Raw genomic sequence first — 113,552 nt, 5'->3', positions numbered from 1 at the left:
CGCGCGTGGCAGCGACGAGTTCGGATGCCGTGCCGGCCGCCGCCAGATCGCCGCTACGCCACTCGACCCGCGCGCCGGCGCGCTGACAGTCCGCCGCGACGCCCTTCAGGCGCTCAATCCCGCCCGCATCGGCGCCCTGGCCATGCAACATCAGGCACTGATCATTGGCCGCAAGCCGCCGCGCGACGGCGGCGCCGATCCCGGACCCGCCGCCGGTGATGATGGTTGCTCGCATTGGCTGGTCGTTCTCGCGCCTGACGCCCCCGACTATAGGTTCGGCGATCGCAAAATGCCAATCGTCGCGGCGCATGGGAGGTGTGAATGCGCGGCTTCCGGCGTCAGGGACGCCGCGAAATCACGACACGGCTTCTTCCGGCAGATCGGCAGGAAATTCGCCGAATTTCGCGACCATCGCTTCGGCATGCGGTCCACCTGCCACAGCCTCGACCAGTTCGAAGAACAGCGTCTTGTAAGACAGGATGGTCACGCCTTCGGACCTCAGCCTCGCCAGCGCGGCATCGACATTGCGCGTCGACGAAAACAGCAGTTCTTCGACCGCGAAAACCTCAAAACCCATTTCGAGAAGCCCGAGGCAGGATTGCAGGACGCACACATCGGTCTCGCAGCCCGCGACGATGATCTGTGTCTTCTTCAGCCGCTTCAGATGGGCCCGGATCGGCTTCTCCTTGGTGAGGTCGAAGAAATCCTTCTCGAAGACCTTGGCGGCGTTACCGAGCGGCGCCTTGACGTCCTGCGGCACCGCGCCTTTTCGGTGGACCGGGCGCTCGAGTGTGACGAGCGTCGGAATACGCATGTAAACAAGGAGGCGGGCGAAGTTTCGGGTGTTTTTGCGCAGGCGAGCGCGCTTGCGCGGCTCGAGCTGCGCCAAAAAGAAATCCTGGTAGTCGATGATCGCGCCGCAACACCGGTCGGCGTGGACGCGCTTTGGGGCTGACATGAAGCGACGATAGTTCGTCCGCCGCCGTTTGGCCAGACGGGGCGCCTGAAAACGCAGACGGTGCGGACGATCTGAACCGTCCGCACCGCATTGCGCCAGTTTCTAGCAATCTCAGAGCAGGAAGTCGCTGGTTGTCAGCGCGCCCGCCGTAGTCTCGTGAATGAGCAGGATGAAATCCGAAGAGCCATCGCCGTTGGTATCCGCGAACAGGTTGAAGTCGCCATTCCCGACGTTGCGAAGGACCAGTTCGCCGCTCGCTCCCGTGAAATTGCTGACAAAGTGAAACTCATTATTGCCGGCAACGTCGGTTCGCGCGTCCATGTCGCGGAAGTCGAGGGCGTCCTGTGTGTCGAAGTCGGTGACGCGATCGAATGCAAAGGTCGACAGGTCGCCGTCGTCGAACAGAAATACGTCCGAACCGCCGCCACCAGTCACGGTGTCGAGGCCCGCGCCGCCGCGCAGGATGTTGCCGGTATTGTTACCGATGATGACGTCAGCACCCGACGTTCCAATGACCTTCTCGATCGCGACGAAGCTGTCGCTGCCGTCCCGCTCGAAATGACCGCCGGTACCCTGAGAGATGAAGTCTTCGCGGATCGCGAGACCTTCACGTCCGGAGTCGGCCATCGTCACCCTGACGCGCCCGCCGGTGAAGCCCGAATAGTCGAGCGTGTCGAAGCCGGTACCACCATCGATGTGGTTGTTGCCGTGGGTGTCGATGAAGCGATCCTGGTCGGCACCGCCGTATAGCCTGTCGTCGCCTTTTCCGCCGTCCAGCGTGTCGTTGTTGGCGTCGCCGAACAGCTTGTCATCGCCTTCATCGCCGAACAATTTGTCGTTGCCGTCTTCGCCGAAAATCTGGTCGTTACCACCGCCGCCATGCATCGTATCGCTGCCGCCATTGCCATGCAGAATGTCGGCGAAGCCCATGCCGAACATATCATCATTGTCGTCCGTGCCGGAGAGATTGTTCGACATAAACCAAAAGCCTCCGATCGTAGCCATTGTCGTCACTCCTGTTTGAAATCGGCCGCGGCCCAATGCCCGGCTTCGATGGAGTGACCGTGCCACAGGGCAAGCCGGCCGCCTGTTCCGCAGGGAACAGGCCGGTCGGGAAACGGGGAAAGCGGGTTTTGGAGCTGCCGCGGCACTTGGCAGCCTGGCGGGCCAAGGTACTTTCCGATCGGGAAGAAGCAAGGCATGATTGCCGGAAGTCGTCCAAAACCGAAATCGTTGAGGAATTATCCGTGTGTCTGAAGAGAGCTTGCGCGCACTGCTTGCCGAACGCGACCTGGAAATTCGCCGCCTGAAGGTCAGCCACGGACGCACTTTCGAGGAATTGACCGCGCTCGGCGCCGTCGGTGGCGGGACGCCCTATCGTTTCGAGGAACTGGTGGCGATCCGCGACGGCTCGGCGCCCGCAGCGACCGTGCCGCCTTTGGTGTTCATCCATCTGCCGAAGGCCGGCGGCACCACGCTGAACCATATCCTGATGAAGAACTACCGGTTTCGCTGCGACGCCTACAGCTCGGATTTCTTCCCGCGCTATTATCCCGATGAATTCGTCTCGCTGGTCCAGCCACCGGGCTATGACGACACGAAGCGGCCGGTGTTTTTCACCGGCCACATCGATCTCGCCAACGACCTGCTGCGCCACATGCCGGTGCGCTATCTCGCGATTACCATGCTGCGCGATCCGGTCGAGCGGATCGTGTCGCACTTTCGCTATCATTCGACCCGGGAGAACACGCCCCTGCATGCGGAGATTCGTGGCGGCTTGAAGCTGCCGGCTTACTTCCAGAAGTTTCAGGGCGCGCTGCCGCCGCAATACGCGGTGTTTTCGCCGGAGAAACCGACCGCGTCGGATGCGCTGTCCAAACTGGAGACCGGGATATCGCTGTTTGGATTGCAGGCACAGTTTTCCGAATTCACCGCATTGCTCGGCTCGCTCGCCGGCCTGCCCGACGTCGGCTATCGCCCGCTCAACGTCACCGCACAAAGCGCGGTCGACGTACCGCAAGACGAGATCGAAGAGCTGCGGTCGATGCTGGCCGAGGATGTGATTTTCTACGACGGCGCCTGTCAGCTTTACCGCAGGCGCATGGCGGCGTTGACGGAGTCCCGCGCTATTCATCCGTGGAGCCGGTTCTATGCCGGCTAGGCGAGAGAAGCGTCTGAGGCGCGCCTATGAGGCGATCGACCGTGAAACGGCGGAATAGGCTGCCGCCATTCCGCCTGCGCCCTCCGCGCTGACAGGCTTGCCGCGATCAAAGATCGGTGCGTTCCTCGGAGATATCGCGGCGCTTTTCCATGTTGAAGCGCCCGGCATAGATCGGCCTGCCGCCGGTGGTCGGGCCGGGATATTGCACGATCAGGATATCGCCACCCGTGGCGGTTTCGAACTTGCCTTCGAAATGCGGATCGGGATGAAAGATCATCGTTCCCGCCGTGTAGATGACGTCGTCGATCCGGAATTCGCCGGAGAGGATGTACCAGACCTGGGCGAAATCGTGATTGTGGATGGGATGATGCGCACCGGGTTCGAGGCGCAGGATTCCGGCGTTTGGTTCGGTCGGCCGTTCGGGTCGCGGGTGAAACAGCATCTTGCCGGTTTCGCCCGGCCAACGAATGGTCTCCCACTCGACGTCGTCGATGTGCTTCGCCTCGTACGGCAAATGCTTGCCGCTGGCTGAATTGGCCGCTGGTTGCATCGTCATTCTCCCTGGCTGATTTTGCTTTTGGTAGTTTTACGCGTGCTGGATCTTGTCGGGGCCGCGGCGTCTGCCACGCGCCACCAATCGAAGTGTTCGTTCCGCCCGGAAGATTTGGTGTGCGAAGATTTGGCGACCACCATCAATATCCGCGCTTCGTCCTCGCCGATATTGTCGGCGCGGTGCGGCAATTCGGAATTGAGGAAGATGCCTTCGCCCGCCGCAAGCTCGAAGATTTCGGCGCCGACATGAAACCGGATGCGGCCGCTGAGCACGTAGCAATATTCCTGCCCCGGATGCGACACCATCAGGTCCATGCGGTTCTTCCGCGGGAACAGCAGATGAAACACCTCGATTTCGTCGTTCGGCATGCCGCCGGCAAGCAGCCGCCAGCGATAGCCGGTGCTCGGAATGCCCTGGTCCTCTCCGCCGTCGCCATGGCGATGCACGGTGACATCGCTGCGAAGCCGATCGGGCGGATCGGCGAACAGTTCACTGACGCCGATGTCGAGCGCCTCTGCAATCTGGATCAGGTTCGCGACCGAGCTTGAGACCTGACCGCGCTCCAGACGCGAGACGAACGCGTCCGACAGCCCGGTTGCGTCGGCCAATTGCTTCAGTTTCATGCCGCGCCCCTCCCGCAGCGAGCGGATGCGACCACCAAGCCTCGTCAAGGCTTCGTCAGGGATTTTCATGGCGTGGAGCATTTCCCGAATTTGCCTGGAGGTCAACTAAAATTGCTCTATACGCAACTCTTGTTGAACCGAGATGCCTTTGCGCCGTTGAGCAAAATGGAGCCGCAAACTCGCTGCGGCTCCGATGGTCGGGAGACCCATATGGAGAATAGCGTAAGGGAGTTGTTTGGGCGCTACGAGAAGCTGTTCCGAATGGCGCTCACGGGTAACGTGGACATGGACGAGGTGGCATCGTCATACGCCGCCGCGTTCGTCGCAGCGTCTCCGGCTGGCGTCCGTGTCGGCCAGAATGACGAGAACTTGAAGCAAGTGATGCGGCAGGGATTCGAGAACTATCGCCGCATCGGGACAAAGGATATGCGGCTTGGTCATGTCCGCATCGCGCCGATCGACGAGCACCATTGCCTGGCGCACGTCGCCTGGACCGCCATCTACGACCGCGGCAGCGCACCGGATATTTCGATTGATTTCGAGGTGCATTACCTGGTGCAGCAGCTTCAAGACGCGCCAAGGATCTTCGGATGGGTCTCGGGGGATGAGCAAGCCGTTCTCAGGCAACACGGGATCATCTGAGGGTCAACTGAAATGGCTTCACAGGCAGTTGACCGAGCAGCGGCGCCGCTTGGTTTGGGCGTGCGGCGTTCAGCGCCGCTTGGGCTGCCGCGGCCGGTGCTCCGTCGGCGGCACGGGCGCATAGAGGCGGACCAGCTGCTGAACCGTTGCGGCAAGCCGCTCGCGCAGTTCCGAAGGTTCGACGATCTCGGCGTCGGCGCCGAGCGCGATCAGTCCGGACGCGGCCCGCTCGACCGACTCGATCGGGATCGTGACGCTAATCCAGCCGTCGGCATCCGCCGGCGTTGCGGTCGCGGCGGCCGCTCGCGCGACGTGTGAGCCGAGGACGTCGAGCTTGGCGAGGCCGCGCGCCGTTACGCGCAGCGTGGCGTTGGAATGGTAGACGCTGGTTTCGAACGCGCGTGACGAGGTGACCCAGAAGCGCGTCAGGTCGAAATCCTTCCGCCGTTCGAACGACACCTCGGTCACTGCAAGATCGATGAAGTTGGAGATGCGATAGGTGCGCGGCTGATCGCCGACCTGCGCGACGAGGTACCAGACGCCGGCCTTGAGCACGAGACCGAGCGGCTGCAGCCGGCGCTCGACCGCGCCCTCGGCGCGCCGGTAGTGCACATCGATGCACTTCTCGTTCCACACCGCGTCGGCGATTGCCGGCAACAGCCTGGCGTCATCGGCACTGCGGAACCAGCCGACGGGATCGAGGTGGAATCGTGCGGCGACGCGGCCTGCATTCGCGCGCGACCGTTCGGGCAATGCCGCGCTCAATTTCAGCTGGGCCGCCGTGAGCACGTCGGCGAGCCCGAGTTGCGCCGCGGGTCCCGGCAGGCCGGCAAGCGACAACGTCTCGGCCTCGGCGGGCGATAGGCCCGTCAGCTTGGTGCGGTAGCCATCGAGCAACTGAAATCCGCCGCTCGGGCCGCGGTCCGCATAGATCGGCACGTCGGCGGCGCTGAGCTGATCGACGTCGCGATAGATGGTGCGAACCGAAACCTCGAATTCGCTCGCCAGCTCCTCGGCCGTCATCCGGCCGCGGGCTTGCAACAGCAACAGGATCGACAACAGCCGGCTCGCGCGCATTTGCGCAGCCTATCAGAAAATACCTGACACGGGGTGTCAGGTATGGCGGCGTATAACCGGGACAGCCATCGTCGACGCGGCCACTGGCCGGCGAATCGGCGACGTAACGCACTGAAATAACAAAGGTACTTCTTTCGGCTGGCCACAATTCAGGGAAAGAGAAGAGGAGACGATCATGTCGACACTGGTGTCAGAACGGCGTCAGCCGATCATTACGCCCAAGCTTCTGGACCGAGCACCGGGGCAACGCTCGACCCCGCGGACATCGGTCACGCACGAGCCCACAGCCGCGGCTCCCGCTCACCCGGCGGTGACGCCGCGCCCGACCTGGAGCCTGATGCTGGGCTCGATTGTCGCCACGCTGCGGGTGTGGCACCACCGCCGCGTGGCGCGCCGCGAACTCGCCAGCCTCGACGAGCGGATGATCCGCGACATCGGCCTCGATCCCGCCGCCGTCGATTACGAGGTAAGCCAGTCGTTCTGGCGGCCCTCTCGCGATTGGCGAAAGTGATCGCCGTCGCGGCGAACCGAACCGCCGTCATGGCGGCAGCGGCGGGCTCATGTGCGCCGCTTGGCCGCACGGGATCCCGCCTCAGGCCGCAATTTCGAATCCGAAACCGTCGCTGCCGAGACATTTCTGCAATTGCGCGATCCGCCGGCGAATGAGGGAAGCGCTATCGTTCGGGCCGGGAATGTAGACAGGTTTGCCGTCGCGACCGAACCGAAAGGCCGCTTCGCTGGCGTCCGCGTTCACATCGCCGAAGATCCGCTCCACCGCTGCAAAATCCCGGTGCGGCGGGAAACCGATCGATTGCGACCACGCGGCGAGATCGCGCAGCAGTCTGCGGGAATCGCTCGGATCGACGGCGACCATCGGTGACCCGGCACCCGTCGCGTCGAGGTACATCGAGAAATATTCGCTATCGACCGATTCGAACATCACGTCCTTGATGCCCAGGCAGAAAACGTCGATCAGGAACGAGCTTAGCGCGAGGCGATGGGGCGTGGCGCCGCGCGCCAGAACCAGCGTCCCAATGCCAATCTCGAATATCTCTTCGGTGAGGAAGCAGTATTGAATGGGCTCATGAGCAGCCCGAAGCACACGGGCGGGCAGGCTTGCATCCAATAGCTCAGCCCGTCGCTTCTGCATCACCACCTGCTTGCGCCGTTGCGCTTTCCTTGCACGCTTTTGCGCCATGTTCGTCGCCATGGCCAATTCCTCCAGCGATTCGAGATTCCGGCATGGTACGGCGAAGATTCCACTTGGTTGAGCGCTGGCGCGTCAATATTCTGGGGACAAGGTTCCGAACGACATGGCGGGGCGGCGCGTCCGCCTGGCGAGTTCATGATCTCAACTGCCCGAGCACGGTACCATGAGCCTTTCAGCCGACGCCCTGTACAAAATGTCCGACGTGGAATTGCTCGCCGCCTATGTCGAAGGCCGGCGGCAATTCGTCGAAAAGAAATTCACGCGCGATACACACCGGGCGCGGCTGGAGTGGATCAAGGCCAAGATGTTCACCGGCAGCTCGGGCGGGGTCACCGAGCGCAACATGGCTATCGACGTCTCGGAGGAGATTGCCCGCAAGGGTCAGGAATTGCGCGAGATGACGCGCGACCTCGACCTGCTCAAGGTCGAGATCGATGTCATCGCGATCGTCATTCGATCCCGCGGCGCATCGGCATCGACGGGCATGCATGGCGAAGACCTGGGTGGCGGCGATCATCCCGAGCGCGAACGCCGTTCGGGCGCGTCCGACTGACGGTGAGCACCCGCCTGCAACTTGCAGTTCGGGCCGCCGAGGACCACGAGCTTCACGACCACGAAGGTTGAAGCCGGAAGGGCGAGGATGGCGAGGGCCGGCAAACGGATCGATCCCGCCCCTCACCGAAGTGCTCGCCATCCCGGCCCGGATCAACCTTTGCGCGGCACAGGCGTGTTGAGCAGCTGCTGCTCCCAGAGGAAGGCAATGCCGCTGCCGGCGGCATGCTGCACAAGCAGCTCCGAAAGCTCGGCGGCATGCTCTGTGCGGGCCCAGTCGCGCTGCCATTCCGAAGCCACCACCAGCCAGGTCATCATGTTCGCGCCGGCCGCGATCATGCGTTGGATCGCGACCTCGTGGGCCTCGACCGAAACACCGCCTGACGCATCGGTGACGACCGTCACGTCCCAGCCTTCGCCGAGAGCCTGGATCGTCGGCATCGCGACGCAGATCTCGGTCCACAGGCCGGCGATGATAAGCTGCTTGCGGCCCGTGGCCTTGACTGCATCCACCACCTTCCGGTCCTGCCAGGTGTTGATGAACGTCCGGTCGATCACTTCTTGGCCAGGGAAAACGTCCGTGATCTGAGGAAAGAGGAGACCACCCCGCTCCGCGATCACGGAGGTCAGGATCGTGGGGACACCGAAGGCCTTGGCGGCCTTCGCCAGAGCCGTCGCATTGTTGACCACCATCTGCGGTTCGTGGCTGTTCACGTTTGTGAGCTGATAGGGCTGGTGGTCTATCAGAACGAGGACCGAGTCTTCAGGACGAAGAAGCGAATCAAGGCCGTTACGAGGGGTCATCAAGACTTCCTTTCTCTGCCGCCATGGACGGCAATGGGTTCACGGGAGACATGCGCCAGCGGCGACGCTGTCTGGACGCAATTTGCTGTTCCCCCAGGTGACGCGGTAGTGTCACAATCAGGCAATCTGTGTCGCGAAATGGGGAACACCGAATTGGACATCGAAGATCTACAGACATTCGTCGCAGTGGCCGATGCAGGGGGCGTATCGGCCGCCGCGCGCCGGCTCGGCGTCTCCAAGTCAATCGTCAGTCGGCGGCTCTTTCGGGTTGAAGCGGAGCTTGGCGTCCAGCTCCTCGCACGTACGACCCGCGGCGCCGCGCTCACAGAAGCGGGAATCACGTTCAGAGACCATGCGGCCCGAGCCAGCGCCGAGATCGATGCGGCCAGAGAAACGATCCTCCCGACCGGTGAGCTGCGCGGCCGCCTGAGGGTTGCCATGCCGCTTTCTTTCGGCCCGACCCACTTCGCCCCCGTGCTTGCGGAAATGGCCCAACACCACCCGCAGCTCCACATCCATACCTCCTACAGCGATCGCTTCGTCGACCTGATCGCCGAAGGTTTCGATTGCGCGATCCGGGTTGGTTACCTTCAGGACTCCAACCTGATCGCGAAGCGCGTCGGGCCGATCTATGGAAAGCTTGTCGCAAGCCCGGATTATATCAAAGCGCACGGTTCACCTGAGACGGTAGAGCAGCTCGTCAACCATCAGGCCCTCATGCAAGGAACGGAAGCCTGGCAGTTCACGGATGGCGGCAGGATTGTCACGGTTCAGCCGCAAGGCAGGTTCAAGGCCGACAACGCGACGGCGCTTGCCGCTGCAGCGGCGGCAGGGCTCGGCATCGCCTGGCTCCCCGATTGCATCACACACGAATATGTGGCCTCCGGCGCGCTCGTTCCGGTGATGACACGCTATCCCCCACCTTCGGCAGGCGCGTATGTCGTCCGACCGCCGGGCCAGCACCCCGCACGGAAAGTCCGGGTCCTCATCGAAATGCTGATCGAGTACTTCGCACGAAATCCGGACGTTTGGGGCCTCGACCGCTAAAACACGAAAGCGGCGATGCCTTATTGAAGAATTGCGTTTTAACGAATTGCGTTCGACGGCCGCTCTACTGCGAGCCGCTGAGCTCGACGACATCGCCCGCACGTTCCACTTACTGCGACGCAGCTTGACGCATCACGGGCTAGTTGGGCAGACAGATGGATTGTTGTCAGCGCTGTTACCGGATCCGACAACAAACCAGCCGGACATACCCAAGCCGCACACGGGCCGATGACCTCGCCAATCTTGCATCGCTATGGGTGCGGAGTTCGCAGTTTTATTCTGAATGGTGGCAAATGGCGCGCCACTCAGAACAGAACTGCGAACTCGTATATGATTGCAATCGCGATATGATTTGAGCAAAACTCAATCGTGGCACCGTATCCGTATTCATAATTTCCGCTTCTCCGGGTCGGAGGCAGCGCTGGACTGAAGGTTTGGGGCCCTAGTGGCCGGTGGGGCGTCGGTTCATTTCCTCCAGAAGCGCGCGCATTGCATCGAACTGCGTGCCGAAGCCTTTCCAATCTCCGGACTTCAATCTCTCCACTGCTTGATTGTAGCGATCAAGCGCCTCCCGTGCCTGACTTGCCGTTGGGCTTGTCGCGGGCATCTCTTCTGTCGTGCTTGCAACTGCCGGCGCAGCGCCGGGCTCTATAAACAGCGCTGACAGTGCCTCGGCGAGCGTCTCCTTCATCACCACTTTTTCACCGTAGGCTGCGATCACGCGTTTCAGCTCCGGCAGATATCCGTGCTCCGCTCGCAAATAGAGCGGCGTTACATAAAGGATCGAGTTCTCGATCGGGATCACCAGCAGGTTCGCACCGCGTATCACCCGCGAGCCCGTCTGGTTCCACAGCGTAATTTGCTGGGTTATCTCGGTGCTCTGATTGATCCGCGCTTCGATCTGGAATGGTCCATAGACGAGCTTCTCCTTTGGAAACTCGTAGACGATGAGCTTGCCGTAGTCGGGCGGGTCACAGCGCGCAGCGAGCCACGCGATCATGTTGTCGCGGCGGCTCGGCACCATGGGAACCATGAGGAAGAACTCGGCCTGCGGCTCGCCGGGCAGCCGCATGATGATGTAATAAGGGGCCATCGTTGCAACGCCGCCGCCGCCCGGCTGGCGCGGAAACTGCCAGAGATCCTCGCGGTTATAGAAAACGTCGGCGGCCTCCATGTGGTAGGTCTGATAGATCCGCGCCTGAATCAGGAACAGATCCTCTGGATAGCGAATGTGCCTCTGCAGGCCCGCCGGCATAGCCGAGAACGGCTTGAACAAGCTCGGAAAGATGCGCTGGTAGGTCGCGGCGATAGGGTCGACGGTGTCCATCAGATAAAAGTCGACGGTTCCGTTATAGGCATCGATGATGACCTTCACTGAATTTCGTATGTAGTTGAGATTCATGTCTTGCGCCGGCTGCGCTGAGGGGAAATAGGAACTTACCGTGTAGGCGTCCTGCATCCAGAACATCCGCCCATTGCTGATGACCAGATAAGGATCGTGATCGAGCCTCAGGAACGGAGCGATCGTTCGTACCCTTTCCCCGATATTGCGGCGGATCATGATCCGGCTGTCGCCGGTGATGTAACTTGAGAGCAGCAGGTTCGGGTCGTTGAAGTAATAAGCAAACAGCCCTCTCCACACCATCGCTCCTATCGGAACGCCACCGGTGCCGTCATAAGCCGCGTAGACATTGTCTTTTCCCTTGGGATAGTCGAACTCGGGCGTGCTCCCCTTGACGATGACGTAGCTGTCGCGCTCTTCGCCATAGTAGATGCGCGGTTCCTGGATCTGGGGGCCTCCGTCCGCAACGGGAGGGATGTCGCGCAAATAAAAGAATGGCAGCCCTTCAGTGCTCTTGCGAGTGACAGGGCTCATCACCGCGCCGGTGCCGTGCGTAAACAGCACGTGGCGGTTGACCCATGTCTGGGCATTCGGCGGCAGCAGGGAGGGCCGCAGTTCTCGCGCCGAGAGCATTACGCTTTGGTAGGAGCCATCGAGCCAGTAGCGATCAACATCAAGATGATGGAATTTGTAGTAAGTGCGGATCTCTTGCAGCTGCGCGTAGGTGTCCGATAAGGGCAGCCAGTCCCACAGCCTGATATTGTCGATTGTCGCCTTGTTGGCGTCGAGCGTCTTGAGGGTAAGCTTCTGTTCGGCGGCAAACGGCTTGGCTGCGATCTGATCGAGATTGTATGCCTGCCGGGTGAGCGCGATGTTGCGTTCGATGTAGGGCTTCTCCAGCTCCAACTCGCTTGGTTTGACGAAGAACTGCCGGAACAACACCGGAGCTACGCCGGACAGCACGAGAGAGCAGATGACGACAAGCATGACCGCGGCGACAGGAATCCGGTAGGTCCTCACCCGGAGATTTGCCAACGCAGCAAACGCCGCAATGATCGACAGCCCGATCATTAGCCACAGGCCCGGCAGCCCCACATGTACATCGGTGTAGCTTGCGCCGACGACGACGCCGTTGTCGCTATAGAGCAGCAGATAACGGTCGAGACCGTAGGACCAGGCCTTCACGGCCAAGAGGAGAGCGATCAACACCGAGCCATGAGCAATGGCTGTCGGCGACATCGATCGGTGATGAATGTCGTATTCGATGTCGCCGTGCACCCAATAGATCATTCCGGCGAAGATCGCGCTTAGAACCAGTGTGAGCAGCATCCAGTTTTTGATGAGGATATAAGCCGGCAGCACGAAGAGATAGAAACTGATGTCCTTGTTGAAGAGCGGGTCGTCTGCACCATAGGGGACGTGATAGAAAAACTGCAGGATGACGCCCCAATTGCCGACTTCTGCGGCGGCAACCAGCAGAGCGAGCAAACCTGCACCGCCTACGATAACCCGGGACCAGGGCAACCGATCGCGCAGGACCGCCATCAGATCGGGCGGTGGCACGTTGCCCGCAAGATTCCACACGAAGGCCGAGACAGATAGCGTCGGCTGTCGTCGGGCAAAACGTACCGCGAGCCATCCGTTCAACCAAAGGATGACCGCAGTTCCGGTCCAGACCACGAAAAAGACGACGGCTTTAGCGCCGATGATTGTCCAAAAAACCTGCAGATAACCGATCGCGGAAAACCACAGCCAGTCGACCAGGAAGTCGCTCGCGAGCCAGAGCAGGAACAGGCAAATCCCGCCGACGACGGCCGCAACGATGAACCCGGCCACGGCGCTTTGCCTTGGTGCCTTCCGTTCGGGTCCGGTAATCCCGATCGTCATGGTTTGATTATAGCGGAAATGGCGGACGCCTGCCGCTTGATTCGTGGTCGGGATTGCGGGTCAAGGTGGGGGACACGGGTGCTCGAAGTTCCGTGACTGCGGAACGAGAATCGGCTTTTGGGGCCGGGATGGACCGGCCCGATCGCGCCAGCGCGTATTTCTATGCCAACCTATGCACCGTCGGATACCGCGGCATTAAGTTGATGCCTTGGCCATGGCGGAAACCCACCGACATTTTCGCAGTTTGTTCAGTGCGGTGGCAAAATGGCGCGCCACGGCCGATGAAGATGGGCACTATTGTTTCGCTGTGGCGCTATGATGCCGTGGCGGGCCAAGCGATCCGGCAGGATAACCAACGACGGACTGCAATCTTGTGCTAAGCCTATTGGCGGCTGTCTTCCCGATTCCACGAGTGGTCCGGTCACCCTTCGATGGCGGCCATTTCGATCAATTCCGGGAACGGCGCGCTGGGCCACGACCTGCCGTGAGCAAGCGCAGCAATCTAAGTGTGCAAGGATCGCGTGGGGACGCTCATTTACCAAGCCTCCCCACGCTGTGTACGCATGCTCGGCGACGCCGCCGCCTTCCGAAATCCACCCTGGCGAGCGCTCTCAACAATTCTGCGGCGCGCTGCGGCATCTGTGCGTCAGTGACGACGCGCCCTGGAGGCCCCGCTCATGCGCGTGCCGGCATCGGGACGGATATTTTGATTGTGGTGGAAGACGTTGTCCGGGTCGTACTTGGTCTTCACGTCAACCAGCCGGTCGTAGACGGAATCGCCGTACGCCTCGCGGACTCGGTTGGGGTCTTCGTCGCCGCCCAGGAAGTTCACGTAGACGCCTTGGCGGAAGGGGCCAAGGGCAGAGAAGAACCCCCTTGTCCAGGCAGTGTCCCGGTCGCCGAAGTCCTCTCCGGGACGCCACACAGCGTCGAGGGTGATTGCGTGCGACGCCTGCCGGTTCCCGAACGCGGTCCCGCCCTCGGCCACTCGGCTCACGGCCCCCTTCAAATGGAACATCGCCGCATACGACCGCGGCGACGAGCAGGAGAAGGCGTGCTCGGCGATCACGTCGATGAGATTGTCGCGGAGCTCGGGGAGGTGGGTGGACTTCCAGTAGTAGTTCCAACCGTGCACCACGGTCGAGTCGAGCGCGCTCTGGAATCCCACGTATGACGCAGGCCCGACGAGGTCGAGGAGGGGAGTCCTGCATGCGCGGAGCGGGCGCAGCACCTGCTCACCGTCCTCGATCGGCCCGGCGTAGCAGGTACCAACCATCACCACCGGGCGCCAGTGCAGATTCTCGGGGATGACCGGGAGCGGCGGCGCGGCGCCGAACCGCACGACCGTGCCGAGTTCGTCGGGAGCGTCGCGAATGAAGTCGCGGTAGAAGCGAAGGACTTCCCCGGCGTCCGTCGCGTCCCAGAGGATGGGTCCGGCGAGGACGGTCGGCCCGATGGGGTGGAGGCGGAACTCGAACGAGGTGACCACGCCGAAGTTGCCGCCGCCGCCTTGCAACGCCCAGAACAGGTCGAGGTGCTCGTCCCTGGAGGCCCGCAGCAGCTCGCCGCCGGCCGTTACGACGTCTACGGCGAACAGGTTGTCGACCGTCAGGCCGTGCTTGCGCATCAGCCAGCCGACGCCGCCGCCGAGGGTGAGTCCGGCGACTCCGGTGTGGCTCACGATTCCGCCGGTGGTGGCCAGACCGTGCGCCTGCGTCTCGTGATCAACGTCACCCCACAGTGCGCCAGCCTGCACCCAGGCCCTGCGGGCGGTGGGATCGACTCGTACGCCCCGCATCGCCGAGAGGTCGATTACCACACCGCCGTCGCAAACGGCGGTGCCCGCCACGTTGTGACCTCCGCCCCGCATGGCGATCTCCAGATCGTGGTCGCGGGCGAAACGCACGGCCGCGATCACGTCGACGGTCCCGATGCATCGGGCGATTAGGTGCGGGCGCCGGTCAATGGCGCCGTTCCAGACTGCACGGGCGCTGTCGTAGTCGGCGTGGTTGGCACTGATTAGCCGTCCTCGGAACCCGTCGATCTCCACGACGGTTGGCTCTTTGCTCCGGTGGTTGAATTCCGCGGGCATTGGTGTCGTCATGGTGTCCTCCTCTCTTCGAGAGGCCCACATCGGACCACTGCGGACCGCGGCCGTATAGTCAAGAATCTGGACTTCAAAGCCGAGGGGGGTTGTGGGAGACTGGCGCCATGAGGACGTATGGCCAATATTGCCCCATCGCCCGTGGCGCCGAGATCTTCGCCGAGCGCTGGACACCGCTGATCATCCGCAATCTGCACCTTGGCTGCGGAAGCTTTGGTGAGATCCTGGAGGGCGCGCCCGGACTCTCTCGTACCCTGCTCTCACAGCGGCTCAAGCAGCTCGAACGGGTCGGTGTCGTCGAGTCGGCATTCAAGCCCGACGGGCGTGGGCACCACTACGAGCTCACGTCCGCGGGCCACGATCTCTTCAAGGTCTGCCAGTCGCTCGGCGAGTGGGGTGCGCGTTGGCTCGAGATCGCCCCCGCGAACCTCGACCCCTTTGTGGCCCTTTGGTCGATGTGCAACGCGCTCCGCCGAGACCGCCTCCCGGATCGACGCATCGTCATCCGTTTCGACTTCACCGGCCGCCCGCGCCGTGAGCGCTATTGGCTACTCATCGAACTCGGAGACACCGAGATCTGCAAGACGAACCCTGGCCTCGACGAGGACCTCTACATCACTGCGGAAGCCGAAGCCTTCGTAAAATGGCACGCTGGCCAGCTCACTTGGGCCCAAGCCACCCGCGAGGACCGCATCCAACTCGACGGCGATCTGTCGCTCATAAGAGCCTTTCCAACCTGGAACGCCCGCAGCATGTTTGCCCACATCAGACCGGTCTCCCGCGCCGCCACGGGCTTCGCCCGCTGACATCCTCGATGCGGCCTCAGCTGCGGCTTTCGGCGGCTTGAGGCGTCCTTTTTGCACCGATCGTCAACGATATCGCGAAATATCGTAAAGTGGCGCGCCACGGCCGATGAAGATGGGCACTATTGCTTCGCCGTGGCGCTATGATGCAACGGCCGCTTAAGCGATCCGGCCGGATGACCACCGATGGCCTGCGATCTTGCGCTACGCCTCATGGGCGGCTGTCCGCCCGATCTCGCCGGTGGTCCGGTTACCCTTCGGCTGCGGCCATTTCGATCAATCCCAGGAACGGCGCGATGGGCCAATAAGCGACATCAATGACGAGCCGACAATTGATTAACCTATGCCCGTCAGTCCGATTTTCGCCGCTTGGACGATTGCGTCCGTGACTCGCAGGTTCTGCAATCCGTCGCGTCGGGTCACCAAGGGGCTTTTGCCTCGCCGCGGAATGCCGTTTTAGAAGCGTCATGCGGAGCGTGGGGGCGCGCAGCCGACCAACATCGGCTGACGATTTTTGGATCGGGTCCGAAGTTTCTCTGATTGGACTATTCGAGCGGCACGGTAAGTTTTTTGATTGTGGTCCCGGTGTCAGGACGGAGGCCACGCCACCACACAAACGCCTCCGCCGCCTGCTCGACCAGCATACCGACTCCGTCCGCAAGCCGCTTCACGCCGGCGTTCCGCGCCAGCCGGAGGAATGGCGTAAGACCCTTTCCGTATAGCAACTCATAGGCAAGGCAATCGTCGCCAAAGACCTCTGGGCTTATCGGCGGAAGCTCGCCGCGCAGGCTGGCAGAGGTTGCATTCACGACTAGATCGAACCGGCCAAGTTTTTTGTCGGCGAGGGCCGAATAGCCGATGGCAGTAATCGGCCCATATTGCTTAAACTGACGGCCAAGCTCTTCCGCCTTAGTTACGGTGCGGTTTACTATGACCAGCTCCGTCGGCCCCTGCTCGAGGAACGGCAACACAACGCCGCGTGCTGCGCCACCCGCGCCGAGCAGCGCCACCCGGCGCCCCTTCATCAAGCGGCCGAGATTGCGTGTGATATCGTTGGTAAGGCCGACGCCGTCGAAGTTCTCTCCGGTCACCCGATCTACCTCGAACTTCATCGCGTTGACGGCACCAGCGAGCCGGGCGCGCTCCTTAAGATCGGTGCAATACGCGAACGCGTCCAGCTTGAACGGCGCGGTGATGTTGAGGCCTAAGCCGCCTTCGCGCCGAAACTTGTCCACCACTTCGCTGAAGCCGCCGATAGGAGCCTCAATCGCGGCGTAGTCGATATTCTGCCCGGTCTCTTTAGCGAAGCTGAGATGGATCAGCGGCGATTTCGTGTGGTCGATCGGATTGCCGACCACGGCATATTTGTCAGACATAAGTCGCTCCCCACGCCTTCGTCTCGTTGACAGCAGGCTCGCGTACAGCACGCCTTCGCTGACCTCGGCTGCCTCCTCCTTTTTTCGATATTCGGGCTTTTCGATTGACATGCGCCCCGCGCCTAAATCTTCTCCAATGCTACCCCTTCAAGTTCTACCGCCGCAATGTCCGCCTCGGGTCATTCGCGTCGATATTGCCGAGTCCGCCTTCTCGTCCGCTATCGACAATACCCGACATCACCCGACCGAGAACTGGGGCGCAGATCTCGCCCGATTAGGACGGCAAGATAAAAGCGACGATGTCGCTCGGGGCCGTCGGGGGTGGTAAGTGTTTGTCTGCACATTGATTTGGATGGCACTGCAGCGGCACCGCATGAAGTGGCCTGGTGCCGCTCGAACCGAGAAAGCATTCAAAATCAACGTTCCGAGCGCCATCGTTCGCAGCATGGCGTCTTGTTGCGCGTGCTCGGCGGGATGTCCGGCCAGGAACGCATGGGAGGCCGCTGCCGGACCAACGGTGCGCCGTTGGCCCGGCTCTTTTGCTTCCATGCGTTCATGGCCTGCACTGCGCGATCGCGCTCATGCTGCAGAGAAAGTGCGAGTTCGCGGGGCTGCAGCGTGACTTGGCGTGGACTTCGGCCATTCTGTGGATCGGCCAGGCCTGCCACAGTGGCGCCATGGCTCCCCCTCACAAATCGCAGCTACGGCGTCCGCCGGATCGCGCCCCACTTGACGATCTCTACGACTATGCGCGTGCGCCCGCGCGTCGTGGTCGACGACGAGCAAAGCGCGCTTCGATGACATGGGCGGTGACGGATGATTGGCCGAAGGACGTGCCGGTGACCGAAACGGAGATCGATGTATTCGAAGCTTGGTTCGGTGATCTGTTCGACGAGTTGTTTGGAAAGGACTGAGGGGACATCACCATGGCTGCAACGGTTCGGGCGGCTCTCTACCTGCGGGTCTCGACGGGACGGCAAGCCGATAGCGATCTCTCCATCCCGGATCAGCGCCGCCAGGCGAAGGGCTATTGCGCATCGCGTGGGTGGGAGATTGTCTCCGACTATGTCGAGCCGGGCGCGTCTGCGACCGACGATCGGCGGCCGGAGTTCCAGCGCATGATCGACGCGGCGACGGTCAAGCCGCCGGCGTTCGAGGTGATCCTGGTCCACAGCTTCAGCCGCTTCTTCCGCGACCAGTTCCAGCTTGAGTTCTACGTCCGCCGGCTCGCCAAGAGCGGCGTGCGTCTGGTGTCGATCACGCAAGAGCTCGGCGACGATCCGATGAGCAACATGATCCGCCAGATCATGGCGCTGTTCGACGAATATCAGTCCAAGGAGAACGCCAAGCATACGCTGCGGGCGATGAAGGAGAATGCACGGCAAGGCTTCTGGAACGGCGCGCTGCCGCCGATTGGTTACCGCATCGTGGAAGCCGCCGAGCAGCGCGGCCACCGCACCAAGAAGACATTGGAGATTGATCCGATCCAGGCCGAAACCGTGCGGCTGATCTTCCGGCTGGCGCGCGAGGGAAACGGCTCATCGGGCGCGATGGGCGTCAAATCGATCGCCACGCATCTGAATGCATCCGGCATCCGAACGCGCGACGGCGGACGCTGGGGCGTCGACGCCGTGCACAAGGTGCTGACACGAACGACGTATGTCGGCCGGCACCGCTTCAACACCAAATATTGGAAAACACGCGAACGAAAGCCTGAGACGGACGTGGTCGAGATGGCAGTGCCGCCGATCATCGATGCTGCAGAGTTCGAGACCGTGCAGGTGCTGCTAAAAGGACGCAGCCCTGCAATGACCGCACCACGTGTCGTGAGCGGGCCGACCCTCCTTACCGGCATCTGCTTTTGCGCTGCCTGCGGCGGAGCAATGACGCTCAGGACCGGGAAGAGCGGGAGATACCGGTACTACACGTGCTGCACCAAAGCTCGCCAAGGCGAGACCGGTTGCAAGGGCCGCACCATTCCGATGGAAAAGCTCGACAGCGTCGTCGCAGCTCACATTGAGCAGCGTCTATTGCAGCCCAAGCGTCTCGAGCAAATCCTGTCGCGTGTCCTCGATCGCCGCGAGGAACGCACCAAGGGCCGCGCAACGCACATCACCGAATTGCGCAAGCGTGCAGCCGAAGCGGGCGCCAAACTCAAGCGGCTGTACGATGCGATCGAAAATGGAATCGCCGACGTCTCCGATCCGATGCTCAAGGAGCGCGTGACCGAGCTGAAGGCCATCCGCGACCAGGCCCGCGCTGACGCAGAGCGGGCCGAGGGTGCTCTCGATCGGGCTGGACCGAGCATCACACCCCAAGCGCTCAAAACCTTCGCCAGCCAAGCGCGCAGGCGCATGCGGACCGAATCCGGCGGCTACCGCCGTGACCATCTCCGCGCCCTGGCCCAGCGCATCGAGGTGGACGCGAAAGAGGTTCGCATCATGGGATCGAAAAGCGTGCTCCTGCGCACGCTTGTCGCGGCGTCCAGCGCAAAATCGGCAGGTTTTGGAGTGCCCAGTTTTGTACCGAAGTGGCGCGCCCGAAGAGATTCGAACTCCTGACCCCCAGATTCGTAGTCTGGTGCTCTATCCAGCTGAGCTACGGGCGCGTTTTTCGCTAGGGCCATCGTGGGCTAGTCGCCCCGATGCATCCGAGAGTAAATCGGAAACGTCGCGAAGTGCGCTTTAGCTACCCGCTCCGGCCCGGATTGGCAAGCGCCGGAACGCGGGTTCTGGCACAAGCGATTTGGCTGGGCAAACCGGCCCGATCGGCCACAAAACGCAGTAAACAGCGTGATTTACGCCCGTGCCCGCTCGTTGCGGACGGTTTGCAGTTCCACCGGGCGGTCGGGAATCGAGATCCGGAAGGTGGCGCCGATGGTGCCTTCGACCAGATGGATGTCGCCGCCATGGGCGCGAACCAGTTCAGCAGCGATGGTGAGGCCGAGCCCGCTGCCGCCGGTCCGGCCGGAGGTCTGGAACGCCTCGAACAGATGCTCGCGCGCCCGCGCCGGCACGCCCGGACCGGTGTCGGAAACCTCGATGATCGCGACCGAGCCTTCGCGGCGGCCGGTGATGCGAATCTGCAAAGCCGCCGCGTCGCCCTTCGGCCGGCTTTCCAGCGCCTGCGCGGCGTTGCGCACCAGATTGAGCAGCACGCGGAACAGCTGATCGGGATCGGCATCGACGGCGAGCCCGCGCTCGATCGCGCTGACCCAGGCGATCGAGGCGTCGGCGGCAATGCCTGCGGATTCGCGCACTTCGGCCACCACGGGCTCGATCAGGATCATGCGGCGGTCGGGCGCCGCCTCCTGCGCGCGGCCGTAAGAGAGGGTCGACTGGCAGAAATCGATGGCGCGCTCCAGCGAGCGCATCAGTTTTGGCGCAAAGCGCTGCACCCGCGGATCGGGCACGCTGGCGAGCTGGTCCGACAACAATTGCGAAGATGCCAGCAGATTGCGCAGATCATGGTTGATCTTGGAAACCGCCAGGCCGAGTGCGGCGAGCCGGCTCTTCTGATGCAGCATCGAGACCAGGTCGCGCTGCATGTCGGACAATTCGCGCTCGGCTACCCCGATCTCATCGCCGCGCTGACTCGGCACGATGATGCTCGCCGCGCTTTCCGGGTTCTCGTGGAAACCGACCAGGCTCGCCGTCAGCCGCCGCATCGGCCGCACGAACAGATAATGCAGCGCGAGGTAGACGAGGCCCGCGGTCAGCATCGCGATGCCGAGCGACACCAGCAGCACATTGCGGGAGAAGCGGTACATCGCCTGCCGTAGCGGCTTCTCGTCGAACACGACTTCGATGAATTGCGCGCCGCCCGGCGCCGGCCCCACCAGGCGGATGGTGTGGTTGCCGGTCTCCAGCATGGTATCGAAGGAATCGACGATCGCCGACCACACGGTCATGGTTCGCATGTCGATGTCGTGGTCGATCGCCGTCGGCAAGTCGGCGCTGGCGAGCAGCCGCCGTTGCTGACCCATCTTGATCGCGACCGCGCGGGCGCCGACGCTCTTGAGGATCTGCCGCGCCAGCGAATCCGGGACCATGCCGGAGGGTGCAGCATCCAGCACCAGTGCCGCGGTATTGGCCGCCGCGAGGCGGTCGTTCAGCCGGTTGATCCGGAAGTTCGCGATCGTCGGCACGTACATCATCAGGCCGGCGATCATGACGAGGGGAATGGTCAGCAGCAGCAGCTTGCCGGACAGGCCGAGCCGGCGCGGCGGCGTCGGTCGCGGCGCTTCAATAGTCGGCTGGTCGTCGGTCGCTGACACGAATATTCGCCCTGATATCTCGTTTTGCGCGCAAGACCGGATTCTTGAAGACCGGCGTCATTGCCAACCCGCACGCTGATTTGCGAGGATGCGTTCCGTCCTCGGACCGGTCAAATTACCGATCGCTAATGTTGGCCGGTTCCGATGTCAGGGGCGATTCGCTTTCTCGCCCCCAAAAACCCCACGAAAACAGGAATATCCGCCCCAATTGCGCCAAATCAAAGAACCCCGATTGCGGCACCGCGCAACATTGACGAAAACAGGACGCTCCCGTATAAGCCGCGCAATTGTCCGCTATGGCCCGGTCTGACCGGGGGCGGCTCACTTGGGGCCGTAAATGGCCCATTTTGGGCCGGCCAGCATGACCGGACTTACCTTCAATTCAGCGGCAAATCGCAATTCAGCGGCAGATTGCCAGGTTAGCGGAGAACTACCCGTGAAGCGGACTTATCAACCCAGCAAACTGGTGCGCAAGCGCCGTCACGGCTTCCGCGCCCGTCTCGCCACGACCGGCGGCCGCAAGGTTCTCGCTGCGCGCCGTGCGCGCGGCCGCAAGCGTCTGAGCGCCTGAGCCGGACGTCTCCGGAGACCTTATTATGGATCGGCTAAGGCAGCGGGCGGACTTCCTCGCCGTTGCCAATGGCGCGCGGGCCAACAGCGCCGCCTTCGTGGTGCAGGGACGCCCCCGCGACGATGATGGCCCGATCCGAATCGGTTTTACTGTTACCAAAAAGAACGGTACCGCTACGGAGCGCAACCGTATCCGGCGCAGGCTTCGCGAACTGGTGAAGCGGCTGGACGTCATACCGATGCGACCGCACCATGATTATGTGCTAGTCGGGCGGCGCGCGGCGCTGCATCGCGATTTTACGACCATGCTCGACGATCTTCGCCAGGCGCTGCTTCGCCTCGACCGGCAGCCGGCAAAAGCGACCAAAGCGTTTCCGAACGAAGCAGCGACCGGTTCGCGTCAGGCAGATCCGTCCAAGAGACCAAACGCGTCCAAGAGACAACGGCGCGAGCCGGCACCCAAATTGAATGACGAGACCTTGAAACGATGACCGATAATCGCAACACCATCCTCGCCGTCATTCTGTCCGGCCTGGTGCTGATCGCCTGGCAATATTTCTACAACGCGCCGCAGATGGAAAAGCAGCGCGTGCAGAGCCAGACCCAGGCCGAACTCGCCAAGCCCTCGCCGCAGGCGCCCGCCGGCGGCGCCGCCCCGCAGCCCGGCACGACGCCGACGGCCCCCGCCGCCAACCAGCCGGCCGCGATCGTCGGTCGCGATACCGCGATTGCCGCCAGCCCGCGCATCAAGATCGAGACGCCGCGGGTAACGGGCAGCATCGCGCTGAAGGGCGCCCGCATCGACGATCTCGCGCTGGTGCAATACCGCGACACCGTCGACCCCAAATCGCCCGCGATCGTGCTGTTCTCCCCGTCGGGCACCGCCCATCCCTATTATGCCGAGTTTGGCTGGGTCGGGGCTGCAGGTTCGACGGCGCGGCTTCCCGACCGCGATACGGTGTGGCAGCAGGAAGGCTCCGGCGCGCTGTCACCGACCCACCCGGTGACGCTGAAATACGACAATGGCGAAGGCCTCACCTTCCGCCGCACCATTTCGATCGACGATCGCTATCTGTTCAGCGTCAAGGACGACGTCACCAATGTCGGCACCGCGCCGGTCACGCTCTATCCGTTCGCCCTCATCTCTCGTCACGGCACGCCGGAAGTCTCGGGCTACTACATCCTGCATGAAGGCCTGATCGGCTATCTCGGCGACAAGGGCCTGCAGGAACACGGCTACAAATCCGTCGCAGAGGCGCCAATTCTGGGCAGTGGCGGCCGAGGCTTCGAGTTCAATGTCACCAACGGCTGGCTCGGCATCACCGACAAGTACTGGGCTGCGGCGCTATTGCCTGACACGTCGGCGCGCCTCAAGGCTCGCTTCCTCGCCGAGCCGGGCGCCAAGGTTCGTTATCAGACCGATTACCTGCAGGACCCGCAGACCGTCGCAATCGGCGGCACCGGCAGCACCAACGCCCGGCTGTTCGCCGGCGCCAAGGAAGCCAACGTCGTCGGCATCAACTTTCCCCTCGCCGGCCATGGCGGCTACAACAAACAGCTCGAGCTCAACCATTTCGACCTGTTGATCGACTGGGGCTGGTTCTACTTCATCACCAAGCCGATGTTCCTGGCGCTCGATTACTTCTTCCACCTGGTCGGCAATTTCGGCGTCTCGATCCTGCTGGTGACGGTACTGGTGAAGCTCTTGTTCTTCCCGCTCGCCAACAAATCCTATGCCTCGATGGCGAAGATGAAATCGGTGCAGCCGCAGCTCGCCGCGCTGAAGGAGCGTTACCCCGACGACCGCCAGAAGCAGCAACAGGAGATGATGGAGATCTACAAGAAGGAGAAGATCAACCCGATCGCCGGTTGTCTTCCCGTCCTGTTGCAGATCCCGGTGTTCTTCTCGCTCTACAAGGTTCTGTTCGTCACCATCGAAATGCGCCATGCGCCATTTTACGGCTGGATCAAGGACCTCTCGGCGCCCGATCCGACCACGATCTTCAACCTGTTCGGACTAATTCCGTTCGATCCCATGGTGCTCGGACCGCATGTCGGCCCCTATCTGATGCTCGGCGTCTGGCCGATCATCATGGGCATCACGATGTGGATCCAGATGAAGCTCAACCCGACGCCGCCGGATCCGACCCAGAAGATGATCTTCGACTGGATGCCGCTGATCTTCACCTTCATGCTGGCAGGCTTCCCGGCGGGTCTGGTGATCTACTGGGCCTGGAACAACCTGCTGTCGGTGCTGCAGCAGGGCTTCATCATGCGCAAGAACGGCGTGAAGGTGGAGTTGTTCGACAATCTCAAGGCGACGTTCGTCAAGAAGGCCGAGCAGAAGAGCTGAACGGTACACCCTCATCCTGAGGAGCGCGCCCTTGCGCGCGTCTCGAAGGATGGGCTACGGGCCTCATGGTTCGAGACGGCGCGAAGAGCGCCTCCTCACCATGAGGAACTGAAATAGAAAGCCTTCGCATGACCGACGAACCTGATGCGAAGCTGATCGAGGAAGGGCGAAAACTGTTCGCCGGCGAATGGCAGTTCGTCTGGGCCTCGCCCTCGATCGAAACCCTGCCGCCGATGGCCAGCATGGAGGTGGCGTTCGCCGGCCGCTCCAATGTCGGCAAATCGAGCCTGATCAATGCGCTGACCGGCCGCAACGCGCTGGCGCGCACCTCGCACACACCCGGTCGCACCCAGGAACTGATCTTCTTCGAAGGCCCTGAGAATGCCGGCCTGCGGCTGGTCGATATGCCCGGCTATGGCTACGCCTCGGCGCCGAAGGCCAAGGTCGCGTCATGGACCAAGCTGATCCATCAATTCCTGCAGGGACGCGCCACCCTGGCGCGGGTCTATGTGCTGATCGACGCCCGCCACGGCATCAAGGACGTCGACCGCGACGTGTTGAAGACGCTCGACAAGTCCGCCGTCAGCTATCAGGTGGTGCTGACCAAGGCCGATCAGGTGAAGGCCGCCGAACTGGAAAAGCACATCGAAGAAACCGCCGCCGCGCTCGCCAAGCATCCCGCCGCGTTTCCCGACGTGCTGGTGACCTCATCGCGGAGCGGCACCGGCATGCCGGAATTGCGCGCCGCGATGGTGCGTCTGCTCGGCGAGCGCAGTTGATGTCACGCGCCTGTCGCATCCTGATCGTGCTCGCCGCAATCATGGGCGCCGACGGCGTCATGCTGGCGGCGGCCTCCGCGCATCAGGCCGATGCATCGCGGCTGGCCTCGGCGTCATCGATGCTGCTGTTTCATGCCACCGCCGTTCTCGCCGCCGTGGCCTTGGCCGAACGTGGCCTCATCCACGCCCGCATCGGCATCGTGGCCGGCTTCGGCTTCGTCGTCGCCGCTGGCCTGTTCGCCGGCGACCTGACGCTGCGGCAATATGCCGGACAAGGGTTGTTTCCGATGGCCGCACCCGCAGGTGGGACGTTGTTGATTCTGAGTTGGCTGGCTGTGGCTGTGGCAGCGGCCTGGCCGAGACGCGGATGAAGCGCTAGTTTCTTTCTCCCCTTGTGAGGGCTTTGCGCCCTGCCCGCCAATCAGCTAGAACCCGGCCCGACCTCAGGGAACGATGAGAGCCGCTTCATGACCGACTCGCCAAATATCAGCCCGCTCGATCAGGCCCGCATCCTGTCCGAGGCGCTGCCGCACATGCAGCAATATGACGAGGAAACCATCGTCATTAAATATGGCGGCCATGCCATGGGCGCCGAGGATCTGGCCAAGGCTTTTGCCCGCGACATCGTGCTCTTGGAGCAGACCGCGATCAATCCGGTGGTCGTGCATGGCGGCGGGCCGCAGATCGCGACCATGCTGAAGCGGCTCGGCATCCAGTCCGAATTCGCGGCCGGCTTGCGCATCACCGATGCCGCGACCATCGAGATCGTCGAAATGGTGCTGGCCGGCTCCGTCAACAAGCAATTGGTCAGCTACATCAACGAAGCCGGCGGCAAGGCCGTCGGCCTCAGCGGCAAGGACGGCAACATGGTGAAGGCGTCGAAGACGACCCGCACCATGGTCGATCCGGATTCCAACATCGAAAAGGCTGTTGACCTCGGTTTCGTCGGCGATCCCGACAAGGTGGATTTGACCTTGTTGAACCAGCTGATCGGCTACGAGCTGATCCCGGTGCTGGCGCCGCTGGCGACCTCGCATGACGGGCAGACACTGAACGTCAACGCCGACACCTTTGCCGGCGCGGTCGCCGGCGCACTGAAGGCAAAGCGCCTGCTGCTGTTGACCGACGTGCCCGGCGTGCTCGACAAGTCCAAAAAGCTGATTCCGGAACTGTCGGTGAAGGATGCGCGCAAGCTGATCGCCGACGGCACGATTTCCGGCGGCATGATTCCGAAGGTCGAGACCTGCATCTACGCGCTCGAACAGGGCGTGCAGGGCGTCGTCATCATCGACGGCAAGACACAGCACGCCGTGCTGCTCGAATTGTTCACCAATCAAGGCACGGGTACGCTGATTCACAAGTGACAAGCGCGATCTCCCCGCCTGCGAAGTTCACGCGCCGCTTCCGCGCCAGAATGCGGCGGTACGGGAGGCGCACGGTGCTGGCGCTGCCGGCGGCCGCGGTCTCGCTGTTCGTCTCGTCGTTGCCGGCGCTGACCGATCTCAAACTCTGCAACCGCATGAGTTATGTGGTCGAGGCCGCGATCGGCATCGACGAGAAATCGGCGACCGCCACGCGCGGCTGGTTTCGTATCGATCCCGCCGCATGCCGCGTGGTGCTGCAGGGTGCGCTGACCGCCGACCGCATCCTGCTGAACGCACGCGCGCTTGGCGTCTATGGCGCCTCGCCGATCCCGCAGAGCGGCAACGACACGCTGTGCATCGCGCCGCAGAATTTCGTCATCGCCGCGGCACGCCAGTGCCGCGCCGGACAGACGCCGGCGCCATTCACCCAGATCACGCCGACGCGAACCGACGATGGCAATCTGGTCGCCTATCTCGCCGAGGGCAGCGAATATGACGACGAGCAGGCGCGCCTTGCCGGCATCCAGCGGCTGCTGGTAATCGCGGGCTATGACGCCGCCCCGATCGACGGGGTCGACGGCCCGAAGACGCAGGCAGCCCTGAGCGCGTTCCTGAAAAATCGCGGGCTCGCCGCCGACATCGTGCAGTCGCCGAACTTCTTCACCGCCATGATCGACGCGGTGCAGTCGCCGTCCGCGACGGGGCTCACCTGGTGCAACGACACGCCGCACAGGATCATGGCCGCGGTCGCCACCGACGACGGCAAGATAGTGACGAGCCGCGGCTGGTACCGGATTGATCCCGGCAAATGCCTGCACCCCGACGTGATCGGTCAGCCCAGGCAGGTGTTCAGTTTCGCCGAAGCCGTCGATGGCGAGAACCGCACGGTCAAGCTCAAGGACAAGCCGCTGAACTGGGGCGGCACCAAAGAACTCTGCACGCGCGAGAGCAAATTCGAGATCAACGAACAGGGCGATTGCGGCAGCCGCGGCCTGAGCCCGATCGGCTTTGCCGCCGTCGACATGTCGGGCGGCGGCAAGACACTGCGGTTTGCAATGCCATGATGCAGCCCCGCTTGATCGTCGTCCCTGCGAACGCAGGGACCCATAACCACCAGCGCCGGCTTGAGGCAAGGCATCTGCCGAATTGCCCCAGAGAGAGATTCCGCGGTATGGGTCCCCGCGTTCGCAGGGACGACGGGGTGAGACAGCAATGAAAACCAATTCCCCCCGCGCCTTCACGCACATCGATACCTGGGTGTTCGACCTCGACAACACGCTGTACCCGCATCACGTCAATCTGTGGCAGCAGGTCGACGCCCGGATCGGCGAGTTCATCAGCGCTTACTTGAAGATATCCGCGGCGGAAGCACGGGTGCTGCAGAAGGATTATTACCGCCGCTACGGCACCAGCATGCGCGGCATGATGACCGAGCACGGCGTGCACGCCGACGACTACCTCGCCTATGTGCACAAGATCGATCATTCGCCGCTGGAGCCGAACCCGGCGATGGGATCGGCGATCGCCAAGCTGCCGGGACGCAAGCTGATCCTGACCAACGGCTCGACCGACCATGCCGGCGCGGTGCTGGCGCGGCTTGGCATCGGCGAGCATTTCGAGGCGGTGTTCGACATCATCGCCGCCGAACTGGAGCCGAAGCCGGCGCCGCAGACCTACCGGAAATTCCTCAGGCTGCACGGCGTCGATCCCAAAAAATCCGCGATGTTCGAGGATCTCGCCCGCAACCTCGTGGTGCCGCACGAACTCGGCATGACGACGGTGCTGGTGGTGCCGGACGGGGCCAAGGAAGTGGTGCGCGAGGACTGGGAACTGGAAGGCCGCGACGCCGCCTATGTCGATCATGTCACCGACGATTTGACGGGGTTTTTGCAGGGGCTGCCGCGGGACTAAGGGCGCGCTCGCGCCGCTCACACCAGCCGTCATACCCCGCGAAAGCGGGGTATCCAGTACGCCGCGGCCTCTCGGCTCAATCGCGGGCTTCTCTGGAATACTGGGTCCCCGCCTTCGCGGGGACGACAAGAGAGCAAGCCTTGACTCTCCCCCGGCAAATCCCGAAAAAGCCTCCCGATTCACGTTACAATTGGACCGATTGTCCTGAGGAAATCCCGATGTCCCTGTCCGCGCTGGAATCCACCGTCAACACCGCGTTCGATGCCCGCGACGGCATCTCGACATCGACCAAAGGTGAAGTTCGCGAGGCCGTCGATCATTCGCTCGAGTTGCTCGACAAGGGCGAGGTGCGCGTCGCCGAGCGCGCGACTGACGGCAAGTGGAAGGTCAATCAATGGCTGAAGAAGGCGGTGCTGCTGTCGTTCCGCCTCAACGACATGGGCGCCATCCCCGGCGGCCCCGGCAAGGCGTCGTGGTGGGACAAGGTGCCATCGAAGTTCGAAGGCTGGGGCGAGAACCGTTTCCGCGATGCCGGATTCCGCGCGGTGCCCGGCGCGATCGTGCGCCGCTCGGCCTTCATCGCCCGCAACGTCGTGCTGATGCCGTCCTTCGTCAATCTCGGCGCCTATGTCGATGAAGCCACCATGATCGACACCTGGTCCACGGTCGGCTCCTGTGCGCAGATCGGCAAGCGCGTGCACATTTCCGGCGGCGTCGGCATCGGCGGCGTGCTGGAACCGCTGCAGGCCGAGCCTGTGATCATCGAGGATGACTGCTTCATCGGCGCGCGCTCGGAAGTCGCCGAAGGCGTGATCGTGCGCAAGGGCGCGGTGCTCTCGATGGGCGTGTTCCTCGGCGCTTCGACCAAGATCGTCGACCGCGATACCGGCGAAACCTTCATCGGCGAGGTCCCGGAATATGCCGTTGTCGTGCCCGGCAACCTGCCGGCGCGCCCGCTGAAGAACGGCCAGCCCGGCCCGTCCACCGCCTGCGCCGTGATCGTCAAGCGCGTTGACGAGCGCACCCGGGCCAAGACCAGCATTAACGAACTGCTGCGGGACTAGGCTAGCGGGCTGAGTCTCGGCAGATGCCCGAGGCACGCACGCGCCCTGCCCATTCGCTTCGCGACATTCCCGGCGGGGTGTGGGCGCTGGGCTTCGTCTCGATGCTGATGGACATCTCGTCGGAGATGGTCCATGCGCTGCTGCCGATCTATCTTGTCACCGTGCTCGGCACGTCGATGGTCACCGTGGGCGTGATCGAGGGCATTGCGGAAGCGACCGCGTCGATCACCAAGATCTTTTCTGGCGCGCTTTCCGATTGGCTCGGCAGGCGCAAATGGCTCGCTGCGCTTGGCTACGGCCTCGCGGCGCTGACCAGGCCGATGTTTCCGCTGGCACCGACGGTCGGCTGGCTGGTCGCGGCGCGCTTCATCGATCGGGTCGGAAAGGGCATCCGGGGCGCGCCACGCGACGCGCTGGTGGCGGATCTTGCGCCGGCGCATCTGCGGGGAGCAAGCTTCGGCCTGCGCCAGTCGCTCGACACCGTGGGAGCCTTCGCCGGTCCCTTGCTGGCGATCGGCCTGATGTGGCTGACCGCGGACAATTTCAAGGCCGTGTTCTGGTTCGCGGTCGTCCCCGGCTTTCTGTCCCTGGCCTTGATCATTTTTGCGGTGCGCGAGCCGGATCGCCCCGCAGGCCTACGCAAGGTGCGCAACCCGATCAGCCTTTCCGAAATCAGGAATCTCGGCGCGGCTTATTGGTGGGTGGTGGCGATCGCGACGGTATTCACGCTGGCACGTTTCAGCGAGGCCTTCCTGATCCTGCGCGCGCACGGCGCTGGCGTGCCGCTCACGCTGGTGCCCGTGGTGCTGGTGCTGATGAACGTGGTCTACGCGCTCGCCGCCTACCCGGCCGGCGTCCTGTCGGACCGCATCAATCGCGTCAACGTTCTGGCTTTTGGCATCGTGGTGCTGATCGCCGCCGATATCGCGCTCGCTTTGCTGCCTTCGCTCACCGGGGTCGCGCTCGGCGTCGTGCTGTGGGGCCTGCACATGGGAATGACCCAGGGGCTGCTGGCGACGCTGGTGGCGGATACCGCGCCACCCGAACTGCGCGGCACGGCCTTTGGATTCTTCAACCTGCTGGGCGGTCTTGCGATGCTGGCGGCCAGCGTCATGGCCGGGGCGCTGTGGGATCGTGCGGGGCCGGAAGCCACGTTCTTCGCCGGCGCCGGCTTTGCGCTTGTGGCATTGGCCGGGCTGCTGGCGGTGCGGGGTCGAACCAAAATAGGCCGAATCGAACCAAAATAGCTGGGCCGCGACCAATGTTCCGGAACCGCGGCGTTTTCCGCCGTCCGGAGGCTTGCGATGGACGCCGCCCGTTTACTGTTCAGCTTTAATGGCCGCATCAACCGCGCCAGGTACCTCGCTATCCAGCTCGCGCTCCTGACTTTCTGGCTCGTGCTTTGGCTGAAATCGCCATTCCAGCAATGGGAGATTTTGCAGGCCGGCGCCGTCATCGCGCTGCTCTGGATCAATACAGCCACAACGGGCAGGCGGCTTCACGACCGCGACCGGAGCGGCTGGTGGGCGATTGCGGTTCTTGTCGTTAACCCGCTTTCCTACGCCTATTACGCGCTCTTCTTCGGCCTCTATTTCGGCGTTGATGTTTCCGCCGCGCGGCAGATGCTGCTCGTGATGGGTGCTGTGGCCCTCTCCTTTCTGCAGACCTTGATTGTCATCGAGCTGTTCTTCGTGATCGGAACCGATGGGCGCAACCGGTTCGGGGAAGATCCGACGCGCAACCCTGGCAAATCTCCTGTCGTTTCGCACGCGCAGTCATTCAACGTTCCGGATTTCCTGCTGCAGCGTGCCGGCCCGGTCGCACGCAGCTGATACCTGGCTGATAAGCCCGGAGTTATGCGCATGGATTACGTCTGGTACCTGTTCAGATTTGAGGGCCGCCTCAACCGCGCCAATTTATGGCTGGCGGTGCCAATCGTCCTTTGCCTGATGATGCTGCTGGGCATACTGGCCATGAACCTCACCAAATTGTTCGACGGTCCCAAATCGATCAGCATCAACATCGATGACATCTTCAGCCTGCTCGATCCCGAATCATATCGTTCGCTGTCGGCAGCCAGTCTCGGTCAGGCCGTCATCAAGGCGATCGGAACACCCCTGTTCCTGTGGATTGATCTGGCCATCGCAATCAAGCGGCTGCATGACCGCAACAAGAGCGCCTGGTGGATGATGCTGTTTTTCGTCTTCCCCGGTCTGTTCGACCAATTCGCGGATCGGCTCGGCGATTCCTATCCCATGATGTTTGTCGGGCTCGTCTCGTTCGTTTTCCGTGTCTGGGGTTTCATCGAACTGTTTTTCCTCAAGGGCACCACGGGGCCCAACCGGTTCGGCGCCGACCCGCTGGTGCCGATCGATACGCGGCCGCCCTGGGACCAGCAGAGCGAGATCGAAATGGTGCCGCACAAGGCTGGCCCGCCGCCGGTATAGCGTGTTAAGCGGGGGTATGAATGACGCCGTTTCCATTACCCGCGACCTCGTCCGCTGCCCCTCCGTCACCCCTGCCGATGCCGGCGCGCTCGGCGTTCTCGAAAGCATTCTGAAGGCTGCCGGCTTCGAGGTGCATCGCGTGACGTTCAGCGAGCCCGGCACATCGGACATCGACAACCTCTACGCCCGCATCGGCGACAGCACCCCGCATATCACCTTCGCGGGCCATACCGACGTGGTGCCGGCCGGCGATGAGGCCGCATGGAGCCACGGCGCGTTCTCCGGCGACGTCAGGGATGGCTACCTCTATGGCCGCGGCGCGGTCGACATGAAGGGCGGCATCGCCTGCAGCGTCGCGGCCGTGCTGCAATATCTCGCCGACCATGACGGCAAGCCAAAAGGTTCGATCTCGTTCCTGATCACCGGCGACGAGGAAGACATTTCCGTCAACGGCACCATCAAGCTGCTGAAATGGTGCGCCGAGCGCGGCGAGAAATTCGACCATTGCGTGCTCGGCGAGCCCAGCAATGTCGAGGTGCTCGGGGATTGCATCAAGATCGGCCGCCGCGGTTCGCAATCCGGCACGCTGTTCGTCGACGGCGTGCAGGGCCATGTCGCCTATCCGCATCGCGCGGCCAACCCGGTGCCGGATATTTCGCGGCTGATCGTGGCACTGAGCGACGAGCCGCTCGACCACGGCAGCGCGCAATTTCAAGCGTCCAATCTCGAATTCACCTCCGTTGATGTCGGCAACACCGCAAGCAACGTGATCCCGGCGCAGGCGCGCGCGAAATTCAACATCCGCTTCAACGACAACCACACGCAGGAGACATTGCGGGCGCTGGTCGAGGAGCGGTTGGTAAAGGCCACCGGCAACCGCATCCGCGCGCGCATCGTGTGGGAGCCGTCGAACTCCAACGTGTTCGTGACAAAGCCCGGCGCCTTCACCGACCTGGCCGTCAGCGCGATCGAAGAGGTGACGGGACGCAAGCCGGAATTGTCGACCTCCGGCGGCACCTCGGACGCCCGCTTCATCTCGCGCTATTGCCCGGTGATCGAGTTCGGCCTGGTCGGCCAGACCATGCACCAGGTCGACGAGCGCACGCCGGTGTCGGATCTGGAGAAGCTGACAAAGGTCTATCGCGGAATACTGGATCGGTATTTTGCTTGACGTGTTTCTGCTCCCTCGCCCCGCGCTTGCGGGGAGAGGGCTGGGGTGAGGGGCTCTCTCAACCGGAACGATTCGTGGAGAGACCTGTACCCCCTCACCCGGCGCTACGCGCCGTACTTTCCATTTGCGCGACCAATGCTTGATGTTGTGTTCACGCTGGATCGCGGCTTGGATTTCATCGTGATACTCGAAGTAGACGAGGCGCTTGACCGAATATCTCTTCGTAAAGCCAGCTATTAATCCATTTCTGTGTTCATAGATTCGTCGAACAAGGTCGCTCGTCACCCCGACATACAGAATGCCATTGGGTGCGCTCGCCATAATGTACAAGAAAGGCCAGACAAAAAATCGCGAAAACAACCCCATGCAAAGTATCGGTGGGGGGTCCTAGTAATCTACACGTACCAGATATAGCCCGTCCGGCGGCGCGACGGGGCCGCAGGCGGCGCGGTTGCGGGCAGCGAGGGCGGCGGCAAGATCGACGGCGCTCCAGCGGCCTTCACCGACCCAGACCAGCGAGCCCACCATCGAGCGCACCTGGCTGTGCAGGAACGAGCGCGCCGAGGTCAGAATAGAGACCGCATCGCCGTCCCTGATGACGTCGAGCTGGTCGAGCGTCTTCTCCGGCGATTTCGCCTGGCACTCGGTATCGCGAAACGTCGTGAAATCATGCCTGCCGAGCAGCCGCTGCGCGGCGGCGTGCATCGCGTCGGTGTCGAGATGCCGCGGCACTCGCCAGGTTTTCCCGATATCGAGCGCGAGGTTGGCGCGATGGTTGGTGATGCGGTAGCGGTAATGCCGCTTGGTGGCGGAGAACCGCGCCTCGAAATCATCGGCGACGATCTCGGCGCTGAGCACGCCGATCGGATGCGGCCGCAGATGGGCGTTCAGCCCGTCGCGCAAGCGTCCCGGCGGAAACGGTTTTTCGATATCGCAATGGGCGATCTGGCCCAGCGCGTGCACGCCGGCGTCGGTTCGCCCGGCGCCGTGGACGCGCACCTGTTCGCCGCAGATCGCCTTAACCGCGGTTTCCAGCGCGCCCTGCACGGTCGATCCGTTGTCCTGGATCTGCCAGCCGCTGAAGGGACCGCCGTCATATTCGATGATGAGTTTGTAGCGGGGCATATCGATCCAAATAGGTCGTCATCATCCGCGAAGGCGGATGATCCAGTACTCCGCGGCAGTTCGGTTTAATCTCAAGCAGCACGGCGTACTGGATACCCCGCCTGCGCGGGGTATGACAGTCACGAAAGCCGCGCCGGCGGCTTCAACGGCGTGCCGCGCAAAAAATCCGCTGATTTCATCGGCGCCTTGCCGGCGCGCTGCAGTTCCAGAATTTTGATCGCGCCGTCGCCGCAGGCAATCGTGAGCTGGTCGTCGAGCGCCTCGCCCGGCGCACCCGTACCCTCGGCCGGCTCACAGCGCAGGATTTTCAGGCGCGCGGCCTCGCCGTCGAGATCGGCCTCGCACCAAGCGCCGGGAAACGGCGACAGCCCATGAATGTGCCGCAGCACCTCACGCGCCGGCCGGTTCCAGTCGATCCGCGCCTCGGCCTTCTCGATCTTGGCGGCGTAAGTGACGCCCTGTTCGCTTTGCTTGCGCAATTGAAGCCCGCCGCGTTCCAGCCCGCCCATCGCGCGCACCATCAGGTCGGCGCCCAGGGGAGCCAGCGCGTCGTGCAGATCGGCTGCGGTCATGGTGTCCGATATGGTGAGGCGCTCGGCCATCGCGACGTCGCCGGTATCGAGGCCGACATCCATCTTCATCACCATCACGCCCGACTCGGCGTCACCTGCCATGATGGCACGGTTGATCGGCGCGGCGCCGCGCCAGCGCGGCAGCAGCGAGCCGTGCAGGTTGAAACAGCCAAGCGGCGGCGCATCCAAAATCGCCTGCGGCAGGATCATGCCATAGGCGACGACCACGGCGGCATCCGCATTGTGCGCGCGAAACGTCTCGAGCGCTTCCGGCGTCTTCAAGGTGCTCGGCGTCAACACGGGTATGCCGAGCCGCCGCGCTTCCTGCTCGACCGGCGTGACCTGCAACTTCATGCCGCGTCCGGCCGGTTTTGGCGCGCGGGTGTAGACCGCCGCGATCTCATGGCCGTGAGCCACGAGTTCCAGCAGCGTCGGCACCGCGAAATCGGGCGTGCCCATGAAGATCAAGCGAAGAGGCATGTCGGCAGCGTTTTCCTAACTCGGCATCTAGGTAACGAGCGTCATCTCAGCGTAATGGCTTCGCCATTATCGCCGAAGGTGCGAGCCCTTGCGAGCCTCGAAGGATGCGCAGGAAAGAAAGAATGTCGCTTGCGGCTGCCGTCGCCCTTCGAGGCTGCGGCGCCAAGAGGCGCCTTCGCACCTCAGGGTGACGGCGAGCCTAGCCTACTCCGCCGCGCGCTTCGCGGCCTTGGTGAACTTCTTCATCACGCGGTCGCGCTTCAGCTTGGACAAGTAATCCACGAACAGCACGCCGTTGAGGTGGTCGATCTCGTGCTGGATGCAGGTGGCGAACAGGCCGTCGGCGTCTTCCTCGTGCACCTTGCCGTCGAGATCGGTATAGCGCACGCGCACCTGGGCCGGCCGCTCCACCGCCTCGTAATATTCGGGGATCGAGAGACAGCCTTCCTCGTAGACCGAAAGTTCCTCGGACGAGGAGACGATCTCCGGGTTGATGAAGACGCGCGGCTGCGGCCTGGTCTCGCCGTCCTCGGTCTTCTTGGCGAGGTCCATGGTGATCAGCCGCAGCGGCTGCGCGACCTGGATCGCGGCCAGCCCAATGCCGGGCGCGTCGTACATGGTCTCGAACATGTCGTCGGCGAGCTTGCGGATCTCCGCCGTCACCTTTTCGACGGGTTTGGAGACGAGCCGCAACTGCTTGTCCGGCAGGATGATGATTTCTCGGATGGCCATGATGGGGCGATTTAAGCTGCTGATTTGCTGCGGTCAATGCGCGGCGGAACCGGTTAAGGCGGCCTTAACCATGATTTTTAAGGCCGCGTTAACCACGAAAATTAAGCTTCCATTTACCATAAATGTTCCCTCTTCGTTCGCGTTATCAAGCGAATCGGCTACAAGCAGCCCATGAACGAGATTCTTTTTGTCATCGGCGACCTGCCGATTCGTGTCGTCGACGCCCTGATCGGCCTTGGCGTGCTGGCGCTGGTGCTGCTGCTCACCATTGCCATCGTGATTGCCCGGTCGGGCCGTCGCGGCGCGGAACTCGCCATGGCGCAGGCGATCCGGGCCGATGAGCTCGAAGAGCGCCTGAGCGAAATGCTTCGCGCCCAGAGCGAATCCACCGGCCGGGTCGATGCGATGGGACAGGCGCTGGCCGGCCGCCAGGCCGAGATGGCCCGCGCCGTCAACGAGCGGCTGGATTCGGTGACCCACCGGGTCGGCCAGTCGATGGAAGCGACCACGCGCAACACCATGGACAGTTTGCGGGCGCTGCATGAGCGGCTCGGCATTATCGACAATGCGCATAAAAATCTCACTGACCTGACCTCGCAAGTCACCACGTTGCGCGACGTGCTCGCCAACAAGCAGTCGCGCGGCGCGTTCGGCCAGGCGCGGATGGAAGCCATCGTCCAGGACGGCATGCCGATGGGTTCCTACGAATTCCAGCACACGCTCTCGACCGGCAAGCGGCCGGATTGCGTGGTGTTCCTCCCCGATCAGCGCCCGCTCTGCATCGATGCGAAATTTCCGCTGGAAGCGATGACCGCGCTGCACGACGCCCGCACCGACGAGGAAAAGAAATACGCCACCCAGCGGCTGCGCGCCGACGTGATGAAGCATGTCAACGACATCGCCGAGAAATACTTGATCGCCGGCGAAACCCAGGACACCGCGCTGATGTTCGTGCCGTCAGAATCGGTCTATGCGGAGATACACGACGGCTTCGACGACGTGATCCAGAAGGCCTACCGCGCCCGCGTCGTGCTGGTGTCGCCGTCGCTGCTGATGCTGGCGATCCAGGTCATGCAGCAGATCCTCAAAGACGCACGGATGCGCGACGCCGCCGACCAGATCCGCACCGAGGTGATGAATCTGGGCGACGATCTCGGCCGCCTGCGCGACCGCGTGCTAAAACTGCAGAAGCATTTTGGCGATGTAAACGAGGACGTCCGGCAAATCCTGATTTCCGCCGACAAGATCGAAAAGCGTGCAGGAAGGATCGAGGATCTGGATTTCAGCAAGACCGAAACCCCGGCCGAGGTCCCGCGGATCGTCAAGGCGGGGGCACCGGAACTGTTTCCATTGCAGCGGAAGATGCAGGCTGGGGAATAGCCGCTACAGAAACGGTGTCATCGCCCGGCTTGACCGGGCGAATCCGCCCAGTATTCCAGAGGCCGCAGATGGGTACCCGCAGCTTCTACGTCTATATCCTCGCCAGCCGGATCGGCGGGACGCTTTACATCGGCGTCACCAACGACCTGATTCGTCGCGTTGCCGAGCATCGCCTGAAGTCGGTCAAAGGATTCACGAAGAAGTACGATGTCGACAAACTGGTCTATTTCGAGCAATTCGATGACGCTGAAAATGCGATCAAGCGCGAGAAGCTACTGAAGAAATGGAATCGCGCCTGGAAAATCAGATAGAAGAGCTCAATCCCAATTGGGATGATATGTACCCCAGCATAGCCGGCGTTTGAGTGTCTTCGCTATTTCCAATTCTCCGTCATACCCCGCGAAGGCGGGGTATCCAGTAGCACGAGGAAACAGTTAGCGAACTTAGGCTTCGCGGAGTACTGGATCGTCCGCCTTCGCGGACGATGACAGCCCGGTGGGTGGCTTGACCGGGCGATGACAGTATCATTTTTGGCCTCCGAATCTGCTAACACCTGCCCATGAACGCACCTGAAGCCCCCTCTACGCCAGCGCAATCTGCAGCATCACCCCGCGCCTCCTGGCACGACGCATGGACGGTGTATCTGCAGCCGCGCGTGCTGATCGTGATGATGCTCGGCTTTTCGTCCGGGCTGCCGCTGGCGTTGTCGGGATCGACGCTGCTGGTGTGGGTCAGCGAGAACGGCGTCAGCCTCGGCACCATCGGCCTGTTCACCTTGGTGGGCACGCCCTACACGCTCAAGTTCCTGTGGGCGCCACTGGTGGATGGACTTAACATTCCGCTGCTAACGCGCTGGCTCGGGCGGCGGCGCGGCTGGCTGGTCTTCACCCAACTGCTGCTGATGGCCGCGATCCTCGGACTGGCGCTGACCGATCCCGCGCGCTCGCCGTTCTACGTGGCGCTCGGCGCCCTGCTGGTCGCCACGGCCTCGGCAACGCAGGACATCGTGGTCGATGCTTACAGGGTCGAAAGCCTCGCGGAGAACGAACAGGCCGCAGGCATGGCGTCCTATGTGGCGGCCTATCGCGTCGGCATGGTGGCGTCCACGGCCGGAGCGCTGTTTCTCGTCACGGGCTTCGAGTATGCCGGGCTGTCACGGCTCGATGCCTGGATGGCGAGTTTCGCTGTCATGGCGGCGCTGGTGCTGATTGGCATCGTCACGGTGCTGTGCGCGCGGGAGCCGGAGCAGTCCCGCATTGCTGACGCCGCAGCAGGCGGAAAGCCTTCGGTCGGCCGCATCGCCGAGGCCGCGATGGGCTCTTTCAGCGAGTTCCTGACCCAGCGCTATGCCATCGTCGTGCTGGTGTTCGTGATGCTGTTCAAATTCACCGACGCCTTCGCCGGTGCGATGACGGTACCGTTCATCATCGACATCGGCTTTACGCGCAACGACTATGCCATCATCGTCAAAGGCGTCGGCCTGGCCGCGACCCTGATCGGCGGTTTTGCCGGCGGCTTCCTCGCGCGCGGCTACTCGCTGGTGACCTGCCTGTGGATCGGCGGCCTGCTGCAGGCGGTGTCCAATCTCACCTTCACCTGGCTGGCGCTGGTCGGGCCGCAGCAATGGGCGCTGACCGTCGCCGTCTCGGTGGAAGCGTTCACCGGCGCGATCGGCACGGTGATCTTCGTCGCCTATCTCTCTGCGCTGTGCAGGAATCCGTTGCACACCGCCACGCAATACGCGCTGCTCACCGCGCTGGCGTCAGTCGGCCGCATCTATCTGTCTTCCGGCGCAGGCTTTGTGGCGGAAAAAACCGGCTGGCCGCTGTTCTTCGTGACTTCCGTTGCGGTCGCGGTGCCGAGCCTGATCCTGCTGGTGTGGCTGCAGCAACGCGGGCATTTCGATAAACTGGGGCCGGCGAAGGTTTAGGCTCCGCCGTCGTCAGCCGGCTTGGCCGGGTGACCCAGCATTCCAGAGACGCCGATTATTGAATCGAGGAGCCGCGGAGTACTGGGTCGCCCGGTCAAGCCGGGCGATGACAGTGGTGTTTGTGACGAACGGCGGCGACAACTCAATGCTTGGTCACGACGCTCCATTTGGTGATCACGGCTTCGCTCATCTGCCCGGCATCCTGCGCGCAGGCGATTTCATCGACTTTCACCGAGATTTCCTTGCCGATGAAGTTCTTCAGCTGCGCGGCTTGCGCGTCGTTCGCGGTGATCAGCTGGAACGTTTCGGGGCCGGTCTCCAGGTTGCACAGCCCGTTCGGCGGCGGCAGCCGGCGCGGCTCGCTGGTGAGCTGATAGGTGGCGACGCGCTTGCCGTTCTTGCCGCCACGAACCTTCATGGCGTTGAGTTCCCCCGACAGGACGTCGCCGGCATTGATCGGCTTGCCCGGCTTCGGCGCAGGCTCGGCCTGCTGCGCCCGTGCGGAAGGCGCGGCCAAAGCCGCCGCCATGATGGCCGCAATACAAAGGCGCTTGCCGAATCGTGGTTTCGTCATGTCGATCAGTTCCGTTTATGTTGGTTAGAACAGCGTTCGCTGCCGCATCGCTGCGGATAGCGTACCTTCATCGAGATAATCAAGCTCGCCGCCGACCGGCACGCCGTGGGCCAGCCGCGTGACCTTGACGTTGGCTTCCTGCAACAAATCGGTGATGTAATGCGCCGTGGTCTGGCCATCCACCGTTGCATTCAGCGCCAGGATAATCTCGCTGACCTGCTGGTCATGCGCCCGCGCCACCAGCGCGTCGATGGTGAGGTCCTGCGGGCCGACGCCGTCGAGCGGCGACAGCGTGGCGCCCAGCACGTGATAGCGGCCGTTGGTCGCATTGGCCCGTTCCAGCGCCCACAAATCCGCGACGTCGGCGACCACGACGATGGTGGTGGGATCGCGCCGCGGGTCGGTGCATACCGTGCAGGGATTTTGCGTATCGATATTGCCGCAGGTCTTGCAGACCTGGATCTTTTCGATCGCCACCTGCAGCGCGCCGGCAAGCGGCGTCATCAGCGCTTCGCGCTTCTTGATCAGATGCAGCGCCGCGCGCCGCGCCGAACGCGGCCCAAGCCCCGGCAGCCGCGCCAACAGCTGGATCAGACGTTCGATTTCGGGGCCGGCAACCGCGGTAGCCATTTCAGGTGAGACCAAGCCTTCTTAGGTTAGACCAAGGCTTCTTAGGTTAGACCAAGGCCTGGCGGCAAGCCGAGCCCGCCGGTCAGCGCCTGCATCTTTTCCTGCATCGCGGTTTCCGCCTTGCGTCGCGCGTCGTTATGCGCGGTCACCAGCAGGTCTTCGAGGATTTCGCGGTCTTCCGCCTTCATCAGCGACGGATCGATCTTGACCGCCTTCACTTCCATCTTCGCGGTCATCCGCACGGCAACCATGCCGCCGCCGGAGATGCCCTCGACTTCGACATTGCCGAGTTCTTCCTGCATCTCCTGCATCTTCGATTGCAGCTGCGCCGCCTGCTTCATCATGCCGAGAAAATCAGCCATTTGAGTTTCCTTGGGTGCGTCCTCACAAAATATCGATCAATCGTCGTCCCTGTCCGAACGCTCGGTCGGGTCTTCACCCATTACATCGGTATCCGGCGGCTCGGCGGCAAGCTTGCGCACCTCGACGACCTTGGCGCCGGGAAACCGCGCCAGCACCTCCTGCACGCGCGGATCGGCCTCCGCGGCCCGCGCATGTTCGTTCCTGGCATGCTCGTTCTGCGAACGCAGCGTCGGCTGGCCGGCCTCGTTGGAAACGATCACGGTCCAGCGCCTGCCGGTCCATTGTTCCAGCTTGCGGGAGAGATCGCTGACCAGCGCCCGCGCCGCGTGGCGTTCGAGTGCGACTTCCAGCCGCCCGTCCTCCAGGCGCACGAGCCGCATGTCGGCTTCGAGTGCCGCCTTGATCAGCAGATCGCGCTTCTCGCCGGCCAGCGCGACCAGCTGCGTAAAGCTGGTGATTCGCAACGCCGGCGCGGACTGCGCCTCCGGCGCCGGCGAGGCCATTTGCGGGCGCGCGGACGCCTCGGCGCCGGAGCGCTGCGCCGTGGGCCCACGCATCGGCGCGGACTGCATCGACGAAACGGTCGAAGCGGGCGCGGCGCGCGACGGCGCGCCGTTGCCCGAAACGACCGGCGATCCGCCGCCGTTCTGCTCGATCATCCGGATCGCTTCGTCCGGCGTCGGCATGTCGGCGACATAGGCGATGCGCACCAGCACCATTTCGCCGGCGGCCGCCGGCCGCGTCGCGGTCTGCACTTCGGCGATGCCTTTCAGCAGCATCTGCCACATCCGCGACAGCACCCGCATCGAAAGCTTTGCCGCAAAATCACGGGCGCGCACGCGCTCGGTCTCGCCATAGGCGACGTTGTCGGCGGTGGCCGGCACGGCCTTCACGCGGGTGACGAAATTGACGAATTCGGCCAGATCCGACAGCACCACGACCGGATCGGCGCCGACGTCATACTGCTCGCGGAATTCCTTGAAGGCGCTGGCGATATCGCCGCGTGCCAGCGATTCAAAGAGATCGATGACGCGGGTGCGATCGGCGAGCCCGAGCATCTGCCGTACCGCGTCCGCGCGCACGGTGCCGGCGGCATGCGCGATCGCCTGGTCGAACAGCGACAGCGAATCGCGCACCGAGCCTTCTGCGGCGCGGGCGATGATGCCAAGCGCTTCGGGCTCGACCTCGACGCCTTCCTTGGTTGCGATATTGGACAGATGCCCCATCAGCACGTCGGCCTCGACCCGGCGGAGGTCAAAACGCTGGCAGCGCGACAGCACCGTCACCGGAACCTTGCGGATTTCGGTGGTCGCGAACACGAATTTGGCGTGCTCCGGCGGTTCCTCCAGCGTCTTCAGGAACGCGTTGAAGGCCGCCGTCGACAGCATGTGGACTTCGTCGATGATGTAGACCTTGTAGCGGGCACTCGCCGGTGCATAGCGCACGCTGTCATTGATCTGGCGGACGTCGTCGACGCCGGTATGCGAGGCGGCGTCCATTTCCAGCACGTCCATGTGGCGGCTTTCCATGATCGCCTGGCAATGCACGCCGAGCGTGGGCATCTGGATCGCCGGCCCCTTCACCGAGCCGTCAGCCATTTCGTAATTCAGCGCGCGGGCAAGGATCCGCGCCGTGGTGGTTTTGCCGACCCCGCGCACGCCGGTCAGGATCCAGGCCTGCGGGATTCGCCCGGTTTCGAACGCATTCGAAACGGTGCGGACCATGGCCTCCTGGCCGATCAGGTCCTCGAAACTGGAGGGGCGGTATTTGCGCGCCAGCACCCGGTAGGGCTTGCCGGCCTCAGGTGCGCCACCGAGGGCAAAGCCGCCCTGGTCGGCGCTGTCTGATTTGGCTTGATCAGGCTTTTCTTGGGGGGCGCCAGCGTCACTCATCGGTCGATCCGCAATTGATTGTCTCTCAAGGCCGGCTTGCGGAACGGCGGATTGTTTTGCGCGTATTCTGATCGCAAAACCGGTCCCCACTTTTGCGGAATACGCGCGTATCAAGCGCCAAGGGCGGGCCTCGCCGCTTTCAGCGCGATTCGCTCGAAAAACCGGTAGGAGACTGACGAGCGACCCGATCCGGACCTCGTTAGGGCTGCTTCCTTCCGGACCTGACCCGGTTGGCGAGTGGCTCGTCCACCGCCAATCTCCCGGTCCTTATTTGGGGCCAAAAGGGCCGGAAAGCAAGCGGGGTGTCGGCTGTCATACCCCGCGAAAGCGGGGTATCCAGTAAACTCCGGCCTATCGATGAGCCGAGAGGCCGCGGCGTACTGGATCATCCGCTTTCGCGGATGATGACAGCTTGATAAGAGGTTAGACCGGTGCCCCAAAGAAAGGCGCTTATGAGCCCCACACGTACCGGGCATTCGGGAACTCTAAATGTCCGCATCCGACTGGTCGCTGCACTCCCAGCTCAAGAAAGACACCATCGACATCGGCGACCTGCCGCTGTGCCGGGTGCTGGTCATCAAGGACGCACATTACCCGTGGCTGCTGCTGGTGCCGCGCCGCGAAGGCGCGGTTGAGATCATCGACCTCGACGAGGTAGCGCAGGCGCAATTGATGACGGAAGTCTCGCGCGTCGCCCGCGCCCTGAAAGAGATCACCAAATGCGACAAGCTCAATATCGCGGCATTGGGTAATCTGGTGCCGCAACTGCATGTTCACGTCATCGCGCGCCGCACCAGCGACGCCGCCTGGCCGCGGCCGGTCTGGGGCGTGATGCCGCCACTGGCGCATGACGCCGAAGAAGTCCAGAATTTCATCAGCGCGCTCCGCCGCAAGATTTGGCTAGGTTGAATTCATGTCCGCATTCGATTCGTTTCCGCTCGGCAAGCCGGCTTTCGTTACCCATGTGCTCGACCGCGCCGCGCATCTGCGCAGCAATGACGAAAAACTGTTCGCGCTGGAAAGCCACCCCGACGCCCGCGCCTATGTGATCTACCGCGACTCGCTGCTGGTGCGGCAGGAGGCCGGCGGCTCGCGCGTCCTGCTCAGCGTCGATGAAGCGGTGAAACTCGGCGCCAATCCCGGCACGATCTTCCTCGGCCTGCGCGACGGCGCGCCTGTCTTCGGCATGGGCATTGCGGCAAATGCGGTGGAAAAGCTGCTGACGCGCGACGACGTCGCGGTCACTGAATTGCGCGGCATGGTGATGCAGGGCGCGGTGCCGACCGAACAGCTCTCGGCGATCGCGATGGCGAAATCGATGGTGAGCTGGCATCAGCGCCACGGCTATTGCGCCAATTGCGGCACCCGCACCGCGATGAAGGAGGGCGGCTGGAAGCGCGAGTGCCCGAGTTGCAAGGCCGAACATTTTCCGCGCACCGATCCGGTCGTGATCATGCTGGTCACTCATGGTGACAGATGTCTGCTGGGACGGCAGAAGCAGTTTTTGCCAGGGATGTGGTCGTGCCTGGCGGGATTCGTCGAGGTCGCCGAAACCATCGAGGACGCGGTCCGGCGCGAGATTTTCGAGGAATCCGGGATTCACTGCACCGACGTGACCTATTACATGACGCAGCCGTGGCCCTACCCTTCGTCGCTGATGATTGGATGCGCCGCGCGCGCAACCTCGGACGAAATCGTGGTCGACAAGGCCGAACTGGAAGATGCACGCTGGTTCACTCGCGACGAAGTGACCCTGATGCACAGCCGGACACATCCCGACGGCATGTTTGCCGCACATCCGTTCGCGATCGCTCACCATTTGATCGGACGGTGGGTGCATGGGGCCAACGATACCGGCGCATAGGGGGAACCCTCCGATGGACCAAGACATTGATCCCCGACCTCGTTGCTCTTCTGGGTTCCAGATGGCGGAACCGGCATGACGGATTCCGGGATGAACTTTCACGACAAGGCACCGAAACTCCCGCCGCGCGTTCTGTGCATCGGCATGCCGGTGCGCGATCTGACCTTTCATACGCCAGGTGTTCCTGGGCGCGGCTCCAAGGAGAACGCCACCGCATTCGACGAAATCTGCGGCGGCAACGCGCTCAACGGCGCGATCGGCATCGTTCGGCTCGGTGGCCGCGCCTCGATCTGCGGGCCGATGGGCGATGCCAAGGAAACATCGAGTCGCTTCATCTTCGATCAGATGGCGCATGAGGGCATCGAGACGAAACATCTCATCCACATGCCCGGCCTGGTGACGCCGATCTCGGCGGTGATGATCGATCCTTCCGGCGAACGCACCATCGTGACCTTCCGCGACCCAGAGCTGTGGCATGTGAAATTGCCCGACTTCGACACGCTGCTGGACGATTGTGCCGCCATTCTCACCGAGAGCCGTTGCGCGGAATTCTGCACCGATCTCTGTGCCGAGGCGCAAAGGCGCGGCATCCCCGTGATCGTCGATGTCGACCGTGCGATGTCCCTGCGGGAGGGGCTGCTCAACGCGTCGTCGCATCTGGTATTCTCCAGCGAGCCGTTGCAGGAGACCGCCGGGGTTACCGACGACGCCCAGGCGCTGACGAAAATCGCCAAACTGACCAAGTCGTTCCTGGCCGGAACCCGCGGGGCACGCGGCACGATCTGGCTCGACGAAAATCAGGGCATCCAGGAGACGCCGGCGTTCCCGGTCCACACCGTCGACACCTTGGGCGCCGGCGACGTGTTCCATGGCGCCTTTGCGCTCGCGATCACCGAGGGACAGGAATTGCGGGAGGCGCTGCGGTTCGCCTCGGCGGCCGCCGCGCTGAAATGCACCCGCTTTGGCGGCGCCTTTGCCGCCCCGCAACGTACTGAAGTTGAAGAGCTTTTGAACCAAGGCCAGGGTGCTGGGTCAACCTCGACCGGTCAATAAATGGGCTTGATATAGAAGATTTTTCTATATATGAGGAATGAGAGCCTCATCTATGGAACATTCTTCTCATGACCGACGCTGCAATCCAGATTCACGAAGCCAACCGCCGCCTCGATGCCATCGACCGCAAAATCCTGACGGTGCTGCAGGAGGACGCCTCGCTGTCGGTGGCCGAGATCGGCGACCGGGTCGGGCTGTCCTCGACGCCGTGCTGGAAGCGGATCCAGCGGCTCGAAGCCGACGGGGTGATCCTGCGCCGGGTCGCCCTGGTCGACCAGAACAAGATCGGGCTCGGCATTTCCGTGTTCGTCTCGGTCGAAAGCTCCGACCATTCCGAGGCCTGGCTGAAGACCTTCGCCAGCGCTGTCAGCGCCATGCCCGAGGTGATGGAGTTTTACCGGATGGCGGGCGACGTCGATTACATGCTGCGCGTCGTGGTCGCCGACATGGCGAGCTATGACGTGTTCTACAAGAAGCTGATCAGCGCCGTGCCGCTGAAGAATGTCACCTCGCGCTTTGCGATGGAAAAGATCAAGTCGGTAACCGCACTGCCGGTGCCGGCGGCGTAAGGCGATTCCCGAATACCTTCCGGTGTCGTCGCCCGCGAAGGCGGGCGATCCAGTATTCCAGAGAAGGCAGCGATTAAGCCGAGAAGCCGCGGCGTACTGGATCCCCGCCTTCGCGGGGATGGCGGCGGTGGGCGGGGCGAGGTAAAAACCCTCAAATCTTCTGATTGTATTCGCCGACTTCGGGATGGGTGCGCAGCACCACATTCATCGCCTCGAACATGTCGTGCATCCGCTGCTCGGCGACCGGGCTCTCGACCACCACGACCAGTTCCGGCTTGTTGGAGGACGCCCGCACCAGGCCCCAGCTGCCGTCTTCGACGGTGACCCGCACGCCGTTGACGGTGACGAGATCGCGGATCTTTTGGCCGGCAACCTTTTCGCCGTTGTTCTGCAACGTCTCGAAATGCTTCACCACGGCGTCGACCACGCCGTATTTGGTCTCGTCGGCGCAATGCGGCGACATCGTCGGCGATGACCAGGTCTTCGGCAGCGCGTCTTTCAGATCCGCCATCGATTTTCCGGTGGCGCGATCGAGCATCTCGCAGATCGCGATTGCCGAGACCAGGCCGTCGTCATAGCCGCGGCCGAACGGCTTGTTGAAGAAGAAGTGCCCGGATTTTTCGAAGCCCGCCAGCGCGCCTGACTCGTTGGTGCGGCGCTTCATGTAGGAATGCCCGGTCTTCCAATACTGCGTTTTGGCGCCCTGCTTCTGCAGCACCGGATCGGTGACGAAAAGCCCGGTCGATTTCACGTCGACCACGAACAGCGCATCCTTGTGGATCGCCGACATGTCCCGCGCCAGCATCACGCCGACCTTGTCGGCGAAGATCTCCTCGCCGGTGTTGTCGACGACGCCGCAACGGTCGCCGTCGCCGTCGAAGCCCAAGCCCACATCGGCCTTGTGCTTCAGCACTTCGTCGCGGATCGCGTGCAGCATCTCCATGTCTTCGGGATTCGGATTGTACTTTGGAAAGGTGTGATCGAGCTCGGTATCGAGCGGGATCACCTCGCAGCCGATCGCTTCCATCACCTGCGGCGCGAACGCGCCCGCGGTGCCGTTGCCGCAGGCGACCACGACCTTCAGCTTGCGCTTCAGCTTCGGGCGCTGCGTGAGGTCGGCAATGTAGCGCGCCGGAAAATTCTCGTGGAATTGATAGGAGCCGCCGGCCTTGTTCTTGAAATCGGCGTTGAGCACGATTTCCTTCAACCGCGTCATCTCGTCGGGGCCGAAGGTCATCGGCCGGTTGGCGCCCATCTTGACGCCGGTCCAGCCATTGTCGTTATGCGACGCGGTGACCATGGCGACGCAGGGCACGTCGAGCTCGAACTGCGCGAAATAGGCCATCGGCGTCACCGCAAGGCCGATGTCGTGCACCTTGCAGCCCGCCGCCATCAGGCCCGAGATCAGCGCATATTTGATCGAGGCCGAATAGCCGCGAAAATCGTGCCCGGTAACGATCTCCTGCTTGACGCCGCGTTCCGCGATCAGCGCGCCGAGCCCCATGCCCAGCGCCTGAATGCCCATCAGGTTGATTTCCTTGCCGAACAGCCAGCGCGCGTCATATTCGCGAAAGCCCGTCGCCTTCACCATCGGCTCGGATTCATAGGCATAGGTATTCGGAACCAGTACGGATTTCGGCTTCGGAAACATCTGACATGGCCTCGTGAGATACAGAAGGGCAACGCCGCAGGCTTAGCGAAAGCGCAAGCGCGGCGGAAGGCGGGATTAGCGGCTTTTGGCGATTAATTGCGGCGGATTTGGAGGCAGAACTGCCTAGAGCGTCAGCTCTGATTGCGAAAACGCTTTATTGCTCCAGCACCAGTCGGCCGTTGGCGTATTCGAAGCGCTTCAGCTTCGACAGGAACGACAGGCCGAGCAGGTTTTCCGACAGGGCTTCGTCGGGCAATACCATGGCGTCGACGTCGCGCACCACGATTCCGCCGAGATCGATCATGGCGATCCGCGACCGCGCCGCCTTGATGGTGCCGTTGGCGGTGGAGACGGTCGCATTGTAGTCGCCGCGCGCGGGACGCAGGCCGAACCGCGCCGCCGACTTCTCGTTCAGCGCCACCAGCGAAGCGCCGGTGTCGACCATGAAGTCGATACGCTGACCATCGATCCGGCCGTCGGCCTGGAAATGGCCGCGCGCGTCTCTGGGAATGCTGATGCTGCGGGAGCCTGCCTGCGCGACCGTCGCCGTTTCGGCTTTCTGTGGCTTGGCATTGGCGGAGGCCAGCGTCGGCGCAAATTTATCCGCCATCTGGGCCATGAAGCTGCCGAGGGCAACCAGGACGGCGGCAAAGATCATCAGGTTACGCATGACGCCACATTCAATACGCTAGATTTGGCCAGACTGCCGATAACACCACGGCGCCAGCCAAGGCGCGACTAACAACGCCGGCCGAGGCTGCCATTTTGGCGAAAAGGATGAGTGAAGCGTTAACGCTGCTGCGCAATCGCGCCCGTTCACGTCCCGCGCGGTTTCACCCGCCGCGTCGGCAGCGCATTGGCCGGGTCTTCCGGCCAGGGATGACGGGGATAGCGGCCGCGGAGATCGGAACGCACGGCCGCATAAGAGCCGCGCCAGAATCCGGGCAGATCGCGCGTCACCTGCACCGGCCGCTGCGCCGGCGACAGCAGTTCCAGCACCAGCGGCACCGCGCCCTTGGCGATCGAAGGGTGGGTGTTGAGCCCGAACAATTCCTGCAGCCGCACCGCGATCGTGGGCCCCTGCTCGGCCTCGTAGTCGATCGCCAGCATGGTGCCGGTCGGCGCCTCGAAATGGGTCGGCGCCTCGCGCTCCAGCCGTGCCCGCAAATCCCACGGCAATAGCGACATCAGCGCGTCCGAGAGATCGCCGGGTGACATGTCCTTCAGCGAAGTCTTGTCGTAGAGAACCGGCACGAGCCAGGTGTCGGATGCAGCGGCGAGCGCGTCGTCGGACAGATCAGGCCAGTTCTCGCCTTCCGCCTTGCGCAGGAACATGACGCGGTCGCGCCATTGCTTCAGGGATTTCGACCACGGCAATTTGTCGAGCCCGGCCGCGATCAATCCGGCGGCGAAGATTTTCGCGGTCTCCGCCGAGGGCTGCAGCGCCATTGGCGCTTCCGACAGCGTGATCGCGTGCAGGCTGCGCTTGCGCCGCGCGCGCAATGCCATCGCACCGCGATCGAACGAAATTTCTTCGGTGTTTTCGATCTGATCGGCGAAACGTAACTCGATCTCTTCCTGTCTGATCGGCGCCGCCAAAAGAATGCGCCCCTGCGCGGCGGTGCCGGTGAGTTCGGCGACCGCGATATAGGGCGCACGCGCCAGCGACGAGGTCTGGTCCACGGCCGCACCCCGGCCATTGGCGAGCACAAAACTGCCGTTGCCGCGGTTGCGCGCGACCCGATCGGGGAAGGCAAACGCCAGCATGACGCCTGTGCTCAGATCGCCTTCCGCCGGCTGAGGGGATGGCGCATCGGCGGCGACCTGCGAGGCCCAGCGCTGCGCCAGGCTGCGGGCGCTGGCGGCGCGTGGCGAACGGTCGCGGCGAAACTGATCCAGCCGGTGATCGAGATCGACGCTGTCACCGCCGAGCCCGCGCTCGGTCAGAACAGCGGCGATTTCGGCGGCTTGCTCGCCCGCGCCCGCGCGATGCGAGTCCACGATCATGCGCGCCAGCCGCGGTGGCAGCGCCAGCGCGCGCAGGCTCTTGCCTTCCGCGGTGATCCGGCCGTCGCCATCGAGCGCGCCGAGTTCGCTCAGGAGACTGTTGGCCTCCTTCAGCGCGGGCGCCGGCGGCGGATCGAGGAATGCCAGGGTTGCGGGATCGCGCACGCCCCATTGCGCAAGGTCGAGCACCAGCGAGGACAGGTCAGCCGAGAGAATTTCGGGTTGCGTGTAGGCGGCGAGCGAGGCGGTCTGCGGCTCGTCCCACAGCCGGTAACAGACGCCGGGCTCGGTGCGGCCGGCGCGGCCGCGGCGCTGGTCGACGGCGGCGCGCGAGGCGCGCACGGTTTCCAGCCGGGTCAGGCCGATATCCGGCTCATAGCGCGGCACCCGCGCCATGCCGGAATCCACCACGATCCGCACGCCCTCGATGGTCAGCGATGTCTCCGCAATCGAGGTCGCCAGCACCACCTTGCGCTGTCCCTTGGGCGCGGGCGCGATGGCGCGGTCCTGCACGGCGGCATCGAGCGCGCCGAACAGCGGCACGATCTCGATGCTGGCATCATGGACGCGCTCGACGAGAAAATTCTGCGTGCGGCGGATTTCGGCGGCGCCCGGCAGGAACGCCAGCACCGAACCGGGATCGGCGCGCAGCGCGGCCGCGATCGCGTCCGCCATCTGCCGCTCCAGCGGCGCATCGGGCTTGCGGCCGAGATAGCGCGTCTCCACCGGAAAGGCGCGGCCTTCGCTGGCGACCACCGGCGCATCGCCCAGGAGCTTGCCGACCCGCGCGCCGTCGAGCGTCGCCGACATCACGAGAATGCGCAGATCTTCGCGCAGGCCGGTCTGCGCATCGCGCGCCAGCGCCAGCCCCAGATCGGCATCGAGCGAGCGTTCGTGGAATTCATCGAACAGCACCGCGGCGACGCCGTTCAGTTCGGGATCGTCGAGAATCTGCCGCGAGAAAATGCCCTCGGTGACGACCTCGATGCGGGTCGCGCGCGATATCTTCGAGCCGAAGCGAACGCGATAGCCGACGGTCTCGCCGGCGCGCTCGCCGAGCGTTCGCGCCATCCGCTCCGCGCTGGCGCGCGCCGCGATCCGCCGCGGCTCCAGCATGATGATTTTCTTGCCCTTGAGCCAGGGAGCATCCAAGAGCGCCAGCGGCACCCGCGTGGTCTTGCCCGCGCCCGGAGGGGCCACCAGCACCGCGGCGTTGTTACCCATCAGCGTGCGCGCCAACTCGTCGAGCACGGCGTCGATTGGCAGGGGCGTGTCGAAGCTGCGGGGCAATTCTCTGATCCGTCATCGCCCGCGAAAGCGGGCGATCCAGTAAACGCAGATATCACCGATTACAAAGACCGGGAGTACTGGATACCCCGCCTGCGCGGGGTATGACAGTCATCAAACGCCAGTCTCTGATCCCCGTCCCACGCTGTCGTAGGTGAAGCCGTGGGCTTCCATATCCTCGCGGCGATAGATGTTGCGCAGATCCACCACCACCGGCTGGGCCATCTCGCTTTTCACGCGCTCCAGATCGAGGGTGCGGTACTGCACCCATTCGGTCACGATCACCATGGCGTCCGCGCCGCGCAGGCAATCATAAGGGTCTTCGCAATACTCGATATCGGGCAATTCCTTGCGCGCCTGTTCGATGCCGACCGGATCGTGCGCCCGCACCTTGGCGCCCATGTCGAGCAGCCCGGTGATCAGCGGCAGCGAGGGCGCCTCGCGCATGTCGTCAGTGTCGGGCTTGAAGGTGAGGCCGAGCACGGCCACCGTCTTGCCACGCAGGTTGCCGCCGGCCGCGTTCGATACCTTGCGCGCCATCGCGCGTTTGCGATTGTCGTTGACGCCGAGCACGGCCTCGACGATGCGCAGTTGCACGTCATGATCGAGCGCGATCTTGACCAGCGCGCGGGTATCCTTCGGAAAGCACGAGCCGCCGAAACCGGGGCCGGCATGCAAAAACTTCGCGCCGATGCGGTTGTCGAGCCCGATGCCGCGCGCGACTTCCTGTACGTCGGCGCCGACCTTTTCCGAGAGATCCGCGATCTCGTTGATGAAGGTGATCTTGGTGGCGAGAAACGCATTGGCGGCGTATTTGATCAGCTCCGCGGTGCGCCGTGCCGTGAACATCAGCGGCGCCTGGTTGAGCGACAACGGCCGGTAGACATCGCCGAGCACCTTGCGCCCGCGCTCGTCCGAGGTGCCGACCACGATGCGGTCGGGGAATTTGAAGTCGCGGATCGCAGCGCCCTCGCGCAGAAACTCCGGATTGGACGCCACCACCACATCGGCCGACGGGTTGACCTCGCGGATCAATCGCTCGACCTCGTCGCCAGTGCCGACCGGCACCGTCGATTTGGTGACCACCACCGTAAAGCCCTTGAGTACGGCGGCGATCTCGCGGGCCGCGGCGTGCACATAGCTCAAATCCGCGTGACCATCGCCGCGCCGCGACGGCGTGCCGACCGCGATGAACACCGCGTCGGCGTCCGCAACCGGCCCGGTCAGGTCGGTGGTGAAGTCGAGCCGTTTTGCCTTCACATTGGAGGCCACCAGCGCGTCGAGCCCGGGTTCGAAAATCGGGATTTCGCCGCGCAGCAGCGCCGCGATCTTGTCGGCGTCCTTGTCCACGCAGGTAACCTGGTGGCCGAAATCGGCAAAGCAGGCGCCGGAAACCAGCCCCACATAGCCCGTGCCAATCATGGCAATGCGCATGAAACAGCCTGTTTTTGATGGTTAACGGTCGTTCGGATTCTGCCCGCCTCTTAAAGCATTTGGTGGCAAAGAGGAAACCGGAAAACGCCGAAAGCCGGCAAAGAAATCGCCGAGAAACCGGCAGAAACCGGCAAGAAACCGGCATGTCATTTGTATGAATAAAGGAGAAAGCAACAGATCGGGCCGATGATGCGGCTCCAGCGTGTCGAAACAGGACAGCCATGACACCAAACAGCACATCCGCAGTTGCCGAACGTCCCATGCCACGCGCGGGGTCGGCGACGTCGCGTATCGATTGGGTGGACTACGCCAAGGGCATCTGCATCGTCATGGTCGTGATGATGCATTCGGTGTTGGGGGTCGAAGCCGCCGCGGGCCAGACCGGCTTCATGCATTGGCTGGTCATGTTCGCAAAACCGTTCCGGATGCCGGATTTCTTCCTGATTTCAGGCCTGTTCCTGGCCGTCGTGATCGACCGCGACTGGCGTACTTACCTCGACCGAAAGGTCGTGCATTTCGCCTATTTCTATGTGCTGTGGGTAACGATCCAGTTCGGCTTCAAGGCGCCGTCCTTCGCCGCCGGGTCGAATTGGGCCCATGTCGGCTATCTCTATCTGCAATCCTTCATCGAGCCGTTCGGCACGCTGTGGTTCATCTATCTGCTGCCGATCTTCTTCCTCGTCACAAAACTGACACGGGGCGCGCCGCAGCTCGCGATCTTTGCCGGGGGCGCGCTGCTTGAAATGGCGCATGTCGCGACCGGCTGGACCGTGATCGACGAATTCTGCGGACGCTTCGTCTATTTCTACGCGGGCTACTGGCTGGCAGCTTACGTTTTCGCGCTGTCGGATCGCGCCCGGGTGCGCCCTTCCTTCGCGCTCATGGGCCTGGCGCTGTGGGCGCTGGTCAATGGCGGCCTGGTCATAACCGGCTTCAGCGAATGGCCGCTGATCTCGCTCGCGCTGGGGTTTGCCGGCGCCGGCGCCATCATCGTCATGGGCACGCTGCTGGCGCGGGTACAGTGGCTCAATTTCCTGCGCTATTGCGGCGAGCATTCGATCGTCATCTACCTCGCCTTCTTCCTGCCGATGGCCACGACAAGGACCGTGCTGCTGCGCAGCGGGCTTTTTGATATCGGCACGGTGTCGCTGATCGTGACCGTGGCAGGCCTCGTCGGCGCACTGGTGATCTGGCGGCTGGCATTGGCGCTGCGTGCCAACTTCCTGTTCGAACGCCCCGCCGCGTTCTGGATCGCGCCGAAAAAGCCCGCCCCGGTATTGCAGGCCGCGGAGTAGGTTTCCCGTCGTTGCCCGGCTTGACCGGGCAACCCAGTACGCCGCGGCTTCTCGATTAATCACTGACGTCTCTGGAATACTGGGTCACCCGCCTGCGCGGGTGACGACACCAAGTATTGCAGTGGAGCACCACCAAAAATCGCCCGCCGAGGCTGTCAAAACCGCGCAAAAATCCCTAAGTTTCGGCCATGCCGAAAACAGCCCCCAAAGCCGCCAAATCCGCCCCCTCGAAATCCCCCGCCAAGTCTGAGACCAAGCCTGAGACCAAGGCCGAAACCAAGGCGCCCGCCAAGGTTCCGGGCAAGGGCGACCATGTGTTTCTGGTCGACGGTTCCTCCTACATATTCCGCGCCTATCACGCGCTGCCGCCGCTGAACCGCAAATCCGACGGGCTGCAGGTCAATGCCGTGCTCGGCTTCTGCAACATGCTGTGGAAGCTGCTCCGCGACATGCCGGAAGATAACCGACCGACCCATCTGGCGATTATCTTCGACAAGTCCGAGATCACGTTCCGCAACAAGCTCTACCCCGATTACAAGGCGCATCGGCCACCCGCGCCGGACGATCTGATCCCGCAATTCGCGCTGATCCGCGAGGCGGTGCGCGCCTTCGACCTGCCCTGCCTGGAACAGGTGGGCTTCGAGGCCGACGATCTGATTGCGACCTATGTGCGGCTAGCCTGCGAGCGCGGCGCCACCGCGACGATCGTGTCGTCGGACAAGGACTTGATGCAGCTGGTGACCGACTGCGTCACCATGTACGACACCATGAAGGACCGGCGCATCGGAATACCCGAGGTGATCGAGAAATTCGGCGTGCCGCCGGAGAAGGTGGTCGAGGTACAGGCGCTCGCGGGGGATTCGACCGACAACGTGCCCGGCGTGCCCGGCATCGGCGTCAAGACCGCGGCGCAACTGATCGTCGAATATGGCGATCTGGAAACGTTGCTGCTCCGCGCCGGCGAGATCAAGCAGCCGAAGCGGCGCGAAGCGCTGATCGAGAACGCCGAGAAGGCGCGGATTTCGCGGCAGCTGGTGCTGCTCGACGACAAGGTCGAGCTCGAGGTGCCGCTCGACGAGCTCGCGGTGCACGAACCCGATGCGCGCAAGCTGATCGCATTCCTCAAGGCGATGGAGTTCTCCACCCTCACCCGCCGGGTCGCCGATTATTCGCAGATCGATCCGTCCGATGTGGAGGCGGACGCCGGCAACAAAAGCGGAGCCAGCACTTTTGGGGTCTTCCCGCTTGCCGAAAAGGTAGACGAACTGGGCGGCCCGAGTGGCGACCTGTTCGCGGAGAGAGGCGCCGGTGGAAAAGCCGGCGCACCGGCCAAGCCGACGGGTGACCGGCAAGACAAGGCTTCAAGCCTGAAGGGCACCCCGATCTCGCTCGCGAACGCGCGCGAGGCGGCGATCCGAAAGATCCCGTTCGACCGCAAGACGTATCAGAGCATCGGCAGCCTCGATCAGCTCCAGGCCTGGCTCGCGCGGGTGCACGATGTCGGCCATTTCGCCATCGAGGCGATGTCCGACTCGATCGATCCGATGCAGGCGGAAATCTCCGGCATTGCGCTGGCGCTGGCGCCCAATGATGCCTGCTATGTCCCGCTCGGCCACAAGCAGTCCGGCGGCGGTGCCGGCCTGTTCGACGCCGGCCTCGCGCCGAACCAGATCAAGGCGAGCGATGCGCTTGCCGCCTTGAAGCCGCTGCTGGAATCGGCCGGCATTCTCAAGATCGGCTTCAACATCAAGTTCAACGCCGTGATGCTGGCCCAGCACGGCATCACGCTGCGCAACCATGACGATGCGCAATTGATGTCCTATGCGCTGGATGCCGGCCGCAACGCCCATGGGCTCGAAGGGCTCGCCGAGCGCTGGCTCGGCCATGCCGTGATCGCTTATGCCGGCCTGACCGGCAGCGGCAAGAACAAGCTCACCTTCGATCAGGTCGCAATCGACAAGGCGGCCGAATATGCGGCCGAGAGCGCCGATGTGATCTTGCGGCTGTGGCGCGTGCTCAAGCCGCGCCTCGTCGCCGACCGCATGACCGCGGTCTATGAGACGCTGGAACGGCCGCTGATCTCGGTGCTGGCGCGGATGGAGCGGCGCGGCATTTCGATCGACCGCCAGGTGTTGTCGCGTTTGTCGGGCGAATTCGCCCAGACCGCAGCCAGGGTCGAAGCCGAGCTGCAGGAGATCGCGGGCGAGCCGATCAACGTCGGCAGCCCCAAGCAGATCGGCGATATCATCTTCGGCAAGATGGGTATCACCGGCGGCAGCAAGACCAAGACCGGCGCCTGGTCGACCTCGGCGCAGGTGCTCGACGAGCTCGCCGAACAGGGTCACGAATTTCCGAAGAAGATTCTGGAATGGCGGCAGGTCTCGAAACTGAAATCGACCTATACCGACGCGCTGCCGGAATATGTGCATCCGCAAACCCATCGGGTTCACACCACTTACGCGCTGGCCGCGACCACCACCGGGCGGCTGTCGTCGAACGAGCCGAACCTGCAGAACATTCCGGTGCGCACCGAGGACGGCCGCAAGATCCGCCGCGCCTTCATTGCCACTCCCGGCCACAAACTGGTGTCGGCGGACTACTCGCAGATCGAGCTGCGGCTGCTGGCCGAGATCGCCGACATCCCGGTGCTGAAGCAGGCGTTCCGCGACGGGCTCGACATTCACGCCATGACGGCCTCCGAAATGTTCGGCGTGCCGATCAAGGGCATGCCGAGCGAAATCCGCCGCCGCGCGAAAGCGATCAATTTCGGCATCATCTACGGCATCTCGGCGTTCGGCCTCGCCAACCAGCTCGGCATCGCCCGCGAGGAAGCCTCCGCCTACATCAAGAGGTACTTCGAGCGTTTCCCGGGCATCCGCGCCTACATGGACGAGACGCGGGATTTCTGCCGCAGCAACGGCTATGTCGAGACGCTGTTCGGCCGCAAGTGCCACTACCCCGATATCAAGGCGAGCAACGCCTCGGTCCGTTCCTTCAACGAGCGCGCCGCGATCAACGCCCGCCTGCAAGGCTCGGCTGCCGACATCATCCGCCGCGCCATGATCCGGATGGAGGATGCGCTGGCCGAGAAGAAACTGTCGGCGCAGATGCTGCTGCAGGTCCACGACGAACTGATCTTCGAAGTGCCCGAGCAGGAAGTCGCCGCGACGCTGCCGGTGGTGCAGCACGTGATGCAGGACGCGCCGTTCCCGGCGGTGCTGCTCTCGGTGCCGCTGCAGGTCGATGCGCGCGCGGCGAATAATTGGGACGAGGCGCATTAGCCTCGGTGTCATCGCCCGGCTTGACCGGGCGATCCAGTATTCCAGAGCACGCGCGAGCGACCACGGCTGCACCTACAGCCATCGTGGCAGGCAGTACCGCCTATCGGATAGGTCGGTGATTACTGGATCGCCCGGTCAAGCCGGGCGATGACGGTGAGAGGAGCGCGGCGCCGCTACCTTCGCCGCCAGAATTGCTCTCCGTGCAATTTACGAAATGACACCGCGGCGGGACGCACGCTAAAAACGCGCGTTTCCTCCCGCGAGTCCCTCATGCCTCACATCTCAGCCCTGCTCGGTTTCGCGCTCGTCTCGCTCGGCATGGTGCTGACGCCGGGGCCGAACATGATTTACCTGATCTCGCGTTCGATCACGCAAGGCGCCGCGGCAGGGATCGTCTCGCTTGGCGGCGTGGCGCTCGGGTTTGTGTTCTACATGCTGTGCGCGGCGTTCGGCATCACCGCGCTGTTGTTCGCGGTGCCTTATGCGTATGACGCGCTGCGGTTTGCGGGTGCAGCCTATTTGCTGTGGCTGGCATGGCAGGCACTCAAGCCGGGCGGCCGTTCGCCGTTCCAGGTGAAGAAGTTGCAGGTGGACGGTCCGCGCAAGCTGTTCGCGATGGGCTTTGTCACCAACTTGCTGAACCCGAAGATCGCGATGCTCTATCTGGCGCTGCTGCCGCAGTTCATCGATCCCGCTGTGGGCAGCGTGCTGACGCAGTCGCTGGCGCTGGGCGCGATCCAGATCGTCATCAGCGTCAGCCTCAACGCCATGATCGCGCTCGCCGCCGGATCGATCGCGCTGTTTCTCGGCACGCGGCCGAGCTGGCTGTTGGTGCAGCGCTGGCTGATGGGCACCGTGCTGGCGGGGCTGGCGGTGAAGATGGCGTTGGAGAAGAGGGCGTGAGACGAGGCCGTCGCAACACCGCGGGCTGTCATCGCCCGGCAAGCCGGGCGACCCAGTATTCCAGAGCAGGCGAAGTGAACCACTGCACGGGCCGCATTCGCCCGTTGTCCTCAATCCGCAACGACCCGGCGTACTGGATCGCCCGGTCAAGCCGGGCGACGACAATAGTGCCCTCAATCCAGCTTGGCTTCCATGCCGCGCTTGGTCGCCGGGCGGGCCATCAATGCGTTGTACCAGCGTTCGACGTTGGGAAAATCCTTCAGTTCCACCTTGTGGCGGGGATGGCGCCAGGCCCAGCCGAGGATGGCGAAATCGGCGACCGACAGCGCGTCCGCGACGAACTCGCGGCCGTCGAGCCGCCGGTCCAGCACGCCATAGAGCCGGCGGGTTTCATCCATGTAGCGCTTCACGCCGTAGGCGCGGTCGGTCTCGTTCTCCAGCGCGATGAAATGGTGCACCTGGCCGGGCATCGGCCCGAAACCGCCCATCTGCCACATCAGCCATTCATAAACCGGGATGCGCTGCGCCAGCGGCCTGGGCAGGAACTTGCCGGTCTTCTCGCCGAGATAAAGCAGGATCGCGCCGGATTCGAAAATGCTGACCGGCTTGCCGTCCGGTCCATCGGGATCGACGATCGCGGGAATCTTGTTGTTCGGGCTGAGCTTGAGGAAAGCGGGCGCCATCTGCTCGCCCTTGCCGATGTTCACCGGGATCACCTTGTAGGGCAGCCCCATTTCCTCCAGCGCGACCGATATCTTGCGGCCGTTCGGCGTGTTCCAGGTGTGCAGTTCGATGGTCATGACCGGTTTCCCCCCAATAAGGCTTGGGCTTCCCGTAGCGCGGAAGCTTGTGGCCTTACAACCGCCGTTTCCGAAGGGGCCTCCCTGCGCGAGGCGGGGGCCCGGCAGATTGCCGCGCCCTGTTGATTGGGCCGGATCGGCTCTGGAATGAAAGGGAAAGCACCGATAGATTGCCGCCCGCCTCGAACCTTTGGGAATACGCCTTGTCCAAGTCAGCCTCCCGTGCCCGTCTCGCCGAGATCATCCGCAAGCGATCGTTCGGCCGCGGCGAGATCACGCTGGCCTCGGGCCGCAAGAGCGACTTCTATTTCAATCTCAAGCCGACCATGCTCGACCCCGAGGGCGCGGCCCTGCTGGCGGAACTGACCTACGAGGCGCTGAAGGACGACGAGCTGGATTACGTCGGCGGGCTGGAAATGGGCGCGGTGCCGCTGGCCGGCGCGATCGCGCAGCTATCCTGGCTCAAGGGCCATCCGATCGCGGCGTTCTTCGTGCGCAAGAAACCGAAGGAACATGGCGCCCGCCTTGCGGTCGAGGGTCTTGCCAAGGGCGAGAGCCTGCAAGGCAAGCGCATCGTGATCGTCGAGGACGTCACCACGACCGGGGGCTCGGCGCTGAAGGCGGCCGAGGCGGTGCGCGAGGCCGGCGGTGAGATCGTGCTGGTATTCACCATGGTCGACCGCGAAGAAGGCGCGAGCGAAGCGTTCGCCGAAGCGGGGATACAATTTCGCTCGCTGTACAGGGCCGGTGAATTTTTGAAGGGTTGATTTCGAGTCACTCTCTTACCTCTCCCGCTTGCGGGGTCGAGACGAGCGAAGCTTGCTCTTAGGTCGGCGCGCGCAAGCGTGCCGGGTGGGGGCTCTCTCCACACGAACGGTCCGACTCGCGGCAACGCCCCCACCCCGCCCTCCCCGCAAGCGCGGGAGAGGGAGAAGAAACGCATTTCTTTTCTCGCCCTCCTACCCCTGCTCATAGCTCGTTTACCATCCCCGATTATGGTGAATCTCGCTGACGCCTGTCGCGCGTCGGTGCGTCGAGTTGCGTTGGGTGGAGTTAGCGTTGCGTACAGAGTTGGCTTTTTCGCGCATGCGGCGCCGCGCGATATCCGTTGCCGCCGCCATGCTTGCAGGGTCCATGATTCTGGTGCCCGGCAGCGTATCTGCCGAAGGCCTGTTCGACATGTTCTTTGGCGGGGGCCAGAAACAGCAGGCGCGGCAAGCCGCCCCGCAGGCGAATTTCTTTGCCGATCCGTTCGGTCTCAATCAGCCGCCAGCCCAGCCCGCACCGGCGCCGCGTGTTGCCGGCTCGGGACCCGCCTTCTGCGTCCGCAGCTGCGACGGCAAATATTTTCCGCTGACCACGCGCGGCAATGCCACGCCGGTTCAGATGTGCCAGGCGTTCTGCCCGGCCAGCACCACCAAGGTGTTTTATGGCAGCAACATCGACAGTGCGTCGGCCAGCAATGGCGAGCGCTACGCCGACAGTGAAAACGCCTTCGCCTACCGCAAGGCGCTGCGCGCCGATTGCACCTGCAACGGCAGAAGCCCGACTGGCCTCGCGCCGGTCGACCTCGCGCTCGACACCTCGCTGCGCTCGGGCGATGTCGTCGCTACCGCCGATGGCCTGGTGGCCTATACCGGCGTCCGCCTAGGCGCCGAGCAGACCGCCGAATTCACGCCTGTCGCCTCCTATCCCGGCCTCACCGCCAGCGTCCGCGCGCGGCTCGGTGAAATGAAGGTCGCGCCGGTCAGCGCCGAAATGGTCGGTGAAACCGTGATGCCGGAAGCCAGGAACGAGATCGCGATGCCGGCGAGCGTGGTGCCGAAGAGCGCAACGCCGAAGGCGGCGAAGCGCGCGGAAGTGAATTGACGGCCGATCGCAGGAGTCAGCGATAGGCATCGATGCGTATCAAGGCCGTCATTCCGGGGCGATGCACAGCATCGAACCCGGAATCTCGAGATTCCGGGTCTGGTCCTACGGACCATCCCGGAATGACGAATGCAAACTCACCGCCCGACGATCACCCCAATTACATTCGGCGCCGACAAATATTTTTCCTCGATCGCCGCGCGCGCCGCGGCGCGGTTCTCGGGCGTCAGCAAGCCCCGCTTTTCGGCGAGGATCATCCAGCAATAGCCCCACCAGTCGGTCAGCATGCCCTGATCGTCGACGAGGTCGTAGCCCTGCTCCGCCGCAAAGATCCGCGCATGGGCCTCATCGAGCGAATCGAGCCAGGCGTGGTCGGCGATCGAAAACAGCTCGTCGCTGAAATCGTCGGTCGTGTAGCCCCACACCGACATGCAGACGGCGTTGAACTCACGGTCGATCGCGTCGTCGTCGACCGATTGGCGGCGCGAGGCCTGATGCAGGCGCGACAGCGAGCGCGCGAAATCGGCGATACGGGTGAGCGCGAATTGATCGAAGGCGATGGTGGACATGGACATGTAGTCCTCGATACCAGTGATAGACCATAGATATTGTGTCGGCACTGCGCCGAATCACAATGATATATCAAAGACTTGCTAAAGTGTTCTTAATTTGTTCCAATCAATCGAAATAGCGGGATGGGACGATGGACCGGATGCAAGCCGCCGACATTGCCAAGCACTTGCACGATGCTGCGGCCGCCATAGACCGAGCGAGCGCGGTCATATTGACCCTTGAACAGCAGGATCGGGCAGCGCTCGCCGACCCCCTTGGAGATATCGTTTCTGCTTTGCATTTCGAGCTCTTGCGGGCCGTTTACAATCGCTATCCGGACTTGCGACCGCCGTCGGACGAAGAGCCTGCCATCGATTCGCACCTGCGATGGGAGAACGTTGTGCTTCCCAGGTCCGTGTCCGAAGCCGACCTCGACCAGTTGATCTTTTCCGTCCTGGATCCGAATTGGCGGAAGACTGCCCGAATTATCAGCGACCTCCTTATTCGCTGCAAAGCGCTTGCATGGCCCGTCGATGCGCAAATGTTGTCTGCGCGCATTCAAGCACTGGCTGAAGCCGGAAGTATCGAGAGCGCAGGGGATCTTCGCGCATGGCGGCATAGCGAGGTGCGGTTGAGGAGCCGGTGAGCGACGATTCGCAGGCAGCCAGAGCCGGTTCACTGCGACGAAGCGCTGGAAAACAGATTGATCACGACGACTCCGGAAACAATCAGGCCCATGCCGCAGAGCGCCGCCGTATCCAGCTTCTGGCTCTGGAACACCCAGGCGATCGTGGCGATCAGGACGACGCCAACGCCCGACCAGACGGCATAGACCACGCCGGTCGGCAGGCTTCGCAGGGTCAGCGACAGAAAGTAAAACGCCACCGCGTAACCCGCGACCGTGACCAGCGATGGCAGCGGCTTGCTGAAGCCATCGGACAGTTTCAGGAACGTTGTCGCCACGACTTCCGAGAGAATCGCGATGCCCAAATAGAGATAGGTCATGCCGCCTGCTAGCAGAGGCATGTGATGTTTTGACGACTCGCACAGAGCACGAGCGTCTATTCGGTCCTGATCGATACGAGGGGATCACGGGTTCCGGATGGCCTTCGCTGCGTCCGCGCCAAGGCGACAAGAAACGGCGATCAAAACGCGTTCACATCGCCGACAGCATCTTGTCGCCGCAATAATTGGCGTAGAATTTTCCGCCGCATTGCCGCTTGATCGCAGCGCAGCGCGCGGCCGGCGCTGCGTTCTTCGCGACGCTGAAGGAGCAGCCCAATCCGTCGGCGCTCCTGCCGGTCTTGCCGGCGGCGAACGCGGCGCTGGTGACGCTGATGCAAACCATCAAAAGCGTGGCAGCGGCGATCTCGATGATCAATCTCATGGCGGGATCTCCCCCTGAACTGGCGTGAAATCATCGCTTTCGAACGCCATTCTAGCACTGAAATCAGGGGCGCGGAGGCCGTCAAATCGGCCCAGTCCTTGCATAAAAACATACCAACGCAGTGCACAACAAACCTTTGGACAGTTCCTGTTGCGGTGCAAGGCGGGTATCCTTTTGTGAGTCTCAACTGCGGGGATTGACGCGTTGCAAGAACAAGCGCTCCCAGAAAACCATTCGGCGCCGGGTCAGCCGATCGACGAGCTGGCGCTGACCGAAATCAAGGGCGCGATCCTCGCCAAGCTGCGGCTTGCCATCGGCAAGGACGCCGGCATGGCGACCAAGCGCGACTGGTACAAGGCCGCGGCGCTGGCGCTGCGCGACCGCATCGTGCACCGCTGGCTGACCGCCGAGAAGGACAACTACGACGCCGGCCGCAAGCGGGTCTATTACCTCTCGCTCGAATTTTTGATCGGACGGCTGTTCACCGACGCGCTGAACAATATGGGCCTGCTGCCGGTGTTCGAGGCCGCGCTCGGCGATCTCGGCGTCGATCTGTCGGATTTGCGCAAATGCGAACCCGATGCCGCGCTCGGCAATGGCGGCCTCGGGCGGCTCGCGGCCTGCTTCATGGAAAGCATGGCAACGCTGGCGATCCCCGCGATCGGCTACGGCATCCGCTACGATTTCGGCCTGTTCCGCCAGATCATCGCACAGGGCTGGCAGCAGGAATATCCCGACGAGTGGCTGGGCTTCGGCAACCCCTGGGAATTCCAGCGCTCCGAGGTGGTCTACCAGGTGCATTTCGGCGGCCATGTCACCCATGTCGAGGACAAGGGGCGCGAACGCGCGAGTTGGCATCCCGGCGAAACCGTGCAGGCCGTCGCCTACGACACCCCGATCGTCGGCTGGCGCGGCCAACACGTCAACGCGCTGCGGCTGTGGTCGGCGCGCTCGCCCGATCCGCTGCGGCTGGATGCCTTCAACACCGGCGACTATCTCGGCGCGGTGGCCGAGGAAGCGCGCGCGGAATCGATCTGCAAATTCCTCTATCCGAACGACGAGAGCGCGGCGGGCCGCGAATTGCGGCTGCGCCAGGAATATTTCTTCGTCTCCGCCTCGCTGCAGGATCTGGTCAAGCGGCACCTCGCCGCCGACGGGCAGCTGCGCAGCCTCGCGCAAAAGGCCGCCGTACAGCTCAACGACACCCATCCGAGCCTTGCCGTCACCGAGCTGATGCGGATCCTGGTCGACCTGCACAATTTCCGCTGGGATGAAGCCTGGAAGATCACGGTCGCGACGCTGTCCTACACCAACCACACGCTGCTGCCGGAAGCGCTCGAGACCTGGCCGGTCGAATTGTTCGAGCGGCTGCTGCCGCGGCATCTGGAAATCATCTACCGCATCAATGCCGCGCATCTGGCACTGGCGGAGCAACGCTGCCCCGGCGACATCGACTTCCGCGCCTCGGTATCGCTGATCGACGAGCGTTCCGGCCGCCGGGTGCGGATGGGACAACTGGCCTTTGTCGGCTCGCACCGCATCAACGGCGTCTCGGCGATGCATTCCGACCTGATGAAGGAGACCGTGTTCCACGATCTCAACCATCTTTATCCGGCGCGCATCACCAACAAGACCAACGGCATCACGTTTCGGCGCTGGCTGATGCTGGCCAATCCGAAACTGACCGGCCTGTTGCGCAAGACCTGCGGCGAAGCCGTGCTCGATGATTTCTCGCAGCTGCAGCGCCTCGAAGAGCTTTGCGGCGACAATTCGTTCCAGCAGCAGTTCCGCGACGTCAAGCTGCAGAACAAGCTGGCGCTGGCGCGGGTGATCGGCGAGCGCCTCAGCATCAAGGTCGACCCGTCGGCGCTGTTCGACGTCCAGATCAAGCGCATCCATGAATACAAGCGGCAGCTACTCAACATCCTCGAAACGGTTGCGCTGTATCAGGCGATCAGGGACGAACCCCAGCGCGACTGGGTGCCGCGGGTAAAAATCTTCGCCGGCAAGGCGGCGGCGAGCTACCGCACCGCCAAGCTGATCATCAAGCTGATCAACGACGTCGCCGAGATCGTCAATAACGATCCCGTGGTCGCGGGGCGGCTGAAGATCGTGTTCCTCGCCAACTACAATGTGAGCCTCGCCGAAGTGATCATCCCGGCGGCGGATCTATCAGAACAGATCTCGACCGCCGGCATGGAAGCGTCCGGCACCGGCAACATGAAGCTCGCGCTCAATGGCGCACTGACCATCGGCACGCTCGATGGCGCCAACATCGAAATCCGCGACCATGTCGGCGCGGAAAACATCGCGATCTTCGGCATGGAAGCCGGCGACGTCATGGTCCGGCGCCGGCAGGGGCTCGATGCCTCCGACGTGATCCGCCGCTCGCCCCGGCTGTCGCGGGCGATCAGCGCGATCGAGAGCGGCGACTTCTCCCCGGGCGACCCGGCCCGGTTCGAGGCGATCGGTCACACGCTGCGCCAATTCGACCACTACATGTGCGCCGCCGATTTCGATTCCTATTACGAAGCCCAGCGCGGCATCGACGCGCGCTGGCAGGTGATGCCGGCATGGACGCGGGCCTCGATCCTCAACGTGGCGCGGATGCCGTGGTTCTCTTCCGACCGCACCATCCGCGAATATGCCGAGGATATCTGGCACGTGCCAGTGCTCCCGACCGCGGCCGCGCCGGCGCAGGAAGTCCAGCGCGGGGCGTCGGGCTGAATTTCCCCTCTCGGGTCGTCATGCCCGGGCTCGTCCCGGGCATCCACGTCTCGCGATAGCGCCGCAAGGAAGACGCGGATGGCCGGGCGTAGGCGAGCGGAAGCGACGCCGTCCTTCGGACGGCTATGCCCAGCCATGACGGAGAAGTTCTCCCAAGAGCCATTACCTGTCACGTCATTGAATTCGACCCAGTTGCGGTGATACTGCACGGCAATCCCCGGAGAATTCCATGCTCACCAGGACACCGCATCTTTTCGACGACGCCACGCAGGTTACCGCCGGCGACAGCCGCTGGCGGGGCAAGACCAGCGAGGATTACTGGGCCTTTGTCGGCCCGTTCGGCGGCGCCACTGCCGCGACCATCCTGCGCGCGCTGATCGATCATCCGCAACGAGCAGGCGATCCGCTGTCGCTGACAGTCAATTTCTGCGCGCCGATCGCGCAAGGCGCCTTCGATCTCGACGTACGCCTGGTCAAGGCCAACCGCTCGACGCAGCACTGGTGTGTGGAGATGACGCAAGGCGGCGGCGAGGTGGCAACGCTGGCTACCGCCGTGTTCGCCGAGCGCCGCCCGTCCTGGTCGCACCCGCAGGCGCCGTTTCCGCCAGCAAAACCCTATGAGCAGACGCTGCCTTACGGAAAAGTCGCTGCCCCCTGGGTCAAGCAGTATGATTTCCGCTTCATCGAGGGCGAACCAGGCTGGGGCTCGGCGTCGTCGGCCGAGCCGAATTCGTTCTCGAAACTGTGGCTCGGCGACCGGGTGCCGCGGAAGATCGACGCGCTGTCGCTGATGTCGATGTCGGACGCATTCTTCGGCCGCATCTTCCACGCCAGACGCGAACTGGTGCCGTTCGGCACGGTGTCGCTCACCACCTATTTCCACGCCGACGCCGCCGATCTCGCCGCGGAAGACATCACGCGCGTCCTGGCGGTCGCCGACGCCAAGATTTTCCACAAGTCTTATGGCGATCAGAACGGCGAACTGTGGTCGCCGAACGGACGCCTGCTCGCAACCACGACGCAAATCGCGTATTTCAAGGCGTAAGGGAACATACGGGCCTCATCTTCCGTTCCCTACGACTGGAAGGCGGCTCATGTCCGAACCCGACGCCAAAAAGCCCGATATCGCCCTGCTCGGCATCCCCATCGAGATCGGCGCTTCGCAAGCGGGAACGCTGATGGGACCCGCGGCATTGCGAACCGCGGGTATTGCGCGCGTGCTCGATCAATTGGGATTTGCCGTCGAGGATCACGGCGATCTTGCCATACCCGCGGTAACGCCGGACGGGCCGCCGCGCCCCAACGCCAAATTCTACGATGAAGTCAAAACCTGGGTTCGCCTGCTCAGCGAGCGCGCCTACCAGCTTGCCCGTTCCGGCGCCGTGCCGATCTTCATGGGCGGCGACCACTCGCTCTCGATGGGATCGGTCAATGGCGTGGCGCGGCATTGGAAAGAGCAAGGCCGGCCGCTGTTCGTGCTGTGGCTCGACGCGCATGCCGACTACAACACGCCCGACACCACCATCACCGGCAACATGCACGGCATGGCCTCGGCGTTCCTGTGTGGCGAAGCCGGGCTTGACGATCTGCTCGGCGATCAGCCGCGCGCGTCGATCACGACGGATCAGCTCGACCTGTTCGGCATCAGGTCGATCGATCCGCTGGAAAAAAAGCTGGTCCAGGAGCGCCGCGTCGCGATTGCCGACATGCGCGCGCTCGACGAGTTCGGCGTCGGCGTGCTGATCCGGCGCGTCATCGAGCGCGTGAAGGCCAAAAACGGCGTGCTGCATCTCAGCTTCGACGTCGACTTTCTCGATCCGGCGGTCGCACCGGGTGTCGGCACCACCGTTCCCGGCGGCGCCACCTATCGCGAGGCGCATCTGATCATGGAGTTGCTGCATGATTCAGAACTGGTGTGCTCGGTCGACATTGTCGAACTCAACCCGTTCCTCGACGAGCGCGGCCGCACCGCGCGCGTCGCGGTGGAGTTGATCGGCAGCCTGTTCGGCCTGCAGATCACCGACCGGCGGACGCCGACCAACGCGGTATTGCCCGGCAACAGCTAGAATCCATCGTCGTCCCGGCGAACGCCGGGACCCATAACCACAGGTGTTGATTATCGAACAAGGTATCGACCCACGGCGCTCTAATCGAGAGGCTGCGGCGTATGGGTCCCGGCGTTCGCCGGGACGACATCGATGTTAGCGCCTCACTCCGCGGCGAGCTTGAGATCCGGTGCGGCGGCGCGGACGTCGGCGTCGACCTGGGCCTCGAACTTGGCAAAGTTCTTCTGGAACATGCCGACCAGCGCGCGCGCGGTCTTGTCGAACTCGGCCTTGTCCTTCCAGGTGCTGACGGGGTTGAGGATGTCGCTGGGCACGCCCGGCAGCGCCGTCGGCACCGCAAAACCGAAATATTTGTCGGTGCGGAATTCGACATTGCGTAGCGAGCCGTTCAGCGCCGCGGTCAGCAGCGCGCGGGTCACCTTGATCGGCATCCGGCTTCCGGTGCCGTATTTGCCGCCGGTCCAGCCGGTGTTGACCAGCCAGCAATCGACATTGTGCTTCGCGATCAGTTCGCGCAGCATGTTGCCGTAAACGGACGGATCAAGCGGCAGGAACGGCGAGCCGAAGCAGGTCGAAAATTCCGGCTGCGGCTCGTTGCCTAAGCCGCGCTCGGTGCCCGCGACCTTGGCGGTGTAGCCGGACAGGAAGTGATACATCGCCTGCGCCGGGGTCAGTTTTGCGATCGGCGGCAGCACGCCGAACGCGTCGGCGGCCAGCATCACGACGTTCTTCGGCTGGCCGGCACGGCCGGTGCGCGAGGCGTTCGGGATGAAGTCGAGCGGATAGGCCGAACGGGTGTTTTCCGTTTTTGAGCCGTCGTCGAAGTCGGGCACCCTTGTGCGCTCGTCGAGCACGACATTTTCAAGCACCGCGCCGAAGCGCTTGCTGGCGGCGAAGATCTCCGGCTCGGCTTCCTGGGACAGCTTGATGCATTTGGCGTAGCAGCCGCCTTCGAAATTGAAGATGCCGTCCTTGCCCCAGCCATGCTCGTCGTCGCCGATCAGCGTGCGCTTGGGGTCGGCCGACAGCGTGGTCTTGCCGGTGCCGGACAGGCCGAAGAAGATCGCGCTGTCGCCGTCGGGACCGACATTGGCCGAGCAGTGCATCGGCATCACGCCCTTGGCCGGCAAATAATAGTTCAGCGTGGTGAACACGCTCTTCTTCATCTCGCCGGCATAATAAGACCCGCCGATCAGGACGATCTTGCGGGCGAAATCGATCGCGACGACGTTCTCCGAACGCACGCCGTGGCGTTTGGGATCGGCGCGGAAGCTCGGCAGGTCGATGATGGTCAGCTCCGGCACGAAGTTTTCCAACGCCGACGCGTCGGGGCGGATCAACAGCGTGCGGATGAACAGCGAGTGCCAGGCCAGCTCGGTAAACACGCGGGTCTTGATCTGGAAGCTCGGATCGGCGCCGCCACAGAGATCCTGCGCGAACAGCGTCATGCCTTCGGCGTGCTTGATGAAGTCGGCATGGAGCGCGTCGAACTGCTCCGAGGTGATCGACTGATTGCCGGCCCACCACATCTTCTCGGTGGAGGCGTCGCGCACCGTGAACTTGTCCTTCGGGCTGCGGCCGGTGAACTCGCCGGTGTCGGCGCACAGCGCGCCATCGGCAGAGAGCACGGCTTCGCCGGCGCTTAGCGAATATTGGTAGAGCTGCGGCGCTCCCAGATTCCAGTGAACCTGTTTGAGCTTTCTTAAACCGAATTTATCGGCGCCGAAGGCGCCGTTACGTAGACCCGTCTCTTGCACGAAGAACCTCCTCGAACCCGCGTATCTCGATCGCGCGAATGCCGCTAAACGCGCCTCTGTCGCGGTGACCACCGAATATAGCCTTCCGGCCTCGGTCCGGCGACCTAATACTTGGCAACGCCGGGCTTGCCAAGTCGATCCCGCACGATTTGGTTTATTCCCGACAAGGCCTTGATCTAGATCAAACACTTGCTGCGGTGCGGGGACGTTGCTCGCGCTCAACGCGCGTCCATCAGGCCCGCGATAGCGCTATCATTTAGTTATTGCGTCGCACAATCAAGTCAACGGGAAGCGCCCTCGCCGATCAAAGCAAACGGCGCCCAGAACGCCGGATAGGCGTTGCGAGGCGAGGAAGCGTCGGTGAGATAGGCCAGCATCGACTGACGCAATGCCTCGGCGCGGCCGAGTTTTGGATCGGCTTTCAGCCGATCGAACGTTGATGTGGTGAGGCGCGTGGCGGCTGCGGAATCGACCGCCCAGTGCGACACCAGCAATGCACGCGCCCCGGCATAGAAGAACGATCGCGCCAATCCCGAAAGCGCTTCGGCGCCTGGCTTGTCGCCGGCGATCGTATTGCAGGCTGACAGCACCACCCAATCGGCATTGAGTTTCAACTGGGCCACTTCACTTGAGGTCAGCAGGCCGTCGTCGAGTTCAGACGGCTGCCGGGGAATGCTGAGCACCAGCGACGGTTCGGCGATTCCCTTTACGTCGCCGGCGACGAGACCATGGGTGGCGAAATAAACGATGCTGTAATCGGCGAGCCGCGCACGCTTCACCGTGGTTTCGCTGGCGTCTTCGCCGAGATGAATATCGCTTTCGGACACGCCGAGATTTTTCGCGACGGCATTGAGTTCATCCGCCGTGTCAGGCAGTTGCAACAGCACATTCGAGAGCCGCGCGCGGTCGACGCCGGCCCCCTGCCAGAAGTCGGTATAGGCGAGGCTGGTGACACCGCGCGCCGCGGACTTGATCGGAGCGGGTTTCGTCGCACCGCGCTTGTCGCCGCTACTGTCCTGCAACGGGCCGAACAGCGGATCGCCGAAACCGGTCATCGGCTTGCTGGTCTGATCCTTGCGGGCAACCATGCGCAGCGTTTTCAGGCTTGCGGCCGACGGCAATACCGACACCGCGTGTCGCTTGAGCAGCCAAGCGGCATCGCGATAACCGTCGAGTGTTTCCGGGATCGCGGCCGGCGGCTTCTCCGTCACCAGCAAATGAAACGGCAGCGCCGTCAACGCGCCGGTAGGGACAATCAGAAGACTGCGCTTGTCCTTCACCCGTGCCTCGACACCACCCAGCAGGTGATTGTACAGCCAGTTGGCGAATTCGAGATTGAACAGAGCGGATTTTCCGGACGAATCGCCGGCGCTGGCGACATTCAGTCCACGGCGGAAATCGGCGACCAAGTTGTACAGCTCTTCCGAGCCACGCCCGATCGGCTTCCAGTCAAAACCCTCGCGCGTGATCGCGATGACGTAGCTGTCCTTCACAGTCGCCGTGAGCAGCACCATCGCCTCGTCGCCCGACAACAGCGACTGAATCTCCTTCACCGTCAATGGCAGCGGATTCGACAGCGCGGCATAGTCGGGGAATTCCGCAGACAAGGCTTCCTGCAACGACGGGCGTTCGGTCGAGATGGCGGCAAGCCTGGCCTTGGCACGCTGCTCGGCAGCCGGGTCGCGCTTCGATCGCTCTTTCGAGACCGCCGCCACCAAGGCCCTGTCCAGCGCCTCCGTTTCCGCGGCGAGATCCTGATCCCGGCGAACCAATTCAGCGAGCCGATCGTTGCCGGCAGCCAGCCGCACCGCCAGCTTGTTGACGGCGGACGCCGCCGATGACTGGGTGCCGCGCTGGATCGCATTCAACATCGCATCCACCGCCTGCTCGGTCGGTATCAAGTGGTTGCGCTCGGCGTTCGCCAGCACCTCCAGGACGGCGTGGAGTTCTCCGCGCCCGCTCGCGATCAGCCGTAGCGCCAGCGGCAATGCCTTTTCCGGGTAACCTGTATTGGCACGGAAGAGCGCCAGAGCGTTCATGGATCTGGCGGTATCCGGATGATCGGGGCCGACCGCAGCTTCACGGACCGCCAACGCCCGTTCGAACAGCCGCTCGGCATCGCGAACGCGGTCCGTCGGCCCATCATAGAGGTCCGCCAGATTGATCAGCGAACGCGCCACGTCGGGATGATCGGGGCCGAGGACTTTCTCGCGGATCGCCAGCGAGCGCTTTATCAGCGGCTCCGCTTTGGCGAAGTGGCCCTCGACCTTCTCGACCTGACCGAGATTGTTCAGAAGCGTCGCGACCGCCGGATGCTCCGGACCCGCCGCTTTCTCGTAGATCGCCAGCGCGCGCCTGAACAGCGGCTTGGAGGCGTCGTGGCGGCCCTGCTTCTCGTAATGGGTGCCGAGATTATTCAGGGACTGCGCGACGTCGGGATGTCCGGACCCCAGCGACCGCTCACGGATCGCCAACGCGCGTTTGAACAACGGCTCAGCTTCGGCATAGCGCTGCTGGCGCTGGTAGAGTGCCGCGAGATTGTTCAACGCGGCAGCGATCTCCGGCGAGCCGGCACCGGTTGTCTTCTCCAGGATCGCGATGGCCCGCCTGGACAGCGGCTCGGCTTCAGCGTCCCTGCCCTGACTGCCATAAAGCTGCGCCAGATTGTTCAGCGCGGCGCCGACGTCGCGATGCGCGGGACCGTGTTTCTTTTCCAGCGATTCGACCTGCCCCTGCGCCAGCGCGACGGCTTCGGCATATTTTCCGGCGCGGCTAAGCTCATTGATCCTGGCGCTGACGGCCGCGGTATCGCTCTTCGCGAGCGATGGCGCGCTCAGGCACGTGCCCGCGACAAGCGCGAGGTATAGCGAAAGTACCAGTCGATGGCGGGAATTCATGGGTGCGGACTTAACCCTGGCCACTTCGCGTGGGAGCGTGGATTAGGTCGCGCGAATGACCGCAGCCGTTCAAATCCGCCCAGGATGGCTTGCGGCTAATCCTTGGCAGGCTCTTTGGCCCGCGCCTCGCCGGCCAGCCGGACCAGCATTTTGCGCAAGGCGGTCCCGTCGGTGACCCGTTCCGGGAAATCCAGCCGCAGCGTGAGGTTGCCGGCCTGCATGTCCATGCCGTCAGGGTCGCAGCCGGTGCAGGCCCAGTCCGCGCTGTCGGCGCCCAGCAGCCGGGTGGCGTAGAGGTTCATCGCTTCGCGGTGGTCACCGTTCATATGTTCCACGGCGCCCTGCTCGGCCTCCAACAGCCCCTCGGCGTCACCAATATCGGTCAGGAACTGCGCCGGCGCGAGGTCGATAATCCGGCCAAACCCGGCGACCAGATGAGCGCCCAATGGCAGAATCCGAAAAAACGAAAAATCCTTAAAGTTTACAAAGGCATCCGCCGACGGATGGGCATTGAGATAGCGCCGGCGCAGGGTTTCGGCCTGGTCGGCCGCGGCCTCCTCCGCCCGTCCCGCCAGCATGATCCGGGCGCCCTCCAGGGGATCGCCCGCGGCGCGCTCATCCAGCATCAGGGAGACCCTGTTATCGGCCAGAATGTTCCTGGTATGCAGCGCCAGCCGCGAGATCAGCAGGATCGGCGAGGCATCCGCGTGGCTCGCGACATTGACCAGCGAGCAATAGGGATCGCCGCTGCCGGCCATCAGGGTCGCCAGCGCGCCCTGCCGGCTCCGGCGCAGCAGCGAGCGGGCCAGCCTGGAAGGGTCGAAATCGGCGGTCGGTTCCATGGTATATCCAGCCATCTCGTTGCAAAAAAAGAGCCTTTTCTCAGCCCTTGAGGGTGCTATATGGGGTGCTACGCATCGTCCGCGGAACGTTTTCGCGGAACTCGGTCACACTTCAGCCCAGCTTGCATTGCTCGTTGACCGCCTACGAAGCCCATTTACACGGCGCCTAGCTGAATTGCCCGCCGTCTAAGCCACTTCTCTATCGAAAGCAGGCTCATGCCCACAATCGCCTTGGTCGATGACGACCGCAACATTCTCACTTCCGTCTCGATTGCGCTCGAAGCCGAAGGCTATCGCATCATGACCTACACGGATGGTGCGTCGGCGCTCGATGGTTTCCGCACCTCGCCGCCGGACCTTGCGATCCTCGACATCAAGATGCCCCGCATGGACGGCATGGAAACCTTGCGGCGGCTGCGGCAGAAATCCGATCTGCCGGTGATCTTCCTGACCTCCAAGGATGAAGAGATCGACGAATTGTTCGGTCTCAAGATGGGCGCCGACGATTTCATCCGCAAGCCGTTCTCGCAGCGCCTGCTGGTCGAGCGCGTCAAGGCGGTGCTGCGCCGCGGACAGCCGAAGGATCCGACCGCCGCCCCGAAGGAGCCGGATGCCCGTGCACTCGACCGCGGCCTGCTGCGAATGGATCCGGAACGTCACACCTGCACCTGGAAAAACGAGCCGGTGACGCTGACGGTGACCGAATTCCTGATCCTGCAGGCGCTGGCGACACGGCCCGGTGTGGTGAAAAGCCGTAACGCGCTGATGGACGCGGCCTATGACGACCAGGTTTATGTCGACGACCGCACCATCGACAGCCACATCAAGCGGTTGCGCAAGAAGTTCAAGGTGGTCGACGACGATTTCGAGATGATCGAGACGCTCTACGGCGTCGGCTATCGCTTCAAGGAAGCCTGATCTGCAGTTTCGACGCGGCCAGACAACTGACGCCCCCGCGCGTCTGGGATAGGATTGAACGCGCCGCGCGCGTTGCAGGGACGCGCGTTGCAGGGACAATCGAGACAACCGGCAGTTTTCGCCATTGCTAGACCGAACGCAGCCTGATCGAGGCCGGAATAACGAGGATGCGTCTGCGTCGCTCGATCGGGATTACGTTGCCGGCGACACGGCGCCCGACCAGGGCTGGCGGCGGCCGCTCGGCTGGCTGCGCCGCGCCGGGCAGTTCTTCTTCGCGCTGTCCTTTTCCAGCCTCACCCGCCGCATCGTTTCGCTCAATCTGGCCGGTCTGGTGGCGCTGGTGGCGAGCATTCTCTATCTGTCGCAGTTCCGCGCCGGCCTGATCGAGGCACGTGCACAGAGCTTGCTGGTGTATGCCGAGATCATCTCCGAGGCGATCGCGACCTCGGCCACCGTCGAGGGCAACACCATCACCCTCGATCCCGACCGCCTGCTCGATCTGAAGCCCGGCGAAAGCTATGGCGTGCCGGACGAGTATTCGGATTTTCCCATCAATCCGGAACGCGTCGCGCCGGTGCTGCGCCGTCTGATCGCGCCGACCAAGACCCGCGCGCGCATTTTCGACCGCGAGGGCGGCCTGATCCTGGACAGCCGCAATCTGTTCGCCCGCGGCGACGTGATGCGGTTCGAATTGCCGCCGCCGTCGGCCGACAAGCCCAACATTGCCGAGCGCTCGATGCGCGCGGTGCGCAACTGGTTCAACCGCGGCGACCTGCCGATCTATCGCGAACTGGGGCCGGAGGGCGGCAAGGGCTATCAGGAAGTCGCACAATCGCTGGGCGGCCAGAAGAGCAGCATGGTCCGCGTCAACGAACGCGGCGCGGTCATCGTTTCGGTCGCGGTCCCGGTGCAGCACTTCCGCGCCGTGCGTGGCGCGCTGATGCTGACGACCCAGGGCGACGACATCGACCAGATGGTCGGCGCCGAGCGCTGGGCGATCCTGAAAATCGGCGGCGTGGCCTCCGCCGTCATGATCGTATTGTCGCTGCTGCTGGCGAGCACGATCGCGGGTCCAGTGCGGCGGCTGGCCGACGGCGCCGAGCGCGTCCGCCGCCGCATCCAGACCCGCGTCGAGATTCCCGATTTCACCCGGCGCCGCGACGAGATCGGCCATCTCTCCGGCGCGCTGCGCGAGATGACCAACGCGCTCTATAGCCGCATCGAGGCGATCGAGATGTTCGCCGCCGACGTCGCCCATGAACTGAAGAACCCGCTAACCTCGCTGCGGTCGGCCGTGGAAACGCTGCCGCTGGCGCGCAATGAAAACAGCCGCGCGCGGCTGCTCGCCGTGATCGAACACGACGTCAAGCGGCTCGACCGGCTGATCTCGGACATCTCCGACGCCAGCCGCCTCGACGCCGAACTGCAGCGGCAGGATATGGCGCCGGTCGATCTTCGCCGGCTGCTGACGACGCTGGCCTCGGTCGCCAATGAAACCAAGCTCGGCCACGACGTCTCCGTCGAGGCCCGCTTCGAGGGCCGCAGCCCAACCGATACCTTCTCGGTGCCCGGCCATGATTCGCGGCTCGGCCAGGTGATCTCCAATCTGCTGTCGAATGCGCAGTCGTTCTCCCATGCCGGCGGCAGGGTGCGCATCGTCTGTCGCCGCGCGCGGTCCGAAATCGAAATCGTGATCGACGACGATGGCCCGGGGATTGGCGAAGATGCGCTCGAGCGCATCTTCGAGCGCTTTTACACCGACCGGCCGCATCAGGGCTTTGGCCAGAATTCCGGTCTCGGTCTGTCGATCTCCAAGCAGATCATCGAGGCCCATGGCGGGCGCATCTGGGCGGAAAACCGCTCCGGCCCGGCCGACGCCGACGGCAACCCGACGGTATCCGGCGCGCGCTTCGTGGTCCGGCTGCCGACGCCATGACGACCGCGAGCGTGCACGCCTCCGCCGTCTTGGTGGGCGACCGCGCCGTCCTGATCCGCGGCCCGTCGGGTTCCGGCAAGTCGCGGCTGGCCTTCGACCTGATTCTGGCCGGCCGTACCGGCCAGCTTCCACCGGCCATTTTGGTGGGCGATGACCGTGTCCATCTCGACACACTCGCCGGAGAATTGTGGGTCCGGGCTTCGACCGAATTGGCCGGCCTGATTGAAATCAGGGGGCTCGGGATTCGTCGCTGTGATTGCGTCAGTGAGGGGTTGGTCGGTCTGGTTGTCGACCTCGCGGCTGACGACGCCGAACGGCTGCCGGCGCCGGATGCTCTCCAAATCAGCCTTAATGGTGTTTTGATACCGAGAATTCCCGTTGGAATGGGCTTTCAACCCCTTCCGCTGGTTGTTGCCGCGCTGACGACAACTCAAAGTTCATCTTCCGGTAATAATTCGGCTGATTGTGTGAAGGGGTTTGGTAACCATATAAGCCCCACTATCGCGACCGAATAAGACCGGCGCAGGCTCCCCTCTCTGCCTCCAGTTTCCGGGAGATTAGCCAAGATGCCCTCTTGCGCGGGGCCTCTGGATGGTCAAAGTGGCGCGTTCGTGCGGTGCACCAAAAGCACCCGCGAGGAGTTTCCGATGATTGGTCTAGTGCTTGTGACCCATGGGCGCCTTGCCGACGAGTTCAGGGCGGCGCTCGAACATGTTATGGGTCCGCAGAAACAAATTGAAGCGATTACGATCGGAGCCGAGGACGACTCCGATTTGTGTCGAAGCGATATCATTGAAGCAGTGAATCGCGTCGACAGTGGCGACGGGGTTGCCATCCTCACCGACATGTTCGGTGGAACTCCCTCGAACCTTGCGATCTCCTGCATGAGCCGCCCAAAGGTGGAAGTGCTCGCAGGCATCAATCTTCCCATGCTGGTCAAGCTTGCCAAGGTGCGCGAAGAGCGCTCGCTTCCGGATGCCATCGCGATGGCCCAGGAAGCCGGCCGCAAATACGTCACCATCGCCAGCCGCGTCCTCGCCGGCAAATGAGCGACGAGGCCGCGCCCGGAAGCGATATCGGGCCGACCGTGCCGGCGGGCGCCATTTCCCGCGAACTTCTCATCATCAACAAGCGCGGTTTGCACGCGCGCGCCTCGGCCAAATTCGTCCAGATGGTCGAGCGCTTCAACGCCGAGGTCTGGGTGACGCGCGGCAACGAGACCGTCGGCGGCACCTCGATCATGGGATTGATGATGCTGGCCGCAGGTCCCGGCACCACGGTGGTGGTTTCCGCGATCGGCCCCGAAGCCCAGGCCGCGGTCGATGCGATCGCAGGTCTTGTCGCCGACAAGTTCAACGAAGAGGGTGTGTGAGGCGAACACTCTCCGGGTCATGGTTCGAGACGCGCGAAGACGCGCTCCTCACCATGAGGGTCTAAGATCTCACTCTGAGCTAGTAGACCTCATCCCCGGATGAGCGCTTTGCGCTCACCGAGGGAGCCGCGTTTGCGTGCGTCTCGAAGGCAATCACACCCACCTCAGGATGACGGGAGAGCCAGATCTCAAAACGGATTGGTGACGATGCCGCCATCGGCGCGCAGCGCGGCGCCGTTGGTGGCGCTCGAGGCTTTCGAGCAGACGTAGCAGATCAGATTGGCGATCTCCTCGGGCTCCGCGTAGCGCTGCAGCAGCGACGCCGGCCGGCGTTCGCTGAAGGTGCGGGCGACGAGATCGTCGACGGTCGTGCCCATGCCCTTGGCGCGCGCGGCCAGACGCACCGGCGCCATCTCGACCCAGGTCGGCCCTGGCATGACGGAATTGACGGTGACGTTGGTCGCCTTGGTCAGTTCGGCGGCGCCGCGGGCGACCACCAGCTGGGCGGCCTTGGAGAAGCCGTAGTGAATCATCTCCTTGGGGATGAAGACGCCGGACTCGCTGGAGACGAACACCACGCGGCCCCAATCCTTGTTATCCAGCATCCGCTTCAGGTAATGCCGGGTGAGGCGCACCCCGCTCATCACGTTGACTTCGAACATCCTCGTCCAGTCGGAATCCTCGATATCGAAGAATCCCTTTGGCTCGTAGATGCCGAGATTGTTGACGAGGATGTCGACTTCAGGGAATTGCGCTGTCAGCGCGGCGCAGCCTTCCGCGTTGCCAAGATCGACCGCCGCCGAATGTACCTCGGCTTCCGGCGCGGCTTGCCGGACTTTTGTCATCGCCTCGGTGACGGCCGCCTGCTCGCGCCCGTTGACGATCACTTCCGCGCCCATCTGTGCAAGCCCGATCGCGGTTGCCAGCCCGATGCCGCGCGTCGAGCCGGTGACGAGGGCGGTCTTTCCAGTCAGATCGAGATTCATGCGTTGCTCCCCAAATTCCGTTCTTGCTTACTTTTTCTCCGGCGGCACCACATACACATTCCAGATCGTGGCGGCACCCGGCTTCCCCAGGAAAAACCTTCGCGTGGTGATCACCATGCGCTCGCCATGGGCGGCATGGAGCTTCATCCACGCCTCGCATCTTTCCAGCTTCCAGTCGCCGGTTTCGCAGATGCCAATGAAGCCCGACCGTTTGGCCTCCTCGAGCGAAGTCAGCCCCGACGACCACGGCTCGTCCGGCGCCAGCACTGGCGGATGATCGGGGCTGTAGAAGGTGACGGGCTGGCCGATATCGCTAAAGGCCGCAACCACGGGCCAGGCTGTAAAAAACCGCCGGTGCCAGACTTCCGTCAGTTCGCGGGCCAGTTCGGAGCGCGCCCGGTAGCTGGCGCCCTCGTTGCGATGCTGGCCGGCATCATAGGCGACGATCTGCGGCGAGGCGATCAACACCGCCAGCGTCAGCACCAGCCAGGTCGCGGTCAGCCGAAGCAGCGCCAGCTGCCGCACCCGCAGCGCCGGGATCGCGATCAGCGCCAGCGGCACCAGGAAAAACAGCGGGATGCCCCAATCGGTCTTGATGTAGATCTGGAACAGCACCGCGCCGAGTGGCGGCCCGATCGCGACTACTACCTGGATCAGCCAGACATTGAGCGCCTGCGACGTCCGCACACCGGTATTCGCACCACGCGACCAGAACGCAAAAGCCGGCTTGCGCCAGAGCGACGGCCACGCCAGCGCTATTCCCGCCAGCACCACCGGCAACGCCAGCAGCGCCAGGTTATGGCCGACATAGCCGAGCGCGAGGTTGTCGATCATGTGACGGTCGGTGATGGAATAGATTTCGCCGGCGTAGGTGAACGGGACGAAGTTCACGTCCCTGAGCCAGATCAAATGCGGAATCATCGCCACCACGAGCACGAAGATCGCCACCCACGGCGCCGGTGAGCGCAGGAACTGGACGCGCTGCGGATGGATCAGCGCGGCAAGGCCAATGGCGCCGATCATGGTCAGAGCCCAGTATTTGGTCATCAACGCCAGGGCGCCGGCGAGCCCCAGCCATATTCCGGATTTGACGCTGCGTTTGTCGAATGCGTCCAGATAGGCCAGCACCAACAGCGGCAGCGTCACCAGTTGCAGCAGGTCCGGATTGTACTTGAAGCCCTTGAAGTTGAAGATCGGATAGAGTGCGAGCATCACCACGACGAGGAAGGCGCGGCGGCGATCGACCACGCGCAGCGCCAGCAGCCAGCCGATCACGAGGCTGCAACCGAGTGTGGCCATCGCCAGCGCATAGGTCGCCCAATCCGTGACCGGGAACACCCTGAACCAGAGCCCGGCGACCCAGCCCGACAGCGGCGGATGCTTGCCATAGCCGAGCAGGAACTTCTGGCCCCAGCCGAACGCCTCGGCGACATCCATGTGAATGTCCTGGCCGGTCTTCAGACTGACCAGAATCAGCGTCCAGAGCGCGGCATGGGCCACTGCAAAGCCGCTCACCAGCCACAAGGCGCCCCTGGGATCGCTGGCGTGCGCGGCCAGCCACGCCGCCACCCGCCGGATGGACAGTCTGCGCCGGGAACGCGCGGCGGCGGGCAAAATGGATGCAGTCGACATGGAGGAGTGCGTAGCGCGTTTTTGGCGCGCGTGGAATCAGCTTGGCGTGAAGAATGCCCCTTAAAATACAGCAATATGGTTGCCGCACGGGGATGTGAATGCTATCCCGCGCCCATGACAACTGCCCCGATTTCCAACATCCGCAACTTCTCCATTGTCGCCCATATCGACCATGGCAAGTCGACGCTGGCCGACCGCCTGATCCAGACCACCGGCGGGCTGACCGATCGCGAAATGGCGGGCAAGGAGCAGGTGCTCGATTCCATGGACATCGAGCGCGAGCGCGGCATCACCATCAAGGCACAGACGGTGCGGCTGAACTACCGCGCCAAGGACGGCAAGGACTACATCTTCAACCTGATGGACACGCCGGGCCATGTCGACTTCGCCTACGAAGTCTCGCGCTCGCTGGCGGCCTGTGAAGGATCGCTGCTGGTGGTCGACGCCAGCCAGGGCGTCGAGGCGCAGACGCTCGCCAACGTCTACCACGCGCTCGATGCCGGTCATGAGATCGTGCCGGTGCTCAACAAGGTCGACCTGCCCGCTGCCGAGCCGGAAAAGGTCAGGCAGCAGATCGAGGACGTGATCGGCATCAGCGCCGCCGACGCGGTGATGATCTCGGCGAAAACGGGGCTTGGCATTCCCGACGTGCTGGAAGCCATCGTCACGCGTTTGCCGGCGCCGAAGGGCGACCGCGGAGCGACGCTGAAGGCGCTGCTGGTCGACAGTTGGTACGACGTCTATCTCGGCGTCGTCGTGCTCATCCGCATCGTCGACGGTACGATGAAGAAGGGCCAACGCATCCGGATGATGGGCACCAACGCGGCCTATGACATCGAGCGCGTCGGCTTCTTCACCCCGAAGATGACGCCGGTGGACGAACTCGGCCCCGGCGAGATCGGCTTCATCACCGCCGCCATCAAGGAAGTCGCCGATACGCGCGTCGGCGACACCATCACCGACGACCGCAAGCCGATCACCGACATGCTGCCGGGCTTCAAGCCGGCGATCCCCGTGGTGTTCTGCGGCCTGTTCCCGGTCGACGCCGACGACTTCGAGACGCTGCGCGCGGCGATGGGCAAGCTGCGGCTTAACGATGCCAGCTTCTCGTTCGAGATGGAAACCTCGGCCGCGCTCGGCTTCGGCTTCCGCTGCGGTTTCCTTGGGCTGTTGCATCTGGAAATCATCCAGGAGCGGCTGCAGCGCGAATTCGACCTCAACCTGATCGCGACCGCGCCGAGCGTGATCTACAAGATGCACCTGACCGACGGGCAGGAGATCGAAATCCACAATCCCGTCGACATGCCCGACGTGGTCAAGATCGCCGAGATCCAGGAGCCGTGGATCGAAGCCACCATCCTTACGCCTGACGAATATCTCGGCAGCGTGCTGAAACTTTGCCAGGACCGCCGCGGTTCGCAGAAGGAGCTGACCTACGTCGGCGCGCGCGCGATGGTGAAATATGATCTGCCGCTCAACGAAGTCGTGTTCGATTTCTACGACCGGCTCAAATCGGTCTCGAAGGGCTACGCCTCGTTCGACTACCATCTGACCGACTACAAGCCCGCCGACCTCGTCAAGATGCAGATCCTCGTCAACCTCGAGCCGGTCGACGCGCTGTCGATGCTGGTGCATCGCACCCGCGCCGAAGGCCGCGGCCGCGCCATGGTCGAGCGGATGAAGGAACTGATCCCGCCGCACATGTTCGTGATTCCGATCCAGGCCGCGATCGGCGGCAAGGTGATCGCCCGCGAAACCGTCCGCGCGCTGCGCAAGGACGTCACCGCGAAATGCTACGGCGGCGACATCACGCGCAAGCGCAAGCTTCTGGAGAAGCAGAAGGAAGGCAAGAAGAAGATGCGGCAGTTCGGCAAGGTCGACATCCCGCAGGAAGCCTTCATTGCCGCGCTGAAGGTGGATAGCTGAGGCAGCGGCCTTGCTATCGGCTGACTTGAAACGCACCGCAATTTGAATGGCCTTTGAACGGCAGACTGAATATTTTGCGGCGATGTTGCGCATATTCTCCGTATCGATCGTCATCCTCCTGTCGCTGCTGCCGGCGGTGACATCAGCCGCGTCTGCCAAGCGGCACGCCCATCGCGGGCATAATTATGGTTTCCTGCCCGGCTACCATCAGCCACCCAACAACACGGTTCCGGTGTTTGGCGCGAGGGGCGCCGCGCGGGGCGCGCGCGACTACACCCCCTACTATTATCGCTACAATGGCGATCGCTACTATTTCGGCAGACCCGGATTTTTCCGCGGACGCTACAACGGCGGCAGCATCGGCCCATGCTGGACCCAGACCCCCATCGGGCCAATCTGGAATTGCGGGTAGCAAGCCAAAACGTCGACCACGTCAGCGGAAGGCGATGACGCTAGATAGCGGCTGCGCACTCCTCCGCCACCAGCCGCTCCAGCGCCACCTTCGAGGCGCGCTGATCGGCAACCAGCTTCTTGGCCATCGCGAGCCTGGTGATGGTGCGAACCAGCGCTGTTGCCACGGGGTTGGGGCCTTCCGGCTTGGCGCAACGTAGCGACAGATGGGTGCCGCCATTTTCGAGCGGCGTCAGTTCCGCCGTCTGCCGCACGATGGCACCCATCGGCAGCCGGATGTGCCAAGTGACGTAGTCGAACGGGAGCCAATCGACGATGTCGTGCACCGTCGAATCCTTGCCATGGGCGCAGTGCTGCGTCGCCCCGGGCCCGATCCGCCCGCGCGCGAGCCCGGTCATGGTCATGTCATCGATGCCGTGCTGCCAGCGGATCTTCTTGTCGACGTCGGTGACATAGGCCCAGGCCATCGCCGGCGGCACCGGCAAATCGCATTCCATCGATTCGAAAGCCAGTGGCTCGTCTGATCGCACCACGATTCGGCGCGTCGCGCGCCAGCGCGCAAAGATCGGCGCGAGATCGTAGACGTAACAAACGGTGTCGCCGAAATCACCGGTGCTTTCGACGTGGCGGATGGTGCCGGCAAAAAACTCCGGCAGGCCGATCGCTTCGGCGGCCTGTTCGGTCACCAGCGCATAGGCCTTGATGCCGGTCGCGGCCGTCACCGAATTCTTCATCAAACGGTGCAGGCGGATCACCTCCGCGCCCTGCAATTCGGTGCGGCCCGCCATCTGCTGCGTGGCATAGGTGCCGTGATGCAGGAAGAACTTGAGATCGAGCTGGCCCATGTTGCGGCAAGCATTGCAGGTGCAGGTCGTGTTTACGCGCATGGCGCCGAGGGCCTGGCTGAAGCTGCAATAGATGCGCTCGATGGCATCGAGCGGAAACTGGCGCTGCGGCAGGTTCACATCGGGCAGATGGGTCAACGCCGCATCGCCCTGCAGATTGGACAGGATGATCGGCGCCTTGATCTCGGCAAAGATGCTCTTGAACAGCGCGTCGAGGATGCCTTGCGCGTGCTCGAGCTCCGAGCGCGTGAGGAACATGGTGTAGCCGGTAATATCGGCAATGAGCAGAAAGCCCTGTTGCGCCATAGCCAGTACTCCCTGACTCTCCTGGGATGACGACGCGAAATACGGCCATCCTAGCAGAAAGTTGCGCCCTTCGCGCCCGTTATCGCGGTCGGCGGCGGACAGCGAAGGCCTCCCATGCGCCCCGCGCCTTGCCCTGCGGCACCGGATCGGTCACCATCGCGCTTGCTCAGACCATAAAATCCAAAAAAAACGTTGAGGAAACGCATGGGCAGGCCCGCCGGTTTCTCCCAGTCCGGTTTCTCCTATGGCTGGATCGTCGTTGGCGCCGGCGCGCTGATGACCTGCGTCGGCTTCGGCACGATGCTCTCGCTGGCGGTGTTCCTGCAGCCGATTGCGGCGGATACCGGCTGGTCGGTCAGCGGCGTCTCGGCGGCGGCGACGATCGATTTCCTTGCCATGGGATTCGCGGCGTTCTTCTGGGGCACGCTGTCCGACCGGTTCGGCACCCGCATCGTCGTGCTCGCCGGCGCGGTGCTGCTCGGCATCGGCCTGGTCGGCGCGAGCCAGGCCGTGAGCCTGTGGCAATTCCAGTTCTTCTTCGGCGTGCTGATCGGGATCGCGGCCGGCAGTTTCTATGCACCGATGGTCGCGGTGGCGAGCGCGTGGATCGAACATCGCCGCAGCCTCGCGGTGGCGCTGGTGTCGGCCGGCATGGGCGTTTCGCCGCTGACAATCGCACCGTTCGCCAGCTGGCTGATCACCGCCTATGACTGGCGCACGGCGATGCTGGCGATTGGCATCGCCTCCTGGGCGCTGTTGATTCCGGCGTCGTTCCTGGTGCGCCCGGCGCCACCAGCGGCAGCGCCTGCGCACGGAGATGATGCCGCGCCGGAAATACAGTGGTCCGTCGGGCAGGCGTTGCGGACGCCGCAATTCATCACGCTGGCGCTGGCGCATTTCGCTTGCTGCGCGGCGCATTCCGGGCCGATCTTCCACATGGTGAGCTATGCGATGATCTGCGGCATCGCGCCGCTGACCGCCGTCACCGTCTATAGCCTTGCTGGCTTTTCCGGCCTCGGCGGCCGGCTGCTGCTCGGCGTCATGGCCGATCGTCTCGGCGCCAAGCCGGTGCTGGTCGGCGGGCTGTTCGTGCAGGCGATGTCGGTCGCGACGTATCTGGCGGTCGGCCAGCTCGGCGAGTTCTATGCGCTGTCTGTCATCTTCGGGCTCGCCTATGGCGGCGTGATGCCGCTTTACGCGGTGCTGGTGCGCGAATATTTCGGCGCGCGTATCATGGGCTCGGTATTCGGCGCGGTCTCGGCGTTCGCAAGCCTCGGCATGGCGCTGGGGCCATTGGCCGGCGGCTGGGTGTTCGACACCTTCCACGCCTATCACTGGCTCTATGTCGGCTCCTTCGCGATCGGGATTACCGCGGTCGCGGTGGCGCTGAGCTTTCCCTCCACGAAGCGGCCACCGCAGCCCACGCTCGATCTCAGGCGTGCTGCGGCCTGAGAGGCGTGCCTCGATATGCATGCCTCGCGCCGCCTTGATCGATGGCGGCGGATGGGCCACCATCGCCGCTCGCGCCCAACAATATAAGCCAATGCGAGGAAGCGCATGAACAAGCATCCCGGTCTCGACCTCGTCGAGCGCGCGCGCACGCTGCAGCCGTTGATCGCGCGCGACGCCGACGAGATCGAACGGACGCGGCGGCTGACGCCTGATGTGACCACGGCCCTGATCGAGAACGGGCTTTATCGGTCGCTGCTGCCGCAGAGCCTCGGCGGCGCCGAATTGCCGCTCGAAAGCTTCATGCAGATGCAGGAGGAAATCGCCAAGGCCGATGCTTCCACCGCCTGGTGCCTCGGCCAGTGCAGCGTCTGCGCGATGACCGCGGCCTATCTCGATGCCGATGCCGCCAACGAGATTTTCAATGTCGCGCCCGGCATCCTCGCCTGGGGCGCGATCAACCACGAAGTGCAGGCGGTTCCGGGCGGCTACCGAGCCAGCGCGCGCTGGGATTTTGCCAGCGGCTCCCGGCAGGCGAGTTGGCTCGGCGCCCATGTCCGGGTTGTCGAGGCCGACGGCAGCCCGCGGCGCAAGCCGGATGGCTCGCCGGAAATCCGCACCATCCTGTTTCCGGTAGCTGATGCCACGATGTACGACGTCTGGGACGTCATCGGCCTGCGCGGCACCGGCACCGATTCCTACTCGGTCGACAATCTCTTCATCCCTGACAAATTCGCCGCGCTGCGCGACGATCCTGCGGCCTTGCGCGAAGACGGCCCGCTCTACAAGCTCTCCACCAACATGGTATTCAGCATGGGTTTTGCCGCGACCTCGCTCGGCCTCGCCCGCGCCACGCTCGACGCCGCCACCGATCTCGCGCGAGCCAAGACACCGCAAGGCCTCAAGGCGATGCGCGACAACAACGCCGTGCAGGGCCTGATCGGGCGCACCGAGGCGACCTTGCGCGCAGCGCGCGCCTATCTCTATACGACCGCCGCCGAAGTCTGGCGTGACCTGGCGCGCGGCGACGCCCTCACCGAACAGCACCGCATCGCGCTGCGCATCGCCGCGACCTGGACCATCCATCAATCGGCCGCCGTGGTCGACACCGCCTATCACATGGCCGGCGCCACCGCGGTGTTCAGCGCCAACAAGTTCGAGCGCCGGTTTCGCGACATGCACGCCATCGCCCAGCAGGTCCAGGCCCGCGACAGCCATTACGAGGACGCCGGCAAGGCGATCCTGTTTGCCGACCTCGACACGCCGCCGACGACGGCGCGTTGAGGGGACTCGTGAAGAAGATGGCCGGAACGAAATCCGCAAAAAAGCAGCCCGCGACAAATTCCTCTGCCGCCGTCGAAGCCGTCTTCGACGCTTATCCCAAACCGGTGAGGACGAAATTGCTGGCGCTGCGCCGGCTGATCTTCGACACCGCGAAAGCCACCGAGGGCGTAGGCGCGCTGGAGGAGACGTTGAAGTGGGGGCAGCCGAGCTATCTCACGCCGCAGACCCGGAGCGGCAGTACCATCCGGATCGACCAGGTGAAGCTCGAGCCCGGACAATACGCGGTCTATTTCCATTGCCAGACCAACCTGGTCGAGGCCTTTCGCGAGCTTTATCCGGAGCTGCGGTACGAAGGAAACCGGGCCATCCTTCTTAGCGCGGACGACAAGGTGCCCGAGGCAGCGTTGCGGCACTGCGTGGCGCTGGCGCTGACGTATCATCTGGAGAAGCGCAAGGGCACGGCGAAGTAGCGCTTTTGTGTCATTGCGAGGAGTTCACAACGCTCGCTCCGCACGTCGTCCCTGCGAACGCCGATGCGCAATTGCGCGTCGGGCGACCCATACACCGCTGTCATCCCTCGCGAAAGCGGGGGATCCAGTACGCCGCGGCCTATCGGTTCAATCATCGGCACCTGGAGGCCCGCTTATCTCGATCCCGTCATCCTGAGGTGCGAGCCTCTTCGGCGAGCCTCGAAGGACGACGGCCCGACTGTGGCCGATTCATCCTTCGAGGCTCGCCCAGCGGTGGCTCGCACCTCAGGGTGACGGAGAAATAGCTTCGCGTTCTCGCTACGCATTGCGCCCGAGCTTTGCTGGAAAACTTCCCGCCCTCCAAATAGAGGGCGCAGGGAAGACCGGGTGCGCGCTGCACCCGCGGTCCCGTGTGCGGTTGGTAGATAGAAAGCTGCACACGAGCATACAGGGCAGCGGTGAACACCCGGCCTTCCCTGCGCAATGGCTTTACGGCTTATAACGAGCTCTCCCCGGAGAACGGCTCTTTTGCCTCCGTTGCGCCCTGGAAGCTATTGCCTCCAGGTGCATTGACGCCAGCACCGCGACGTCAGGACCACACGTCTTCGCCGTACGCTTCGGCGCCTTTGGTCAAGGGCACCGTCACGTCCACCGCAACCCCGTCCAACGTCCGTGACCACGGCCGACGCCCTTCTGACTAGGACGGGATGGCCAAACTATGCCCCCGAGTCGGCCTTCTGTAAAAGCGAAATATTTTTTATTTTGGGGCTTGACACAAATTACGTAAAGCCGAAGTGATTTGCCCGTCGGGCTATTTTGTCACAGTCATTCCGGGGCGCGCGTAGCGCGAGCCCGGAATCCATCAGGCTGCATGCGCTGTCTCACCATGGATTCCGGGCTCTCGCTTCGCGAGCCCCGGAATGACGAAGAGGGCAGGACTGTTGGTGTGGTAGGCGGCCTGCGTCACGCGACCAGCGCCGCATCCACCTCGCCGCGCTGCGCCTTCAGCAGGCTGACGATCTCGGCATTGGGCCGGGCGCGGCTGAACAGGAAGCCCTGTCCCTCGTGGCAGCCTTCGTTGCGCAGGCAGCTCAGTTCGGCTTCGGTCTCGACGCCCTCCGCGGTGATGGTGACGCCGAGGCCCTTGCCGAGGCTGATGATCGAACGCACGATCGCCTGCGCGTCGCGGTTGGAGCCGAGATCGCGCACGAACGACTGGTCGATCTTGATCTTGTCGAACGGGAAGCTGCGCAGATAGCTCAGGCTGGAATAACCGGTGCCGAAATCGTCCATCGAGATGCGGACGCCGAGCGAGCGCAGCGCATGCAGCGTCGCCAGCACCTGACTGCTCTTTTCCAGCACCAGCGTCTCGGTGATCTCGAGCTCGAGCCGGGTTGCGGCCAAACCCGTCTGCTTCAGCGTTTCCATCACCATCGACAACAGATTGCCGACGCGGAACTGCAGCGGCGACAGGTTGACCGCGACGCGGACATCGTCAGGCCATTGCGCCGCATCCATGCAGGCGCGGCGCAGCATCAGGCCGCCGACGGCGTTGATCAGGCCGGTTTCCTCGGCAACGGGGATGAATTCCCCCGGCGAAATCATGCCGCGTTCGGGATGCGGCCAGCGTACCAGTGCCTCGAAACCGGTGATGCGGCCCGTCGAAAGGTCGATCAGCGGCTGGTAATGCGGCCGCAGCAGATCGTTCTCGATGGCGTGGCGCAGCTCGATCTCGATCTTGCGGCGCGACTGGGCACGGGCATCCATTTCGGCTTCGAAGAAGCTGAAGGTGCCGCGGAAGTCGTTCTTGGCGCGCGACAGCGCCATGTCGGCGTTCTTCAGCAATCTTTCGGACTCGTCGCCATCGCCCGGCGACATCGCGATGCCGATGCTGGCGCCGATTACCACCGAATGGCCATCAAGCAGATAGGGATCGCCGATCGCCTCCAGCAGACGCCGGGCCAGCAGTACCGCGTCCTCGGGGCGCATTACCCCGCTCTGAACGATGGCGAACTCATCGGAGTTGAGGCGCGCCAGCACATCTTCCTCGCGCAACGTCGATCGCAGCCGCTTGGCGACGCCGCGCAGCAGCTTGTCGCCGATGCCGTGGCCGAGCGTGTCGTTGACCGCCTTGAAATTATCGAGGCCGAGCACCAGCACCGCCGTCTTGTCGGCGCTGCGCCGCGTGTGCAGCAGGAGATCGTCCATTTGTTGACGCAGCAAATTGCGGTTCGGCAATCCGGTGAGGCTATCGTGCTGGGCCATGAAGGCCAGCCGTGCTTCGGCACGTTTGCGTTCGGTGATGTCCATCAGCGCCAGCAGGATTGCCGGCTGACCGCCGTAAACCAGCCGGCGCGAATAGATTGCGAGATCGATCAGGGTGCCGTCGGCCCTGACATGCTTCCAGGTCCGGGCCGCCTGTTCGTCGCTGCTGCGGTCGCCCTTCCACGGCAATTCCGGATCGAAGGCCTGCAGGCTGCGGATCGTCAGTTTCTCGAACTCGGCGCGGCTATAGCCATAGTGCTGGACCGCGGCGTCGTTGACGCCGAGCACGCGTTCGCCATCCAGCGAATAAACGATCATCGGCACCGGGTTGCTGTCGAACAGCAGGCGGAACGATGCCTCGCGCTGTTTCAACTCGGTGATATCGACGCGCAGGCCGATGACGCCGCCGTCCTCCGTCAACCGCTCGTCGATCAGGATCACGCGGCCATCGGCCAATGTCTGCTCGTGCCGGTCGCCGGGCTGATAAAGCCTGGTCAGACGTTCGCCGAGCCATTGCTCCTCGCGGCCGATCGCCTCCGGATAATCGCCGCGCTCGACGCCGACGCGGATGGTATCCTCCAGCCGCGCTCCCGGCTTGAACAGGTCGGAGCTGCGGTTGTAGATCTCCGCATACTTCTTGTTCCAGAGGATGTAGCGGCCTTCGGCGTCGAGAAACACGATGCCCTGGGGCAGGATGTCGATCGCCTCGAGCAGCCGCTCATGCGATTTGCGCGCATCGGCAATCGCAGCCTCCGCCTCGGCGCGCGTGCGCACGATTTCGCCGCGCTCTGCAGGTAGCTGCCGGCGCTTGCCTGAACGCTTTGGGCCGGGTTTTGTCGGTCGACCGAACAGGCGGGCAATCGAGGTCTGCTTTGGTTTCTTGATTGTTCCTGGCCTCATCTTCGGCATTGCTACGCCTCACCCGCCTTCTGCGTGCAATGTTCTCCGATAAGTGTCTGAAAAAATGGTGTCTCTTGCCGGTTCGCGGGCTCTGCGGCCGACGCGCCTCTGCCTGCTAAGACGGCGCATTCACGCCATGCGTGTACTGTTGCAACAGATGCGAGAGGTCAAAACGCAAATACACAAGGCGAAATCGCTGCTGGCGCATGAAGATCATGCGACACGGATTCGGTTTGCACAAGGAATGCGCGAAATTGCGCGTTGGCGCATCAATACTCGCCAATGGCCGACAAGGTTATTGAAGCGTTAAGCCGGCAGCGAATTGCCGCACAGTGCAAGCGCTTGGAGCCAGAAATCTCCGGCTCAAGCGGCACGCACCGTGTCGAGGAATTTGCCGACTTCCAACCGGAGCCGATTGCTTTCTCCGGACAGCGACTGCGCCGAGGACAGAACTTGCGCCGAAGCGGAGCCGGTCCGGCGAGCTCCCTGGTTCACGTCGACGATGTTGGTGGCGACCTCGGAAGTACCCACTGCAGCCTGCTCGACGTTGCGCGCAATCTCCTGCGTCGCGCCGCCTTGCTGGTCCACGGAGTTCGAGATCATCGCCGCGATTTGCGAGATCCGGCCGATGGTGGTGCCGATCTGCTTGATCGCCTGAACCGATTCCTGGGTGGCCACCTGCATCCCGGCGATCTGGCTGCTGATCTCCTTGGTTGCGCTGGCGGTCTGCGCGGCGAGCGCTTTCACTTCCTGGGCGACGACCGCAAAGCCCCGCCCGGACTCGCCGGCGCGCGCTGCCTCGATGGTGGCGTTCAGCGCCAGCAGGTTGGTCTGTTCGGCGATCGTGGTGATCAGATTGACCACGTCGCCGATCCGTAACGCTGCCTTCGACAATTCGTTGATGCGCGCGTCGGTGATCTCTGCCTGGCTGACGGCTTCGCCGGCGATCCGGTTCGATTCCTCCACTTGCCGACTGATCTCGGCGACCGAAGCGGTCATTTCTTCCGTCGCGGCCGCCACCGACCTGACGTTTGACGAGGCCTCCTCGGACGCCGCCTCGACCCTGCCGGAAAGTTGCTGCGTCTCTTCGGCGGTTCGGGTCAAACTGGTCGCCGAGGCTTCCAGCTCCGTTGACGCCGAGGATACGGTCTGCACGATCTCGCCGACCGCGGCCTCGAATTCGGCGGCGAGTTTCTGCATTTCCGCCCTTCGCTGCGCCTGCGCGCGCTTTTCGGTTTCCGATCGTTCCGCGCGCAGCCGGTTCGATTCCAGCATGTTGTCCTTGAAGACCTGCAGCGCAGCCGCCATGTCGGCGATTTCGTCCGAGCCGCCGGTCGCGACATCGGTCGCCAGATCGCCGGCGGCAATGGACTTCATGCTGTTCTGCAGCTGCACCAGACGGCGCACGACGCCGCGCCCGACATAATACCAGCCAATGACCATTGCCGTTAACAGGCTGATGAGCGCGAGACTGATCAGGATGATGCGTCCCTGCCCGATCTCCGCCTCGGACTCGCGGACCGCGGCGGCGGCCGAAGCCTCGCTGCGCTTTCGTAAACCTGCCACTTCCTTTTCGAACTCCTGGGCGAGTGCGCGATTTTCCGTCACCACGTTGGCGCCGGCCTTGTCGGCAACCAGTTCGCGCTGCTTGAGCTCGAAAATATTACCGGCATCCCTGCCGGTCTTGACAAGTTCATCGACGAGTTTCGACGCCTCGGGATTCTTGAACGCCGTAGCCGCCTTGCCAAGCCGACCCGCGGTCGCGGTGAAGCGGTCCTTGACCGGCGGCAGCAGATCGGCGGATGGCAGATCGGCGGCTTCGACCAGGATCCCGAGCATCAGGTTGGATTCCGCTCGCAAATCCAGAATGGCCTGCAGCGACGTCAGTTCGTTGTCGGCCAGCGCCGCCAGCGTCTTCTGAACGACCTCCAGGTCCTTGTTGTCAGCCGCGGTCTGCAGCCCCATCGTCAGGGTGAATCCGGCGTCATCGGCCATCGGCGACAGTTTTTCGGCGAGCTTCTGATGCGATTTGCGCAAGCTCGCGACCAGCGCGTCGCGCGCGGCCGCAATGGTCTGGCGTTCGGTGACGGATTGCACCAGCCGGTCGAGATTGGTCAGGATGCGATCGGCGGTCTTGCTGACTTTCGCGGCATCCTCAGCGGCCAGTGCACCGATGCTTTGCTTGAGGTCCTGACGCGCGGCCGTCAGAATTTTGGAGGCGCGATCGCGCTCGGCCTGATCCGTCGCGGCGAGCAGGCGAGGCGCCGCGGCGGCGACGTCACTGGCGGCCCTGACGACCTCGGAGGCTCGCGTGATCTCGGGCAGGCTCTTCCCGGAGATCGCAGCCAGCGAGCGCCCGAGGCTGTCGTAGGAGATGATCGCGCTGCCGCTCGCGAGCACAGTGAGCGCGGCGACGACACCAAAGGCCATAAACAGCCGGCCGCGAAGGCCGAGGCGATACCACGACGTACCAGCGTTCATCGCAAAGAACTCCAATTCAGCAACGCGAAATCGTGCCGCGAGCAGCCCGGCCTTGCCTCGGTGCTCGCGGCCTTCCTGGGTTTACGATCCGGACTTCTCGAGGCGATCAACCGCCTTGAAGCTGCCGTCCGCCTGGATCACGGTCAGGAACACTTCGTTCGAGCCGCGGTTGCTGGTCGGGCTGTAGGACAGCTTGAAGCCGCCGAGATCGAGGCTGCCGGCCTTTTGCACGGCGTCGATCATGGCTTGCCGGGTGAGGTCGCCATCCACCTTCTCGAGCGCTGCGGCAATCGCACGGCCGACAAGATAGCCTTCGAGCGAAACGAAGCCGGGCTGCGCGTCGGGAGCGCTGGCCTTGAGCGAAGCCTGGTAGCGCCCGACCACCGGGATCGCGGCATCCTTCGGGAACGGAACGACCTGCGTGATCACGACGCCGGTGCCGGCGGCACCGAGTTCCTTTGCCAGCGCATCGGAGCCGACAAACGAGATGTTCACAAACGTGGCGTCGAGTTTGATCTGCTTGGCCAGCTTGATGAACTCGGCCGCAGGCTTGTAGGGGCTGATCATGATCACCGCCTGGGGGTCGGCCTTCTTGATCGACAACAGCGCGGCTTTCACCGCCACGGTGTTGCGCTCGAAGGTGCCTTCGCCGGCAAGCTGCATCTGCCGCTTCTCGAGCGCCTTCTTGACGCCGGCAAGGCCGGCCTGCCCGAACGCGTCGTCCTGGTACATGATCGCGATTTTGGTCGCGCCGAGATCCTTGGTCACGCGCTCGACCATGGCTTCGGTTTCCTGGAAGTAGCTGGCGCGAATATTCATCACCAGCGGCTTGTGCGGCTCGCGCAGGAATTCGGCGCCGGTAAAGGCTCCGATGAAGGGCGCGCCTGCCGCCGTTGCAATCGGCTGGGTGGCGGCGGCCGTCGGGGTGCCGACCGCACCGATCAGCGCGAACACCTTGTCTTCCTCCAGCAGCTTCTTGGCCGCTTCGATCGACTTGGTCGGCTCATAGCCGTCATCGACGCTCTTGAGCTCGAGCTTGCGGCCCTTGACGCCGCCGGCCTTGTTGATCTCCGCGAAGGCGGCTTCCAGTCCCAGCTTCATGCCCTGGCCCAAAGCCGAGGCCGGGCCGTCGAGCGCTGCAGCCTGACCAAACACGACCTTGTCAGCCGACACGCCGTTTTCGGCGGATGCGACAATGCTCGTCGCGAGGAGAACGGCCGACGCAGCTAGGAGGGCGTTGAACGGAGTAGCTCGCATATGAATTGTCCTTTGGCGGGTTAAAGGTCGAACGGATCTGCTGCCCGGGTCGCTGACATGACGCCACGGCAACACTGCGTTGCGATTGTGAGCCGGATAGCTTCAGAACAGATTAATGATTGATCGGGTGGGTATTTGTACGGTTGCGGAATCGAGGCGAGATTCACGGCGGGGTTGCACCCATGACTCCTCAACCGCACAGGGCGATCGACGCCAAACCAAATACCCAAGGCCAAATCGTCACTTGCGCGGACAAGCGACAAAGCTTCGGGATTTCGTCGATAATCGGCAGGGTTATCGAAGGATTAAAATGATGATTGCTTGTTCGTGCGACGCCGTCGGCGATCGCTCAACGACACCCTACCTTAGTTGATTTCGATCCGCGTATTGCGCGAGCCGTTGCGCTGGACCAGCGCGAACAGCGCCGCCGCGTGCGAGGGGTGCAGCCTGACGCAGCCATGCGAGGCAGGGCCGCCGAGCCGCTGGATATCCGTGGTGCCGTGAATGGCAAATCCGTAATGGAAGAAGATCGCGTACGGCATCGGCGAGTTGTAATATTTGCGCGAGAAGTAGCGCCGCGACATCCATTGCGGATGGAATACGCCGCTCGGCGTGCCATAGCCGCGGCGGCCGGTCGAGACCGGCCAGTTGTACCGTGTCGCACCGTCGATGCTCACCGCCATGCGCTGGAATGATTTGTCGATCTGGACCACGACACCGGCGCACGCCGGGCCCAATGCCAATGCCGACATCAAAACCGCGGCCGCAAATGTCAGCCGCCTATCCAATCGAAATTTCATAAATTACGCCTTGCCACTCAAAGCGCTCTACCGGCGGCATGATGTCGTTTGGGAACGCGGCTTGTAAAGGAGCGGCGGCCGGCCGGGCGCGAGGGGTGCGAATTAATCTTAACGCGGGGCAACCGGGCTCGCGTGAAAATCCCGCGCGCAGAGGCTGTGGGCGATCAAGCAATTGCGATGGCCGCGCTTGTCCCGCCTTGCCGATTCCGTGCTACGCTTGGCGAGATAGAGTGATCCGATGATACCCCGCCTGATTCTAATCCCGCTCATCGTCTTGACAGGTCTCGCCAATGCCTCGGTGGCATGGGCGCAGGACAAGGGCAGCGTTGAGCCCAAGCCGCTGCCGCCGCTGGCCAACCCCAACGATCCCAACATCGGCGCCAAGGAACTGTTCGGCCGCAGGGCGCTGCCGGCGGCGATGCCGACGCGGGTGCTCGGCTTCTACGCCCATGGCTGCATCGCGGGTGCGGAGGGACTGCCGATCAATGGCGACACCTGGCAAGTGATGCGGCTGTCGCGCAATCGCTACTGGGGACATCCCGACATGGTCGCGCTGGTCAAGCGGCTGGCGAACAAGGCGCACAGGGATGCCGGCTGGCCCGGCATCCTGGTCGGCGACATGTCGCAGCCGCGCGGCGGCCCGATGCTCACCGGCCACGCCAGCCATCAGGTCGGGCTGGACGCCGACATCTGGCTGACGCCGATGCCGAACCGCCGATTGTCGCGCAACGAACGCGAGGAAATGTCGGCGGTCATGATGGTGCGCTCGGACCGGCTCGACATCGATCCCAAGGTATTCACGCCGGGCCATCTGGCGGTGATCCGCGCCGCCGCGCAGGAGCCGGCGGTGCAGCGCATCTTCGTCAATGCCGCGATCAAGAAGGCGCTGTGCCGCGAAGCCAAGGGCGACCGCAGCTGGCTGCACAAGGTGCGGCCGATGTACGGCCACGACTATCATTTCCATATCCGGATCAAATGCCCGCATGGCGCCGGCGAGTGCGAAAGCCAGCCCGATCCGACCGAAGGCGAAGGCTGCAGCGCCGGCGACCTCGCCTTCTGGTTCAAGGATTCGGTGCTCCATCCGAAGCCGCCGGCCGTCCCGCCGAAACCTAAGCCGCCGATGACGATGGCGCAGTTGCCGCCGGCCTGCAAAGCGGTATTGACCGCGCCGGATGCGAAGCAATAGCCGATGGGTGCGGAGCCTTTGCGGCCGCCCCAACAATGCTGTAAGCTCTCCTGCACGATATTCCTGATCGACCGTAAGTCGCAGGAAGACCGGAACGGCGCTTCCGATTGTCGCATCCCGATCCCGACCAATGCCCGATTTGCGCGTGCGAGGACGCGCGCAAACCGGCACGGAGCGCCGCCATGCATCGTATTGCCGCAATTTCTGCCGCCTTCGTCGTTCTGCTCGGCGCGGCGCATTCGCCCGCCGCCGCACAGGACAACACCATCACCGTGTTCGCGGCCGCCTCGATGAAGAACGCGCTCGACGACATCGACGCCGCCTATACCGCAAAAACCGGCGTCAAGGTCACCGTCAGTTACGCCGCAAGCTCGACCCTGGCAAAGCAGATCGAACAGGGCGCGCCGGCCGATGTGTTTATCTCCGCCGACACCGACTGGATGGATTACGCGATCGGAAAGAAGACCATCAACGAGCCGAGCCGGGTCAATCTGCTCGGCAATTCCATTGTGCTGGTCGCGCCGAAGGATTCGCAGATCAACAATGTCAGCATCGGCCCCGGCTTCGACCTCGCCAGGCTCGCGGGTGACGGCAGGATCGCAACCGGCGACGTCAAATCGGTGCCGGCCGGCAAATACGCCAGGGCCGCGCTGGAGAAACTCGGCTCATGGCAGGCGGCCGAGCCGAAATTCGCGATGGCCGACAGCGTGCGCGCGGCGCTGACGCTGGTGGCGCGCGGAGAAGCTGCGCTGGGCATCGTCTATGCCACCGACGCCAGGATCGAGCCCGGCGTCAAAATCATCGGCACCTTTCCGGGCGATTCCCATCCCGCGATCATCTATCCCGTCGCCGCAACCACGACCGCGAAGCCGGCGGCCCACGATTATCTTGCCTTCCTGCGCTCGACGGCGGCCAGGAACATTCTCGAGAAATACGGCTTCAAGTTCCTGGTCAGCCCCTCCACCTGATGTTCGATATCTCGCCCACCGAATGGACCGCGATCCTGCTCAGCTTGCGGGTCGCCATCATCGCAACGCTGGTGGCGACGCCGTTCGGCATCGCGCTGGCGTGGTTGCTGGCGCGGCACAATTTCTGGGGCAAGTCCATCCTCGACGCGCTGGTCCATCTGCCGCTGGTGCTGCCGCCGGTCGCCACCGGCTATCTGCTGCTGCTGACCTTCGGCCGCCGCGGCATGGTCGGCGCGTGGCTCGCCGACCATCTCGGCATCGTGTTCGCGTTTCGCTGGACCGGAGCTGCGCTGGCCTGCGGCGTGATGTCGTTTCCGCTTCTGGTGCGGCCGATCCGGCTGTCGATCGAGGCGGTCGACCGGCGGCTTGAACAGGCCTCGAGCACGCTCGGCGCGGCGCCGTGGCAGGTGTTTGCAACCGTGACCTTGCCGCTGGCGCTGCCGGGCATCCTCGCCGGCATGGTGCTTGGCTTTGCCAAGGCGATCGGCGAGTTCGGCGCCACCATTACCTTCGTCTCGAACATTCCCGGCGAGACCCAGACGATTTCCTCGGCGATCTATTCGCTGATTCAGACCCCCGACGGCGACCGCGCGGCGGCGCGGCTGGTGATCGTCTCGGTCGTGATCGCGATGAGTGCGCTGATCGCATCCGAGTGGTTCGCCCGGCGCGCCACGCAGCGCCTGCACGGGAACTGACCATGCTGCGCGTCGAGGTCGAAAAGCAGCTTGGCGAATTCTCGCTTTCGGCGTCCTTTGCGAGCGAAGGCCGCGTCACTGGCCTGTTCGGCGCGTCCGGCGCCGGCAAGACCTCGCTGATCAACATGATCGCGGGCCTGCTGCGGCCCGACCGCGGCGTCATCACGCTTGATGGCGAAACGCTCGACGACACCTCGACGGGCACGCATGTGCCGCCGCACCGCCGCCGCATCGGCTACGTGTTCCAGGACGCGCGGCTGTTTCCGCATCTCGACGTGCGGCAAAATCTCGACTACGGCCGGCGCATGAATCGCCTCGCCGCGGATCCCGTGCAGCATGCGCGCGTCACCGATCTGCTCGACATCGGCGGCTTGCTGGATCGGCGGCCCGGAAAACTTTCCGGCGGCGAGCGTCAGCGCGTCGCGCTCGGCCGTGCGCTGTTGTCGAAGCCGCGACTGCTGCTGATGGACGAACCGCTGGGATCGCTCGACGAGGGACGCAAGGTCGAGATCCTGCCTTATCTGATGCGGCTGCGCGATGAAGGCATCCCGATGGTCTATGTCAGCCACGATGCCGCGGAGCTGCGCCAGCTCGCGACGCAGATCGTGATGCTGCGCAATGGGCGCGTCACTGCACTCGGCGGCGTGAAAGTACTAACCACCAGCACGCCGGCCTGATGCCGTCCGTGATCCAGATCACATCTGAACGGCGAAGAATTCAAAATATCCAGTATTTATAGGCACTTCCTGAACACCTGTTCAGAAAAATCTTTCGAACTATTTCCGCGCGCTGCGCGTCTCATAAACGCATCAGGCAATCACGCCTAGCAAAACGGAGACTACAAATATGTTTCGTAAAATCGCTCTCGCAGCTGCTGCCGCGATCGTTCTGACCGCTGCTGCTGTTGCCCCGGCTTCGGCTGGTGGTAAGGGTGGTCATGGTGGCCACGGTGGTCATCATGGTGGTCATCATGGCGGCCATCACGGTCATGGCCATCACGGCCATCATCACGGTCATCACCACGGTCATGGCCATCATCATCACGGTCATCACCACCACGGTCATCATCACTTCGGTTCGTTCTACATCGGCGGAAGCTGCTGGAAGACCGTGTGGTCCGACTTCGGGCCGCGTCGCATCTACGTCTGCGGCCGCTATATGTAAGCTGACGGCTATCGCAAGGAGGCCTCAGCCGACGGCTGGGGCCTTCTCCCTTTTGTAGCGTTCGTCGTGACCAGGGCCAAGGACGTTCTAGCGTGTGCGCTTGCCCGCACGGTGCTCGCCCAGCACGTCGCGCAACGCCTGTATCTTCGGCGAGCCCGCGCCCTTGCGCCAGATCAAATAGGTATCGGCCCGGTTCTCGCCCGGCGGCAGCCGATGAACCCGCAGCCGTTTGCTCTCGGGAAATGTGGTGAGAACGCTTTTCGGCAGCAGCGCGACGCCCATGCCTGCCGCGACGCATCCGAGCATCGCGTGATAGGAACCGAGTTCAATCGTGCGCTCCGGCATCTGCTCGCGAAGCGCGTACCAATCCTCCAGCCGCTTGCGATGCGGGCAGCCGTGCTCGAACGCAATGATGGTTTTCGGAAAGTATTCTTTGTTGCCGTTACCTTGGCCGATCGCCGGCGTGCCGGCCGCGGATACGATCACGGGCTCCTCCTCGAACACCGCGACCTTTTCAAATAGCGCATCGGCGATCGGCAACGTCACCAGCGCGGCATCGAGTTCACCGGCCAGGATGGCCTTTGAAAGCATCGGCGGATTGCCGGTGCGAAGTTCGAACTCTACTTCCGGATAGCGGCGATGATATTCGCTCACCGGTCCCGGCAAGCGAACGGCCGCGGTGCTCTCCATCGCCCCGAGGCGAAAGATTCCGCGCGGCCGCGGATCCTGCACCGCGCTGCGCGCCTCATCGGCGAGCGCGAGCAGGCGGTCCGCGTAGTCGAGCAGCACCTGCCCGGCCGGTGAAAGATGCAGGCGCTTGCCCTCGCGAATAAAGAGCGAAACGCCGATGTCGTCCTCGAGCTGACGGATCCGCGTCGTGACGTTGGATTGAACGCGATGCAGATGCTCCGCGGCGCGCGTCACGCCGCCTTCGCGAACGACCGCGCTGAAAATCTTCAAATCCGATAAATCCATTCATCTCTCCACGGGATCATAATCATCTTAATTATTCATTTTATATGATGATCGGCACGCCGTAAAGAGAGCCATCGCAGCGCCCCCGGAAGTCCGGACGCGCCAGTCACGAACGATGGAGGTCACGATGCCAACTGAACATGGAATGCAGGGCAACCCGTCCGACATCCGCCGGATCCCGCCGCTCGAATTTCTCTTGCTGAGGGAGCGGATCGTCCGCGAGGCGCGGATCGCTCGGGCCGCGGCTATCGGCGATGCTGTCGGTCGAGTGTTCGCGGCGGCAACGCGCGGCGTGCGCCTGCTGTCGTCGGTCGTCCACGACGCGTTCGCCCTGCGTGACCTCCTGCCGGCGCGAGAACGCCGCCGGACGGGCCGTCCCAATCAGGTCAGTGACAACTGAAACCACGCCGCCAGCGGCATCACCTCTGAAGGAGAACCGATCATGTTGATCACGATCATGAAACTCGCCCATTTCAACGCCGGGACATTGGCCGCGAACACCTTGCGTGCGATGCAGACCGTCTGCGCCGTACTCTGGCGCTGGACCCAGCAGCGGCAAGCCGCAGCCGACCTGCACGCCATGAGCGATTATTCGCTGAGAGATATCGGCATCGCGCGAAGTCAGATCGACAAGCTGGTGCGGACTTCCGCGCGGCGCCGCGCGCGGCCGACCAACTCGGCCGGACTGAACTGAAATCAGATCTCGGAACCTGGAAAGGAATACCCATGCCAAAAGCATACTGGATCGTGCGTGTCAGCGTTCATCAGCCGGCGCAATACCCGGATTATCTCGCCGCGGCGCGGCCGGCGTTCGAAAAATTCGGCGCCAGGTTCGTCGTGCGCGGCGGCTCATTCGAACGGATGGAGGGACAGGCGCGGGAGCGCAATGTCGTCGTCGAATTCAGGGATTTCGCTACGGCCACCGCCTGCTACCGCAGCGACGAATATCAGAAGGCAAAAGCGATCCGCCAGGCAAGCGCCGATGCCGACTTCATTATCGTCGAAGGCACCGCCTAGACGATTTCCCGCGTGCGCAGATCCGCGATCGCACTGGCGTCGTAGCCGAGCGAAGCCAGCACCTCGTCGGTATGGGCGCCGAGTTCGGGCGCCATGCGGTCGAGCTTGCCGCCGCCATGGGCGAGCTGAAAGCCGCTGCCGGCGAAGCGAAGCCGGCCATAGGGCGTGTCGATTTCCTGGATCGCGCCGCGCGCCGCGATCTGCGGGTGATCGATCACTTCCTCGACCTTCCAGATGCTGGCGCAGGGCGCGCCGGCTTCTTCCAGGATCGTCTCCCACGCGCGCGGATCCTTCTTCGACAGCGCGTCCTCGATGATGGCGCGCAGCGCGGGTTCGTTCTCCTGCCGGGCGAACCAATCGACAAAGCGCGGGTCTTCCAGCGCGTCGGCACAGCCCAGCGCCTTCATCAGCGACTGGTACTGCTTCTCGCTGTTGACGGCGAGCAGCAAATAGCCCTCACCCGCCCTGAACAAATTGGCGGTCGGCCGGCGGCTGACCGCCTGGTTGCCGGAGAGTTGCTGGCGATGGCCGGCGACGGCGTAATCCGCCACCTGACCTGAAAGAAACGCCAGCGTCGCCTCCAGCATGGAGACGTCGACCATCTGCCCCTTGCCGGTATGCGTGCGCTGGAACAACGCGCTGGAGACGCCGAACGCCGCCGTCGAGCCGGACAGCACGTCGCAAACCGCAAAGCCGGCGCGCGTCGGACCGGTTTCGGCGTGGCCGGTAATGGACATGATGCCTGAAAGCGCCTGGATCTTGCCGTCATAGCCGGCGCCAAGCCGCGCCGGGCCGGTCTGACCGAAACCCGAAATGGCGCAATAGATCAGCCGCGGATTGATCGCCGAGAGCGCCGCATAGCCGATGCCGAGCTTGTCCATCACGCCGGGGCGGAAATTCTCCATCACCACGTCGGCCTGCGCCGCAAGCTTCTTGACGATCTCAATCGCATCAGGCTTTTGCAGGTCGAGCGTCAGGCTGCGCTTGTTGCCGTTGATCGCCTGCCAGCCCGGGGCAAGGCCGCGTTCGGCCCATTCGCGGCTCAGCGGCGTGCGCCGCATGTCCTCGCCCTCGCGCCGCTCCACCTTGATGACGTCGGCGCCGAGCAGCGCGAGCTGGTAGCTCGCATAGGGGCCGGCCAGCACCTGCGTGAAGTCGAGAATCTTCACGCCTTCGAACGGTCGCGTCACTGGAAGGTCCTCCTGGTTCTTCCCCTCTCCCCTTGTGGGAGAGGGTGGCACGGACGCGCGGAGCGCGTTCGTGACGGGTGAGGGGTTGTCTCCGCAAACTCAATATCCGCATCCGCGGAGAGATACCCCTCATCCGGCGCTTCGCGCCACCTTCTCCCACAAGGGGAGAAGGAGGAAATCACGCCGCGCGGTTGCCGCGCGCGATCTCTTTCTGCTTGTCGAACTCGGCCCGGCGCCGTGCCAGTTCTTCCGGGCTCATCTGCGCGACGTTGTTGTAGTCGAGCTTCCAGGAGGCATCGTCGCTCCAGCGCAGCGGCGATTGCATCGTGGTACGGGCGCCGGACGCGGCTTCCAATAGACGCAGCGTCAGCTCGAGCGTTTCGGCTTGGGAGGCCACATCCTGCGGCCTGCCGGCCGAGTTGCCGAGCGGGAAATCCGAGAACAGGAAGCGCGGCACGGCGGCGTGCTCGACAATGTCCTTGGCGCAGCCCATCACCACGGTGGCAATGCCGTTGGCTTCCAGGTGGCGCGCGACCAAAGCCGAGGTCTGGTGACACACCGGGCAGTTCGGCACGATCACGGCGACATCGACCTTGTCGGCGAGACAACGCGCCAGAATCTCCGGCGCGTCGGTGTCGATGGTGACACGATGGCTGCGATTGGTCGGCGCGCCGAAGAAACGCGGCGCAACCTCGCCGATCCGCCCGGCGGCCTGCGCCTTCAGCAGCTGCGGCAGCGGAAACCAGGTGCCGCTGTCGGTGGCGGTCGTGTGCTTGCGGTCATAGCCGATATGCGAGATCCGCAGATCGTGCTGCTGCGACGTGTCGCCGTCATAGACCGTGTAAAACTTGGCGCTGCCATTATACGCCGCACCCGGCCCCTGATCGCCCTTGGTGGGATCGTATTGTGCGGCCGTGGTGACGATGGTCACCCGCGATTGCGCCAGCGGCTTTTTCAACGGCTGAAACGGCGCATCGATGTAATGCGCCCAGCGATAGGGCGTGGTGTAGCCGATCGCGGCGTAATAATCCCGGGTCCGCTGCATATAGGGGACGGGGGAATCGTAGTCGGGCGCAAAGCCCAGTTGATCGTCGGACGGGCCGGACATTGTTGTGTCTCCTTGCGTTTCCCTAAGCGTTGGGCCCAAGCTAATGATAGTCCGCCTGTTCCTCAACAGCGGATATGCGATACCGCTGTCGCAAAATCGGGTCCCTGAGGCCGCGCGCAACCAGTCTGTAAGGCGGATTGGAGCCGAAGGCGTAATCCGCCGTTGTTGGCGTCGGCGGGTTACGCTTCGCTAACCCGCCCGACTATCTCTTCACACTGGCAGCGCGACTCGCGGAGAGGCCCCCACCCCAACCCTCCCCCGCAAGCGCGGGAGAGGGAGCGCAGCTTCGTTGCGGAAGCAACTCGATCAATCTCGTCAGCCCTACACCCCCGCGACCTGCGACCAGATCTCCGCCAGCTTGCGCCGGAACGTCTGCAAGCGCGTCAGGGGCACGGCCACTTCCTCTTCCTCGGGCAGGCGAAGGCCGATGACGTTGACGCGGCCGCCGCCGATGCTGCGCGCGACCAGGACGATGGGATCCAACACCAGCTCCGCGCCTTCCTTGGGTGCGTGATCGAGATGGATGTCGAAATAATCCGCCAGCGTCAGCCTGGCCTGCTCGTCACCGACAGCGACGCCGTAGATCTCGGCGAGTTCGCCCAGCGTGTGCTCACCCGACACCGTGAAATCGCCGAGCAGATGCGGATCTGGCGCCGTGCTCGGCGGCATGTCGACGAAGAATCGATCCAGCGCCTCGGCCTTTTCCGGCGGCGCCAGCAGGTAGATGTAGTCCCCGGGCGCGATCGGATCGGCCTCGAGAGGCGAAAGGATTCGCTCGTCGCGGATCACCAGCGTCGGCTTCGACCAGGACGGGATCAGCCCGCGCCGGAAGTACAGGCTCTTTGAGCGCACGGGATAGCCGACCAGCTGCTGCTCGAGCTGACCGGGCAGATCCAGTTCAACGCGGCGCGGGCCACGGTCCGCGCGCGGCAGTGCCACGTGCAGCAGCCGCGCCGCCGGCGCCAGCGTCCAGCCCTGCAGCAGCAGCGAGATGAAGACGACGACAAAGGCGACGTCGAAATAGAGGTACGAGTTGGAGAGCCCCACCAGCATCGGAATCGACGCCAGGAAGATCGCGACCGCGCCGCGCAAGCCAGTCCAGGAGATGAAAAGCTTTTCCCGCCAGTTGAAACGAAACGGCGCGAGGCAGAGAAAAACCGCCAGCGGCCGCGCCAGCAGCATCAGCACCAGCGCCACCAGTACCGCCGGAACGATGCTGCTGATCAGCCGCTGCGGCGAAACCAGGAGGCCGAGCAGCACGAACATCACGATCTGGGCCAGCCAGGTCGCGGCGTCGAGGAACGTCACCACCGAATTATGCGCGCGCGTCGGCCGGTTGCCGACGATGATGCCGGCGAGATAGACCGCGAGAAAGCCTGAGGCATGCGCGATCTGGGCCGCGCCGAAAATCACCAGCGCCGCGGTGGTGACAAACGGCGCATGCAGGCCCTGCGGCAGCGCGACGCGATTGAGCGCCATCACCACCAGACGGCCGCCGACCACGCCGACGACGGCCCCGAGCACGGACTCGCGCAAAAACTCCACCGCGATATGCGTAAACGAGCTTTGGCCGAGCGAAATGAACTCGACCAGCATCAGCGTGAGGAAGACCGCAAAGGGATCGTTGGTGCCGGATTCGGCCTCCAGCGTCGCGCCGACGCGGGGACGCAACCGAAGCCCCTGCGCATGCACCAGCAGGAACACCGCCGCCGCGTCGGTCGAGGCGACGACAGCGCCGATCAGCAGCGACTCCGTCCAGTTCAGGTCGAGCACGTATCTGGCGAACGGCGCCGTGATCAGGGCGGTCAGCAATACGCCGACCGTCGCCAGCACCATCGAGGGGGCCAGCACCGCGCGGATGCTTTGAAAGCGGGTTCTGAGACCGCCGTCGAACAGGATCAGCGCCAGCGCCACCGACCCCACCAGATAGGTAGTACGGACGTCGTCGAAGCGAAGCTGGCCCGGTCCGGAATCGCCCGCCAGCATGCCGATCAGCAGGAACACCAGCAGCAAGGGTGCGCCGAAACGCAGCGCCAGCAGGCTCGAGAGGATTCCGGCCATCACCAGGACGGCTCCGAGCAAAATGGCCAGACTTACTGAATCGAGAGAGGCCATGAGTCCAGGAAGCCTTGAATCAAGGGAAGCGCGCACCTTCGCGATGTTGGGCAAATACTTGCGATTGTATCCTTATCGTCGCCACAGTTGAACGCCAACCGATTTCTGGTAACAGCGGTAAAGTGCCCGATTTACCGCCTAACTCGACCCGCTGACATGTCGTATCGATGGCATCCGCGGCGCGCTTGTGGGAATCTGCCGGCGCTTCGAATCAGTTTTCGCCTGATGGGGCAGCTTGATAGGCTAACTGGCCCCAAACGAGATTTTACCGATGGATCCGAAAGAAATTATCGAGTTGCTGCACACCACCGCGCGCTCGCTCGGCGCGGAAGTCACGTCGCCCTGGTTCTATCTGCAATTTGGCCTGATCCTGACCGGGGCAGGCATTGCCTATGCGAGCGACGCGGCGATCCGCTCGCGCGTCGACATGACCATGTTCGCGATGAGCCTGCCGCTGCCGCTCCGGCACTTCGCCCGCGTACTGGTGTACAGCGCCTCCACCGCGGTGTTCGCGGTCCTGATGATCGCAGCCCGCATCACCATGGTCCATTCGACCTGGCCCAGCCGCAGCTATCTCCTCGCGGTCTGCGCCAAGCTGGCACTGGCGTGGCTGGTCATCCGCCTGGTGACGTCGGTTATTCGCAACGAGTTCATCGTCCGCCTGGTGTCGCTGTCGGCGTGGCTGATCGCGGCGCTCAGCGTCATCGGCCAGCTGCAACCGACCCTGGAGTTATTGGATGCGGATGCGGCCTCGATCGTGCTGGGCGGATTGCGGCTGACGCCGCTGGTCCTGATCAAGCTCGGCGCATTGCTGATCGTGGCGCTGTGGGCGACCAACATCGCCAGCAATTTCGTCGAAGGCCGCATCACCCGCTCCGCGGACCTGACGCCGTCGATCCAGGTGCTGCTGGTGAAGATGATCCGGATGGGCCTGATGGTGCTGGCGATCATCATCGCGCTCAGCGCTGTCGGCATCAACCTGTCGGCGCTCGCGGTATTTTCCGGCGCGGTCGGCGTCGGTATCGGTATCGGCCTGCAGAAGATCGTCGCCAATTTCATCTCGGGCATCATCCTGCTGGCGGATAAATCCGTAAAACCCGGCGACCTCGTCACCATCGGCGACAGTTCGGGCCGCATCAGCGCGATGAAGACGCGCTACATTTCGGTCGCCGCCGGCGACGGCCGCGAATTCCTGATCCCGAACGAGGATCTGGTGACGCAGAAGGTGGTGAACTGGACCTATACCGACAAGAACACGCTGGTGAAGGTGTTGTTCGGCGCCAATTACGACGCCGATCCGCGGCTGGTCTGCAAGCTGGCCATCGAGATTGCCGCTAGCGCCCCCCGCGCCATCAAGAACAAGCCGCCGAACTGCATCCTGACCGAATTCGCCGAAGCCGGCATGAAATTCTCGCTGACCTTCTGGATCGCCGACCCCGACGGCATGGACACGGTGAAGAGCGACGTGATGCTGGCGCTGTGGGACGCCTTCAAGCGCGAGGGCATCCGGGTTCCCTATCCGGTGCGTGAAATCCGGGTCCGGGGCGGTGCGCTGCCGGTCGAATCGGTAGTGGAGGTTTCCAGCTGAAATCAGGCTTTTAGATGCCTCCGGCACCCCAAGCTTGGCTTGCACTGGCCGCACCGATCATTAAATTAGGCGAGAAATCAGCCACCAGCGCCCTCAATTCCCGCGGAAGCATGACCCGCCCATGAGCTATATCGAAGCAACAGATACCTCCTTGCGAAAGACCGGACAGATCAAGCTGCATGGCCCGAGCGGGTTCGCCGGCATGCGCAAGGCAGGCGCACTGGTTGCCAAATGCCTCGACGAACTCACCGATATCGTGAAGGAAGGCATTCCGACATCGCGGATCGACGATTTCGTCCGCGACTTTGCGTTCAGCCATGGCGCCTATCCAGCGACGCTGATGTATCGCGGCTACCGCTATTCGACCTGCACGTCGATCAATCACGTGGTCTGCCACGGCATGCCCGGCGACCGCGCGCTGAAGGAAGGCGACATCGTCAATGTCGACGTCACCTTCATCGTCGACGGCTGGTACGGCGATTCCAGCCGCATGTATGTGATCGGCCCGATCGCCCGCAAGGCGGAGCGGCTGATCGAGATCACCTATGAAGCGATGATGCGCGGCATTGCCGCCGTAAAACCCGGCGCCACCACCGGCGATATCGGCCACGCCATCCAGAGTTTCGTGGAACCGCAGGGCATGAGCGTGGTGCGCGATTTCTGCGGCCATGGTTTGGGCCGCATGTTCCACGACGAGCCGAACATCATCCATATCGGGCGGCCCGGCGAAGGCGTGGCGCTGAAGCCCGGCATGTTCTTCACCATCGAGCCGATGATCAATCTCGGCAAGCCGCATGTGAAGATCCTGTCCGACGGCTGGACCGCTGTCACGCGCGACCGTTCGCTGTCGGCGCAGTTCGAGCACTCGGTCGGCGTGACCGCCGATGGCGTCGAGATCTTCACGCTGTCGCAGCGCCACGGCGAGAAGCCGCTGGTTGCGGCATAATTGGACCAGCCGCAATCCTACCGCGCAAGCCCAGGGCCGTCGTCTTCGACATGGACGGCCTGCTGATCGACACCATGTCAGCTTATGTCAGCGCCATGGTCGAGGCCAGCCATGATGTCGGGCATGTCGTCTCGAAAGACTATGTGCTGTCGCTGGCCGGGCTGCTCGGCACTGAGCTGGAGGCGCAGCTTCGCGCCGACCACGGCGCAGCGTTTCCGCTTCCCGCCTATCTGAGCGCGGTCTCGGCGCGGCTCGGCCCGACACTGAAGGCCGGCGTCCCCTTGAAGGCGGGCGCGTTGCCGTTGCTGGAAGCGTTGGCGCAGGCGGCCACGCCGATGGCGGTGGGGACTTCCATGACGCGGACGGAAGCGCTTCATCATCTGACGCATTGTCGGGTCAACCACTTCTTCCGCACGGTCGTCGCGCGGGACGACGTGGCCCGCGGCAAGCCGCATCCGGACGTTCATCTGAAGGCGCTATCGGCACTGGGGTTCGATGCCCGTGATTGCCTGATCCTGGAAGACTCGTTCAACGGCGTGCGGGCGGCGCACGCCACCGGCGCCATGGTGATCATGGTGCCGGAAGTGATGGCGCCGACGCCGGAGATCGCGGCGCTTTGCACGCTGGTGGCCGCGGACCTGGATCAGGTCCGCGAGATCATCGGGCGGACGGAAGGCCCGGCGAACTGAATTCCTTCCGCTTCGACACTTCATGATTGCAACGGCACGGCACGATTGATGTCGATGCTGCGAGGACGACAGGCAAAGGCCAGTTGCAAATCGTTCTCAATACAGCCCCTGCGGCAACATGCCGGTCCCCTGATTTGAATCCCTGCGGAATAGGCCGTGCGTAACGGTGTAAGGACTAGACATGGCGCTCTCCATTGACGGCGCCTTTGACCGGCCAGGGATCAATCAAGCAATCAAACAAGGGAGCAAGAGCAATGTTCGAGATTTCACGTCGCGATCTGATTCTCGGGAGCACGGGAGCCGCGCTCGTTTTCGGCCTCAACGGACCGGTTTCGTTCATCGGTGCGGCGCAGGCGCAGCGCGCTGCGGACAGCCTCAAATACAAGGTCGGCGACATCGAGGTGTTCAGCCTGCATGAAGGCTCCATCGAGCGCACAGTCACCGAAGCCATGGTCAAGAATGCCTCGCTCGACGACGTCAAGAAGGCACTGAGCGCGGCGGGCATCGGGCCTGACAAGATCGACAACCCCTTTACCGTCACGGCGATCCGCACCGGCGGCAAGGTCGTGCTGTTCGATACCGGCTTTGGCGGCAACGGTCCAGCCACGGTGGGCAAGCTCGCCGACAACATGAAGGCCGCCGGCCTCGATCCGGCGACCGTCTCCACGGTCGTGATCTCGCATTTTCATGGCGACCACATCTCCGGCCTGTGGGTGAAGGAGACCAATGCGCAGGTATTTCCGAACGCCGAAATCATGATGCCCGAGGTCGAGTACAAGTTCTGGACCGATCCGGCGCTGGTGGAGAAGGTGCCCGAGGCCAACCGTCCGATGGTCAAGCGCATCCAGGCAACGTTCCCGACCTGGAAGAACGTCAAGCAATACAACGACGGCGCCGACCTCGCACCCGGCGTCAAGGCGATCGCCACGCCCGGCCATACCGTCGGACACATGTCCTTCCTGGTGGCCTCGGGAGGACAGCAGCTCTACATCCAGAGCGACGTCACCGGCATGCACCAGCTGTTCGTCAGGAATCCCGGCTGGTTCTCCAGCTTCGATGCTGATGGACCAAAGGCAGAGGCCACGCGCCGCGCCTTCTTCGATCGCGTCATTGCCGAGAAAGGCATGATCGCCGGCTATCATTTCGGCTTCCCGAATGTCGGCACCCTGTCGAAGGACGGCAACGGCTATGCGTTCGCGGCCGTGAAGGCCTGATCGCGGGCCCGTTCGATACAAGTAAAGGCGCCGCATTTCGTGCGGCGTCTTTTTTTGCATCCGAAATTCGCCGCCACCCGCACTTCAGAGTTGCAAAAGCTGGCGGGCACGGCATGCTTGCTGCCGATGCCCGCCAAGAACAGCGATCCCGGCGCCGAACCCACTGAGCCGCCGCACTACCACGGCCATCGCGAGCGGCTGCGCGAGCGCTTCTACGCGGCCGGGCCGGAGGCGCTCAGCGATTATGAACTGCTGGAAATGGCGCTATTCCCGGCCCTGCCCCGCCGCGACACCAAGCCGCTGGCAAAGTTGCTGCTGAAGAAATTCGGCTCGTTTGCCGAGGTCATTCACGCCCCCGTCGCGCGCTTGCGCGAAGTCGAGGGGATCGGCGACGCCTCCATTCACCAGATCAAGCTGCTCGCGGCCGCCGCGAGCCGGGTGGCAAAAGGCGAGATCAAGCGCAGCGTCGCGCTGTCGTCCTGGAACGACGTGATCGGTTATTGCCGCAGCAGCATGGCGTTTGCCGATAAAGAACAGTTTCGCCTGCTGTTCCTCGACAAGCGCAACCAGCTGATCGCCGACGAAGTCCAGCAGACCGGCACCGTCGACCACACCCCGGTCTATCCGCGCGAGGTGATCAAGCGTGCGCTGGAATTGTCGGCGACCGCGCTGATCCTGGTGCACAACCACCCGTCCGGCGATCCAACGCCCTCGCAGGCCGACATCCAGATGACGAAAGCGATCGTCGACATCGCCGCCCCGCTCGGGATTTCCGTGCACGACCACATCATCGTCGGCAAGAACGGGCATGCGAGCTTGAAGGGGATGCGGCTGATCTAGTGACGATCGGCGCCCTGCGGCGCATTCACGACGCAAGAAGCGAAGGACACCCGGTTAGCTGTCGGCGGCAGTCAAGAAGCTGTCCACGACGCGCCATACCTTGCGCGTAACGGACGGCTCGCCGAGCCGCATCGCGGTGTTGGCCGAACGGAGCACGGCTTCGATCTGGAACGCGGAGAGTTCGGGATCCGGGTTGACGATGTCCCCTTGCTTGACCGCATGTTTCAACTCGGTGGAAAGTCGAGCGACCCACGCTCTTTGAGCGTCCGCCACCAGGTCGCGCAGCGGCCCTGGGTGGGAGTCAAGTTGAGTGAGATTGGCCGCGAAAAAACAACCGCCGGCGAAAAGCGGCCGTTCGGCATATTGCAGCCATCGATCGATCAAATCGCGAAATCTGCGCACGCCTTGCGGTTTTGCCTCGGCGGGACGCGTTACGAAGTCGCGGAACATATCGAGGGCGTAGGCGAAGGTATCTTTCTGAAGAGTCTGCTTGGTTTCGAACAAGGCCTGAATGCCGGCCTTGCTCATTCCGGTTTCGGTCGCAAGCCGCCCGAAACTCAGTCCCTCCAGGCTTTCCAGTGACGCAATATCGACGGCCCGGGCCAACACTAACTTTCGCGAGCGCACGCCGCGAAGTAGCCGTTTGTCCGTGGTCTCGTCGACAGTCCGTTGGTCCGATGAGGCCAGGCTCAAAGTCGGTGGACTGCGGATGGGCTTGACTTTAGGTGACCGTGGCGCCCGCATGGCAGAATCCTAGCACAATTCTCACAGGACTTAACACATTCGATCGTCGATGTGGCCAGGCCCGAATTCAAACTGCGCCGCGCGTCTCGTCTGTCGGCTGCTCCTCGCCGCGAAGCAGGCATTTATCCGAGAGCAAGGTCGATGGATGACCCACGGACCTCGCGTTTGGTGACTTCCACATCTGCACCGTGCGGCTTCACCGCAAGGCTCAGAGGATGCTGAACATCCGATGATCGATGCGGCCCTGACCGTACTCGCCGTAGCCGACGGTGACCATTCCACAGAGCCACGTATAGCGCTCGTCCGACGTCTCGAACCTGGGCGTTGGCCGCACATAGCTTTCGTCGAAGGATATCCGCTCGCCTTTGGCCAGACGCTGACGGCCATCCGGCGGGTACCGCAGAACGCCATGCGAATCATAATGGATGAGAACACCATCATGGGTACGCATGGTTGCGCGAACATCCATGCGACTGATGCCGTCGGCGCCGAGGGAGACCCAGTCGCCGCCGCCCGGCAGCATTTCGCCCCGGAAGCGCGGACCTTCGAAGCGGCCGCCTTTTACCACATAGGTCAAGCGTGTGCCGAGGGGAGTCGAGATCACCTGGCCGAGCTCCAGATCGATGCTGAGATCGCAGAGATGCTCGACCGGCAACGCGTTGATCAACGGCCGATCGAACAACGGTTTCCTCTGGTCTGCGGCGAGCGTTTTTGCGTTAGTCACGTTCGCCTCCATCATGCCGCTTCGAGCGCTGCCTTGAGCTGCGCAAAATCGAAGAACGTGTCTTTGCGTGTGACGAGCCCGTTGTCGTCCACCTCGACAACGTCGAGCGCACGAAAGCCACGGCGAGTCTTGCCCGGCGGTTCGTATGTCAGCGTCCAATCGAGCGTCCAGTGCCGCTCGCCGAACAGGAGGCGATGGACCTCGACGGCAAAACCGGGGTAGCGCTCGAAGACCTGGGTGAACTCTGTGCGCAATGCGTCGGCTCCACGAATCACGCTGGTCCGGCCGTGCGCCTGAAACGTCGAGTACGGCGCATGCAGCGCGAGGATGGCAGCCGGATCGTGGGCGATCCAGGCGGCAGCATAGCGCTCCGCGATCGCCGCGATGTCCAGCTTGGTTGCTGCGGTTTTCAACTCAGTCGTTGCGGTCATATCGACCCTCCAAGGATTGTTGAACTCATGGGCAAGCCTATCTTCCACCAACTCCATATGTCAATACGGTCGACCGTATTCTTTTATGGCAGCGACGCGACATCCGCGGGTCAGGAGGATTTATATCGGTCAGCAAATTTCTAACTGCAGAGGAAGTAGCGGAACGTTATCGCGGCGGCGTATCCGTCGGAACGCTCCGGAACAGGCGCGATGAAGACCGGCCCATTCGTGAGGGTTGGCAAAGCCGTGTTCTATCCGATCGACGAGCTTGAAGCGTGGGACGAAGAAATTGAGTGCAGTGCCGTGCGTCCAAGCGACTCGCTGGGTCATCAGTGATCAGGCGTGGGAATCACGATTGGGGCCGGAATTGAATCGGTTTGCAGCCAGCGCGAAGCTCTAACGATCTCGTGTCCGGACGCCGCTTGACGCCTCTTCGGTGGTTTGTCGCAGGCACCTGGACAAAATGCGAAAGCAACCCCGTGCTACAAGCACCGTCGTCATCAATTCTGATGACGCGAGGGATGCCGACTCAAGATAGCGCCGTGGGGAAATTGCAGCCCGGACGGCCGGTTGGTGACATGCCGTCCACAATATGCAAGGCTCACGGCATTGAAGACCCAAGCGGGCCAATTTTTTTCTCTTGCCTGCCCGTCTTGCCGAACTAGCGACAAGCTGCTTTTCCGTTGAATGGGTATCCAGCCGGCTGGTCCGGCTGAATCCAGGGGCATTCATGCTGCGGCACTCGGTTCGCATTTTGACGGCTGCAGCCTGCGTCGCGCTGCTCGGCGCCTTCACGGCGGCGGCAGTGACAGGCGCTTTTGCGCAAGCCTCTGCCATGCAACCCACGGGTGCCAAGCCGACGTCGCGGCCGTCCGATTCCGGGATCATCGAAACCCGCAGGGACGGCGAGGCAATTGAGGACCGGGTAGAAAGGCTTGAGAAGGAGGCCGAGGCCGCACTCAACAATTGCGACGAGGCCGCCTTCTGGGCTGCACGCCGTGCCCTCATTGAGGAAGTGGTGCACGTAGTGAAACGTCTTCGTGTATATGGCGATCCAGCCAGCGCCGCGTATCAGAGGGAGCTGCGCAGTGAGTGGAGTCGTTACCTCGTCGACATCGCTTTTTGGCAGTATATCCGCCCACCCGATTGTCTGCGCACGGCGCCGGGCCAAGCCCAGCTGGTGCCGCTCCCCGAGCAGCCCGCACTGCAGCCTCGCTCTTACGGGACGACCGGCGATTGGAAGTTCGTCATCGGGGAAGTTTGCAGCGCAAACCCGGAGCTCGCTGCCTGCACGCAGTCCAATACGCCCAGTGTCAACCTCGCCGCCGACAGCGGCACTTCATGCACCTACACCAGCAGTTTACCTTCGCGCCTGCCCCTAATTCCGATCAACGACGGGGGCCCCTCGATTTCGCCGCAAACGCCGGCGAGCGGCACACCGAGTTCGCCGCCGCCTGGCGCAGCCGCGTCCGCCGACGCGTCGCCGCCCCCTGGCGAACCGGTTCTCGGCCCAGGTCAAGCGGAGAGGCTGGCCGACATTTTCTTTCCTTCGAAGAGCGGACGGCCCCGCCCAGCAGGACCGACGGTGCTGCCTCCGGGCTCCTCGCCGCCGCCGTCCGGGCCCGGCACATCCCTAGATCCATCGACCTGGACACCAGGGCCGCCCGGCGGCATTCCACCGGACGCGGCGCAAGCGGACGGCACCGATGTCAGCCCGGAGCTGGTGG

At 63.4% G+C, this 113,552-nt stretch carries 104 protein-coding genes, 1 tRNA gene, 1 other RNA gene and 2 pseudogenes (2 of these 108 running past the window's edge); 60 read left to right on the top strand and 48 right to left on the bottom strand.

Translation table 11 applies throughout. The annotated features are described in order from the left end of the window. The 3 genes from ACSQ84_RS23385 to ACSQ84_RS23375 all read right to left on the bottom strand — a co-directional run. Window positions 1-235: the 5' portion of an SDR family NAD(P)-dependent oxidoreductase gene (locus tag ACSQ84_RS23385; RefSeq protein ID WP_436214050.1), read on the bottom strand. 524 nt of this gene lie to the left of the window's left edge; the window shows 235 of its 759 coding nt (coding positions 1-235); it begins with the start codon at window positions 233-235; the stop codon falls past the left edge of the window. Window positions 236-355: 120 nt separating this feature from the next. Next, complete coding sequence (locus ACSQ84_RS23380) at window positions 356-958, bottom strand: isochorismatase family protein (RefSeq protein ID WP_436214049.1); 603 nt, start codon at window positions 956-958, stop codon at window positions 356-358. Between the two features lie 111 nt (window positions 959-1,069). Then, a complete protein-coding gene (locus tag ACSQ84_RS23375; RefSeq protein WP_436214048.1) occupies window positions 1,070-1,963 on the bottom strand; it encodes a calcium-binding protein in 894 nt (297 codons plus the stop codon). A 244-nt stretch (window positions 1,964-2,207) separates the two neighbouring features. Here ACSQ84_RS23375 and ACSQ84_RS23370 point away from each other — a divergent pair, with 244 nt between their 5' ends. Next, on the top strand, window positions 2,208-3,119 hold the full coding sequence (locus ACSQ84_RS23370) for a sulfotransferase family 2 domain-containing protein (RefSeq protein ID WP_436214047.1): 912 nt from the start codon (window positions 2,208-2,210) through the stop codon (window positions 3,117-3,119). A 106-nt stretch (window positions 3,120-3,225) separates the two neighbouring features. On the opposite strand, the gene ACSQ84_RS23365 is transcribed toward ACSQ84_RS23370, so the two are convergent. After that, complete coding sequence (locus ACSQ84_RS23365) at window positions 3,226-3,669, bottom strand: cupin domain-containing protein (protein WP_436214046.1); 444 nt, start codon at window positions 3,667-3,669, stop codon at window positions 3,226-3,228. A gap of 2 nt (window positions 3,670-3,671) precedes the next feature. Beyond that, a complete protein-coding gene (locus ACSQ84_RS23360; protein WP_436214045.1) occupies window positions 3,672-4,295 on the bottom strand; it encodes a helix-turn-helix domain-containing protein in 624 nt (207 codons plus the stop codon). Here ACSQ84_RS23360 and ACSQ84_RS23355 point away from each other — a divergent pair. Beyond that, window positions 4,281-4,937: a hypothetical protein gene (locus tag ACSQ84_RS23355; RefSeq protein ID WP_436214044.1), complete on the top strand. Its 657-nt coding sequence runs from the start codon at window positions 4,281-4,283 to the stop codon at window positions 4,935-4,937. The two genes, ACSQ84_RS23360 and ACSQ84_RS23355, sit on opposite strands and share 15 nt — an antisense overlap. A gap of 69 nt (window positions 4,938-5,006) precedes the next feature. Here ACSQ84_RS23355 and ACSQ84_RS23350 read toward each other — a convergent pair whose 3' ends face one another. Next, window positions 5,007-6,014, bottom strand: coding sequence for a helix-turn-helix transcriptional regulator (locus tag ACSQ84_RS23350; protein WP_436214043.1), 1,008 nt, complete (start codon window positions 6,012-6,014; stop codon window positions 5,007-5,009). 175 nt (window positions 6,015-6,189) lie between these two features. On the opposite strand from ACSQ84_RS23350, the gene ACSQ84_RS23345 reads away from it, so the two are divergent. Beyond that, window positions 6,190-6,525 carry a DUF1127 domain-containing protein gene (locus tag ACSQ84_RS23345; protein WP_436214042.1) on the top strand — a complete coding sequence of 112 codons (336 nt, stop codon included), beginning with the start codon at window positions 6,190-6,192 and terminating at the stop codon, window positions 6,523-6,525. Window positions 6,526-6,606: 81 nt separating this feature from the next. Here ACSQ84_RS23345 and ACSQ84_RS23340 read toward each other — a convergent pair whose 3' ends face one another. Continuing rightward, entirely contained in the window at window positions 6,607-7,224 is a 618-nt protein-coding gene (locus ACSQ84_RS23340) for a hypothetical protein (RefSeq protein ID WP_436214041.1), read from the bottom strand. A gap of 163 nt (window positions 7,225-7,387) precedes the next feature. On the opposite strand from ACSQ84_RS23340, the gene ACSQ84_RS23335 reads away from it, so the two are divergent. Beyond that, entirely contained in the window at window positions 7,388-7,777 is a 390-nt protein-coding gene (locus tag ACSQ84_RS23335; RefSeq protein WP_436214040.1) for a hypothetical protein, read from the top strand. 152 nt (window positions 7,778-7,929) lie between these two features. Here the strand turns inward: ACSQ84_RS23335 and ACSQ84_RS23330 are convergent, their stop codons facing one another. After that, entirely contained in the window at window positions 7,930-8,580 is a 651-nt protein-coding gene (locus tag ACSQ84_RS23330) for a hydrolase (RefSeq protein WP_436214039.1), read from the bottom strand. 153 nt (window positions 8,581-8,733) lie between these two features. Between ACSQ84_RS23330 and ACSQ84_RS23325 the strand changes: the two genes are divergently transcribed. Beyond that, window positions 8,734-9,627 (top strand): LysR family transcriptional regulator, encoded by an 894-nt coding sequence (locus ACSQ84_RS23325; protein ID WP_436214038.1) that lies wholly within the window; start codon window positions 8,734-8,736, stop codon window positions 9,625-9,627. A 442-nt stretch (window positions 9,628-10,069) separates the two neighbouring features. Here the strand turns inward: ACSQ84_RS23325 and ACSQ84_RS23320 are convergent, their stop codons facing one another. Beyond that, window positions 10,070-12,856: a UPF0182 family membrane protein gene (locus tag ACSQ84_RS23320; RefSeq protein ID WP_436214037.1), complete on the bottom strand. Its 2,787-nt coding sequence runs from the start codon at window positions 12,854-12,856 to the stop codon at window positions 10,070-10,072. A gap of 646 nt (window positions 12,857-13,502) precedes the next feature. Continuing rightward, window positions 13,503-14,960 (bottom strand): FAD-binding oxidoreductase, encoded by a 1,458-nt coding sequence (locus ACSQ84_RS23315; RefSeq protein WP_436214036.1) that lies wholly within the window; start codon window positions 14,958-14,960, stop codon window positions 13,503-13,505. A gap of 107 nt (window positions 14,961-15,067) precedes the next feature. Between ACSQ84_RS23315 and ACSQ84_RS23310 the strand changes: the two genes are divergently transcribed. Further along, window positions 15,068-15,766: a winged helix-turn-helix transcriptional regulator gene (locus ACSQ84_RS23310; RefSeq protein WP_436214035.1), complete on the top strand. Its 699-nt coding sequence runs from the start codon at window positions 15,068-15,070 to the stop codon at window positions 15,764-15,766. 542 nt (window positions 15,767-16,308) lie between these two features. Here the strand turns inward: ACSQ84_RS23310 and aroE are convergent. After that, window positions 16,309-17,250 carry a shikimate dehydrogenase gene (aroE, locus tag ACSQ84_RS23305; protein ID WP_436214034.1) on the bottom strand — a complete coding sequence of 314 codons (942 nt, stop codon included), beginning with the start codon at window positions 17,248-17,250 and terminating at the stop codon, window positions 16,309-16,311. Between the two features lie 470 nt (window positions 17,251-17,720). On the opposite strand from aroE, the gene ACSQ84_RS23300 reads away from it, so the two are divergent. Together ACSQ84_RS23300 and ACSQ84_RS23295 are read left to right on the top strand one after the other, a co-directional pair. After that, window positions 17,721-18,053, top strand: a complete 333-nt coding sequence (locus tag ACSQ84_RS23300; protein ID WP_154071322.1) for a hypothetical protein — start codon at window positions 17,721-17,723, stop codon at window positions 18,051-18,053. Between the two features lie 12 nt (window positions 18,054-18,065). After that, window positions 18,066-19,700: a recombinase family protein gene (locus ACSQ84_RS23295; protein WP_436214033.1), complete on the top strand. Its 1,635-nt coding sequence runs from the start codon at window positions 18,066-18,068 to the stop codon at window positions 19,698-19,700. Here ACSQ84_RS23295 and ACSQ84_RS23290 read toward each other — a convergent pair. Together ACSQ84_RS23290 and ACSQ84_RS23285 are read right to left on the bottom strand one after the other, a co-directional pair. Continuing rightward, window positions 19,671-19,747 (bottom strand) — tRNA-Arg (locus tag ACSQ84_RS23290). The genes ACSQ84_RS23295 and ACSQ84_RS23290 overlap by 30 nt on opposite strands. A gap of 189 nt (window positions 19,748-19,936) precedes the next feature. Continuing rightward, window positions 19,937-21,415 carry an ATP-binding protein gene (locus ACSQ84_RS23285; RefSeq protein ID WP_436214032.1) on the bottom strand — a complete coding sequence of 493 codons (1,479 nt, stop codon included), beginning with the start codon at window positions 21,413-21,415 and terminating at the stop codon, window positions 19,937-19,939. A 436-nt stretch (window positions 21,416-21,851) separates the two neighbouring features. Between ACSQ84_RS23285 and rpmH the strand changes: the two genes are divergently transcribed. From rpmH to dapE, 13 genes are all read left to right on the top strand, one after another. Continuing rightward, entirely contained in the window at window positions 21,852-21,986 is a 135-nt protein-coding gene (gene rpmH, locus ACSQ84_RS23280) for a 50S ribosomal protein L34 (protein WP_006609582.1), read from the top strand. A gap of 25 nt (window positions 21,987-22,011) precedes the next feature. Continuing rightward, entirely contained in the window at window positions 22,012-22,476 is a 465-nt protein-coding gene (gene rnpA, locus ACSQ84_RS23275; protein ID WP_436214031.1) for a ribonuclease P protein component, read from the top strand. Then, complete coding sequence (gene yidC, locus ACSQ84_RS23270) at window positions 22,473-24,338, top strand: membrane protein insertase YidC (RefSeq protein WP_436214030.1); 1,866 nt, start codon at window positions 22,473-22,475, stop codon at window positions 24,336-24,338. Before rnpA ends, yidC begins: the two co-directional genes overlap by 4 nt. Before the next feature lie 128 nt (window positions 24,339-24,466). Beyond that, a complete protein-coding gene (gene yihA, locus ACSQ84_RS23265) occupies window positions 24,467-25,117 on the top strand; it encodes a ribosome biogenesis GTP-binding protein YihA/YsxC (RefSeq protein ID WP_436214029.1) in 651 nt (216 codons plus the stop codon). Then, window positions 25,117-25,488 (top strand): DUF423 domain-containing protein, encoded by a 372-nt coding sequence (locus ACSQ84_RS23260; protein ID WP_436214028.1) that lies wholly within the window; start codon window positions 25,117-25,119, stop codon window positions 25,486-25,488. Before yihA ends, ACSQ84_RS23260 begins: the two co-directional genes overlap by 1 nt. Window positions 25,489-25,584: 96 nt before the next feature. Then, window positions 25,585-26,481 (top strand): acetylglutamate kinase, encoded by an 897-nt coding sequence (gene argB / locus ACSQ84_RS23255; protein WP_436214027.1) that lies wholly within the window; start codon window positions 25,585-25,587, stop codon window positions 26,479-26,481. A gap of 77 nt (window positions 26,482-26,558) precedes the next feature. Further along, entirely contained in the window at window positions 26,559-27,545 is a 987-nt protein-coding gene (locus ACSQ84_RS23250) for a DUF1036 domain-containing protein (RefSeq protein ID WP_436214100.1), read from the top strand. Window positions 27,546-27,693: 148 nt separating this feature from the next. Continuing rightward, window positions 27,694-28,392 carry a pyrimidine 5'-nucleotidase gene (locus ACSQ84_RS23245; RefSeq protein ID WP_436214026.1) on the top strand — a complete coding sequence of 233 codons (699 nt, stop codon included), beginning with the start codon at window positions 27,694-27,696 and terminating at the stop codon, window positions 28,390-28,392. Window positions 28,393-28,610: 218 nt separating this feature from the next. Next, the gene (gene dapD, locus ACSQ84_RS23240) at window positions 28,611-29,456 is read left to right on the top strand and encodes a 2,3,4,5-tetrahydropyridine-2,6-dicarboxylate N-succinyltransferase (protein ID WP_436214025.1); all 846 of its coding nucleotides are present in this window, start codon (window positions 28,611-28,613) and stop codon (window positions 29,454-29,456) included. 23 nt (window positions 29,457-29,479) lie between these two features. Next, the gene (locus tag ACSQ84_RS23235) at window positions 29,480-30,703 is read left to right on the top strand and encodes an MFS transporter (RefSeq protein WP_436214024.1); all 1,224 of its coding nucleotides are present in this window, start codon (window positions 29,480-29,482) and stop codon (window positions 30,701-30,703) included. Between the two features lie 57 nt (window positions 30,704-30,760). Then, the gene (locus tag ACSQ84_RS23230) at window positions 30,761-31,288 is read left to right on the top strand and encodes a DUF805 domain-containing protein (RefSeq protein WP_436214023.1); all 528 of its coding nucleotides are present in this window, start codon (window positions 30,761-30,763) and stop codon (window positions 31,286-31,288) included. 30 nt (window positions 31,289-31,318) lie between these two features. Next, window positions 31,319-31,903 (top strand): DUF805 domain-containing protein, encoded by a 585-nt coding sequence (locus ACSQ84_RS23225; RefSeq protein ID WP_436214022.1) that lies wholly within the window; start codon window positions 31,319-31,321, stop codon window positions 31,901-31,903. Between the two features lie 16 nt (window positions 31,904-31,919). After that, window positions 31,920-33,074, top strand: coding sequence for a succinyl-diaminopimelate desuccinylase (gene dapE, locus ACSQ84_RS23220; protein ID WP_436214021.1), 1,155 nt, complete (start codon window positions 31,920-31,922; stop codon window positions 33,072-33,074). Between the two features lie 105 nt (window positions 33,075-33,179). Here dapE and ACSQ84_RS23215 read toward each other — a convergent pair. The 4 genes and pseudogenes from ACSQ84_RS23215 to def all read right to left on the bottom strand — a co-directional run. After that, window positions 33,180-33,440, bottom strand: a pseudogene (locus ACSQ84_RS23215) (GIY-YIG nuclease family protein); the annotation flags it as partial. Between the two features lie 21 nt (window positions 33,441-33,461). Beyond that, window positions 33,462-34,199 (bottom strand): tRNA pseudouridine(38-40) synthase TruA, encoded by a 738-nt coding sequence (gene truA / locus ACSQ84_RS23210; protein ID WP_436214020.1) that lies wholly within the window; start codon window positions 34,197-34,199, stop codon window positions 33,462-33,464. Between the two features lie 119 nt (window positions 34,200-34,318). Beyond that, on the bottom strand, window positions 34,319-35,251 hold the full coding sequence (fmt, locus tag ACSQ84_RS23205; protein WP_436214019.1) for a methionyl-tRNA formyltransferase: 933 nt from the start codon (window positions 35,249-35,251) through the stop codon (window positions 34,319-34,321). Window positions 35,252-35,455: 204 nt separating this feature from the next. After that, window positions 35,456-35,983 (bottom strand): peptide deformylase, encoded by a 528-nt coding sequence (gene def, locus ACSQ84_RS23200; RefSeq protein WP_436214018.1) that lies wholly within the window; start codon window positions 35,981-35,983, stop codon window positions 35,456-35,458. A 171-nt stretch (window positions 35,984-36,154) separates the two neighbouring features. Between def and ACSQ84_RS23195 the strand changes: the two genes are divergently transcribed. The 3 genes and pseudogenes from ACSQ84_RS23195 to ACSQ84_RS23185 all read left to right on the top strand — a co-directional run bounded on the left by ACSQ84_RS23195 (window position 36,155) and on the right by ACSQ84_RS23185 (window position 39,293). Next, window positions 36,155-37,363, top strand: a complete 1,209-nt coding sequence (locus tag ACSQ84_RS23195; protein WP_436214017.1) for a DNA recombination protein RmuC — start codon at window positions 36,155-36,157, stop codon at window positions 37,361-37,363. Window positions 37,364-37,431: 68 nt separating this feature from the next. Further along, window positions 37,432-37,727 (top strand): annotated as a pseudogene (locus ACSQ84_RS23190) (GIY-YIG nuclease family protein). Window positions 37,728-37,922: 195 nt separating this feature from the next. After that, window positions 37,923-39,293 (top strand): AmpG family muropeptide MFS transporter, encoded by a 1,371-nt coding sequence (locus ACSQ84_RS23185; protein WP_436214016.1) that lies wholly within the window; start codon window positions 37,923-37,925, stop codon window positions 39,291-39,293. A 142-nt stretch (window positions 39,294-39,435) separates the two neighbouring features. Here the strand turns inward: ACSQ84_RS23185 and ACSQ84_RS23180 are convergent, their stop codons facing one another. From ACSQ84_RS23180 to ffs, 5 genes are all read right to left on the bottom strand, one after another. After that, complete coding sequence (locus tag ACSQ84_RS23180) at window positions 39,436-39,867, bottom strand: hypothetical protein (RefSeq protein WP_436214015.1); 432 nt, start codon at window positions 39,865-39,867, stop codon at window positions 39,436-39,438. 24 nt (window positions 39,868-39,891) lie between these two features. Beyond that, complete coding sequence (gene recR / locus ACSQ84_RS23175) at window positions 39,892-40,497, bottom strand: recombination mediator RecR (RefSeq protein ID WP_212036467.1); 606 nt, start codon at window positions 40,495-40,497, stop codon at window positions 39,892-39,894. A gap of 41 nt (window positions 40,498-40,538) precedes the next feature. After that, window positions 40,539-40,859: a YbaB/EbfC family nucleoid-associated protein gene (locus tag ACSQ84_RS23170; RefSeq protein ID WP_436214014.1), complete on the bottom strand. Its 321-nt coding sequence runs from the start codon at window positions 40,857-40,859 to the stop codon at window positions 40,539-40,541. A 36-nt stretch (window positions 40,860-40,895) separates the two neighbouring features. After that, the gene (locus tag ACSQ84_RS23165) at window positions 40,896-42,752 is read right to left on the bottom strand and encodes a DNA polymerase III subunit gamma/tau (protein ID WP_436214013.1); all 1,857 of its coding nucleotides are present in this window, start codon (window positions 42,750-42,752) and stop codon (window positions 40,896-40,898) included. A gap of 164 nt (window positions 42,753-42,916) precedes the next feature. Further along, window positions 42,917-43,013, bottom strand: an RNA gene (ffs, locus tag ACSQ84_RS23160) — signal recognition particle sRNA small type. 228 nt (window positions 43,014-43,241) lie between these two features. Here ffs and ACSQ84_RS23155 point away from each other — a divergent pair. From ACSQ84_RS23155 to ACSQ84_RS23140, 4 genes are all read left to right on the top strand, one after another. Next, a complete protein-coding gene (locus tag ACSQ84_RS23155; RefSeq protein ID WP_436214012.1) occupies window positions 43,242-43,661 on the top strand; it encodes an HIT domain-containing protein in 420 nt (139 codons plus the stop codon). Between the two features lie 4 nt (window positions 43,662-43,665). After that, window positions 43,666-44,616: an NAD(+) diphosphatase gene (nudC, locus tag ACSQ84_RS23150; RefSeq protein WP_436214011.1), complete on the top strand. Its 951-nt coding sequence runs from the start codon at window positions 43,666-43,668 to the stop codon at window positions 44,614-44,616. Between the two features lie 90 nt (window positions 44,617-44,706). Next, window positions 44,707-45,669 (top strand): sugar kinase, encoded by a 963-nt coding sequence (locus tag ACSQ84_RS23145; RefSeq protein WP_436214099.1) that lies wholly within the window; start codon window positions 44,707-44,709, stop codon window positions 45,667-45,669. A gap of 68 nt (window positions 45,670-45,737) precedes the next feature. Continuing rightward, window positions 45,738-46,238, top strand: a complete 501-nt coding sequence (locus tag ACSQ84_RS23140; RefSeq protein WP_436214010.1) for an Lrp/AsnC family transcriptional regulator — start codon at window positions 45,738-45,740, stop codon at window positions 46,236-46,238. Window positions 46,239-46,389: 151 nt separating this feature from the next. On the opposite strand, the gene ACSQ84_RS23135 is transcribed toward ACSQ84_RS23140, so the two are convergent. From ACSQ84_RS23135 to ACSQ84_RS23120, 4 genes are all read right to left on the bottom strand, one after another. Continuing rightward, window positions 46,390-47,889, bottom strand: a complete 1,500-nt coding sequence (locus ACSQ84_RS23135; RefSeq protein ID WP_436214009.1) for a phosphomannomutase/phosphoglucomutase — start codon at window positions 47,887-47,889, stop codon at window positions 46,390-46,392. Window positions 47,890-48,043: 154 nt separating this feature from the next. After that, window positions 48,044-48,559: a TIGR02281 family clan AA aspartic protease gene (locus ACSQ84_RS23130; RefSeq protein WP_436214008.1), complete on the bottom strand. Its 516-nt coding sequence runs from the start codon at window positions 48,557-48,559 to the stop codon at window positions 48,044-48,046. A 146-nt stretch (window positions 48,560-48,705) separates the two neighbouring features. After that, the gene (gene hrpB, locus ACSQ84_RS23125; RefSeq protein WP_436214007.1) at window positions 48,706-51,186 is read right to left on the bottom strand and encodes an ATP-dependent helicase HrpB; all 2,481 of its coding nucleotides are present in this window, start codon (window positions 51,184-51,186) and stop codon (window positions 48,706-48,708) included. Between the two features lie 111 nt (window positions 51,187-51,297). After that, window positions 51,298-52,617, bottom strand: a complete 1,320-nt coding sequence (locus ACSQ84_RS23120; protein WP_436214006.1) for a UDP-glucose dehydrogenase family protein — start codon at window positions 52,615-52,617, stop codon at window positions 51,298-51,300. A gap of 221 nt (window positions 52,618-52,838) precedes the next feature. Between ACSQ84_RS23120 and ACSQ84_RS23115 the strand changes: the two genes are divergently transcribed. From ACSQ84_RS23115 to ACSQ84_RS23105, 3 genes are all read left to right on the top strand, one after another. Next, window positions 52,839-53,912, top strand: coding sequence for an acyltransferase family protein (locus tag ACSQ84_RS23115; protein WP_436214005.1), 1,074 nt, complete (start codon window positions 52,839-52,841; stop codon window positions 53,910-53,912). Between the two features lie 188 nt (window positions 53,913-54,100). After that, window positions 54,101-57,193 carry a DNA polymerase I gene (polA, locus tag ACSQ84_RS23110; protein WP_436214004.1) on the top strand — a complete coding sequence of 1,031 codons (3,093 nt, stop codon included), beginning with the start codon at window positions 54,101-54,103 and terminating at the stop codon, window positions 57,191-57,193. 270 nt (window positions 57,194-57,463) lie between these two features. Further along, a complete protein-coding gene (locus ACSQ84_RS23105; protein ID WP_436214003.1) occupies window positions 57,464-58,096 on the top strand; it encodes a LysE family translocator in 633 nt (210 codons plus the stop codon). A 173-nt stretch (window positions 58,097-58,269) separates the two neighbouring features. Here ACSQ84_RS23105 and ACSQ84_RS23100 read toward each other — a convergent pair whose 3' ends face one another. Then, the gene (locus tag ACSQ84_RS23100) at window positions 58,270-58,896 is read right to left on the bottom strand and encodes a glutathione S-transferase family protein (protein ID WP_436214002.1); all 627 of its coding nucleotides are present in this window, start codon (window positions 58,894-58,896) and stop codon (window positions 58,270-58,272) included. Window positions 58,897-59,099: 203 nt separating this feature from the next. On the opposite strand from ACSQ84_RS23100, the gene pyrE reads away from it, so the two are divergent. Further along, window positions 59,100-59,663 (top strand): orotate phosphoribosyltransferase, encoded by a 564-nt coding sequence (gene pyrE, locus ACSQ84_RS23095; RefSeq protein ID WP_436214001.1) that lies wholly within the window; start codon window positions 59,100-59,102, stop codon window positions 59,661-59,663. A 319-nt stretch (window positions 59,664-59,982) separates the two neighbouring features. Continuing rightward, window positions 59,983-60,765 (top strand): DUF2865 domain-containing protein, encoded by a 783-nt coding sequence (locus tag ACSQ84_RS23090; RefSeq protein ID WP_436214098.1) that lies wholly within the window; start codon window positions 59,983-59,985, stop codon window positions 60,763-60,765. A gap of 137 nt (window positions 60,766-60,902) precedes the next feature. Here the strand turns inward: ACSQ84_RS23090 and ACSQ84_RS23085 are convergent, their stop codons facing one another. Next, the gene (locus ACSQ84_RS23085; protein ID WP_436214097.1) at window positions 60,903-61,334 is read right to left on the bottom strand and encodes a hypothetical protein; all 432 of its coding nucleotides are present in this window, start codon (window positions 61,332-61,334) and stop codon (window positions 60,903-60,905) included. A gap of 134 nt (window positions 61,335-61,468) precedes the next feature. On the opposite strand from ACSQ84_RS23085, the gene ACSQ84_RS23080 reads away from it, so the two are divergent. Then, on the top strand, window positions 61,469-61,963 hold the full coding sequence (locus ACSQ84_RS23080; RefSeq protein WP_436214000.1) for a DUF3658 domain-containing protein: 495 nt from the start codon (window positions 61,469-61,471) through the stop codon (window positions 61,961-61,963). A 29-nt stretch (window positions 61,964-61,992) separates the two neighbouring features. Here the strand turns inward: ACSQ84_RS23080 and ACSQ84_RS23075 are convergent, their stop codons facing one another. Then, window positions 61,993-62,322 (bottom strand): DMT family transporter, encoded by a 330-nt coding sequence (locus tag ACSQ84_RS23075; RefSeq protein WP_211999553.1) that lies wholly within the window; start codon window positions 62,320-62,322, stop codon window positions 61,993-61,995. Window positions 62,323-62,473: 151 nt separating this feature from the next. Further along, window positions 62,474-62,704, bottom strand: a complete 231-nt coding sequence (locus ACSQ84_RS23070; protein ID WP_436213999.1) for a hypothetical protein — start codon at window positions 62,702-62,704, stop codon at window positions 62,474-62,476. Between the two features lie 195 nt (window positions 62,705-62,899). Between ACSQ84_RS23070 and ACSQ84_RS23065 the strand changes: the two genes are divergently transcribed. From ACSQ84_RS23065 to rocF, 3 genes are all read left to right on the top strand, one after another. Beyond that, window positions 62,900-65,431 (top strand): glycogen/starch/alpha-glucan phosphorylase, encoded by a 2,532-nt coding sequence (locus ACSQ84_RS23065; protein WP_436214096.1) that lies wholly within the window; start codon window positions 62,900-62,902, stop codon window positions 65,429-65,431. 229 nt (window positions 65,432-65,660) lie between these two features. Further along, window positions 65,661-66,476 (top strand): acyl-CoA thioesterase, encoded by an 816-nt coding sequence (locus ACSQ84_RS23060; RefSeq protein WP_436213998.1) that lies wholly within the window; start codon window positions 65,661-65,663, stop codon window positions 66,474-66,476. Between the two features lie 49 nt (window positions 66,477-66,525). Then, window positions 66,526-67,497, top strand: a complete 972-nt coding sequence (gene rocF / locus ACSQ84_RS23055; RefSeq protein WP_436213997.1) for an arginase — start codon at window positions 66,526-66,528, stop codon at window positions 67,495-67,497. A 143-nt stretch (window positions 67,498-67,640) separates the two neighbouring features. On the opposite strand, the gene ACSQ84_RS23050 is transcribed toward rocF, so the two are convergent. The 3 genes from ACSQ84_RS23050 to ACSQ84_RS23040 form a co-directional block, all read right to left on the bottom strand. Next, on the bottom strand, window positions 67,641-69,254 hold the full coding sequence (locus tag ACSQ84_RS23050) for a phosphoenolpyruvate carboxykinase (RefSeq protein WP_436213996.1): 1,614 nt from the start codon (window positions 69,252-69,254) through the stop codon (window positions 67,641-67,643). 281 nt (window positions 69,255-69,535) lie between these two features. Next, window positions 69,536-72,151, bottom strand: a complete 2,616-nt coding sequence (locus ACSQ84_RS23045) for a CHAT domain-containing tetratricopeptide repeat protein (RefSeq protein WP_436213995.1) — start codon at window positions 72,149-72,151, stop codon at window positions 69,536-69,538. 95 nt (window positions 72,152-72,246) lie between these two features. Next, entirely contained in the window at window positions 72,247-72,993 is a 747-nt protein-coding gene (locus tag ACSQ84_RS23040; RefSeq protein ID WP_436213994.1) for a HugZ family protein, read from the bottom strand. 216 nt (window positions 72,994-73,209) lie between these two features. On the opposite strand from ACSQ84_RS23040, the gene ACSQ84_RS23035 reads away from it, so the two are divergent. The 5 genes from ACSQ84_RS23035 (at window position 73,210) to ACSQ84_RS23015 (ending at window position 77,219) form a co-directional block, all read left to right on the top strand. After that, window positions 73,210-73,911: a response regulator transcription factor gene (locus ACSQ84_RS23035; RefSeq protein WP_016843287.1), complete on the top strand. Its 702-nt coding sequence runs from the start codon at window positions 73,210-73,212 to the stop codon at window positions 73,909-73,911. Window positions 73,912-74,035: 124 nt separating this feature from the next. Then, window positions 74,036-75,847, top strand: coding sequence for a stimulus-sensing domain-containing protein (locus ACSQ84_RS23030; protein WP_436213993.1), 1,812 nt, complete (start codon window positions 74,036-74,038; stop codon window positions 75,845-75,847). After that, window positions 75,844-76,362 carry an HPr kinase/phosphorylase gene (locus ACSQ84_RS23025; RefSeq protein WP_436213992.1) on the top strand — a complete coding sequence of 173 codons (519 nt, stop codon included), beginning with the start codon at window positions 75,844-75,846 and terminating at the stop codon, window positions 76,360-76,362. The genes ACSQ84_RS23030 and ACSQ84_RS23025 overlap by 4 nt, the downstream gene beginning before the upstream one ends. 132 nt (window positions 76,363-76,494) lie before the next feature. Beyond that, window positions 76,495-76,896 (top strand): PTS sugar transporter subunit IIA, encoded by a 402-nt coding sequence (locus ACSQ84_RS23020; RefSeq protein ID WP_021076632.1) that lies wholly within the window; start codon window positions 76,495-76,497, stop codon window positions 76,894-76,896. Next, complete coding sequence (locus tag ACSQ84_RS23015) at window positions 76,893-77,219, top strand: HPr family phosphocarrier protein (RefSeq protein WP_436213991.1); 327 nt, start codon at window positions 76,893-76,895, stop codon at window positions 77,217-77,219. Before ACSQ84_RS23020 ends, ACSQ84_RS23015 begins: the two co-directional genes overlap by 4 nt. Before the next feature lie 188 nt (window positions 77,220-77,407). Here ACSQ84_RS23015 and ACSQ84_RS23010 read toward each other — a convergent pair whose 3' ends face one another. Both ACSQ84_RS23010 and ACSQ84_RS23005 read right to left on the bottom strand, forming a co-directional pair. Further along, window positions 77,408-78,205, bottom strand: coding sequence for an SDR family NAD(P)-dependent oxidoreductase (locus ACSQ84_RS23010; RefSeq protein WP_436213990.1), 798 nt, complete (start codon window positions 78,203-78,205; stop codon window positions 77,408-77,410). 27 nt (window positions 78,206-78,232) lie between these two features. Beyond that, entirely contained in the window at window positions 78,233-79,837 is a 1,605-nt protein-coding gene (locus ACSQ84_RS23005) for a glycosyltransferase family 39 protein (RefSeq protein WP_436213989.1), read from the bottom strand. Window positions 79,838-79,951: 114 nt separating this feature from the next. Here ACSQ84_RS23005 and lepA point away from each other — a divergent pair, with 114 nt between their 5' ends. Beyond that, window positions 79,952-81,763: a translation elongation factor 4 gene (lepA, locus tag ACSQ84_RS23000; RefSeq protein WP_436213988.1), complete on the top strand. Its 1,812-nt coding sequence runs from the start codon at window positions 79,952-79,954 to the stop codon at window positions 81,761-81,763. An 82-nt stretch (window positions 81,764-81,845) separates the two neighbouring features. After that, window positions 81,846-82,175, top strand: a complete 330-nt coding sequence (locus ACSQ84_RS22995) for a hypothetical protein (RefSeq protein ID WP_436214095.1) — start codon at window positions 81,846-81,848, stop codon at window positions 82,173-82,175. Window positions 82,176-82,215: 40 nt separating this feature from the next. On the opposite strand, the gene ACSQ84_RS22990 is transcribed toward ACSQ84_RS22995, so the two are convergent. Then, on the bottom strand, window positions 82,216-83,325 hold the full coding sequence (locus ACSQ84_RS22990; RefSeq protein WP_436213987.1) for a DUF2652 domain-containing protein: 1,110 nt from the start codon (window positions 83,323-83,325) through the stop codon (window positions 82,216-82,218). 204 nt (window positions 83,326-83,529) lie between these two features. Here ACSQ84_RS22990 and ACSQ84_RS22985 point away from each other — a divergent pair, with 204 nt between their 5' ends. The 3 genes from ACSQ84_RS22985 to ACSQ84_RS22975 all read left to right on the top strand — a co-directional run bounded on the left by ACSQ84_RS22985 (window position 83,530) and on the right by ACSQ84_RS22975 (window position 86,528). Further along, window positions 83,530-84,777: an MFS transporter gene (locus tag ACSQ84_RS22985; RefSeq protein ID WP_436213986.1), complete on the top strand. Its 1,248-nt coding sequence runs from the start codon at window positions 83,530-83,532 to the stop codon at window positions 84,775-84,777. 105 nt (window positions 84,778-84,882) lie between these two features. Beyond that, window positions 84,883-86,058: an acyl-CoA dehydrogenase family protein gene (locus ACSQ84_RS22980; RefSeq protein WP_436213985.1), complete on the top strand. Its 1,176-nt coding sequence runs from the start codon at window positions 84,883-84,885 to the stop codon at window positions 86,056-86,058. A 17-nt stretch (window positions 86,059-86,075) separates the two neighbouring features. Then, window positions 86,076-86,528, top strand: coding sequence for a DUF1801 domain-containing protein (locus tag ACSQ84_RS22975; protein ID WP_436214094.1), 453 nt, complete (start codon window positions 86,076-86,078; stop codon window positions 86,526-86,528). Window positions 86,529-87,491: 963 nt separating this feature from the next. Here the strand turns inward: ACSQ84_RS22975 and ACSQ84_RS22970 are convergent. The 4 genes from ACSQ84_RS22970 to ACSQ84_RS22955 all read right to left on the bottom strand — a co-directional run bounded on the left by ACSQ84_RS22970 (window position 87,492) and on the right by ACSQ84_RS22955 (window position 94,231). Beyond that, a complete protein-coding gene (locus tag ACSQ84_RS22970) occupies window positions 87,492-89,702 on the bottom strand; it encodes a putative bifunctional diguanylate cyclase/phosphodiesterase (RefSeq protein ID WP_436213984.1) in 2,211 nt (736 codons plus the stop codon). A 354-nt stretch (window positions 89,703-90,056) separates the two neighbouring features. Then, the gene (locus ACSQ84_RS22965) at window positions 90,057-92,174 is read right to left on the bottom strand and encodes a methyl-accepting chemotaxis protein (RefSeq protein ID WP_436213983.1); all 2,118 of its coding nucleotides are present in this window, start codon (window positions 92,172-92,174) and stop codon (window positions 90,057-90,059) included. 81 nt (window positions 92,175-92,255) lie between these two features. Next, window positions 92,256-93,431: an ABC transporter substrate-binding protein gene (locus ACSQ84_RS22960; RefSeq protein ID WP_436213982.1), complete on the bottom strand. Its 1,176-nt coding sequence runs from the start codon at window positions 93,429-93,431 to the stop codon at window positions 92,256-92,258. 365 nt (window positions 93,432-93,796) lie between these two features. Further along, window positions 93,797-94,231 carry a L,D-transpeptidase gene (locus tag ACSQ84_RS22955; protein WP_436213981.1) on the bottom strand — a complete coding sequence of 145 codons (435 nt, stop codon included), beginning with the start codon at window positions 94,229-94,231 and terminating at the stop codon, window positions 93,797-93,799. Between the two features lie 238 nt (window positions 94,232-94,469). Between ACSQ84_RS22955 and mepA the strand changes: the two genes are divergently transcribed. The 4 genes from mepA to modC all read left to right on the top strand — a co-directional run bounded on the left by mepA (window position 94,470) and on the right by modC (window position 97,757). Beyond that, complete coding sequence (mepA, locus tag ACSQ84_RS22950) at window positions 94,470-95,417, top strand: penicillin-insensitive murein endopeptidase (protein ID WP_436213980.1); 948 nt, start codon at window positions 94,470-94,472, stop codon at window positions 95,415-95,417. A 182-nt stretch (window positions 95,418-95,599) separates the two neighbouring features. Further along, complete coding sequence (modA, locus tag ACSQ84_RS22945) at window positions 95,600-96,385, top strand: molybdate ABC transporter substrate-binding protein (protein WP_436213979.1); 786 nt, start codon at window positions 95,600-95,602, stop codon at window positions 96,383-96,385. Continuing rightward, a complete protein-coding gene (gene modB, locus ACSQ84_RS22940) occupies window positions 96,385-97,080 on the top strand; it encodes a molybdate ABC transporter permease subunit (RefSeq protein WP_436213978.1) in 696 nt (231 codons plus the stop codon). The genes modA and modB overlap by 1 nt, the downstream gene beginning before the upstream one ends. Before the next feature lie 2 nt (window positions 97,081-97,082). Next, complete coding sequence (gene modC / locus ACSQ84_RS22935; protein WP_436213977.1) at window positions 97,083-97,757, top strand: molybdenum ABC transporter ATP-binding protein; 675 nt, start codon at window positions 97,083-97,085, stop codon at window positions 97,755-97,757. A 121-nt stretch (window positions 97,758-97,878) separates the two neighbouring features. Here modC and ACSQ84_RS22930 read toward each other — a convergent pair whose 3' ends face one another. Next, window positions 97,879-98,148 (bottom strand): hypothetical protein, encoded by a 270-nt coding sequence (locus ACSQ84_RS22930; RefSeq protein WP_436213976.1) that lies wholly within the window; start codon window positions 98,146-98,148, stop codon window positions 97,879-97,881. 183 nt (window positions 98,149-98,331) lie between these two features. Further along, window positions 98,332-99,219 carry a LysR substrate-binding domain-containing protein gene (locus tag ACSQ84_RS22925; protein WP_436213975.1) on the bottom strand — a complete coding sequence of 296 codons (888 nt, stop codon included), beginning with the start codon at window positions 99,217-99,219 and terminating at the stop codon, window positions 98,332-98,334. Window positions 99,220-99,346: 127 nt separating this feature from the next. Between ACSQ84_RS22925 and ACSQ84_RS22920 the strand changes: the two genes are divergently transcribed. The 3 genes from ACSQ84_RS22920 to ACSQ84_RS22910 are packed head-to-tail and all read left to right on the top strand — an operon-like array spanning window position 99,347 to window position 100,236. Further along, entirely contained in the window at window positions 99,347-99,619 is a 273-nt protein-coding gene (locus ACSQ84_RS22920; RefSeq protein ID WP_436213974.1) for a hypothetical protein, read from the top strand. A gap of 42 nt (window positions 99,620-99,661) precedes the next feature. Continuing rightward, entirely contained in the window at window positions 99,662-99,913 is a 252-nt protein-coding gene (locus tag ACSQ84_RS22915; RefSeq protein ID WP_436213973.1) for a DUF1127 domain-containing protein, read from the top strand. A 32-nt stretch (window positions 99,914-99,945) separates the two neighbouring features. Further along, on the top strand, window positions 99,946-100,236 hold the full coding sequence (locus ACSQ84_RS22910; RefSeq protein WP_436213972.1) for a DUF1330 domain-containing protein: 291 nt from the start codon (window positions 99,946-99,948) through the stop codon (window positions 100,234-100,236). Here ACSQ84_RS22910 and ACSQ84_RS22905 read toward each other — a convergent pair. The 3 genes from ACSQ84_RS22905 to ACSQ84_RS22895 form a co-directional block, all read right to left on the bottom strand. After that, entirely contained in the window at window positions 100,233-101,426 is a 1,194-nt protein-coding gene (locus ACSQ84_RS22905; RefSeq protein WP_436213971.1) for a CaiB/BaiF CoA transferase family protein, read from the bottom strand. The two genes, ACSQ84_RS22910 and ACSQ84_RS22905, sit on opposite strands and share 4 nt — an antisense overlap. 178 nt (window positions 101,427-101,604) lie before the next feature. After that, complete coding sequence (locus ACSQ84_RS22900) at window positions 101,605-102,534, bottom strand: glycine reductase (RefSeq protein WP_436213970.1); 930 nt, start codon at window positions 102,532-102,534, stop codon at window positions 101,605-101,607. A gap of 321 nt (window positions 102,535-102,855) precedes the next feature. Further along, window positions 102,856-104,649: a potassium/proton antiporter gene (locus ACSQ84_RS22895; RefSeq protein WP_436213969.1), complete on the bottom strand. Its 1,794-nt coding sequence runs from the start codon at window positions 104,647-104,649 to the stop codon at window positions 102,856-102,858. Window positions 104,650-104,920: 271 nt separating this feature from the next. Between ACSQ84_RS22895 and ACSQ84_RS22890 the strand changes: the two genes are divergently transcribed. The 5 genes from ACSQ84_RS22890 (at window position 104,921) to radC (ending at window position 109,926) form a co-directional block, all read left to right on the top strand. After that, window positions 104,921-106,237, top strand: coding sequence for a mechanosensitive ion channel family protein (locus tag ACSQ84_RS22890; RefSeq protein WP_436213968.1), 1,317 nt, complete (start codon window positions 104,921-104,923; stop codon window positions 106,235-106,237). A 121-nt stretch (window positions 106,238-106,358) separates the two neighbouring features. Then, window positions 106,359-107,183 (top strand): type I methionyl aminopeptidase, encoded by an 825-nt coding sequence (gene map / locus ACSQ84_RS22885; protein ID WP_436213967.1) that lies wholly within the window; start codon window positions 106,359-106,361, stop codon window positions 107,181-107,183. Beyond that, window positions 107,180-107,872, top strand: a complete 693-nt coding sequence (locus ACSQ84_RS22880; RefSeq protein ID WP_436214093.1) for an HAD family hydrolase — start codon at window positions 107,180-107,182, stop codon at window positions 107,870-107,872. Before map ends, ACSQ84_RS22880 begins: the two co-directional genes overlap by 4 nt. A gap of 254 nt (window positions 107,873-108,126) precedes the next feature. Next, the gene (locus ACSQ84_RS22875; protein ID WP_436213966.1) at window positions 108,127-109,086 is read left to right on the top strand and encodes an MBL fold metallo-hydrolase; all 960 of its coding nucleotides are present in this window, start codon (window positions 108,127-108,129) and stop codon (window positions 109,084-109,086) included. A 126-nt stretch (window positions 109,087-109,212) separates the two neighbouring features. Beyond that, the gene (gene radC, locus ACSQ84_RS22870) at window positions 109,213-109,926 is read left to right on the top strand and encodes a RadC family protein (RefSeq protein WP_436214092.1); all 714 of its coding nucleotides are present in this window, start codon (window positions 109,213-109,215) and stop codon (window positions 109,924-109,926) included. Window positions 109,927-109,980: 54 nt separating this feature from the next. On the opposite strand, the gene ACSQ84_RS22865 is transcribed toward radC, so the two are convergent. The 3 genes from ACSQ84_RS22865 to ACSQ84_RS22855 form a co-directional block, all read right to left on the bottom strand. Beyond that, window positions 109,981-110,532, bottom strand: a complete 552-nt coding sequence (locus tag ACSQ84_RS22865) for a TetR family transcriptional regulator C-terminal domain-containing protein (RefSeq protein WP_436213965.1) — start codon at window positions 110,530-110,532, stop codon at window positions 109,981-109,983. A gap of 346 nt (window positions 110,533-110,878) precedes the next feature. Continuing rightward, window positions 110,879-111,409, bottom strand: a complete 531-nt coding sequence (locus tag ACSQ84_RS22860) for a DUF3237 domain-containing protein (protein WP_436213964.1) — start codon at window positions 111,407-111,409, stop codon at window positions 110,879-110,881. Continuing rightward, window positions 111,406-111,825 (bottom strand): nuclear transport factor 2 family protein, encoded by a 420-nt coding sequence (locus ACSQ84_RS22855; protein ID WP_436213963.1) that lies wholly within the window; start codon window positions 111,823-111,825, stop codon window positions 111,406-111,408. Before ACSQ84_RS22855 ends, ACSQ84_RS22860 begins: the two co-directional genes overlap by 4 nt. Window positions 111,826-112,555: 730 nt before the next feature. Here ACSQ84_RS22855 and ACSQ84_RS22850 point away from each other — a divergent pair. Beyond that, on the top strand, window positions 112,556-113,552 hold the 5' portion of the coding sequence (locus ACSQ84_RS22850; protein ID WP_436213962.1) for a hypothetical protein. 1,034 nt of this gene lie beyond the right edge of the window; only the first 997 of its 2,031 coding nucleotides appear in the window; its start codon is at window positions 112,556-112,558; its stop codon lies off the right edge, out of view.

The sequence above is a fragment of the Bradyrhizobium sp. LjRoot220 genome, from assembly GCF_964252915.1.
GTDB lineage: Bacteria > Pseudomonadota > Alphaproteobacteria > Rhizobiales > Xanthobacteraceae > Bradyrhizobium.
Note: the sequence above shows the minus strand (reverse complement) of the source record. Positions and strands in the feature narration are given on the sequence as shown.

Excerpts from the sequence above, each read along its gene's own strand:
- ACSQ84_RS23380 (WP_436214049.1), bottom strand. The coding sequence starts at position 958 with ATGTCAGCCCCAAAGCGCGTCCACGCCGACCGGTGTTGCGGCGCGATC.
- ACSQ84_RS23375 (WP_436214048.1), bottom strand. The coding sequence starts at position 1,963 with ATGGCTACGATCGGAGGCTTTTGGTTTATGTCGAACAATCTCTCCGGC.
- ACSQ84_RS23365 (WP_436214046.1), bottom strand. The coding sequence starts at position 3,669 with ATGCAACCAGCGGCCAATTCAGCCAGCGGCAAGCATTTGCCGTACGAG.
- ACSQ84_RS23360 (WP_436214045.1), bottom strand. The coding sequence starts at position 4,295 with ATGAAACTGAAGCAATTGGCCGACGCAACCGGGCTGTCGGACGCGTTC.
- ACSQ84_RS23350 (WP_436214043.1), bottom strand. The coding sequence starts at position 6,014 with ATGCGCGCGAGCCGGCTGTTGTCGATCCTGTTGCTGTTGCAAGCCCGC.
- ACSQ84_RS23345 (WP_436214042.1), top strand. The coding sequence starts at position 6,190 with ATGTCGACACTGGTGTCAGAACGGCGTCAGCCGATCATTACGCCCAAG.
- ACSQ84_RS23340 (WP_436214041.1), bottom strand. The coding sequence starts at position 7,224 with ATGGCGACGAACATGGCGCAAAAGCGTGCAAGGAAAGCGCAACGGCGC.
- ACSQ84_RS23335 (WP_436214040.1), top strand. The coding sequence starts at position 7,388 with ATGAGCCTTTCAGCCGACGCCCTGTACAAAATGTCCGACGTGGAATTG.
- ACSQ84_RS23330 (WP_436214039.1), bottom strand. The coding sequence starts at position 8,580 with ATGACCCCTCGTAACGGCCTTGATTCGCTTCTTCGTCCTGAAGACTCG.
- ACSQ84_RS23320 (WP_436214037.1), bottom strand. The coding sequence starts at position 12,856 with ATGACGATCGGGATTACCGGACCCGAACGGAAGGCACCAAGGCAAAGC.
- ACSQ84_RS23315 (WP_436214036.1), bottom strand. The coding sequence starts at position 14,960 with ATGACGACACCAATGCCCGCGGAATTCAACCACCGGAGCAAAGAGCCA.
- ACSQ84_RS23310 (WP_436214035.1), top strand. The coding sequence starts at position 15,068 with ATGAGGACGTATGGCCAATATTGCCCCATCGCCCGTGGCGCCGAGATC.
- aroE (WP_436214034.1), bottom strand. The coding sequence starts at position 17,250 with ATGTCAATCGAAAAGCCCGAATATCGAAAAAAGGAGGAGGCAGCCGAG.
- ACSQ84_RS23300 (WP_154071322.1), top strand. The coding sequence starts at position 17,721 with ATGCTGCAGAGAAAGTGCGAGTTCGCGGGGCTGCAGCGTGACTTGGCG.
- ACSQ84_RS23295 (WP_436214033.1), top strand. The coding sequence starts at position 18,066 with ATGGCTGCAACGGTTCGGGCGGCTCTCTACCTGCGGGTCTCGACGGGA.
- rnpA (WP_436214031.1), top strand. The coding sequence starts at position 22,012 with ATGGATCGGCTAAGGCAGCGGGCGGACTTCCTCGCCGTTGCCAATGGC.
- yidC (WP_436214030.1), top strand. The coding sequence starts at position 22,473 with ATGACCGATAATCGCAACACCATCCTCGCCGTCATTCTGTCCGGCCTG.
- yihA (WP_436214029.1), top strand. The coding sequence starts at position 24,467 with ATGACCGACGAACCTGATGCGAAGCTGATCGAGGAAGGGCGAAAACTG.
- ACSQ84_RS23260 (WP_436214028.1), top strand. The coding sequence starts at position 25,117 with ATGTCACGCGCCTGTCGCATCCTGATCGTGCTCGCCGCAATCATGGGC.
- argB (WP_436214027.1), top strand. The coding sequence starts at position 25,585 with ATGACCGACTCGCCAAATATCAGCCCGCTCGATCAGGCCCGCATCCTG.
- ACSQ84_RS23245 (WP_436214026.1), top strand. The coding sequence starts at position 27,694 with ATGAAAACCAATTCCCCCCGCGCCTTCACGCACATCGATACCTGGGTG.
- dapD (WP_436214025.1), top strand. The coding sequence starts at position 28,611 with ATGTCCCTGTCCGCGCTGGAATCCACCGTCAACACCGCGTTCGATGCC.
- ACSQ84_RS23235 (WP_436214024.1), top strand. The coding sequence starts at position 29,480 with ATGCCCGAGGCACGCACGCGCCCTGCCCATTCGCTTCGCGACATTCCC.
- ACSQ84_RS23230 (WP_436214023.1), top strand. The coding sequence starts at position 30,761 with ATGGACGCCGCCCGTTTACTGTTCAGCTTTAATGGCCGCATCAACCGC.
- ACSQ84_RS23225 (WP_436214022.1), top strand. The coding sequence starts at position 31,319 with ATGGATTACGTCTGGTACCTGTTCAGATTTGAGGGCCGCCTCAACCGC.
- dapE (WP_436214021.1), top strand. The coding sequence starts at position 31,920 with ATGAATGACGCCGTTTCCATTACCCGCGACCTCGTCCGCTGCCCCTCC.
- truA (WP_436214020.1), bottom strand. The coding sequence starts at position 34,199 with ATGCCCCGCTACAAACTCATCATCGAATATGACGGCGGTCCCTTCAGC.
- fmt (WP_436214019.1), bottom strand. The coding sequence starts at position 35,251 with ATGCCTCTTCGCTTGATCTTCATGGGCACGCCCGATTTCGCGGTGCCG.
- def (WP_436214018.1), bottom strand. The coding sequence starts at position 35,983 with ATGGCCATCCGAGAAATCATCATCCTGCCGGACAAGCAGTTGCGGCTC.
- ACSQ84_RS23195 (WP_436214017.1), top strand. The coding sequence starts at position 36,155 with ATGAACGAGATTCTTTTTGTCATCGGCGACCTGCCGATTCGTGTCGTC.
- ACSQ84_RS23185 (WP_436214016.1), top strand. The coding sequence starts at position 37,923 with ATGAACGCACCTGAAGCCCCCTCTACGCCAGCGCAATCTGCAGCATCA.
- ACSQ84_RS23180 (WP_436214015.1), bottom strand. The coding sequence starts at position 39,867 with ATGACGAAACCACGATTCGGCAAGCGCCTTTGTATTGCGGCCATCATG.
- recR (WP_212036467.1), bottom strand. The coding sequence starts at position 40,497 with ATGGCTACCGCGGTTGCCGGCCCCGAAATCGAACGTCTGATCCAGCTG.
- ACSQ84_RS23170 (WP_436214014.1), bottom strand. The coding sequence starts at position 40,859 with ATGGCTGATTTTCTCGGCATGATGAAGCAGGCGGCGCAGCTGCAATCG.
- ACSQ84_RS23165 (WP_436214013.1), bottom strand. The coding sequence starts at position 42,752 with ATGAGTGACGCTGGCGCCCCCCAAGAAAAGCCTGATCAAGCCAAATCA.
- ACSQ84_RS23155 (WP_436214012.1), top strand. The coding sequence starts at position 43,242 with ATGTCCGCATCCGACTGGTCGCTGCACTCCCAGCTCAAGAAAGACACC.
- nudC (WP_436214011.1), top strand. The coding sequence starts at position 43,666 with ATGTCCGCATTCGATTCGTTTCCGCTCGGCAAGCCGGCTTTCGTTACC.
- ACSQ84_RS23145 (WP_436214099.1), top strand. The coding sequence starts at position 44,707 with ATGAACTTTCACGACAAGGCACCGAAACTCCCGCCGCGCGTTCTGTGC.
- ACSQ84_RS23140 (WP_436214010.1), top strand. The coding sequence starts at position 45,738 with ATGACCGACGCTGCAATCCAGATTCACGAAGCCAACCGCCGCCTCGAT.
- ACSQ84_RS23135 (WP_436214009.1), bottom strand. The coding sequence starts at position 47,889 with ATGTTTCCGAAGCCGAAATCCGTACTGGTTCCGAATACCTATGCCTAT.
- ACSQ84_RS23130 (WP_436214008.1), bottom strand. The coding sequence starts at position 48,559 with ATGCGTAACCTGATGATCTTTGCCGCCGTCCTGGTTGCCCTCGGCAGC.
- ACSQ84_RS23120 (WP_436214006.1), bottom strand. The coding sequence starts at position 52,617 with ATGCGCATTGCCATGATTGGCACGGGCTATGTGGGGCTGGTTTCCGGC.
- ACSQ84_RS23115 (WP_436214005.1), top strand. The coding sequence starts at position 52,839 with ATGACACCAAACAGCACATCCGCAGTTGCCGAACGTCCCATGCCACGC.
- polA (WP_436214004.1), top strand. The coding sequence starts at position 54,101 with ATGCCGAAAACAGCCCCCAAAGCCGCCAAATCCGCCCCCTCGAAATCC.
- ACSQ84_RS23105 (WP_436214003.1), top strand. The coding sequence starts at position 57,464 with ATGCCTCACATCTCAGCCCTGCTCGGTTTCGCGCTCGTCTCGCTCGGC.
- ACSQ84_RS23100 (WP_436214002.1), bottom strand. The coding sequence starts at position 58,896 with ATGACCATCGAACTGCACACCTGGAACACGCCGAACGGCCGCAAGATA.
- ACSQ84_RS23090 (WP_436214098.1), top strand. The coding sequence starts at position 59,983 with ATGCGGCGCCGCGCGATATCCGTTGCCGCCGCCATGCTTGCAGGGTCC.
- ACSQ84_RS23085 (WP_436214097.1), bottom strand. The coding sequence starts at position 61,334 with ATGTCCACCATCGCCTTCGATCAATTCGCGCTCACCCGTATCGCCGAT.
- ACSQ84_RS23080 (WP_436214000.1), top strand. The coding sequence starts at position 61,469 with ATGGACCGGATGCAAGCCGCCGACATTGCCAAGCACTTGCACGATGCT.
- ACSQ84_RS23075 (WP_211999553.1), bottom strand. The coding sequence starts at position 62,322 with ATGACCTATCTCTATTTGGGCATCGCGATTCTCTCGGAAGTCGTGGCG.
- ACSQ84_RS23070 (WP_436213999.1), bottom strand. The coding sequence starts at position 62,704 with ATGAGATTGATCATCGAGATCGCCGCTGCCACGCTTTTGATGGTTTGC.
- ACSQ84_RS23060 (WP_436213998.1), top strand. The coding sequence starts at position 65,661 with ATGCTCACCAGGACACCGCATCTTTTCGACGACGCCACGCAGGTTACC.
- rocF (WP_436213997.1), top strand. The coding sequence starts at position 66,526 with ATGTCCGAACCCGACGCCAAAAAGCCCGATATCGCCCTGCTCGGCATC.
- ACSQ84_RS23045 (WP_436213995.1), bottom strand. The coding sequence starts at position 72,151 with ATGAATTCCCGCCATCGACTGGTACTTTCGCTATACCTCGCGCTTGTC.
- ACSQ84_RS23040 (WP_436213994.1), bottom strand. The coding sequence starts at position 72,993 with ATGGAACCGACCGCCGATTTCGACCCTTCCAGGCTGGCCCGCTCGCTG.
- ACSQ84_RS23035 (WP_016843287.1), top strand. The coding sequence starts at position 73,210 with ATGCCCACAATCGCCTTGGTCGATGACGACCGCAACATTCTCACTTCC.
- ACSQ84_RS23025 (WP_436213992.1), top strand. The coding sequence starts at position 75,844 with ATGACGACCGCGAGCGTGCACGCCTCCGCCGTCTTGGTGGGCGACCGC.
- ACSQ84_RS23020 (WP_021076632.1), top strand. The coding sequence starts at position 76,495 with ATGATTGGTCTAGTGCTTGTGACCCATGGGCGCCTTGCCGACGAGTTC.
- ACSQ84_RS23015 (WP_436213991.1), top strand. The coding sequence starts at position 76,893 with ATGAGCGACGAGGCCGCGCCCGGAAGCGATATCGGGCCGACCGTGCCG.
- ACSQ84_RS23010 (WP_436213990.1), bottom strand. The coding sequence starts at position 78,205 with ATGAATCTCGATCTGACTGGAAAGACCGCCCTCGTCACCGGCTCGACG.
- ACSQ84_RS23005 (WP_436213989.1), bottom strand. The coding sequence starts at position 79,837 with ATGTCGACTGCATCCATTTTGCCCGCCGCCGCGCGTTCCCGGCGCAGA.
- lepA (WP_436213988.1), top strand. The coding sequence starts at position 79,952 with ATGACAACTGCCCCGATTTCCAACATCCGCAACTTCTCCATTGTCGCC.
- ACSQ84_RS22995 (WP_436214095.1), top strand. The coding sequence starts at position 81,846 with ATGTTGCGCATATTCTCCGTATCGATCGTCATCCTCCTGTCGCTGCTG.
- ACSQ84_RS22990 (WP_436213987.1), bottom strand. The coding sequence starts at position 83,325 with ATGGCGCAACAGGGCTTTCTGCTCATTGCCGATATTACCGGCTACACC.
- ACSQ84_RS22985 (WP_436213986.1), top strand. The coding sequence starts at position 83,530 with ATGGGCAGGCCCGCCGGTTTCTCCCAGTCCGGTTTCTCCTATGGCTGG.
- ACSQ84_RS22980 (WP_436213985.1), top strand. The coding sequence starts at position 84,883 with ATGAACAAGCATCCCGGTCTCGACCTCGTCGAGCGCGCGCGCACGCTG.
- ACSQ84_RS22975 (WP_436214094.1), top strand. The coding sequence starts at position 86,076 with ATGGCCGGAACGAAATCCGCAAAAAAGCAGCCCGCGACAAATTCCTCT.
- ACSQ84_RS22970 (WP_436213984.1), bottom strand. The coding sequence starts at position 89,702 with ATGCCGAAGATGAGGCCAGGAACAATCAAGAAACCAAAGCAGACCTCG.
- ACSQ84_RS22965 (WP_436213983.1), bottom strand. The coding sequence starts at position 92,174 with ATGAACGCTGGTACGTCGTGGTATCGCCTCGGCCTTCGCGGCCGGCTG.
- ACSQ84_RS22960 (WP_436213982.1), bottom strand. The coding sequence starts at position 93,431 with ATGCGAGCTACTCCGTTCAACGCCCTCCTAGCTGCGTCGGCCGTTCTC.
- ACSQ84_RS22955 (WP_436213981.1), bottom strand. The coding sequence starts at position 94,231 with ATGAAATTTCGATTGGATAGGCGGCTGACATTTGCGGCCGCGGTTTTG.
- mepA (WP_436213980.1), top strand. The coding sequence starts at position 94,470 with ATGATACCCCGCCTGATTCTAATCCCGCTCATCGTCTTGACAGGTCTC.
- modA (WP_436213979.1), top strand. The coding sequence starts at position 95,600 with ATGCATCGTATTGCCGCAATTTCTGCCGCCTTCGTCGTTCTGCTCGGC.
- modB (WP_436213978.1), top strand. The coding sequence starts at position 96,385 with ATGTTCGATATCTCGCCCACCGAATGGACCGCGATCCTGCTCAGCTTG.
- modC (WP_436213977.1), top strand. The coding sequence starts at position 97,083 with ATGCTGCGCGTCGAGGTCGAAAAGCAGCTTGGCGAATTCTCGCTTTCG.
- ACSQ84_RS22930 (WP_436213976.1), bottom strand. The coding sequence starts at position 98,148 with ATGATGACCGTGGTGGTGATGACCGTGATGATGATGGCCATGACCGTG.
- ACSQ84_RS22925 (WP_436213975.1), bottom strand. The coding sequence starts at position 99,219 with ATGGATTTATCGGATTTGAAGATTTTCAGCGCGGTCGTTCGCGAAGGC.
- ACSQ84_RS22920 (WP_436213974.1), top strand. The coding sequence starts at position 99,347 with ATGCCAACTGAACATGGAATGCAGGGCAACCCGTCCGACATCCGCCGG.
- ACSQ84_RS22915 (WP_436213973.1), top strand. The coding sequence starts at position 99,662 with ATGTTGATCACGATCATGAAACTCGCCCATTTCAACGCCGGGACATTG.
- ACSQ84_RS22910 (WP_436213972.1), top strand. The coding sequence starts at position 99,946 with ATGCCAAAAGCATACTGGATCGTGCGTGTCAGCGTTCATCAGCCGGCG.
- ACSQ84_RS22900 (WP_436213970.1), bottom strand. The coding sequence starts at position 102,534 with ATGTCCGGCCCGTCCGACGATCAACTGGGCTTTGCGCCCGACTACGAT.
- ACSQ84_RS22895 (WP_436213969.1), bottom strand. The coding sequence starts at position 104,649 with ATGGCCTCTCTCGATTCAGTAAGTCTGGCCATTTTGCTCGGAGCCGTC.
- ACSQ84_RS22890 (WP_436213968.1), top strand. The coding sequence starts at position 104,921 with ATGGATCCGAAAGAAATTATCGAGTTGCTGCACACCACCGCGCGCTCG.
- map (WP_436213967.1), top strand. The coding sequence starts at position 106,359 with ATGAGCTATATCGAAGCAACAGATACCTCCTTGCGAAAGACCGGACAG.
- ACSQ84_RS22875 (WP_436213966.1), top strand. The coding sequence starts at position 108,127 with ATGTTCGAGATTTCACGTCGCGATCTGATTCTCGGGAGCACGGGAGCC.
- radC (WP_436214092.1), top strand. The coding sequence starts at position 109,213 with ATGCCCGCCAAGAACAGCGATCCCGGCGCCGAACCCACTGAGCCGCCG.
- ACSQ84_RS22860 (WP_436213964.1), bottom strand. The coding sequence starts at position 111,409 with ATGATGGAGGCGAACGTGACTAACGCAAAAACGCTCGCCGCAGACCAG.
- ACSQ84_RS22855 (WP_436213963.1), bottom strand. The coding sequence starts at position 111,825 with ATGACCGCAACGACTGAGTTGAAAACCGCAGCAACCAAGCTGGACATC.